Genomic DNA, 111920 nt, shown 5'->3' on the forward strand with positions numbered 1-111920 from the left:
GTTCCGTACGCTGGCGAAGTTCAAGTTCCTGCGCGGCACGCCCTTCGACATCTTTGGCCGCAGCGCCGACCGCAAGCTCGAGCGCGATCTGATCGTCGGCTACGAGAAGGACGTCGCCACCGTGCTCGGCCTGCTGTCACCCGTCACGGTTGACACTGCTGTCGAACTCGTCTCGCTGCCCGACCGCATCCGCGGCTACGGCCCGGTGAAGGAGAAGGCGGTGGCGGATGCCAAGGCCCGCTACGCCCAGCTCGCTGCCGATCTGGCGAGCCCTCCGCCTGCGCCGAGACAAATCGCTGCCGAATAGGACGGTCTCGTAGGGTGGGCAAAGGCGCACTTGCGCCGTGCCCACGATCTTGGTCAGAGTCATATTGAAAGACGTGGGCACGCTTCGCTTTGCCCACCCTACGGATCGGCGTTCCGATATCGCGTGCGACCGATCGCGCCCTAGTCGTTCACCGACAGCACCATCATCGGATCGGCGATCTTCTCCGGCGCGATTTCCTGGTCGAGCGGCAGCACGGCGGTTCCGATCGCAAAGAACTCGATCACATGGGTCTGCCAGCCATGGCTGCCTTCGTGGATATCGACCCCGACGACGCCTTCGGCATGAGCCGCCTCGGCCTCGTACTGCATCCGGTCGATGGCGATCTCCCGCGCCTCGTACATGGCCGAGGTATAGTTCTCGAGCTCGACGTTCTGCCCGATGCTGCCAAGGCCCGCCAGAATGCCGCGATGGGCGACGTGATAGACGCAGCTTCCCATCACCATCTCGACCGGACGATAGCCGGAATGCAGCAGCGACCAGAAATCCTGCCCCGACAGGTCGGAGGTGAAGGGGCCGCCGTCATGGGCGCGGAATCCGGGATGGCCTTCGCCATGCACGACACCAGTGCCGATGGCGATGAACTCGAGCAGATGTTCGTCCCACTCCAGCCGCTTGATCGTCAGCTTCACGCCGACGATGCCGTCTGCCCCCATGGCGGTGGCTTCTGCCCGCATTCGGCTCATTGCCAGCTCGCGCGCGTGATACATCGCCTTGGAGAGGACATCGAGCTCCTGGTTCTTGCTCCAGCTGCGGTACTGAATGCCGACATGGTAGACGCAGCTGCCAACGCACAAGCCGATCGGCTCGAAGCCGGCCTTGCGCACCAGCAAGAACTCATTGACCGAAAAATCGGAGGTGAACACGCCGGTCGAATGCGCCGAGCTGCGCAAACCCTTGAGGCGGTCCCTGGCGTGCGCCGGCATCTCGTCGGTCATGTCAAATGGCTCCCTCGGACTCATTGGACTGGTAGGATTGGTGATGTGGCGTAGTGCCGACCAATGGCGTGCGGCCGTCATGCATGTCCACGACCATGCGCACCTCATGCGGAATCGTGGCACCGCGCCTGGCGTCGACGGTCGTCGCCACGACGATGTGGCGGGCGAGATACTGCTTTCGATCGTTCTGGCCTTCGCGCTCGAACATCTCGCTGAAATTGAGATGCGCCAGCACGCCGTTGCCCTGGGGGCGCGCATTGGTTCGCAGCTCCTGATGAGCCCGCTGGCGAACGTGCTGCCAGAGCTCGCTCAGCCGCGTGGACTCGATGTTGCCCGCCCACGTCAGATTCGTGTTGTTGAGCCAGTCGTTGAGCCATTCATAGTAGGCGCCGATCGCGAGGCCCGTCGGCACCACGTCGGCTTCGAGCAACTTGACGAACTCGAGGGCAGGGACGGTGGCGACGATCGGGTCATCGCTTGGCGGCAATCCCTCGACGCGGACCGCGGTGCCAGTCAGGGTGAAATCCATGCTGTTGTCGATGCCGAGCGGGATCGTCCGCATCTTGACATCGAGAACTGCGTTGGCGCCGGCGGTCCATGCCTCTTCCTTCAACCGGCGCAGGGCCGTGTGCCAGCCCTCGGCGTGACCCTCGGTCCACGACCAGCCGTAATGCAGCCAGCAGGTCGCCGAGATCGCCGCGATCGGGCGCAACCCATGTGATCGCGCGATCAACAGCTCGGCCGGCGTCAGCGTGGCGGTCCAGGGCCGGCGTCCGCTGCGTACGCCCTCCAGCCGCTCCTTGATGACCTTCGGCACCTCGCGCCTTTGCAGGGAGTCCTGGATGTCGGCGATGCGTTCGTCGTGGGCGGCACGCCGGGCGAGGGTCTCGGCATCCGGCTGCTTGAAGATGTCGAAAATGCCCATCTCAGCCCGCCATGAAATCGCCGAGCGATCCGCTCAGAGCCCGCGCGTAGTCGCTGGCCTTCCGGGTTTCCTCGGCCAGCCGCGCGAACCATTCGGTGGGGTCGACGCTCTTGGTGTTGAGCACGACGCCGTGAACCACCATGGCGATGCTAGCCTTGAGCCGGCCGCCCTCGATCTCCAGGTTGTATCGCTTTTCGCCGAGCTCGACCGAGACGCCCCTGGTCTTCACACTGCGCGAAAAAAGCCCACGGCTTTCGTGGACCGTCACAAGTTCTGGCAGAGCTTCCTTGAGCCTGAGTGCGAAGGCGCGGAGATTGCTCTCGGCGTCAGACTTGAACCTGCGCAGCCACGCGGCCTGGATGTCGAAATTGACGTTCTCGGTCACCGCTGCACCGCCGCGGCGTTGACGCCTTGCATGCCCTGCACCAGGCGGTCGCGGATCGCCGTCAGCTTGGCCTCGCGTTCGCGGTCGCCCGAGGCGACCTCGCGCTCGATCGCGATGACCTCGTGCATGGTCTGGATCGCCTCGTCCGCGACCTGCGCCAGCACGTCGATGTTGCGCTGATCGCCACCCAGGCTGCGGGCGGCGCTGGTCGCGGCGTCATGCGCGCCCTTCGAGGCCAGGATGGTGATTTGCCGTGCCGCTTCATCCAGCTTCTCGGATTCGGAAGCGGCCCTCGCAATATCGACTTGCACCACCGCCTGGCTTGCCACCGCCATCAGGCGCGGGATCACCACCAGCATCCCGTTCGATATCTTCATGAGCCGGGTCTCGGCGGCTTTCTTGTTCTGTCCGATGATCGGGATCAACATCGCGGATGCCACGAGATTTTCCCGCATCTCGGCGATCTTGCCGCGGAAGTTCGCGACCGCCGAACGAAACTCCATCACGTCGGCGGCATCAGTCGCATCGCCGGTTCCGACCGCATGCTGCCGCAGCGTTTCCAGCTCGGCCTGACCGCGGTCGAGCGCGAGTTGGCCGGCTGCGATCTCGATCTTCAGGTCGTTGAGACTTTGCCGCACTGCCAGCGCCTGCTGGTCGAGCAGCTGGACTGCAATCGTCAGGTCCGCCTTGGTCTTGCGCGCCTTGGCCTGTTCGGCATCCATCAAGTCGAGGAACTTCTTGCGGTTCTCCAGGAAGCCGCTGAACGCAGTGCGAGCATCGGCTACGGCGCCGATCAATTTGCCGAGCAGCCCTTTGCGTGTGACCGGCTGATCGCCTCTTGCTTCGGCTTGTAGGTCCTGGATCCGCAGGATGTTCACGCCGTCAATCACACTCGCGGCAATTCGTCCGACCTCGCCGGCATCCTCGAGCCGGACGCCCGTCAACAATTGCCGAGATGTCTGGGCGATGGCGGCGAGTGCTCCATCGCCGTGCGCCAATAGGGTGGTGGTGTTCCGGAAATCCACCTTCGCGGCCGAGGTTTGGGCGGCCGTCAAATCCGCGGCGCTGAGATTGGCGATCTCGACAAGCCGTTCAGGCGCCGGTTCCGGCATCAACCGCGGGTCCGTCGTGGTCAAAGGCTGCGGGACTGGGGCGACGGCCGGCACCTGTCCCGGCGATGAGTCGAGATTGTCGAAGACGGAGAGATCGAGAGGCGCGGCTGGCTTGCTATCGGGCATTCTTAGCTCCACCGATCGCTCCGTGTCTCCCGGCCAGGCGAACGGAGCGGCTTCTGACGCTGCAACATAAACGTGTCGTGGGCGGCCGTATAGCGCCCAAGAATAGGGGTTCCGACCGGCCGCTGAACATGCTTGCTCGTCAGTTAGCGTCTTCCGGGCAGATTCGTTTGAACAGAAAGGCCCGTCGTGTTCGTTAGTAGGACGGACGCGGGAATTGGTTCGACCGTACCGATGGGTTCGAGACCTGAAAGAATCCCGTTCCCGCGATTTTCCGGAAACTGGCACAGGGGGCGCCTACCTTCGTGGCGTTTCGATTTTCTGTTCGAAATCAGTCGGCGTTCTACTGTGCATGGGGTTGTTTTCGGCCAGCAGGTTCGTTTTCGATAAAACGAAAAATTGCTTGTGCCGTCGGGCAAAACATCTTTAGGATTTCGCTCAGCCTTTCGTGCTCCGGCCGCACGCGCATCCGGGACACGACAGCCTCACCGCATTTGCGCCAATCCGCCGCCCTCTCGCCCGACGGAATATTTCCGCGCTTGCCAACAGGGCATCAGCGGTCCAGAAAAAAGAGCCAAGAAGAAACGCGAGCGGAGACCTCTGTTTTGACCATCAAGGGCAAGGCCTACATTGCCGGGATCTACGAACACCCGACCCGGCATGCGCCGGACAAATCCACCGCCCAGCTTCACGCCGAGGTCGCCAAGGGCGCGATCGAGGATGCCGGGATCAGCAAGGACGATGTCGACGGCTATTTCTGCGCGGGCGATGCGCCCGGCGGCGCCTGGCCGATGGTCGATTATCTCGGCCTCAACACCAAGAAGCTGCGTCATGTCGATTCCACCGAGACCGGTGGCTGCTCCTACATCATCCATCTCGGCCATGCCGCCGAAGCCATCGCCGCGGGCAAATGCTCGATCGCGCTGATCACGCTGGCCGGCAAGCCGCGCACCGGCGTGATGCCGCCGCGTGCGGCCGGCGCCGAGGTCGATTTTGAATCTGCTTACGGCGCGACCACGCACAATGCCTATGGCATGTGTGCCATGCGCCATATGCACGACTATGGCACCACCAGCGAGCAACTCGCCTGGATCAAGGTCGCGGCCTCGCACCATGCGCAATATAATCCGCATGCGATGCTCAAGGACGTCGTCACCGTCGAGGACGTCTTGAACTCGCCGATGATCTCCGATCCGCTGCATCGCATGGATTGCTGCGTCGTCTCCGACGGCGGCGGCGCGTTGATCGTGACGACGCCGGAGATTGCCAAGAGCTTGAAGAAGCCGCTGGTGCGCTTGATCGGCCATGGCGAGGCGATGAAGGGGCCGCGCGGCGGCAAGGATCTCGACCTCACTTACTCAGCCGGTGTGTGGTCCGGCCCGCGCGCGTTCGAGGAAGCCGGCATCGCGCCGAAGGACATCAAATACGCCTCGATCTATGACAGCTTCACCATCACGGTGCTGATGCAGCTCGAGGACCTCGGCTTCTGCAAGAAGGGCGAGGGCGGCAAGTTCGTCGCCGACGGCAATCTGATCTCGGGCGTCGGCAAGCTGCCGTTCAACACCGACGGCGGCGGCCTCTGCAGCAACCATCCGGTCAACCGCGGCGGCATGACCAAGATCATCGAGGCGGTCAGACAGCTGCGCGGCGAGGCGCATCCGAAGGTGCAGGTGAAAAATTGCGATCTCGCCATCGCCCACGGCACAGGTGGCCTTTTGGGCGTCCGCCACGCGGCCTCGACCGCCATTCTGGAGCGCGTGTGATGAGTGAAGTGAAGAAATATCCGGCCCCAGTGACTAATCCGGAGACTGCAGCGTTCTGGGACGCAGCCAAGCAGGGCAAGTTCATGATCAAGCGCTGCTCCGCGTGCGGCGAGGCGCATTACTTCCCGCGCTCGATCTGCCCGTTCTGCTATTCCGACAAGACGGTGTGGGAGGAGGCCTCGGGCGAGGGCACGATCTATACCTGGAGCCTGATGCGGAAGTCGCCGACCGGTCCTTACGCCATCGGCTACGTCACGCTGAAGGAGGGGCCTTCGGTGCAGACCAACTTCGTCGACTGCGATTTGGAGAAGTTGAAGATCGGCCAGAAGGTGAAGGTGGTGTTCAAGCCGACGGACGGGGCGCCACTGCCGTTCTTTACGGTGGCCTAGGGCGGTCCTCATCCTGAGGAGCTTGCGAAGCAAGTGTCTCGAAGGATGGCCACGACAAGAAAGCGTTTCGGGCATCCTCATGGTTCGAGACGGCGCAAGAGCGCCTCCTCACCATGAGGATGAGAACGAGAGGAAACAAAACATGTCCGCTAGATATGAAGAACTCAAGGGCCTGAAAAACCTCGGCCAGAAATATGCCTACGGTGATCGCGAGGTCATGCTCTACGCCTACGGCATCGGCCTCGGCGCAGACCCGATGGACGAGAACGAGCTCGCCTTCGTCAACGAGGGCACGTTCACGCCGCGGCCACTGAAGGTGGTGCCGACCTTTGCTTCCGTCGCCGCCTGGGGCTCGGGCCCCGGCGAGATGAACCTCAACCGCGTCATGGTTGTCGACGGTGAGCGCGACATCACCTTTCATCAGCCACTGCCGGTGGCCGCTAACATCACCGCCGATTCCTCCGTGCTCGAGGTCTACGACAAGGGCAAGGACAAGGGTGTCGTCATCAGCCATCAGACCGTTCTCAAGAACGAGAAGGGCGAGAAGCTGGCAACGCTCGTCGCCTCGCGCTTCGCTCGCGGCGATGGCGGCTTTGGCGGGCCGAACCTGACCCAGCCCGATCCGCACAAGATCCCCTCGCGCGCGCCCGACAAGACCATCGACATCGTCACGCGCCCGGACCAGGCGCTGGTCTACCGCCTCTGCGGCGATCGCAACCCGCTGCATTCGGATCCCGAGTTCGCCAGGAAGGCCGGCTTCCCGCGTCCGATCCTGCACGGCATGTGCACCTACGGCATCACCTGCCGCGGCGTGCTCCAGACCTATGCCGATTACGACGCGTCAGCGTTTCGCCAGCATGTCGCGCGGTTCTCCTCACCGGTCTTTCCCGGCGAGACCGTGACTATGGACCTTTGGAAGGACGGCAACACGATCTCGTTCGAAGCCAAGGTGAAGTCGCGCGGGGTGACGGTGATCAAGAACGGCAAGACGGTGCTGGGTTAGCCCTCGCTGTCATTCCGGGGCGCGCAAAGCGCGAACCCGGAATCTCGTTCTACAGGCTCTGGATTCCGGGTTCAGCCTGCGCGCTTCCCCGGAATGACAACAAAAAACAGGGAGAAGCCACCATGGGACTACTCGATGGCAAGGTTGCGCTGATTACCGGCGCGGGCGGCGGGCTCGGTGAGGCCTACGCAAAACTGTTCGCGCGGGAAGGGGCCGCGGTCGTAGTCAACGACCTCGGCGGGCCCCGTGACGGCTCCGGTGCCGACAAATCGATGGCGCAGCTTGTGGTGGACGCGATCAAGGCCGAGGGCGGCAAGGCGGTCGCGAACGGCGCCGACATCTCCACCATGGAAGGTGGCCAGTCGGTGTTCGACGACGCCATCAAGCATTTCGGACGCGCCGATATCCTGGTCAACAATGCCGGCATCCTGCGCGACCAGACCTTTCACAAGGCCAGTGAGGCCGATTGGGACAAGGTCATCAAGGTGCACTTGAAAGGCACCTTTTGTTGCACCATGCCGGTGTTTCGCTGGATGCGGGAAAATGGCGGTGGCGTCATCGTCAACACCTCCTCGACCTCGGGTCTGATCGGCAATTTCGGCCAGACCAATTACGGCGCGGCCAAGGGCGGCATCTGGGGCCTGTCCAACGTGCTGGCGATCGAGGGCCGCAAGTACAACATCCGGATCTGGACGCTGGCGCCGGGCGCCCTGACCCGCATGACCGCAGACCTGCCCCGCTATAAGGAGAACCCAGGTGCGGCGCTGGGGCCGGACGGCATCGCACCGGCCGTGCTATACATGGTCAGCGATCTGTCGGGTGACCAGACCGGCAAGGTGCTGGGCGTGTCCGGGCCCCGCGGCGTACGCGAGATGCGGATGATGGAAATGGAAGGCTGGAAACCGCCGCATGCGGGGTGGAATGCCCAGGACATCGTCGATCATGCCAAGGAGATCTTCTTCTCCGAGGAGCAGATCAAGATGGGCGCGCGGCGGTTTTAGCCACACGACAGAGAGACAAGGACGACGATGAAACTCACCGCCGACGCCAAGGGCACCTTCGCAATCGCGCCGACACCTTTCCACGACGACGGCCGGATCGACGAGCGCTCGATCGACCGCCTGACCGATTTCTACGAGGAGGTCGGCTGCGACGGCGTCACGGTGCTGGGCATCCTCGGCGAGGCGCCGAAGCTCGATGCCGCCGAGGCCGAGCAGGTGGCAGTGCGCTACGTCAAGCGCGCCAAGAAGATGCAGGTGATCGTCGGCGTCTCCGCGCCGGGCTTTGCCACGATGCGCTCGCTGGCGAGGGCTTCGATGGATGCAGGCGCAGCCGGCGTCATGATCGCGCCGCCGCCGAGCTTGCGCACCGACGATCAGATCGTTGGCTATTTCAAGCAGGCAGCCGAGGCGATCGGCCCCGATGTGCCTTGGGTGCTCCAGGACTATCCGCTGACGCTCACGGTGGTGTTCACCCCCGCCGTGATCCGCAAGATCGTCATGGACAATCCGAACTGCGTGATGCTCAAGCATGAGGACTGGCCGGGCCTGGAGAAGATCTCGACGCTGCGCGGCTTCCAGAAGGACGGCTCACTCCGTCCGCTCTCGATCCTCTGCGGCAATGGCGGCACCTTCCTCGACTTCGAGATGGAGCGCGGCGCCGACGGTGCCATGACTGGTTACGCTTTCCCCGAGCTTCTGATCGACGTCGTCAACCTCTCCAAGGCTGGCAAGCGCGACGCCGCGCATGACTTGTTCGACGCGCATCTGCCGCTGATCCGTTATGAGCAGCAGCCCGGCGTCGGCCTGACCGTGCGCAAGTACGTGTTGCAGAAGCGCGGCATCATCGCCTCCAGCGCGCAGCGCAAGCCGGGCGCGACGATGACAGCGACCGCGAAGGCCGAGGTCGATTACCTCTTGTCGCGCGTCGCCCGTTTCGACAAGCGCGCCAATCTCGGCCCGCAATCTAGCGCCGCAGGTTAGTTGAATGCCCGAGACATCAGCATCACGCCCGGCCTCGACGATCCTCCTGCTGCGCGACGGCCCGAAGGCCGACGGCAAGGGCCGCGGCGAAGTCGAAATCTTCATGATGGTCCGCCATCATCAGATCGAGTTCAACTCGGGCGCGCTGGTGTTTCCCGGCGGCAGCGTCGATGCCGGCGATCAGGAGATCGTCAAGCGATCCGAGCTGTATTCGGGCGGCGAGGGCCTCAGCGAAGCGGACCGCGGTTTTCGTATCGCCGCGATCCGCGAGACGTTTGAGGAGAGCGGCATCCTGCTTGCGCGTGCGAAGGGCTCGAACGCACCTGTTGACGCCAAGCGCGCCGGCGAGATCGCCGACGCACATCGCGTCGCGCTCAACGAGCACAAGATCAGCTTTCTCAGCATTTTGGCCGACAACGGTCTCCAGCTCGCACTCGATACGCTCGTGCCTTATGCGCACTGGATCACGCCGGAGGGCATGCCGAAGCGCTTCGACACCTGGTTCTTCCTTGCGGCCGCACCGCCCGACCAGCTCGGCGCGCATGACGGGAGGGAGTCGACCGACTCGATCTGGCTCTCAGCGCGCGAGGCGGTGGAGGGCGGCGACAGCGGCCGCTTCAAGCTGCCGTTCCCGACCACGCGCAATCTGATCCGGCTCGCCAAGCAGCCGAGCGTGAGGGCCGCGCTCGATCATGCCAAGGGGATGTCGATCGTCACGGTGATGCCGGTGATGACCAAGACCGACACCGGTCGCCAGCTCCGCATTCCCCGCGAGGCCGGCTATGACGGCGAGGTGTTCGAGGTCGGAGCGGTCGGCTAAGACACTTCGATACCGAACGAAGTATTGGCGGCGGCTGATGCGCTAGGTTCCGTCCATCGCGAATGGACGGGACGGATCAGATGGACGTCAGACAGGACACCAACATCGCCGTCGAGCTGGCGCTGTTGGTCGCGCTCGCAACGCTCTGGGGTGGCTCCTACACCTTCATCAAGCTCGGCGTCGCCACCATCCCGCCGGTGACGCTGATCGCCGCCCGCACGACGGTCGCGGGCCTGTTGCTGCTCGCGGTCATGTGGGCGAGGGGCATCAGCATGCCGACGGATGCCGCGACCTGGCAGCGCTTCGCGTTCCAGGCCGTGCTCAACAGCGTCATCCCATGGACCCTGATCGCCTGGGGCGAGCGCCACGTCGATGCCGCGCTTGCCACTATCCTCAATTCGGCCGGCCCCATCTTCACCTTCCTGCTCACCGCAATGGTCACGCGCCATGAGGCCACGACGCCGCGAAAGCTGTTCGGCGTGGTGGCGGGTATGGCCGGCATCCTACTGATCGTCGGCGTCGATGCGTTCCGCGAGATCGGCAGCGGCCTCCTCGCGGAAGCGGCGATCGTCGCCGCCACCATCTGCTACGCCTGCGCCGCGATCTTCGGCCGGAGCTTCAAGGGCCTCGATCCGATGGCACCCGCCGCCGGCTCGCTGCTGGCGGGCGCGGCCGTGCTGATCCCGGCCTCGCTCGTGCTCGAGCAGCCCTGGACGCTGTCGCCCTCGCTCAGCTCCGTCCTCGCGCTGTTGGCACTTGCGGTGTTCTCGACCGCAGCCGCGTTCGCGATCTATTTCCGGCTGATCCAGACGCTCGGCTCGGTCGGCACCACCGCACAGGCCTACTTGCGCGTCCCCATCGGGGTCGCCATCAGCGTCGCCTTCCTCGGCGAGATCCTGAGCCGGACCGCCTGGATTGGCTTGGCTAGCGTCGTCCTCGGCGTCGCCGCCATGACGATCCCGGCCCGGCGGGCAGCCGTCGCTAAACCATCATGAAAAACAGCCCGTTCCGGCCCGTGGAGGCATGTTCCCCCGGAGGGGCGATACAGCGTATATTAGGAGGGTATGGAGTCCGGTTCCGCCCCAATGTCCGCCGAAACGCCACCGAATCCGCCGCCGAAGCGATCGTTTTCGCTGTCGATCGGCCAGATGACGTATGGCAGCTTCATCCTGGTGCTGGCGGTGATCATCGTCACCTCGACCGCCAGCGTGATCGCAATCCGGCACATCGACGCCACCTTCGCCGAGCTCCAGCGGCTGCAAAGCGTCGGCGATCTCGCCGAAGATATCGACCGCCGCATGAACGATTTGCGGCTCGCCGCGCGTGACTTCGTCACCGATCCCGGCGCCGGCATCCAGTTCAAGCAGGTCGGCGAGGCCGCGTCGACCCTGAGCGACATCCTCAAGAAGACCCGCATCGAGCTTGCCCCCGAACAGCAGGACATGATCGACGGCGTCTCCGAGCGGCTTGCGACCTATCGCAGCGGGCTGGATCGGATATCGACCCTGATCGATCGCCGCGCGCAACTGCTTGCCGGGCTGCCTCCGCTGCGCGACCAGTTCGACGCGGCGGTCTCCGAAAGCGGGGATCGTGATCTCGCCGCGCGCCTTTCGGAGGCCCAGAGCCGGATCGCGCTTGGATTGCTCGCGCGCAATCCCTCCGCGGCCGAACAGGCCGCGCAGGGCATGCGGAGGATGGACATTGCCGATGGCAAGCTGAAGGCGGCGGTGAACAATTACGCCGATGCCATCATCGCGGTCGCGGTGCGCGAACGGCAGATCGCCGATATCGACCGCGAGGTGCTGGGCACCGAGGGCCGGCTGATCGGCCGTGTCACCGAATTGCTGCGCGACGTCAGCGACCGCCGCGGCCATGTGCTGTCGCGCGACTTTGCCCGGACGCTAGCCGAGGCGCGTTGGCAGAGCATCGTGCTCGGCAGCATGGGCGTGTTGATTGGCATCCTCGCCGCCGTCTTCGTGGTGGGGCGGACGGTGCGGCCGTTGGCCCAGATCGCACGCTCCATTCGCGCGCTTGCGGCCGGCGAGAAAAGGACCTCGATTCCCTCGGCTGATCTCAACAATGAGATCGGCGACATCGCACGCGCCGCGGAGGTGTTTCGTCGCGCGCTGGAGGAGGCCGATACCGCGCGCGAGGCGGCGGTGCGCGCGCTTACCGAGCAGCGGCTGGCCGAGGAGAGCTATCGCAAGCTGTTCGAGGGCTCGGTCGACGGCATCTACGTGACGACGCCGGCCGGCGATCTTCTCAATGCCAATCCGGCGCTGGCGCGGATGATGGGCTATGACAGCCCGCAACACCTGATCGACAGCATCAACGACATCGCCCACACCATCTATGTCGATCCCGAGGCGCGCGCGGAATACCAGCGGTTGATGCATCGCGACGGCATGGTGCGCGAGTTCGAGTATCAGGTGCGCCAGCGCAGCGGCAACATCCTCTGGCTCTCCGACAGCGCGACCGGTGTGCGGGACGAGCAGGGCACGATCGTCCGCTACGAGGGCACGCTGCGCGACATTACCGACCAGAAGCGGGCGGAAGATGCCATCGCCGAAGGCCGGCGCCTGTTGCAGCAGGTCATCGACACCGTGCCCGCGGTCATCAACGTCAAGGACCGCGATCTCCGCTACGTGCTGATGAACCGCTACATGGCCGGCATCTTCGGTATCGAACCCGGCGACGCGCTCGGCCGCACAACCGCCGATCTGATGTCGCGCTATGGCGCGGCCAAGACCGACGAGAACGACAAGCGCGTGCTCAGCCAGCGCAAGGGTCTCGGCTTCTACGAGGAGGAATACAAGGACGCCTCCGGCAACATGCGGCAATGGCTGGTCAACAAGCTGCCGCTGCTCGATGCCGAGGGCGAGATCGAGCGGATTGTCACCGTGGCGCTCGACATCGGCGAACGCAAGCGCGGCGAGCAGGAGATGCGCAAGGCCAAGGACGCCGCCGAAACCGCGCTGCGCAATCTGCGCGAGACCCAGGCCTCGCTGATCGAGGCGGAAAAGCTGGCCGCCCTCGGACGCCTCGTCGCCGGTGTCGCACACGAGGTCAACAATCCCGTCGGCATCAGCCTGACGGTCGCCTCGGCGCTCGAGCGCAAGACCGCCATGTTCAGCGCCGAGGTCGAGCGCGGCGAGCTTCGCCGATCCACGCTCAATGACTATCTCAGCACCAGTCGCGATGCGTCCTCGCAGCTCGTCTCCAACCTGAACCGTGCGGCCGAGCTGATCCAGTCATTCAAGCAGGTCGCGGCCGACCGCAACTATTCGGACCAGCGCAGCTTCGACCTTGCCGACCTCACCGAGCAGGTGGTGATGAGCCTGCGTCCGGGCCTGCGCAAGCAGAACCTGACGCTCAACGTCGAGTGCCAGCCCAATCTGACCATGAACAGCTATCCCGGCCCGTACGGCCAGGTGCTGACCAATCTATTCCTGAATTCGGTCGCGCACGCCTTTCCCGACGGGCGGCCCGGGATCATCGACATCCAGGTGCGCGAGTCCGGCAAGGACAATGTCGAGGTCATCGTGTCTGACAATGGCTGTGGCATGAGCCTCGACGTGCGGCGCCGCGCCTTCGATCCGTTTTTCACGACGCGGCGCGACCAGGGCGGTACCGGTCTCGGATTGCACATCGTCTACAGCATCGTCACCAACCGGCTCGGCGGCCGGCTCGATCTCGATTCCGAGCCTGGCAGTGGTACGCGCATCCAGATGATCCTGCCGCGTACCGCACCGCTGGAGCAGGCTGCCGAATAAATCTGTGGCTAATCGACGTCGACGAGCTTGTGCAGGGTGGCGCCGAAAATCAGGCTGGCTTTGCCGACCAGCGCCGTGCCCGTCATCTCCGCACGGGTGTCCGTGTAGGTCCCGCTGACGCCGATGCCAACAGGGGCAGGGCCACCGAATAGCGGATTGTCATCGCCGCGCGGGGAGGTGTGTCGTTGCACCAGCACCTCGCCCTTGAAGGTGTGGTCGTCCTTCACCACGTAGCTGCCGGTGTAATAGAGGTAGGCATCGCCGCCAAGGATCTTGCCGTCGCGAAAAAGAATCACGCCGCTGCCTTTGCCTGTCCGACCATCGAGCAGGCTCACGTGAATCGAATAGAGGCCGTTCTTCATAACGTCCCATCGGCCGGTCACCATCGCCCAATGGCGTCACCGGTGAAGCTTTTATGCCAAAGCGCAACCTCCCGCGCAACGCGGCAATTTTGCTGGCTGTGTCCCGCGCCGGCACGCGAGCCGTAGTTGTCCCGGCTTGCGTGTGACGCTGACATGACGGTCTCATCATGCAGCGAGGCCTGTCCAACGAATCAGAGTTGGCCCGCGAAATGCATAACCATTGTTGCACTGGCCGCGGGGTGCTGGAGCAAGACAAACGTGAGCAACTGGATCGATTCCGGCGGCGATGAGCCGCGTCTGTACAGTGCGCGTCCCACGATTTGCGAAACACAACGACGGCGGATCGGCCGTCCGACACGGTGGCGAAGCGCGGCAAGTCTTGCTTGCGCGCTGGCGTTGATCGCGTTGGTTGCCCCTAGGGGCCACGCACGCGACCGCGGCCAGTTCGTCAATACCAATGCCGAGCTGAAAGCCTGGTTCGACGGCTTGCGCAGCGGCAAAGGGCCATGCTGCTCCGATGCCGACGGCTCGGCGATCTCGGACTCCGATTGGGAAAGCAAGGACGGGCACTACCGTGTCCGCATCCCGCGCCTCGGCTACATGATTGAGGGCAAGCAGCAGGAACTCGTCTGGGTCGACGTGCCGGAGGAGGCCGTGATCTCGGAGCCCAACCGGGTTGGACGAACCATGGTGTGGCCGATCTATGGCTATATGGGCGTCACCATCCGCTGCTTTATGCCCGGCAGCATGACCTAGCTGGCCGGGCAGCGCCTCGCCTGCCGCGTCACGTATATTTCTTGTCGCGCTCGAGCAGCTCGACGGAGATGCCTTCGGGACCGCGGATGAAGCAGATGCGGACGCCGGGCCGGATCGTGGTCGGCTCCCGCGTGAATGTCACGCCCTTGGCCTTGATCTCGGCCGCGACCGCGTCGATGTCCTTCACGGTGAGCCCGAAATGGTCGAGGCCCTGATGGGGATGTGGAGGCGGCGGGCTGACGGCGCTTTCGCCTTCCAGAGGCGCAATGAAGATCTTTGCGCCGCCGAGATTCACGTCGATTCGTCCCGGTGCGCGCACAATCTCGCCGCCGAGGATATCGCGCAGCCAGGCGGCGGTCGTTTCCGGATCCGGGCTGCGCAGATGGACGTGATCCCAGGTGACGACGACAGGCATTTCAATTCCTCCCGATAGGGTCTTCGATGTTGCGGCGCATGTTAGCGATCCCCATGGACGATCGCCACATGGCTCTAGGAGGATCCGCCTAGTTGTGGGAACCTTAATTCGCCTCGCGGATTGAAGGATGAGTGAGCAGCGCACCCATGAAATCAGGGTTTGGCCGGATCGGACTGGGACATTTCGTCGGGGACGGCGAGGAGCGGCAGCGGCTCCAGTCAGCCACAGGCGTTTGGTTGAAGCGGGGCCTGTTGTCGCTGCTGGCCGCGAGTGTGGTCGGTGGTGCAATCTGGCTGTTGATGCCTCCCTCCGAAGGCAATGTTGCTCAAACCGAACCTGTAAAATTGGCGCTGGCAGGAGTCGATTCTGCTTCGCCAACGTCAGCCCCAGATACCTCCGCTACGAAAGCCGCCGGGCTCGACCGGATGAAGATATCGTCGCAGACTTGGCGCCGCGGCGGGCTCGGCTCGAAGGCGCTGGTGACGTTCACCGTGCGAAATGACAACGACTATGCCGTAAAGGATGTCGAGATCGTCTGCGCCTTCACGCGGCGCGACGGCAGTCATTTGACGGACCGCAGCCGCGTGCTGGCTGATACGGTCAGCATGAAGAGCCGCAAGACTTTTGCACGCGTTCCAGTCGGATTCGTCAATGTGAATGCCGATCAGGCGAAGTGCTCGGTTGTCACGGCGCGGCGCGCCTAAAAGGCCACGCATTCGCTAGCGGAAAAGTTACCGTCCGTGCCCCTTGGCCGGAAATCTTGGCGTCGCCAATTGAACCAAAGGCTGGGCGCAGGAACCAATTAATGGATCGCCGGTTGAGGCGAAGGACCCACGCGGGGATGCGGGGGCGGAGTGCGGTCAATGCCCATCTTTCGGTATTTCATGTTTGTCGGCGGAGCGCTGCTCGCATTGCTGTTTGCGGCAGATTTCGTTTGGCCGACAGCGCCGGTTGCGCAGACCATTGGGGTTGCGAGCTACGATCAGCCGGCGATCCGGATCCGGTCCGACCGCCATTTGCCTGACCGGGTCGTGCTCGACACCAATCAGCCGACCTTTGCCGCGCCGATGGTGAAGACGGCTGCCGCCGCGCCACAGTCGACCGCGCAGGCGGACGTGTTGGCTGACATGTCGGCCAAGGCACGGGTGCGCGACACGTTCGCCCAGTTCACGCCGGCCGAAGCAGCTGCAGCGAAGAAGGCCGACGCCACTCAGCAAGCTCAGGTTGCCCAGGCCCAGACGCCTCAGGCTCCGGCGCATCCGAAGCGCAAGGTCGTCCGGGCGCATCCGGCACCTCAGCGTGGCCAGCCGATGATGCTGGTGGCGCAGCAGCCGCATTTCGGTCTGTTCAACACCACCTGGTGAGGGTGCCTTGGCCCGCCTCGAAATGGGGCGGGGAGGGCTTTTTATTGTCCGGCCTCTCTGCTAATTCGAGCCAATCCGAACGTCGTCGGTGCGCTGGCCTGCCAGCATAGGACCGCGGCGCTTCGGCCGGTGGCCCAATACCCGGGGTCAGGCGCTCGTAGCTCAGCTGGATAGAGCATCGGATTTCGATTCCGAGGGTCGGAGGTTCGAATCCTTCCGAGCGCGCCAGTCCACGACGAGCCGATTACCCTGATTCATGCGTCTGGAGCAGGTCGCTGAAGGCGACGTCCTTGTAGAAGTAGCGTTGTTGCTCCGTCCTCGCCGACTTCGTCCGTGTTGCGCGTTAATTGGCCTGGAGCCGGATTTGCCGGGCCCGCGCCAGCGTGTCCGAGGGCGCTTCGTGGAAGGTCGCGCGATAGGCCGCGGCAAACTCTCCGAGGTGATGGAAGCCCTGGGCGCGCGCGCACGAGGCGACTGAGGCACCCCCGCTTCTGAGGAGTTGGGTGCGGGTGGCCCAAAGCCGCTTCAGCCGGATGTATTGATGCAGGCTCATGCCGCGCACCTTGGCCACCGCGCCCCCGAGGGTCCGGACCGAGACGCCGAATTGATCGGCGAGATCGGCCGTATAGATCGGAGCGGTTGGATAGGCTCTGACGTAGTCATCGATCTGCTGCACGAGCCTGGCCGAGCGCACGCCCGCTCTTGGGGCAGTGCGATCTGACAGTGGGTTCATTTGAAACAGGTCATCGAAGGCGAGCAGCAGGCCCTCCTGAAGATGGGCGGCGACCTCCGTGGTCTCGAACATCTGTGGCTGGACCGACGCGGTCCGCAGGATGTCTTGCACCAGCTGCCGCGCATAGAGATGTGCGGAAGGGTCGGCAATGCGAACCCGCAAGGCATCGGCACGATCGAACCAGCCGCGGTCCCGAAGTGTGGGCGAGAACATGATCAACGCGTGATGATTGATCTGGGGCTCGACGAAATGGCAATGGTGGTTGCCGCGCAAGCCGATGAAGAAGCGCGAATCGATATCCATTCCGCTCGAACTGGCGCGCAGATCATCGCTCATTGGTAAGATCACCATGCCGCCCGGCGCGCGGTAGGTGGTCTCGAGGATGCGCGCAAACGACCTTGCGACGATGATCCGGCATGCCGGCAGGTTCACGATTGCTCGCGCTGCGGCGAAATTGGCGACGTCGAGGGGAATGCTCCGGGAATCTTCCAGGGCTTCGGCCGGTCGAAACGCGTCCACATCGGTAAACCGGGTTACCTGGAGCGCGGAGGAGGGAGCGAGGGCGTCGAAGAACATGCTTCTGGCCGGATGCTGCAATATGACAATAAAATGAACGTCGGTACGTGGCCATCAATGGCGAAACACGACGATTCAGTAAACCGGATTTTCGGCCGTAGTATTGCGGACATCATGCCACGATCGATCTCACCGTCAACGGTCGCGGCTCATCGGCTGACCGGTGGTGAGGTCGATGAAATGGAGCCTTGTACAGGCAGGGCAACTAAAGGATTCAAAGCTCCGTCCCTCGTGCTCCTGTCGCCTTTCGAGATGGGTTTGCACATTCATGCCCGTCTGCGGGCATCGGAAAACGATCAAATCGGCCATCGGCACAGGATGACAGCACGGCAAATTTCATCTTTGATCTAGATCAGTTTTGGAATTGCTCCAGCCTGACGGCCAGCGGCGGTCCCCCTATCTCGCAAAAGCGAAGGGGCCCCAGAGAGCCCCTTCAAATCTCACCAGCGGCGATAGCCGTAATAGCCATAGTAGCGCGGGCCATAATAGCGCGGGCCGTAGTAGCGCGGCGGCCCATAATATCCATATCCGGGACCGTAGCCGTAATAGACGTTCGGCCGCCACCAGCAGCGTCCCCAGGCGTTGCAGACCATGCGGACCTGCTCGACGTCAGAGACCTGCGGGGTTGCAGGCGCAGGCGCAACGGGCATGGCCGACGCCGACGATGCCGCAAGGGCACCGAACAGGGACGCGGCAACGAGGCCGATCTTGAGATTCATGATGTGTATTCCTCCGCTTACGCCATGCAGGATATCGAAGTTGTTCTGATCAAATTGTGGCAAAGTCGGAATGTAATGCTGATGAACAAATCTCAGCTCGCCCGCCATAGGCCTGACCATCACTTTGCCAAGTGAGCTCTTCCCGTATCATCGCCACCTTCATTGATCCTGCGCAATTCGTCCGTGCGGCTTCCTGCCTAACTTTGCCATCGTGAGCAGTCCTTCGCCGAATTCGAAGAACAGGCGCACAGATGGTTTGGAGCAGTGCAATGAACAAGATGAGGATCGACAAGGGCGACTGGCTCGTCGTGTGCGACGGACGCAAGGCGCTCATCCTGGAAAATCTCGGCGACGAGATGTTTCCGAACCTTCACACCAGGGAGGTTCGCGAGCAGACCAATCCGTCCACGGCCGCGCAAGGGACCGATGCGCCTGGCAGGCTCCATGCATCGGTCGGCGGAGCCCGCAGCTCGGCAGAGCAGACCGATTGGCACGACGAGGCCGAGCGCACCTTTCTGCGCAGTCTCGCCGAACGGCTCGATACCGCGCTCAGCGCCGGGGAGACCTCGGGCCTGACCATGGTGGCCTCACCGCGCGCACTGGGCATGATCCGCACCGATTATTCGGACGCGGTGCGCAGGGCGCTCCGGGGCGAAGTCGGCAAGGACCTCGTCAAGTTGCCGGTCCATGAGATCGAGAAGCAGTTGCTGCTATCGGGGGCCGTCGGATAGGGCTCTCCGCCCGGAGAGGACGCGCGCGGCGCCCCTCAGTAGCAGGGGTGCCGGCGGCGGTCCTGACCGACATAGCTGGCCGCGCTCTGGTAGCAGTGATTGGTCGACGGGCCGTCGTAGTAGGCGAAGGTGCCGGGGGTGATACCCGGGCCGTAATTGTGCAGATAGCTGATCGGGTAGGGCAGCGGATTGGCGTAATAGCGGTGGTACCGGTGATGTACCCGCGCCTCCGCGTAGCCAGGGGCTAGGATTGCTGCCGACAGGGCAGCAACCGCGGCTACAAGGGTCAGCTTGCTCATCTCGATTCTCCGGAACCCGCGCAAAAAGGTCTGCCATCTATAGCCATTTCGGGCCGCCGGGGCACCCGTCCGAAGCCTGGAAATCGGGGCAAATCCAGCAGATTCCCGGATAGGTGTGACAGAATTGCCGGACCTGGGGTCCAAGCCTGCCCATTTTTGGCCTTTTCGGGATGCTTAACGAATTCCCCACACAAGTATGGCCAAAGAGAATCCGGTCAAAGATTTCTCCTGCCGGGTCCTTTGGGGGTTTGTTGGGGTGCTCTTCGGGGCCGGTACGTTTCCTTGCAAGGTTTTTCGCCGTCAAGCCATGCGCATCACGCTTCTCAGCCTGCTGTTGCTCTTCGTCGCTGCCGCTACTCCCGCGCGGGCTCAGCTGCATATCACCCGCGACCACGGCGGCTATGTCGAGGAGTACAAGGCCAAGTACAAGCGCGTCCGCGCCACCGGCGAGCGCGTGATCATCGATGGCATCTGCAATTCGGCCTGCACGCTGGTGCTCGGCATCGTGCCGCTGAACAAGATCTGCGTGACGCCCAAGGCGAGTCTCGGCTTCCACCAGGCCTATTACGACAAGGCCTTCACCTTCGGTATCAAGGTCACCAGTGCGGAAGGGACCTCCGACCTGATGTCCTACTACCCCGATACGGTGAAGGACTGGATCCGCCGCAATGGCGGGCTCACCACCGACATGAAGAAGATCAAGAACGGGGTCGAGCTCTGGAAGATCATCGATCCCTGTCCGGAAGAATGGTGATCTGCTGATCTGAGCCACCGCGTCCGTCGCAGCGCAGCATCAGAAATTCGCGTTGCCGCACCGCCCTTCGCTCAGGCAATGAGGGGCAATGAATCATAATCAAGATCATCTCGCTGCCCGCGCGGCGCCGGTGTTGTTCGTCCTGCTCTGGAGCACCGGCTTTATCGGCACCAAATACGTCATCAACAATGCCGATCTCTTGACCTACCTCGCCATCCGCATGGCACTGGTGGTCGGTCTGATGGCAATCATCGCGGGCGTCGCTCGACCGAAATGGCCTGATCGCGCCGGGACCGCGCACAGCGCCGTCGCCGGCATCCTCGTCCACGGCTTCTATCTCGGCGGCACCGCTATCGCGATCGCGCATTCGATTCCGGCGGGGCTCTCCGCACTCATTCCGGGGCTGCAGCCGATCCTGACCTCGACGATTGCCAACCGCTGGCTCGGCGAAAAGGTGACGCCGGTGCAATGGGCAGGCCTCGTGCTCGGCCTCGGCGGTGTGGCGCTGATTCTGCACAACCGCCCGATGTCCGGCGAAGCCGGGCTCGGCTGGATCGCCTCGGTAGTCTCGCTGATCAGCATCACGCTCGGCACGCTCTACCAGCGCCGCTACTGCAATCACATCGACTGGCGAGCCGGCAATCTCGTGCAGTACGTGGCGGTGACGATCTTCTTCACGGTCGGTGCGTTCCTGTTCGAGGATCGGGTCGTGCACTGGACACGGGAGTTTGTGCTTGCGCTGGCCTGGCTTGCGGTCGCGCTCTCGATCGGGTCGATCGGGCTGTTGTACTGGCTGATCCGCCATGCCGCAGCGACGTCGGTCGCGAGCCTGTTCTATCTGGTGCCAGCCGTCACGGCGGTGATGGCCTATCTGTTGTTCGGCGAAAAGCTCGATGCGTTGGCGATCGCTGGCATGGCGATGTGTGCGGCCGCTGTGTTCGTGGTCAACCGGCGCTTTGCCGCGTAGTCGGGCTTGCCGGAATACATCCCTGACGTGCAGCGTCCGTCGTGTTAGTCTGACCGTATTTCAGCGGCCCTTTCACACGGTGATTTTCCATGAAAAAGGCGAAGCGTGCACTGCTCGGCAGGTCGATGAAGCCGGTCCGGATCGCCTGCATCAACTATGCCCCGGAGTCGATTAGCGGCGGCGATATGAGGCAGCTCACCGCGGCACTGCAAAAGTGTTACGACAAGCATTTCCTGCCGGTGTGGGGCTATCCGGTCGACCTCTATGTCACGCGCAAGCCGAAGGCCACCGATTGGCAATTGGTCTATTTCGACGACGCCCTGCACAAGAATATGCTCGGACGTCACGAGCTGACCTATCGTGGCCAGCCGATCTCGAAGATCTTTGTCAAGGCGCTGGATGGCGAGGCGGTCAGCGTAGCAGCCTCGCACGAACTGTTTGAGATGGTGCTCGATCCCATGGCCAATCTCTGGGCCGACCAAAATCGGCACACCCAATACGCCTATGAAGTCTGCGACGCCGTGGAGGAGGACACATTTGACGTCGACGGATTGCCGATGTCGAACTTCGTCTATCCGTCCTGGTTCGAGCCGTTTAGGCATCCCCGCGGGACCAAGTTCGACCACAAGGGAACGCTGACAGCTCCGTTCTCGATGACCGAGGGCGGCTACGTTATCAAGAAGGTCAACGGTCGGAAGGTGATCCGGGCGTTCGGCTCGCCGGAGAAGCGGCGGCGCTTCGCCAAGGAGGACCGGCGGGGTCATCGCAGCGAGTTTCGCGATCCGAAAGGCGTCCATCATCCGGGCCGGCGCAAGTCCAAGCGGTCAGGCTAGGCATCTTGGAGGGGCGTCTCCGGGGGCGCCCGCACCCGGAGACGTGCGCTCGAGCCGAAATCAGCGCTTCGCTTTCTTGGCCTTTTTCTTCTTGGCCGCTTTCTTTGCCGTCTTCTTGGCGGCCTTCTTCACGGACTTCTTGGCTGCCTTCTTCGATGACTTCTTGGCTGTCTTCTTCGAAGCCTTCTTTGCCTTCTTGGGCGCGGCTTTCTTCGCGACCTTCTTGGCGGCTTTCTTCACTTTCTTGACTGCGGTGACGGCGGCGTCCTTGGTCGCTTCGACAGCGGTGGTCATCGTCTCCATCACCTGCGCGGTGATCGGCTTCTCGTCGTCCATATCGTGTCCCCCACGGTTTGCATGGAGTGACGACGATAGCGAGTTTCATAATTGTGTCAAAGCAACGTTCAACCTTTGCGGATCTTTGCGTAAGCGGCGAGCGCGCGCTCGCGTCCCTTGACGTGATCGATGAGCGGATGCGGATAGGTCTTTCCGAGCGTGATGCCTGCGCTCGCAAGTTCAATCGGTGTCGCCTGCCACGGCTGATGGATCAGCTTAGCCGGCATGTCCTTCAGCTCCGGCACCCAGCGCCGGACATAGGTTCCCTCAGGATCGAACTTCTCGCCCTGGAGCACTGGGTTAAACACGCGGAAATAAGGTGCGGCGTCCGCGCCGCAGCCAGCGACCCATTGCCAATTGGCCGGATTGCTACCGGCGTCCGCATCGACCAGCGTGTCCCAGAACCAGGCTTCGCCATCGCGCCAATCGATCAGCAGGTGATTGACCAGGAACGATGCGACCACCATCCGGACCCGGTTGTGCATTACACCGGAGTGCCAGAGCTCGCGCAGGCCGGCATCGACGATGGGATAGCCGGTGCGGCCGCGCTGCCAGGCGGCGAGCGCCTTCTTGTCGGCCTTCCAGGGGAAGTCGTTGAAGTTGGTCTGCAGGTTCTCGGTGGCGAGATTTGGATGGTCGTGGAGCAGGTGGCGGCAGAATTCGCGCCAGCCGAGCTCGCTCAGGAACTTTTCGGTGCCGGATGCGATCGCCGGATTCTCTTCGGCGGCAAAGCGCGCGGCATGAAATACCTGGCGCGGGCTGATCTCGCCGAACCGCAAATGCGGTGACAAGCCTGAGGTGCCTTCGCGATCAGGGCGGTCGCGGTCGCCGACGTAAGTCCGCGCGGTGTGCTTGAGGAAGTCGCGCAGGCGCGTCCGGGCTGATGCCTCGCCCGGCGTCCAGGTCTCGCGCAGGCCGCCGGCCCAGTCGGGCTTGGTCGGCTCGAGCTTCCAGTTCTCCAGTCTGTCGCTCGCGATCTTCGGACCCGGGCGCAGCTCCTTCGGGGCGGGCAGCGGCTTGGGTGGGTCGCCGAGCGACAGCACCCGTCGCCAGAACGGCGTGAACACGCGCAAGCCGCGGCCTTCCTTGTTGCGGATCGCCGAGGGCTGGACCAGCAGGTCGCCCGGAAAACTTTGCGAGTCCACGCCGAGCTTTGCCACCGCTGCTTCGAGCTGTTTCTCGACCAATTGATGCGGGGCCTGAGCGATCTCAATCCAATAGACGGCACCTGCGCCCGTCTCCCGCGCCACTTCGGGGATGACGCGGGCTGCCGATCCCTTGCGTAAAACCAGCGATCCGCCGCGCGCTGCGATGTCGGCACCGAGCGCGCGCAGCGACCGGGCCAGCCACCAGCGCGCAGCGCCGCCAGGGGCCCGTCCGGCCGCTTCGTCGAGCACATAAAGGCAAATCACAGGCGCGCCTGATTTGGCGGCGGCGTGTAACGCGGGATGGTCGGACAGGCGAAGGTCGTCGCGGAACCAGACGATGACCGGCGGGGGGCTTGGCGGGGGCAGGGCGCGTCCTCGTTTACATCTTGGAAAGCATGCCGGTGCTGTGAACCAGCGTTAATGGGGTCGTAAGCGAATTGCATGATTATGCAGGAATTCCGGGGGTAGTTCCATTCATGACCAACTCGTTAACGGCGAAGTTCGTGCCGCAGTTCAAGCTGGGTACCAAGGCCGTCTTGTGTGCCGTCCTGCTGATTGCGATGAATACCGCATTGGTGGTCGGCGCCGGCTACTGGTCTCTCACCTCAGCCTTCAACGATCGCGCACTGCGCGACATCGAGGTCAGCCTGCGCACGCTTGCGCTGGCCTTCGCCGAGGTCGTTCCTGACGCGAAGATCACGATGCGCGATGGCGCGGTGGCGCGCGCCGAAATCGCCAAGATGCCTGAGTTCAAAGATCACGCCATCGTCGATCGTGCGGTGTCCTATGTCGGGGGCAATGCGACCCTGTTCGTGTTCGACGATGCGAGCGGGCAGTTCGTCCGCCGCTCGACCAATGTGAAGAAGGAGAACGGCGACCGTGCCGTCGGCACCCAGCTTGCCGCCGACCATCCGGCACAAGCAGGCCTGCGCCGTGGCGAGGCTTATAAGGGGCCGGCCACGCTGTTCGGCAAGTCCTTCATGACCGCTTATTTCCCGATTGCGGATGCGACTGGCAAAATCGTCGGCATTCTCTATGTCGGCATCCCCATGGCCCAGTACGAGACAATGCTGTCTCATGCAATCGCGAGCATGGCGATCGCGGCGGGTATCGCGGCGCTGCTGGTCCTGGTGCTCACCATGCTGGTCGTGCGCCGCGTCACCGGGCCGCTGACCTCGGTCACCCGCTCGCTGACGGCACTCGCCAATGGCAAGAGCGATGTCGCGATCGATTGTGAGGACCGCGCCGACGAGATCGGCGAGATCGCGCGCACCGTTGCTGTGTTCAAGAACAATTCACTGGAGCGGGCGCGGCTGCGCAGCGAACAGGCGGAAGCCACGGCAGCGGCAGCCGAGCAGCGCAAGGCGGACCTTCGCAACTTCGTCGCTGAATTCCGCAGCGGTGTCGGCGGCATCCTCGACAAAGTTCTGCGTTCCTCCGGCGAGTTCGAGCGCGTGGCGCGACAATTGACCGATACCGCGCGCTCCACCGCTGAATTGTCGGCGAAATCGGCCGGCGCATCCGAGCAGGCCTCTGATCACGTCCGTGCAGCGGCATCGGCCTCCGACGAACTGTCGCACTCGATCTCCGAGATCACCAAGAGAGTGCAGGAATCCAACGCGATCTCCGCCGAGGCGGTGCACCAGGCCGAGGCCACCGACCAGCGCATCGCACAGCTCTCGGAAGCGGGCGCGCGCATCGGCGACGTCGTCAAGCTGATCACCTCGATCGCCGAGCAGACCAATTTGTTGGCTCTGAACGCGACCATCGAGGCCGCGCGCGCGGGCGATGCGGGCCGCGGCTTTGCGGTGGTGGCCCAGGAGGTCAAGACGCTCGCCGGCCAGACCGCGAAGGCGACCGACGAGATCTCGACCCAGATCGCGAGCATGCAGCTTGCGACCGAGGAGTCGGTTACTGCCATCAAGGCGATCACCGAGACCATCGAGCGCATCAGCGGTATCGCGGGCTCGATCTCGGCTGCGGTCGAGCAGCAGCGCAGCGCCACCCATAATATCGCGGCCAGCGTTCGCGCCGCGGCTTCGGGCACCGCCGACGTGGCGGTCAATGTCCGTCACGCGGCCGAGGGCGCGAGCGAGACCGGCGAGACCTCGAGCCGGATGTTTGCCTCCGCACAGGCATTGTCGGGCGAGAGCCTGAACCTGAAGGCCGAGGTCGACAGCTTCCTCGACCGCGTGCAAGCGGCTTGATCAGGGAATGGCGGGCTGAAACCATCGGCCCGCCGTGACGTAGCTGACGGCATGATGTGACTGCCTGCGCTTCGCGGGCAGGGAGGCCGCCAGTGAACCGCATCGCCGTGCTTTATGTCGCAACCCTTGTCGTCCTGACCGGGCTGGATTTCCTTTTCCTCGGGCTGATCGCCAAGGGCTTTTTCACCGCGCAGGTTGGCGACATGCTCGGTGATCTGAGGCCGGTGCCCGCCGTGCTATTCTACCTTATCTATGTCGTCGGCGTTCTGATCTTCGTCAGCGGCTCAGCCGGCGTGACATGGCAGTCGACGCTGCTCTATGGCGCGCTGTTCGGGCTGTTTTGCTATGCGACGTTCGATCTCACCGCGCTGGCGCTGCTCAAGCATTGGAGCTGGCCGGTCGCGTTCGTCGACATCGGTTGGGGCGCGGTGGTGACCGCGGTCTCGTCGACCGCGGGTCTGTTGATGGCGGATCGTATGACCGGTTAAGCTCTTATTTGGGCTGCGGCACGATGCGGATGTAGGGCTTCGGTTCCTTCCAGCCCTGCGGATAGATTGTCTTGGCCTCGTCGTTGGAAACCGAGCCCGCGATGATGACGTCCTCGCCCTGCTTCCAGTCGGAAGGTGTTGCCACGCGATGCTTGGCGGTGAGCTGGAGCGAGTCGATCACGCGCAGGATTTCCTGGAAGTTCCGGCCGGTGGTCATTGGATAGACCAGCACCAGCTTGATCTTCTTGTCTGGCCCGATGATGAAGACGTTGCGGACGGTCTGGTTGTCGGCGGCGGTACGGGTGAGGGGATCGCCCGAGATCGCAGCCGGCAGCATGCCATACAGTTTCGAGACGTTGTAATCGGTGTCGCCGATCATCGGGTAGTTCGGAGCCGCGCCTTGCGTCTCCTTGATGTCCTCCGACCACTTCGCGTGGCGGTCGACCGGATCAACCGAGAGGCCCATCAGCTTGACGCCGCGCTTGTCGAACTCCGGCTTCAACCTGGCGAGAGCGCCGAGCTCGGTCGTGCAAACCGGCGTAAAGTCCTTGGGATGCGAGAACAGCAGGGCCCAGCTGTTGCCGATCCAGTCGTGGAACTTGATCTTCCCTTCAGTGGTCTCGGCTTCGAAGTCAGGGGCGGTGGTGCCGATCGGAAGTGTCATGGTTTGACCTCATCGCATTGAATTTGCTTGGGAATTATTGTCTGGCCGTCGTACCCAGTATAGGGGCTTGGCGACGTCAAGTGAACGGCAACTGAACTGCTTGAAGTAAAATGTGAATTCCTCCTCTGAAGGGCTGATTTCTCAGCACAATTTTGTTACGGCGGCGCCTGCGGCGAAATAACCCCACAGGGGCTTCACGGTCTCGATTGCCCCGATAATGCCTTTTATGACCCGCATCACGCCCGCCCGACGCTCTCCGGAACCGAAACGGTCCTCGCAGCGACTAATCGGCAACCATTGAGAAAAGTCGCGATCCCCGCATCGAATCATTAACCACCCCTTTACGCCGGCATGAAAATGCTGGTCGATCAGAAGAAGTCTGGAAGTGAACTATGTCTGCCGCCCTGCCCAAGTCCTTTGAAAAGGCCGCCGAAAAGTCCGTTGAGTCGCCGTCCCTCGAACCGTCCTGCCGCGATACCGCGGCCCATGCCCTCACCATCGTACGCGACGGCGTGATCACGGGCGAAGGCCCGACCACCAAGGGCAGGGTGCACTTTTCCCGCTCCATCGATGCCGATGACACCGCCTGGTGCGCCCGGATCCTGACGGCCGCTGCCGTCAACGACCAGCCGGTCAGCCGCGCCGAAGCCGAGGCGCTGTTCGAAATCAACGAGGCCGCGACCGAACGTGCCGACGGCGGCCGGTTCGACGATTTGCTGGCCAAGGCCGTCGCCCATTATGCCGCGAGCGCCTCGGGCCTGAAGGTGCCGCCGCGCAGCGTCGCGCTGGCGCAGGGCACCGACATCGAGAGCTGGGCGCCGTCCTATGCCTCCAAGGTCAAGAGCGAGATGCTGGAGTGGATCGCCGGCCAGATGCGCGGCAAGCGCCAGAACAACCGTCGCCTGATGGCGATGGTGGCGACCTTCCTGGGCGCCACCGCGCTGCCTCTGGCGGGCCAACTGCCGAACGTGTTCGACATCGGCATGTAGTTTCCGCGCCCCTTGCGAGGCGCGAGAACAAGCGGCGGGGTTATTTCCCCGCCGTTTTTTGTTTGCCGCTCTTCGGCTCGAGGCCCAGCGTGCGGCCGGGGAATCCGGCGGCGTCGAAATAACGCTGGCTGCCGACGCGCTGGACGTCGAGCACGGTCTCCAGACCATTCTCGGACTTCCTCTTTGACCGCTCGACGCCTTTGAATGCCTTCGGCACGACGCCGTTGGGCAGCGCCTCCGACATCACGCGACCGACCAGGCCGCCATTGTGCGAACCGCGCAGGCCGAGGAGCCGGGCGGCGGTCATGCCGACGTCGGCATTGCTGACCGGCAGCTCGTCGACATAGCCGGCTTTGAAGTCCGGACCGATCGCGGCCATGAAGTTATAGGTGTCGCCGCGGCTGAAGCTGCCATGCATGCCCTGGCCCTGGCGCAGCACGGTGTCGGCCACCTGCACCGAGCAATTGGTCGGCGCCTCGCCGCATTCGCTGGCATAGGAGCGGAAGTTGACCACGATCGCCGGCGTCGGCGTCGCCGCGTTGCCGCGCAAATTGATACGCGACAGCGGCAGCGTGCCAGGGAAGCGGCCGAGGGAGTCGTCGACGAACAGGCCGGAGACGTAGTCCTGCTCTAGCAGGGCTTTGATGGTTTTCGCCGCCAGCTTCTTGTCCTTGCCGGGCAGATAGATCAGGTCCGAGCCGCCATTGGTGGCGACGACGAGATCGGGCTTGGTCGGATCCTTGCCGAGCACGCCGTTGCCGGCCTTCGGATGAGCGTTGCCGGTGACGGCGGCGTTCTTGTCGTTGGGGTCGAACAGGGGCAGGTCGAGTGCCTTGGCCAGATCGAGGGCGACGAAGCCCATCGGCAGGAAGTCCTTCGGCGTGTCGTCATAGCTGACCTTGGCCGAGGGACTGGTCTTGCTCTCCTTGGAGATGGTCGAGAAGCCGTGGTCGGCCTGGATCATGATGTTGGTGCTCGCGGCGAGCCCGAGCTCGTCCAGCGCCTTGCGGATCTGGGCGAGGTTGTTGTCGACGTTCTTGATGCTCGCCATCGTGCTCGGGCCGTTGATACCAGGCATGATCTGGTTGAGGCTGTCGCCCTGATTGTGCTGGGTGCCATCAGGATCGCGCGACCAGAACACCAGCACGAACGGCTTGTTGCGCGCCTTGAACATCGGCAGCACCACCTTGGTGGCGACGTCGGCGAAATAGGCCTGCTGCGCGACGTTGGCGACCGTGGTGCCGGGCGTCTTGGCGTCGCCCGCCTTTGCGTTGTCGCCGCGCGACGGCGCGGCGAGGGGAAGGCCGGCCTTGGTCAGGGCGTCCTTGACCTCGTCCGACAGCGCCACGCCGTTCTTGCCGCCGGTGGAATCGTCGAACACGACCGAATGCTGGCCGGCCTTCTCGGGATGGTCAGTGTGGTCGAACTGGTAGGTCGGGCCGACCTTGCCGATCGCCGCGGTGCTGAGGCCCTTGTCGCGGGCCATCTTCAAGACAGTCTCTTCGCTGAGATAGTCGCCTTTGAAATGCTCGTCGATGTCGCCGAGCACGGCGTCGTTCTCGATGAAGGGGACCACGGTGTCGCCGGCGGGTACCGACGTGTAGTTGGTCCAGATCGTGTTGGAGAACACGCCGGTGTCCCCGAGATAATGGCCGGTCGACATCGCCGAGCCGTTGGCCATGGTGAAGGTCGGGAACAGCGAATGCGAGTTCTTGAAGTTGACGCCCTTGTCGCGGACCTCGGCCATGGCCGGCGCGGTCTCGGGGTTGATCTTCAGGGCGCGTAGCCCGTCGGGAATGAACAGGATCAGGTTGCGGGGCGTGTTGTTCTCAGCGGAGGCAAAACCGCTGGACAATAGTGTCAGTCCGGCTGACAGCAGCAGCAGTGAACGTCGCATCAAAATCTCCTGGCGGTGAGGCGGCTTGGCCGCCGACCGCGGCCCCCGGCAATCGTTTAGTTTTGCTGTATGACGGTTATGTTACAAGACCGGATCGGCATGCAGAAGTGACGGGGAGGCGAGGCGGCATCCACGGATTCGTCACGACGGGATGGCGACTCCGGGACACGAGAGCCAAGTTTGGTGCAAATCTCTCTCGACATCGTCATTGCGAGCGCAGCGAAGCAATCCAGTCTTTCCGCGGATACATTTCTGGATTGCTTCGCTGCGCTCGCAATGACGGAGTGTGTGGTGGCGGCGTCGCTCTTTCAATCCGCATCTTCATCGCAGACACTCCTTCGTATCCTCGCGGCCCATATCGCCCGAGCTATGCTTCGTCGCTTCACCCTTAGCTGAAAGAGGGCGCAGGGAAGACCGGGTGCCCGACTGGCACCCGCGGTCCGCTGTGCGAAGGATGCGCTACAAGAGGCTGTACAGCGGCATACGCCCCTCGTCCTTGGGCCGGGTTGCGCGACACATGCACCATTTCCGAATTTCGGTAAGTGGAATATTTTTGACGAGATGGATTGACCCGATGTTTGGGTGCTTTGCCCGACGGGCAACGCCATATCTGGAGCGCAGCGTAATCCGGGATTCCATCCCCATGGACACAGCGGTCCCGGATTTCGCTACACTCCACCCGGGCTACAGCCGCTGAAAACCAGGCAAGATCCCGCACCGGGTTCCCCGTTAATCCCGTGCCTTAACCAATAATTAATTATAGGTTTGCGGGCGGGTGATGGACCGGCCTAGCGTTGCGATGGGGAGCAGTATCGCGAAGCCAAACGAGTGTGGTGCGTATCATGATGTCCAGATCATATGAGGCCTTGTTCGCCTCGCTCAGCGCAGCCGCGCTGCTCCTCAGCTCCAGCGAGAGCTTTGCACGACCGGGCGGCGCCGCGCCCCACGGCATGGTGACCGCTGCCGCGCCGTCGGCAGCAGTGCGTCCGCCGATCGCGCCGGGCGCGCGGTTCCACGGTCGCGGCAACCGCTTCAACAATCCCTGGGTTTACTGGCCGGGTGGCGGCGCTTTCTACACCGACGACGGAGCCGGCTACAGCGACCCGTTCGCCAATGCCGGCCAGGCCGTCACCAACGACGTTCGCTACACCTACACCTACGACGTTCCCTGGGACTGGGCGCATCGCTTCCCGCCGAACGTCGTGCCGTCCGACCGGCCCTATGTGCCGAGCTGTCCGACCGAGCAGGTCACCGTGCCCGGCCGCGGCGGCGGTGAGCACACCGTCAACATCATGCGCTGCTACTGAGCACGCGAGGCATTTCGCGGTTCGCTATAGAATGCCTGCCGCGGCCGCCTGGTCGCGGTCGGACTGTTTTTGCCTGACATTGGCGAGCTCACGGCTGCAAGCCACAAACGCGGTCGTTCCCGGGCGCAGCCCGAACTGACCGCAGACATCGCGATCCTCATCGGCAATAACGCGTGCGAGCTCGGCCTGCGCGGCGTCCCGGATCGCCGGCGCGGAGGCGAGTGCATGAACCCCGAGGGCCGTCACAACGGCAAGCACCAACGCGGCCGCCATGCCCAGGCGCTGCGTGTCGTCGGCCGTGTGCTGGGAAGAGCGGGCCTTGGTTCTGGCTTCGATCATGAAATCCTCGCATGAAATATCGATGGTCAAAAAATATCGTTCGAGCCGTCCGGCAAAATCGGCGGATGCAACACGAATACACGTTGCGCCGGAGCGGCGACGTGAACCAGATTACAAATTCCAGGACGGCACGTGCCTAAATTAAAAAAATCGATTCTAGCCCAATTCAAAGGTGGTTACGCCGAACACGCGGCCAAGCCGCAGTGACGGGATCGGTCCAGTGTACATTCGCGCCGTTTCAAATGTCGGCTTCAGGCGGAGGGATTCCGCAAGCGTGATAGCATCGCGGTTCATCGCGGGGATGTCGAGCACAATCTCGTTGCTACCAGGGCTCGCCAGCAAAGCCTGCAATACGGCCTCCGCCGCGGCGCGGTCATCGGCTACTAGCGGGCCGATTTTGCGACCAGTTCGGCAGGGACGGATCACGCCCCACGCGGCAAGCTTGCTGTCGCGCAGCAGTGCGCGGCCAACGTGTCCCGGCGTGTTGATCCAGGCGCGCAAGAAGGCCGGGCGCAGGGCAGGGAAGACGGTGGCGTCGTCGGCTTGCACAAGCGCAAATGGGATCGTGTCGAGCGCAACAATCTCGGCGGGCGGCCTTGGCGGCGCGGCAACGATGCCGCCATAGCGGATATTGGCGTAAGCCAGCTGGAAGCCGGACTTTCTGTAGTTGTCCTGTTGCGCCACGACACCGTCGAGACCGATCACGCGCGCGCCCGCATGCGCGATCGCAGCGTTCCAGATGCGCAGGCCGTGGCCTCTGCCACGGAAATCCGCGCGCACGATGTAGAAGCCGAGGAAGGCGAAGCGCTCGTCATAGGTGACGCAGGAGACTGACGCGATCGGCTCGCCGTCGATCTCGCCGACGAAGAAGCCTTTTGCATCGGGGATCGCGAAGCAGGCGGCATCTCGCAGGCCGGGATTCCAGCCCTCGGACGCGGCCCGGTCGATCGCAATGGAGATCTCCTCCGGCCGCAGATTGCGGATCTGCATATCGCTCATGTCGTGGCGCCTCGGGCAATGGACCTGCGGGCAAGGATGGCTGTAGAAGGCCTGATGACAGGCTGAGCCATAGCAGAGAACCTTGGGCTCGCCTCTACGCTATCACAGGGATATCAGGTCATGGCAGCAGAGAAGGTCGCACTCGTCACCGCAGGCGGAAGCGGCATGGGGGCGGGGGCCGCGCGGCGGCTTGCCGCCGACGGTTTTCACGTTGCGATCCTGTCGTCCTCCGGCAAGGGCGAGGCGCTCGCGACCGAACTCGGCGGCTTCGGCGTGACCGGTTCCAACAAGTCCAATGATGATCTGAAACGCCTCGTCGACGGGGCGCTGGCGAAATGGGGACGCATCGACGTGCTCGTCAACAGCGCCGGCCACGGCCCGCGCGCGGCGATCACCGAAATCACCGACGAGCAGTGGCACATCGGTCTCGATACGTATCTGCTCAACGTGATCCGTCCGACCCGGCTGGTGACCCCGGTGATGCAGTCGCAGAAGGGCGGTGCGATCATCAACATCTCGACCGCCTGGGCGTTCGAGCCGAGCGCGATGTTTCCGACCTCGGCGGTGTTCCGCGCGGGCCTTGCCGCCTTTACGAAAATCTTCACCGACACCCATGCGGCCGACAACATCCGCATGAACAACGTGCTGCCCGGCTGGATCGACAGCCTGCCGCAGACGGATGCGCGTCGCGACAGCGTGCCGCTGAAGCGTTACGGCAAGGTCGAGGAGATCGCGGCGACCGTCTCGTTCCTGGCGTCCGAGGGCGCCGCCTATATCACCGGCCAGAACATCCGCGTTGACGGCGGCCTGACCCGCTCAGTCTAGGGCTTGTTTGGTCCAAGGCTTATTTGGTCCAAGGCTTATTTGGTCCAAGGCTTGGCCTCGCTTGAGCCGTCCGCCGACTTGTGCGACCGTGGTTTAGCAGCGTTGTTGGATGTCCTCGCGAGGGTCGCATGGCCGATTGGGGATCCGGATACGTCATCGACACGGCCTATGTGCACGATTTCTGCCGCGTGCAGGTGCCGGCTATGCTCAGCTTTGCCGCGCTCGCCAAGGGCGTGGCGGCGCCCGGCGGACGTGGCGAGCCGCTTCATTATTGCGATCTCGGCTGCGGGCAGGGGCTGACCGCCACCATCGTCGCAGCCGCCAACCCCAATACAACAGTGTTCGCGGCTGACTTCAACCCGACCCATATCGCGGGCGCGCGGTCGCTGGCCGATGCCGCGGGGCTCGAGAACATCGTCTTTCGTGAGGCCGATTTCGCCGAGCTTGCCGAGGATGCCTCGGTGCCCGAGTTCGATATTATTGCACTCCACGGCGTCTATAGCTGGATCGGCGCGGAGCATCGCAAGGCGATCGTCGCGCTGATCCGGCGGCGTTTGAAGCCCGGCGGGCTCGTCTACGTCTCATATGATGCAATGCCCGGCTGGGCTGGAATGGCGCCGCTGCGGCGGCTGATGGTGCAGTTGCAGGGCGCCCAGCCGCAGGTCTCGTCGAAACGGGCACTGGACCAGGCGCTGGCGCTTGCCGACGGGCTGAAGGAGGCCGGCGCGCATTTCTATCGCATGTATCCGCAGGCCGCCGTGCAGCTCGAACGGCTGCGCAAATTGCCAGCGTCCTATCTCGCGCACGAGCTTCTGACGCGCGACTGGCAGGCTTTCAGCTTCGCCGATCTCGCCCAGGAGCTCGCCGACGCGAAGCTGACCTTTCTCGGCTCGGCCCATCTCACCGATCATGTCGATCGCGTCAACTTCACGGACGCCCAGCGGGCGCTGCTGGCCGATCTCGCCGATCCCTTGATCGTTGAGACCGCGCGCGACATGATCATCGGCCGCCAGTTTCGTCGAGACATCTTCGCCAAGGGGTTTACGCCAATGGCGCCGATGGCGGCGCGGGAACGCTGGCTGGCGACGCGCTTCGTGCTGACGAGCCCGCGCGACGATATCGAGCTGACCTTCGATACGCCGCTGGGCCGCTTCCAGCTGCGCAGCGAGATCTACCAGCCCGTGATCGACGCATTTGCCGCAGGGCCGCTCAGCTTGCGCGAGGTGGTCGAACGTCTGCCGGAGACGACGATGGGCTGGGCCTCGCTCACCGATGCCATCAAGGTGCTGGTTGGGCAGGGGCACCTCGCGCCGGCGCTGCCGCTGGAGGACGAGGCGGCGCGGCAGACATCGACGCAGGCGTTCAACGCGGCGGTGACGGCGCGCGCCAAGGAGACGTCGGAGCTGCGTTATCTCGCCTCGCCCGTCACCGGCGGCGGGGTCAGGGTCGATCCGCTTACGCAGCTCTATATGCAGGCGCGGCGCAAGGGCATCGCCGACCCCGCCGCGTTGCTGGCAAGCCTCGCCACCGCCAGCGGCGAGCGTTTTGAGAAGGAGGGCCAGAAGCTCTCCGCGGACGAGGTTCGCGCCGAGATATCAGGCAGGATCGCCGTGATCGACGCGCGAATCCTGCCGCTGCTCGGACGCCTCGGAGTAGCCTAGCTACAGCAGCGAAAAATCGTGCGCGTGTTGCAGCAACTGATGCAGCGCGTCGCTGTCGACGGAAGTCGTCGTCGTGCCGCCGCCCTGGTTCCCGCCATGGCCCGTCAGCGCACCGGCCAGCTTGATGTAGTCATCCCCGAGCGCGCCGACATCGGTGTTGAGCTTGTGCAAATCCGCATCGAGCTTGTGGAAATCATCGCCGAACTTCAGCGCGATCTGGTCGATCTTGAGGGGGCCGAAATTGTCCTGGGAGCCGGTGATGTCAGTGGCGATCTTGAGGAAGTCGTCGCTGACCTTGTGCAGGTCGTCGCTGACCTTCAGCGCGCCGCCGCCGAGCTTGATGAAGGCCTCGTCGATCGTCTCGGATCCCTTGAGATCGCCGAGCTTGAGGAAATCCTCGCCGACCTTCTGGAAATCGTCGCCGACCTTGTGCAGGCCGGCACTGAAATCGGAGAGATCGCCGGCCCATTTGATGAAGGAGTCATTGGCGCCTTCGCCCGATACGTGCAGTTTGAGCGTATCGACACCGAGCTTGATCGCCTCGAAGCTTGCGGCCTGAAAATCCGTGTCGAGCTTGATGAAATCGTCGGACAGCTTGAGCCCGCCGCCGTCGCCGCCGGTTTCGGCGAACGTGCTCACCGTGGGCGCCTGGTCGGCGTATTTCAGGATGACGTCGTCGAACTTGTGCAGCACGTCGTCGAGCTTCAGCGTATCGAAGCCGAGCTTGATGAAGTCGAAGGCGACGTGCTCGACATCATGCTTGAAGTCGATCGCGACCTTGTGCTCGTCGAACTTCAGATTCTCGGAGAACAGATCCGTGAGCGCATCGCCGACGCGATCGAAATCATGTCCGAATTTGAGGAAGTCGTGATCGAGCTTGTGCGCGAGGAATTCGTCGAAGCCGTCGAACTTGAGGAAAAAATCGGAGGCCATGGCCTTAAGCTCCATGTCTCGGCAATTGATCGCAGCAATCCGCGGAGTGTAGGCAGCGGGCATCGCGAGTCAACCGTAGGGTTCACACGCAATAGGCAAGCGGCGCTGCCCCATCTCGATGGAACTCGCGAAGGTTGTCGGGTTGCTCGTCAACAGAAGATTCGCCGGCTGTGCTGGCATGTTTGCTCTTGTCGCGACACGGATCCAGCGTTGCGCGCCGTTGTGTCGTGGCGTTTGAGGCACACTCGTCACACTTCGCGTGCAGCGGACCGCACGCTACGTCACAGTCCATGCGAACTTCGTTGCAGCCCAAGACGCTGGGCGGTGTGCCGCCTATGCCTAGCCCATGCCGAAATCACCAAGCCGGTGCATTCGGAAAGCGCGCGTTTTGATCGCGTGGGGCAAGGAGACTGGAATGAGAAAGCTTTTGCTGGCGGCCGTGTCGGTTGTGTTGGGCGCCGCGTCCGTGCAGGCCGCTGATCTCGCAGCGCATTATACCAAGGCGCCGATGATGGCGGCGGCCTATGACTGGACGGGCTTCTACATCGGCGGCAATGTCGGCGGGCAGTGGGGCAGTGCTGATCCGACCACTTCGACCGTGTTTTCTCCGACGGGCTACTTCGCGGCCAGCAGCGTCCCCGCCATCGCCGCGGTTGGCGCCCAGAACGTCAACAGTTCCAGCGTGACCGGTGGTTTCACTGCCGGCTACAACTGGCAGGTCAGCCGCGCCGTGCTCGGCCTGGAAGGCGACATCAACTATTTCGGCTTCAAGGGCGGTGCGACGGGTTCCGCGGTCTATCCGTGCTGCGCGCCGACGGCCTTCACGGTCTCGTCGCAGGTCTCGGCCGACTGGCTCGCCACTATCCGCGGTCGCATCGGCTTCCTCGCCGCTCCGACCTGGTTGCTGTACGCCACGGGCGGTGCCGCAATCGCCGAGGTGAAGGGTAATTTCAACTTCACCGATACGTTCGCGGCGGCGACCGAATCCGCCGCGATCCGCGACACGCGGGTCGGATGGACCGCCGGCGCCGGCACCGAATATGCGTTCGGTGGCGGCTGGTCGTTGAAGGCCGAATACCTTTACGTCGACCTCGGCCGTGCCAGCGCGACGAGCACCAATCTCGCAGCTTTCGTGCCGGCCATTTCCTTCCCGAGCAACGTCTACACCCACTCGGTTGATATCAAGTCGAACATCGTACGGGTCGGCGTGAACTACAAATTCGGTGGACCGGTCGTCGCGCGGTACTAGGCATCCTACTCTGATGATGACCTGGAAAGCCCCGGCCTCGCCGGGGCTTTCTATTTTTGGCTCAGCCGCTGTGTGCCATCAGCCTCGCCAGCGCAGGCAGGATCTTGTAGCGGGCAATCTCGTGCGGATAGTCGCCGCGATTGGCGAGCAGCACGATGCCGATCCGGTGCGCCGGGACGAGGCCGATGTAGCCCGATGCGTTGTTGAGGCCGCCCGGCTTGTCGACGATCGTGACATCGGGAAGGTGGACGGTCTCCCACGCCATGGCCTGCCCGAAGGTCGCCTGCTCGTATCTTTGGTCGACGTGGAAGGACTCGCGCTGCGTCATCCGCAGCGTTTCCCGGAGACGCGGGTCGATCGTGCGGCCGTCGACGCAAGCCGCGACGAAGGTCGCAAGATCGTGCGCGGAGGAGAACATCTGGCCCGTACCGGGGAAGTCGAAATAGCTTTGCTGGCCTCCGATCGGACCGATCGCGCTGCCCTGGTCGGAATAGCCCTGCACGACGCGCCGCATCGTGGCCTCGTCCATGATCGCGCGGTTGTCCGGTCCGCGTTCGGGAACGGACGTTGCGCGCATGCCGAGCGGCTTGAGCACCCGGCTCTCGATCAGTCTTGCGATCGGCGTGCGATAGCAGCGCTCGAGCACGAGCTGAAGCAGGACATAGCCGGCATGGCTGTAGATGCGCTGCTTCCCCGGCGCCACACCCGCGGGCGGCACGAAGGCGTTGAGCATCGCGATGAACTGCGCTTGCGAGTAGGAATCGTTCGGCCAGGGCGGGTGATCGGTCGGCAGCAACAGTCCTGATGTGTGCGTGGCGAGCTCGCCGACGGTGACGTTGCGGATGTAGTCACCGCTCAGCTCCGGCAGATATTTCGGTACGGGATCGTCAGGCTTCAGTTCGCCGCGCAGCGTGCCTAATGCCGTCAGCGTCGCCTCGAATGGCTTTCGCAGCGAGGCGAGGTTGAACAGCGTGTCCGGCGTCACGGGCCGCTTGGCGGCCTCGTCGGCAAGGCCGTAGCTGAAGAATTCGACATGACGGCCGGCATAGAGCGCAGCGGCGAGGCCGCCCGGATGATCCGGCGTCGCGGTGGGCGCGAGCTCGGCCGCGACGATGTCGCGCATCAGCGCGATCATGTCGGAATCCGCCAAGGCGCGGCGTGGCCTCGCCAGCGCGACCGCCAGGGGAACAAGTGCGGCGCGGGCGAGGGATCGCCTTGTGATGTACGGGGAGATGGCAACAGGCGGCACGTGCTCGGTCTGATCTTGCGGTGCGCCCCCATTGCTGTTTAGCCGGGCGAGGGCGGCGTCCCAATTCACGATTGCGCGTTGTGAGTTCCATATCGCCGGACAAAAAACTTAGCTCATAGGCTAACAATCATTGACGCCGCGATCGCGGCGTGTCTATAGTTAGCTTCATGGCTAACCAATTATCCCAGCTCGACCAGGTCTTCGCAGCGCTCGCCGATCCGACGCGGCGCGCGATCGTGATGCGGCTTTGCGCCGGCGAGGCCTCGGTCGGCGAACTCGCCGAGCCGTTCGAGATGGCCCTGCCGAGTTTCATGAAGCACATCCACGTGCTGGAGCTGAGCGGGCTCGTGCAGTCGGAGAAGTCCGGCCGCGTGCGAACCTGCCGCCTCAGCCCCGAGGCGCTCGTCGGTGCGGAAGACTGGTTCCAGCACCAGCGCGCGATCTGGGAGGCACGGCTCGACCGGTTCGAGGCTTACGTCATGAAGCTCAAGAAGGAGAGGGCCGCTGCCAAGCAGTCGTCCAAAGCGACCGAGAAGACCACCAACAAGCCAAGCAAACGGAAAGGTACTGAGTAATGACGAACGCTGCCCTGTCGCAATGGTCGATGGACCGCGAGATCGTGATGTCCCGCGTGATCGACGCGCCGCGTGATCTGGTGTTCGAGGCGTGGTCCGACCCAAAACATCTGCCGCAATGGTTCGGCCCGAAGGGCTTCAAGATCGAGACCTTCGAGATCGACGTGCGTGTCGGCGGCGTCTGGCGTTTCAACATGATCGGTCCCGATGGCACCATCTATGGGAACCGCATGCGCTTCCTCCGCATCGAGCGGCCGTCCTTCATAGAGATGTACCACGGCGACGATCAGGACGATGATCCCGGCATGTTCCGCTTCACCATCACATTCGCCGAGCAGGCCAACGGCAAGACCGTGCTGATGATGCGACAGCTGGCGGCGAGCACCGAGCAGCGCGACGGCATGATCGGCTTCGGCGCTGTCGAATACGGCTACCAGACGCTGGACAAGCTCGCGGCCTATGTCGGTGGGTTGAAGAAATAGCCCCGCGTGATTCGGGGGCGCCTTCGATGTGGCGTCCCCGGATTAAGCCTAGAAGCGCGGACGCCATCGCGATTATGACAGCGCGCTGGCGAATTATGACAGTGGCGTCACGCAGATTTTTGTCGCGTCGCGCTTCAGGTTTATGACAGAATTGCTACCGTTGGATGTCAAGATGACTACGACGGAGCGGTTCATGTTGCAGTGGCAGGCACGGTCAAATCCCTTGGCGTGGTGGTGGGGGTCCCTGACGCTGGTCAGCGCTGCGAACATTCTCGTCTGGTTCATGCTGTACCGCGAGTTCTATCCGACCGTCGCCAGCAGCGTCGGCGGCGGCTCGGATATCGGATTGATGTTCCTGCTGTGTGCCGGCTACGTCTTCGGCTGTGCCTTCCGCTCGGTGCTGCCGCGCGCCGACGTGCAGCGCATCTGCCTGTTCGACACCTGGCTGTCGAGCGTGTTTGTCGGGCGCACGGTGGCAACCGTGGCCGAAGTCTGCTTCGCCGCGCAATGGGCGATCATCCTGCATCAGCTCGGTCGGATGACTGGCGCACAGACCGCGGTGAACATCGCGCTCGTGATCGTGCCGATCATTGTCATCGCAGAGTGCTTCTCCTGGTACGCGGTGGTGACGACCAACTTCCTCTTCAACGCGATCGAGAACTCGCTCTGGGCGGTGACTTTCTTCCTCGCCGGCATCGCGCTATGCCGCTTGACGCCGGAATTCCAGGGTGTGGTGCGCTGGGCGCTGATGTCCGGCATCGTCGGCATCGCCTGCTTCCTCGCCTTCCTCGTCACCGTCGACGTTCCCATGTATCTCAGCCGCTGGCGGGCAGGGCATGAAGAGGGCAACAAGCTCCTCGGCTTCCTCGAAGGCCTGCATGATGTCGCGACGCGATGGGTGGTGACCCACGACATCGCACACTGGAAGGGCGAGCTGACCTGGATGTTCCTGTATTTCAGCGCCGCCGTGTGGTCGAGCCTGGCGCTCTGCGCGCTCTACGCCATGGAAGGCTATCTCACGCGGTACTTGGCCTGAAGGTTATTTCCCCACCAGGCTGCACTTGCTGCGGTCGAGCGGGCGGAAAGCCTCATCGGGCGGAATGGTCGCGACCAGCTTGACGAAATCCCACGGGCCCTTGGATTCCGCTGGCGTCTTGACCTGCACCAGATACAGATCATGCACCATGCGCTGGTCCTCGCGGATGCGGCCATTGGGCGTGTAGGCATCCGACACCGGCGTCGCCTTCATTTTCGCCATCACGGTGGCGCTGTCGTCCGAGTCCGTGTCCTTCACCGCTTGCAGATAGTGGCGCACGGCGGAGTACACGCCGGCCTGGATCTGCGAAGGCATCGCCTTGCGGCGCGCGTAGAACGCGTCGGAGAACTTTCGCGCCGCCGGTGAGACGTCCTCGAAGAACGAGGTGACGATGAGATCGCCGCGCGTCGCCTTCAGGCCGACCGCCTCGATGTCGACATTCTGGAACGACATCGGGACGATCTTGATGCCTTGATCGGCGAGGCCGAACTCCTCCGCCTGCTTGATCGCGGTGGCATTGTCGCCGGCGACATTGATCGCCAGGATCTTGGCGCCCGAGGACTGCGCCTGGAGCAGGAACGACGAGTAATCGGGCGTGCCGAGCTGCGCCTTGACGCTGCCGGCGACCTTACCGCCGAGTGCGGCGATACGGTCGCGCGCGGTCGCCTCGATGGAGTGGCCGAACGCGTAATCGCCGGTGATGAAGAACCACGGCTCCTTGCTGGTCTGCATGACTCCGGAGACGACGGCGGTCGCGGTGGAATAGGCGTCCTGGGTCCACTGCACGCTCGAGGGCGCGCATGCCTCATCGGTGAGTTGGTTGGCGCCCGCGCCGGAGACCAGGAAGATCTTTCCGTTGCCGCGCACCAGCTCCTGGACCGCGAGCGCCGCGCCCGAGCTGCCGCCATCGGCAATCGCCTGCACGCCGTCGCTGAACCATTTTCGCGCGAGCGAGGCGGCGAGATCAGGCTTGTTCTGATGATCGGCCTGCAAAATCTCGATCGGCTTGCCGTTGATCTTGCCCCCGAACTCCTCCGCCGCCATCCGCGCCGCCTCGACCGAGCCCGGGCCCATCGCGGTCGCGAAGATGCCGTTCATGTCGGTGAGGACGCCGATGCGGACAGCGTCGCCCTTGATCTCGGCGCGCGCGGCGCCTGCCAGCGCCAGTGTGATCAGCAGAATGGCAGTGGAGCTGGTGCGGATGGTGGCCATGGGGTTTCCTGATTTTATCGTTGATGGATCGGTCGCAGTGGTCAGGCCGCCTCGGCGATGACCTTGTTGCGCAAGATGCCGATGCCGGAGATTTCGACCTCGACGATGTCGCCGGGCCGCATCCACAAAGGCGGCGTGCGCTTGGCGCCGACGCCGCCTGGCGTGCCTGTCACGATGACGTCGCCGGGAACGAGCGGGCAGATCGTCGAGATGTAGGCGATCAACTCGGGGATGCCTGTGATCAGGAGGTCCGTCGTCGTGTCCTGCACCACGCTGCCGTTGAGGCGCGTCTGAAGTGTGAGTTTTGACGGATCGGGAATCTCGTCCGCCGTCACCAGCCAGGGACCGAAGCTGCCGCTCTCCGCAAAGGTCTTGCCGGAGAGGAACTGGCTGGTGTGACGCTGCCAATCGCGGATGCTGCCCTCATTATAGCACGCATAGCCGGCGACATATTCAAGTGCACGGCTCGCGCGGATGTGCCGGCCGCCCTTGCCGATCACGAGCGCAAGCTCGCCTTCGTAGTCGAAATCGTCGCTGACCCCTGGCTTCACGATCGGTTGGAGATGGCCGACCTGGCTGCACGGGAAACGGACGAACAGCGCCGGCTTCTCGGTGACGGTGCGGCCGGTCTCGGCGACGTGGTCGCGATAGTTGAGGCCGACGCAGATGATCTTGCCGGGATCGGGGATGACAGGCGCGAAGCTGATCGCGTCGAGCGGATGATCTGGCGCGGTGGACGCAACCAGCTTTGCAGCTTCGGCAACGCGGCCGCTTTCGAGCAACTGCCGCAGGGTGGTGCATCCTGCCATGCGCGTGCCGAGATCGACCACGCCATTGTCCTTGACGGCTCCAAAGGAGGCGCGGCCGTTGGCGATGAAAGAGAGCAGCTTCATGGGATATCCTGTGTTCGGTCAGGCCGCGGACGGCACATGGATGGGAGGCGCAATCGTGGCAATGAGCCGGTCGAGCTCGGCATCGTTGCGGGCGGCGCCGCGGATGTAGCGGTCGGGACGAACGAGCGCGGCCGCGATGCCGTGCTCGCGCAGCCAAGGGCCGATGCCTTCGGCATCGTCGCTGGTGAGGATGTTGATTCCTGCCCGTGGATGAGCGAAGCGCGTGGCGCTCTCGACGATCAGCAGGTGGCTGTAACCGATCCGGTCGTCGCTGCGGCTGCCGTCCTTCAGGGTGAACTGCGGGGCGAGATGTCCGGCGAGGGGAAGATCGCCAAGCACAAGCCCGGGACCGAGCAGGGGCTTCTTCACCTCGAGCTTTACGGGCGCATTCTCGCGCGGCTGCCCGGCGGCGAGGCCGGCCTCGATCGCCTTGGTGTTGATGACGCCGCCGAGGCGGATTGCGAGCTCGATGAACTCGCGGACATGCGGCTGGCGTTCGCTTTGATAGGTGTCGAGCAGGCTGGCATCGGCGCCGCCGCGAATCACGCTCGCCAGCTTCCACGCAAGATTGGCGGCATCGCGGATGCCGGCGCACATGCCTTGGCCGAGGAAGGGCGGGGTCTGGTGCGCGGAATCGCCCGCAAGCAGCAGCCGGCCGTTCCGCCATTGTTGCGCGATGATGGAATGAAAGGTGTAGACCGCAGCGCGCTCGAGCTCGGCGTCGTCAGGCGTGATCCAGCGCGACAGCAGTTCCCAGACCTTTGTAGGCTGCGCGACGTCGTTCGAATCCTCGTCGGGGAGAACCGTGATCTCCCAGCGCCTCCGCGAGCCGGTGCCGCGGACATAGGTCGCCGGCCGGCGCGGATCGCAATGCTGAAGGCTGTAGTCGCCGAGATCGTCGCGCTCGCGCTTGAGCAGGACGTCGATCACCAGCCACCGCTCGTGAAAGCCGAGATCGTCCATGCCGGAGCCGATGAAGCGGCGCATCAGAGATCGCGCGCCGTCGCAGCCGATGACATAGCTGGCGCGGACCTCGCTGAGCTGGCCGTTGGAGAGGTCCTCGTAGCGGACCCGCACGCCGTTCTCGTCCTGATCTAGCGCGAAGACGTCGCAGCGGCTGCGCAAGCTGACGTGGGGCCAGCGGGCGAGGCCTGCGATCAGCACGTCCTCGAGATCGGGCTGGTGGAAGCGATAGCTGAGATTCCAGCCCATCGGCGTCAGCGTCTGCGGCCGCGACCAGTCCAGCAGCATCTTCCCGTCGGCATCGAGGAACAGCATCCCTGGGCTGAGGATAACGTGTGGCAGGACCGCATCGGCAAGGCCAATGGTCTGGAACACGCGCATGCATTCGTCGTCGAAATGCACCGCGCGCGGCAGGTGATAGGTCCGCGCCTCGCGCTCCAGTACCAGCGTACGCAGGCCGCAAAGGCCGAGCAGATTGGCCAGCGTGGCGCCGACCGGGCCCCGGCCGACAATCACGACGTCAAACTCGTCAGGTCCGGATTTATCTTGCATGGGGTATCTCTTCCCCATCAGCTGCCACCGCTTCAACGGCGTCGGCCGAAGTGTCCGCCCAGCGGACGGCCCCTAGACCTCGACCGGAATGGCCGCAGCTGTCTCCTGAAGCTGGCTGACGAATTGCGCCGTTGCTTCCTCGATGCTCAGCGCCGAGCGGATCCAGATGATGGAGATGCAGCCGTAGACCGCACCGTTCCGCACGATCGGGACGGCGATCGATGCCGTCTTCGGATTGTATTCGCCCTCGCTGCGAATTGCGTATCCCCGCGCCTGCGTCTCCGCGATCATCTGGTCGAGCCGGCCCTGGTCGAGGAAGGGACGGTCGTCGGCTTCGTCGATGCGGCGGAGATGGCTGACAATGAGGTCGCGCTCGCGCGCGGGGCAGGCGGCGAGATAGGCGCGGCCGGCAGACGTCCGCAGCATCGGCAGGCGCTTGCCGATCATGCCGCGGTCGATCGAGAGCGGGCTGCGGGAATGCGTGGTCTCCTGCACCACCATCGCGGCGTTCTCGTAAGTGGAGAGATCTACCGGCCAGACCAGGGTCTTGCTGAGCTCGGCGAGATAAGGGGCTGCCGCCTGGCAGATCACCACGCCGGGGTCGTAGCCATCGCCAAGGCTCAGGGCGAGCCGGGTGACGCGAAAGCGGTCGTCGCTGGCGCTACGGGCGACATAGCCGAGTTCCTCCAGCGTTTCGAGCAGGCGATAGACGGTCGGGCGAGGCAGGTCGAGTGCGCGGGCGACGTCGCCGGCGCGAATGCCGCCGGAGCGGTTGATCTCCTGCAGCACGTCCAGCCCGCGCTTGAAGGCGCGGACGCCCTCCGACTGCCTGGGCTGGCTGGTCCGCGTCCGCTCCTTGGACACTTGGTGTTTTCTCCCTTGTGGCGCACGACGGCGCGACTATCGTCCTTGCAAACGCGAAGCGATTGCGTGACGCACCGTAGGATCGCGCGCGACCGGTATCAAGTTCGCCGCACTGCGGCGAAGGCGATGCTCTCGGGAGGAATTCGATGGAAATCACCGCGCTCGGCTATATCGGCATCAATTCGTCGCAGCTCGATCAGTGGGGCCAGATGGCGACGGGCCTGCTCGGCATGCAGCAGGTCGACCGTGGTGGCAAGACGCGCGCCTTCCGCATGGACGATTGCAAGCAGCGCCTGATCGTCGATGGCAGCAACGATGCCGGCCTTGCGGTGATGGGTTGGGAGGTTTCTTCGACCGCGGAGCTGGACCACCTGGCGGGCCGGCTGGAAAGCCATGGCGTCAAGGTCTCGCGCGGCTCGCGCGCTCTCGCCGACGAGCGGCATGTCGCCGAGCTGATTACATTCGCTGATCCCGCCGGCAACCGGCTGGAGGCCTTCTGCAAGCCTGAGCTTGCGAGTGAGCCGTTCAAGCCGGGCCGTCCGATCTCCGGTTTCCGCACCGGTGCGCTCGGCATGGGACACGTGGTGCTCAATGTCGAGGATGTCGAACCGCTGCTGCCGTTCTATCGCGATGTGCTCGGCTTCCATGTCTCCGATTTCGGGCTGAAGCCCTACGGCCTCTATTTCTTCCACGTCAATGGCCGCCACCACTCCTTTGCGATGGTCGGCTCGGGTCGCAAGGCGCTGCATCACTTCATGGTCGAGCTCGGCAGCCTCGACGATGTCGGGCAGGGTTACGACCTCGCGCAGCTCGAAGACGGCCGCGTCGTCTATACGCTGGGCCGGCACACCAACGACCACATGACATCGTTCTATGTGAACACGCCATCCGGCTTCTTCATCGAATATGGCTGGGGCGGGCGCATCATCGATCCCCAGACCTGGCAGCCGCACGAGACCTTTGATGGTCCGTCGCTATGGGGACATGAGCGGCTCAACATGCCGGAAGAGCAGCGCAAACGCCTGCGCGAGATGCGGATGGATGCGGCCGCGCGGGGCGTGCGCGTTCCCGATCCGCGCGTACCGCCGCTGAACTGCGCCTGGTTGGATCAGGTGGTCGCGCGCGAATGATCGGCCGTTTCCCGGCCTCGCTCAGGCCTCGCCGAGATCGGGCGCCGTCAGAATCCCCTGGCGCAGCGCTAATCGGACCAGCTCGATGTCGGAGCCGACGCCGAGCTTGTCCTTGATCAGCGAATGCAGATTCGCGACCGTCTTCGGACTGACGTGGAGTGTCTCGGCGATCTCCTCCGTCGTGTTCTCGGCGAGCAGCAGCCGTAACACCTCGAATTCGCGCGGCGTGAGGACATCGGCGGCCGAGCTCTCGCCGCTGATCCGGCTCAGCGCAAGCTCGTGGTCGATGTCGGGGCTGATCGCGATCTTGCCGGCGAGCACATCCATCACGGCGCGCACCAGCGTCTCGGGCGGGCTGGTCTTGGTGACGTAGCCTCTCGCGCCGGCGCGGATCGCCTGTACGGCAAAGCCGGCATTCTCGTGCATGGTGAAGACGAGGATCTTGGCCGCCTTGTCCCATTGCCTGATGCGCCTGACGGCCTCGACGCCGCCGATGCCGGGCATGCTGAGATCCATGATGACGAGATCGGGCGCCTCCGACTTGAACAGGCGATAGGCCTCGGCCCCGTCGCCGGCCTCGGCGATGACGCGCAGGCCCGGCTGCTTCTGGAGCACGGAACGATAGCCTTCGCGGACCACGGAATGGTCGTCGACGAGCAATATGGTCGCGGTCATGCCGCGTGCTCCAGCGCTTGCGGGCCAGCGGCCGTGAGCGGAATGATGGCACGCAGTGCGGTGCCGCCGGCAGGGCCGGCCTCAAAGCTCAAACGGCCGCGCAGCGCCGCGACGCGCTCGCGCATGCCGAGCAAGCCCATGCCGGATTTCGCCGCGGGATCGGTCGAACGTCCGTCGTCATCGATGGCAAGCACGATCTCGTCGGGATGCATCGTCAGTTCGAGATTGACCTTGGTCGCGCTGGCATGCTTGGCGGCATTGGTCAGTGCTTCCTGCACGATGCGGTAGAGATTGGCGCTGATCGTGGCTGGCAGCGTCTCAAAGGTGCCGTCGAAACGAATGGCAAAGCGCGTCTCGCCGCGGCTACGCCCGTTCCACCCCGCAACGAGGCCCTCGAGGCTGGCGACGAGGCCGAGTTCCTCGACGTCAGGCGGACGCAGCCGGAACAGCGCGCCGCGCAGTGTCTCCATCATGCCCGATGCGGTGCGCGCGATGCCGTCGCATTCGCCGAGCAGGGAAGGACACTCCTGCGCCGCGGTCTGGCGGGCGGAGGAGGCGAGGGCGCGGATCGCGGCGAGCGACTGGCCGAACTCGTCGTGCAGCTCGCGGGCGAGGTGTCGGCGCTCCTCGTCCTGGAGCGCGATCAACTTTCGAGTCAACTCGGCGCGCTCGGCGAGCGCCGTGTCGAGGCTTTCGGCGAGATGGTTGAAGACGTCGCGCACCGCCGAGAGCTCGGCGAGGTCGAAGGGTGGCAGCCGTGCGGTGAGGTCATTGGCGGCAATCCGCTCGAGGCCGGCGCGGATCATGTGGGTGGGGCGTAGCGCGCGGGCGAGCGCGGCATAGACCAGCACGCACAACAGCGGCAGCGCGATCGCAAGCGCGAGCATCAGGCGGCCGGCTTCGTGCCAGGCCTCGGCCGTCTGCACGGCCGGGTCGACTGACACGACGGCCTCGCCAAGCTTCGTTCCGCGCAGGATCACAGGTCGTGCCGCCTCGCGGCCGGGGTCGAACAGGCCATGGTAGAACGCCGTGAATATCTGCGGCGGCAGGTCGGCCGTGACAGGCGCGCCGCTGCAGAAGCGCTGGATCATTTCGCCGGCCGGCCCGCGGAACGCCAGACAAAGGCCGGGCGTCATCACATAGGCCGAAACAGGATCGAGGTTGGGAAAGTCCGCGCGCGGGCTCGCCGTCCAAAGCACCTTGCCTTGCTGCAGCTCCAACGTCTTCGCGACGATGGCGGCGATGTCGTCGATGCGCGCATGTGCGGCGCGGTCGGCCGTGATCAGGAAATAGGCCGATATCGCGGCGAAGCAGGCGGCCGATATGGCCGCCACGCGCAAGGTCAGGCGGACCTTGAGATCGAATCTCGGGCGGTTCCACATGGGCGGGCACCTGACGCGAACGGAATTGTCGCCCGCGCATTAAAGGGCAGAACGGCAGCTGCAGAAAGCGGCACCCTTGCCGCAGTGCAACGTCGTGAAATTTTCCCGGAACTGATCGGGAGCACGCTGGCTGCGGGGTTGGAAACGTCCGTCTAGCCTAGAGGTCTTTCGATCATGCGAGGCCCGTGATGCGCCGTACCCTGTCGTTGCTGCCACTTCTCGTTCTTCTCACGGCCGGCCTGAATGGCCGAGCGGCCGCCGAGACCACGATTGCGCTCGACGATTTCAGCTACACCGATACCTCGGCCGAGCCGGTTGACCAGAGCGCGGCCCATGAACGGCGACTGCAGGCGTTCATGGTCGCGCTCCGGCGCGACATCGCTGCCGACCCGCGCTACCGGCTGGCGCCGTCGGTGAAGGAGGGGGCGGCGTTCAAGGTGATCGGCGGCATCCAGAAGACCAGCACTCTGGTGCAATGGGCCAAGGTCGCAGTGATCGACGTCGGCGCCAAAAAGGTCGTCATGGACAAGCTCTACACCTTCCGCGGCGACAACGACGAATCGTGGGACCGCGCCGAGATGTTTGTTTCCCGCGAGGTCATGGCTGCGCTCGCCGCATCCGCACCGGTCGCGCTGGCGGTGTTTGATTTCGAGCTCGAGGATACGACAGCGGCAGCAGTAGGTGCGTCTGCAACATCGGATGCGTCCACCCTCGCGGAAGTCACCGGCAGCGTGCGCGAGGCGCTGGGCCAATCCGGCCGCTACCGCCTCGTCGATGTCGGGCCGGCGAACGAACAGGCGGTGAAGGCGCATACGCTCCGCGACTGTGAGGGCTGCGAGGCGGCGATCGCACAAAAGCTCGGTGCGGATCAGTCGCTGATCGGCGTGGTGCGGCGGGTCAGCCGCACCGAATATACGCTCGGCTTCCAGGTCCGTGACACCAGGACCGGTGCGGTGCTGGCGCGCGGCGACAGCGGCTTGCGCCTCGGCGCCGACTATTCGTGGAAGCGCGGCGCCGTCCGGCTCGTGAGCGAAAGGCTGGTCGCGACTCACTAGCTCAGAAGGTCAGCTGCACCTTCATCGACTGAGAGCGATCGCTGGCGAGCTCAAACGCGGCGACTGCGTTCTCGAACGGCATGGTCGCCGTGATCAGCGGCTTCACGTCGATCAGGCCTTCGCCCATCAGCCGGACCGCGAGTTCGAACTCGGGATCGAAGCGGAAGGTGCCGCGCAGCTGCAATTCCTTGGCGACGATGGAATTGATCGGCAGCGTCATTTCACCGCCAAGGCCGAGCTGCACCAGCATTGCGCCGGGGCGGAGCACGTCGAGCGCGGTGCGTAGCGCGGCCTGATTGCCGGAGGCTTCGAACAGCGTGTCGAACACGCCCTTGCCGGCGCGCCAGGGATCGAGCGCGGTGGCATTGGTGGCGACGTTGATCGCGTGCGTGGCGCCGAGCTTGCTGGCAACGGAGAGCGGTGCATCAGCCACGTCAGTGACAACGATCTCAGAGGCACCGCCGAAGCGCGAGACCAAAATCATCAAGGCACCGATCGGGCCGCAGCCGGTGATCAGCACGCGCTTGCCAAGGAGGGGGCCGGCCTGCTTGCCGGCATGCAGGCAGACTGCGAGCGGCTCGGCGACCGCGGCTTCCGCCAGCGACAGCTTGTCGGAGATTGGCACGGCCTGCGTTGCGTCGACCGTGATGAATTCGCGAAAGCCACCCTGGACATGGGGAAAGCGCATCGCGCTGCCGAGGAAGCGCATGTCGAGGCACTGGTTGCGCATGCCCTCCTGGCAATGCAGGCACTGGCCGCACGGCTTGCTCGGATTGACCGCAACGCGCGTCCCAGATTTCACGCCGCTGACGCCGTCGCCGACCGCCGCGACCACGCCGGCGATCTCGTGACCCAGCGCCATCGGCTGCTGAATGCGAACAACGCCGAAGCCGCCGTGATGGTAATAGTGCAGGTCGGAGCCGCAGATGCCGCCATTGGCGATCTTGACACGGACCTCGCCCGGGCCGGGCGCCGGATCAGGATAATTGTCGATCCGCAGATCCTTGGGGGCGTGAATGACGACGGCGCGCATGGTCTTGTTTCCTGGTGTTCGCGATTACATCGCGGCGATCATGCCGCCATCGACATAGATGATCTGGCCGTTGACATAGGTGGAGGCGTCGGAGGCGAGGAAGATCGCCGCGCCGACCAGCTCGTCCGGCTTGCCCCAGCGCTTGGAGGGGATGCGGCCCATCAGCCAATTGTTGAAATCGGGGTTGTTGACCAGCGCCTCGTTCATGTCGGTGAGCATGTAGCCGGGGCCGATCGCATTGGCCTGGATGCCGTGCTGAGCCCATTCCACCGCCATCGAGCGGGTCAGGTTCTTGATGCCGCCCTTGGCCGCGGTGTAGGGCGCAATCGTCGGGCGCGCCAGCTCGCTGCCGAGCGAGCCGATATTGATGATCTTGCCGTGCTTGCGCGGGATCATCCGCTTGCCGGCCTCGCGGCCGATCACAAAGGCGCTGGTGAGATCGGTCTCGATCACCTTGCGCCATTCGTCAGTGGTGAACTCGACCAGCGGCTTGCGGTGCTGGATGCCGGCATTGTTGACGAGGATGTCGACGGCAATGCCCTTCTTGTCGAAGTCGTTGAAGGCGGCGACGATCGCGGGCTCGTCGGTGACGTTGAACGCCGCACCTTCGGCCTGATGGCCGGCCGCACGAAATTCGGCGACGGCTTGCTCGACGCGCTTGGGATCGACGCCGTTGATGATGATCCTGGCGCCGGCCTTGGCCATGCCTTCGGCGATGGCGCGGCCAAGCCCGCGGGAGGAGCCGGTCACGAGTGCGGTGCGGCCGGAAAGGTCGAACAGGGCGGTGCTCATCTCAAAATCCTCAAACGTTGGAGCGGCGCGCGATCAGATCGGAGCGCTCGAAGACGGCGGGCAGAAGGTCGACGCCAAGGCCGGGGCCTTCCATCGGGAAGACGTAACCGTCCTTGATCACGGGCATCGTGGTGACGAGCTCATTGTACCAGCCCTTGTAGAAGGCGCGCACCGATTCCTGGATCAGCGTGTTGGGCTGGCTGAAGGACATGTGGATGGCGGCGATGAAGCCGATCGGGCCAATACAGTCATGAGGAGCAAAAGGCCGGTGATAGGTCTCGGCCATGGCCGCGATCTTGCGGCCCTCGGTGAGGCCGCCGGTCCAGCAAAGATCGGCCATCACCACATGCATGGCGTCGCGATCGAGCATGTCCTTGTAGGGGAAGCGCGAGCCCAGCGTCTCGCTGGCGCAGACCCAGACATCGGTCGAACGGGCATATTCGGCCAGCGCCTGCGGCGAGTTCATGCGGATCGGGTCTTCGTACCAGGTCGGCTTGTAGGGCTCGAGTGCCCGCGCGATCTGCTTGGCGGTCGGCAGATTCCACAGCGAGTGGAGCTCGACCATGATCTCCATCTTGTCGCCGACCGCTTTGCGGATCTTCTCGAACGGTTCGATCGCCTGTTTCATCTGCGCGGCAGTGATGTGGAGACCCTTGTTCTCCTGGGCCGCCGGATCGAACGGCCAGATCTTCATCGCGGAAATGCCGCTTTCCAGCAGGCTTTCGGCCAGCGCATCGGCGCGGTTCATGAAGCCGTCGAGATCTTCGTAAGGACCCTTGGACGCGCCGAGATTCCAGTTCGAGACCGGGCTGATATTGGTGGAGCGGACATATTGCGTGCCGGCGCAGGTGTTGTAGATGCGCTGCTTGTCGCGGCAGAGGCCGCCGAGCATCTGGTGTACCGGCTGATTGCAGACCTTGCCGAACAAATCCCACAGCGCGATGTCGATCGCTGACGCTGCACGATATTCAACGCCGGTCGACGACTGCGCCATCGGCAGGTTCAGCATGTCGCGATGGATCGCTTCGATGTGCAGGGGATTACGGCCGAGCAGGCGGCCGGCAAAGGTGTCGTGGATCTGCGCCTCGATTGCGCCCGCGCCATAGAAGGTCTCGCCGAGACCAATCACGCCGCTATCGGTGTGAACGCGCACCCAGATGACGTTGGAGAATTCCTCGGTTCGCAGCGTCTCGATCGACGTGATCTTCACGGCAAGTCCTCCCGTCAAAGGCGCCTCGCGCCCGTCGTGTTTTCATTTCGCACCGCAGCATGATGAGGTGTCGGCGGAAGTCTTAGCGCCGCTTGTAATATATCACAACATGTTTTAAGGATGCCACAAACAAGGCGCCGCCCTGCACTGCGAGAGCACAGGCCGACGGGAGGAAATTCGATGGCACGGCGCAAGCGGGCGCTCGAGGTGGTGAGATCGGAGGACGGAGTGGGCAAGCCCTCTCGGCGCAACCGTCTCAACTTCTTCGAGCTGGCCTATCAAAGGATTGAAGAGCTCCTGGTTCATTGCGAGCTGAAGCCTGGCCAGTTCATGACCATGCTGGAATTGCAGCAGATCACCGGCTTCGGCCGCACGCCGGTGCATCACGCCGTCAATCGACTGTCCGCCGATACGCTCATCATCATCCGTCCGCGTCACGGCCTGCACATCGCGCCGATCGATCTGGCGCGCGAGCGCATGCTGCTGGACCTGCGCCGCGATATGGAGCGTTTTGTCATTCGCCTCGCGGCAGATCGCGCCAGCCTGTCGCATCGCAATCAGGCTCTGCACATCGAGCGCCTGCTGCGCGAGCGTCGCGCCACCCTGACCCTCGACGAGTTCAACAGCATCGACCGCCGCATCGATGCGCTGGTGCTGGAAGCTGCGGGCGAGCCGTTCCTGGTGCACACGCTGCGGCCGCTGCACACGTTGTATCGCCGCATCGGCTACATCCATCACCGCTTCATGCCGGGACAGGCCGATCTCTCGGGAACGATCGACCATCACCTCGGTATTCTCAGTGCCGTTGCGAACCGCCGCGTCGAGGACGCCGTCAAGGCGAGCGATGCGCTGATCGACTACATGGGCCAGATGTTCACGGGCATGGAGACGGGGATCGATCCGCGCCTGCTCGACTGCAGCATCGAGCCGCTGCTCGGCGCTTAAGAGGACTCGGCACCAAAAGAGTTTTGAAGAAGGGATCAAACATGTCGACTATGGCCATGCCGCAACCGACCGCGAGTGAAACCGCGGTCCGCTACCTCATCACCAATTACAGCCCCAAGGGCAACAAGGTCGGCTGGCTGATGATGGCCTCGATCCTGGTCGAGGCCTGGGACCTCTATTCGATCGCCTTCGTGCTGATCTTCATCAAGGAGCAGTACAATCCCGATCCGCTGATGCTCGGCCTTGCCGCCGCGGGCACGCAGGGCGGCGCGCTGGTCGGTGCGCTGCTCGGCGGCTGGCTGTCCGACAAGATCGGCCGCCGCGTCATGTTCCTGATCACCATGGTGATGTTCATCATACTGGCCCTGGCGCAGGCCTTCGTGCCCAGCGTCGGCTGGCTGGTCGTGATCCGCTTCCTGCTCGGCGTTCCGCTCGGCTCCGACATCTCGACCGGCTACACTTACATCATGGAATCCATGGCCAAAGGTGAGCGCGAGGTCATGGGCAACCGCTGGCAATTCATGTTCGCCGTCGGCGAGGTGCTGACCATCGGCGTCATCGTGATCTTCCTGCTGCTCGACATCCAGCACGAGATGCTGTGGCGCGTGACGCTCGGCCTCGGCGCGGTGCCGGCGCTGATCATCCTGGTGATGCGCCACGACGTGCCGGAGACGGCGGTGTGGCTGGTGCAGAAGGGACGCTACCGCGAGGCCAAGCAGGTCGCGCGCGAGATGTTCAACGACGATCTCGCCATGCTGCCGGACCAGGACGTCGAGGTGCCGAAGGTATCGACCCGCGCATTTCTCGCCGACCTCAAAAAGGATCCGATCCGCTGGCGCGCCACCATCTACGGCTGGATCGCCTGCTTCGCGCAAGGCAGCGAGTTCTCGACCTTCGCGTTCTATCTGCCGGTGCTGTTCGTGATGGTCGGCGTGTCGAGCGTGCTCGGCAACAATCTGGTGACGATGGGCCTGTTCTGCTTCGCCGCGCTGTCGGGCTGGGTCGGCCCCCTGTTGACGCCCAAGATCGGCCATCGCGGCATTGCGATTGCGGGCTTCTCCATCGTGCTGGCTTCGCTGCTAGTCGCGGCCTTCGCGCTCTACACCGACAACAAGATGCTGCTGCCGTTCGCGGCCGCCGCGATGCTCTGGGGCCATTATTGGGATGCGTCGAACTGTATGACGATCCCGACCATGGTCGCCAAGCCGAAGTACCGCGGCACCGCCAGCGGCTTCGCCTACATGTTCGTGAAGCTGCCGTCGTTCCTGGCGATCTTCCTGTTCCCGTCGCTGTTCGCGGCGATCGGGCAGGCCAGCGCGACACTGTTCGTCGCGATCTTCCCGCTGATCGGATTGCTTGCTGCAATCTTCATTCTGCCGGAAGTCTACGGCTACGAGAACGACTGACGACAAGCTATCCGGTCGCGGCCTCATGGCCGCGATCGGTTTGCCCCAAGCCTACGGGCTCAGGAAGACGGGATCGATCCCGGTCGCGGTGTGGCCGAGCAGGCCGATGGCCTGAAGCTGGGCGCTGTGCAGGTCGATCTGCACGACGGCTAACAGGACCAGCAACACGACGGTGCTGAGGACCAGCATCGGATGGGATGCTTCGCCCGGCGCCGAAAAGCCGTGAAGCGAGCGACGCAGGGAAAAGCTCTGCGGCAATGCCTTTGATTGAATTTGCATGATGAACCTCCTTGCCGCGCCCCAAGAGGCTGCGCGACAAGGTGCAGTATAGGTTCGGCTATCCGCGCCACATTGATGCGCCGCAAACTGCGCGCGATTAATGGATCGCCGCCGCGAGCGCCGCGATGAGGGCTGGCGGCATCACCAGCAGTCCGAGCTTGAGGAACGGCCATGCGCCGACCTCGATCTTCTCCCGCCGCAACGCGACCAACCAGAGGATGGTGGCGAGGGATCCTGTGACCGACAGGTTGGGTCCGAGATCGACGCCGATCAGGATGGAGCTGATAACGGGCGCGGGCAGATGGTCGCTGGCGGTGACCGAGCCTGCGACGAGTCCGACTGGCAGATTGTTAGCGATGTTGCCGGCGATCGCGGTGGCGATGCCGACACTCCAGGCGGCTTTCGTCACGGATTGTTCCACAGCCTGATGCAGCAGTGCGCTGAGCTGGCCGATCACACCCGTCTTGATCAGCGCCTCCACCATCACGAAGAGACCGCCGACCAGCGGCAGGACGCTCCAGGACACGCCCCTGAGCACCGGCAGCGGCGATTGGCGGCTGATCAGCAGCACGATGGCGGCCGTCACCACGCCGCAGATGAAGGTCGGCAGGCCGAGCTGCTTGTCCAGCGCCGAGGCCGTGACCAGCACGATACCGATCGCGACGATGCCCGCGGCCGTCAGCTTGCCGCCGCGGCCGAGCTCGGGATGCAGCACGCTGCGCGCGATGGTCTCGTCCTTCAGTGCGCGGTGCTGGGTCAGGCGCAGTACGATGTAGGTGAGCAGGATCGATGCGGCCGAGGGCATTGCGAACAGACGCAGCCATTCGGTGAGCTGCGGCATGCGCGCACCGAACACGACGAGGTTGGCGGGATTGGAGATCGGCAGCACGAAGCTCGCGGCATTGGCGATGAAGGCGCAGACGAAGAGATAAGGCAGCGGCTTGGCGCCGGCCGCCCGTGTCGCCGCATAGACGGCCGGCGTCAGCACGATGGCGGTGGCGTCGTTGGAGAGCAGCACGGTGACGACGGTGCCGACGATGTAAATCAGCAGGAACAGCCGTTGCGGCGAGCCACCGGCATATTCCACCGCAAGTGCAGCGAGATAGTCGAACAGGCCTTCGAGCCGAGCCAGCTCGGCGATCAGCATCATGCCGATCAGGAAGAGGTAGACGTCAACACCCTTCTCGATGCCGTCAAGTGCATCCTGCCACGGCAGGAAGCCGAACAGCACCAGCGCGCCGGCGCCGAGCACGGCCCAGATCGCCTCGGGCAGGCGGAAAGGGCGGATGATGACGCCGGCGGTCGCGGCGACGATGATGCTCCAGGCCCAGATGGCGTGAGACGGCACGTTCAATCCCTATGGAAAGAGTTCATTCGGCAGCGATAGCGGAAGCCGGCGCTGATGTCTTCCCCTGCCGGCGCGGGGCGCCGTCGGCGACTTGTCGCGTCTCGGGGAGGGCGAGCAGGCAAATGGCCGCGCCGATCGCGGCGATGGCTCCGAGGGTAATGAAGGCCGCGCTGTAGCCGGCGCCGACCACGACGAAACCGGCGAGGGTGGTCGACAGCGCGGCGCCAATGCTCTGGGCGGTGATCACGGCGCCCTGCGCGACGTTGAAGCGGCCGGTGTTGCGCATGAGATCGGCGACGATGACGGGAAAGATCGCGCCAAAAATGCCGGCGCCGACGCCGTCGAGCAGCTGCACGCCGACCAACCAGAGCGCATTGTCCGAGAGTGTGTAGAGCGCCCCACGGATGGGCAGGATCAGCAGCGCGGCGAGGAAGAAGCGCTTATGGCCCCAGCGATCGGCTCTTGCGCCGACCAGCATCGCGAAGGGCACCATCACCAATTGAGCCGCGACGATGCAGGCCGACATCAGGGTGGTGCCCATGTTCTTGTCCTGGAGCGCGAGCTTCTGTCCGACCAGCGGCAGCATCGCCGCGTTGGAGAGGTGGAAGAGCAAAACACAGATGGCGAAGACGAGGAGAGGGCGGCAGGTCAGGAGCACGGCAAGACCTGAGGGCTGTTCGCGCGATGCATTGGCGTCGTCCAGCCCGCGTGCAAGCTCGTGGTCGATGGCCCGTTCGGGGATTGCGAGAATGCTGACGAGGCTCGCAACCGCCATGGCACCAAGAAGATAAAACACGACGGTCGGCCCGAACCAGTAAGCGGAGACACCGGCAAGCCCGGCCGCGACCGCGTTGCCGGCGTGGTTGAAGGTCTCGTTGCGACCAATTCGACGGGTGAAGGCGGCATGGCCGAAAATGCCGAGCGAGACGGCGGCGATCGCGGGCGGAAAGATCACGGCGGCAGCCTGCGCGATGCCTTGCGAGATCGCGACCGGAAGGAAAGCGGGAAACAGGGGCAACGACAGTGCCGCCAGCGTCACGAGAATGGCGGCGGCTGCCATGACTGACCGTTTCGCCCTGATGGCATCGACCAGCGCGCCGGCCGGTGTCTGCGCTACGATGCCCGCGATAGTCGCGATCGACATCACGAGGCCGATCCGCGCCTCGTCCCAATGCTGCTCGGTGAGGAGATAGACCGCGAGATAGGGCCCGAGCCCGTCGCGGACGTCGGCGAGGAAGAAGTTCGCCGCATCCAGCGCGCGGCCTGCCTGCGTTGCCTGATCGGAGTTTTCGTTCGGCATCGGTGTCTCGATCGAGGCAGGAAAGCGCCCCGGCAGAAACCGATCCCTCATGACCTTGGTTCCCGGCTAGAACTTCACGGCTAGGAGAACAGCGCCGGCACCGATCATGGTGATCCCGATCCAGCCCTGCGCTGTCGGCCGCTCGCCGAGAAAGGCGAAAGCGAACAGCGCGACCAGCACGACGCTGAGCTTGTCGATTGGCGCCACCAGCGTCGCTGGGCCGAGCTTCAGGGCGCGGAAATAACACAGCCACGACGCGCCGGTTGCGAGCCCCGACAGCACCAGGAACAACCAGGTCTTGGACGAGACCGCAGAGGGGACGGTGAACTGTCCGGTGAAGAACAGCAGCACCGAGAACGCGAGAAGCACGACGATGGTGCGGATGAAGGTCGCGAGGTCGGGATTGATATTCTCGATGCCGACTTTTGCGAAGATCGCGGTCAATGCGGCAAAGCAGGCGGAGAGCAGCGCCCAGGTTTGCCAGGCGGAGAAGAGGGCCGGTTTCATGGGAGATCTCTCTTACCTCGCCACCGACAGCTTCTCCGAGATCGCCTTGCGCAGGATGCGCGAGAGCGATTCCACCGAATACGGCTTCTGAATCAACTCAAATCCGCGATGGGCGTTTTCAGCGAGGACGTTACTGTAGCCGGAGGTGAGCACGACGGGAAGGCCCGGATAGCGCTCTCGGATGACGCCGGCGAGCTCGACGCCGTTCATGCCGGGCATGATGACGTCGGAGAACACCAGATCGACCGCAAACTCGTTCTCGCCGAGGATAGCGAGCGCGGCCGACGCGCTGGCGACGCGGCGGGTGACGTAGCCGAGGTCTTCCAGCAGCTCGGTCGAGAACTGGCCGACATCGTCATTGTCCTCGACCACAAGCACGCGATAGCCGCGTCCGGTGGTGGCGCCTTCGCTAGTGAGCGCGGCGGCTTCCTTCTCGGCCGCGGGGCTTTGAGCCTGCGGCAGGTAGATGGTGAAGGTCGCGCCTTGGCCTGCCGTGCTCGTCACGGCGATATCGCCTTCGGACTGCTTTGCGAACCCAAAAGCCTGGCTGAGGCCGAGGCCGGTGCCCTTGCCGACCTCCTTGGTGGTGAAGAAGGGCTCGAAGATCGCGTCGATATTTTCCGGCGCGATGCCGCTGCCGGTATCGGCGACCGAGATCGCGACATAGTCGCCGCCGCGCGCCGACTGTGCCCGCAGGTTCGGGATGCCCTGGACCTTGCGCACTGAAATGGTGAGCCGGCCTTCACCGTCCATGGCGTCGCGGGCATTGATGGCGAGGTTGATCAGCGCGGTCTCGAACTGCGCGATGTCGGCGACGGTGAAGCAATCGGCATCGTTGATCTCGACGGCAATCTCGATGCGGCCACCGACCAGCGGCCGGACCAGCTGGGCCACGCCCTCGACCTGGCTGCCGACATTGAAGATCTGCGGCTTCAGCGGCTGTCGGCGCGCGAAGGCCAGCAGCTGCGCGGTCAATTTCGAGGCGCGCTCGACGGTGTCGGAGATGGCATCGACATAGCGGCGGCGGCGCTCCTCCGGCAGCTCGCGCCGCCGCAGGAAGTCTGTGGCCGAGCGGATGATGGTGAGGAGGTTGTTGAAATCGTGCGCGACGCCGCCGGTGAGCTGGCCGATCGCCTCCATCTTCTGTGACTGCCGCAGCGCTTCCTCGCCACGGCGACGCTCGGTGATGTCGACGGCCTCTGGCACCGCGCCGGTGATGTTGCCGTGGCGGTCGAGCACGGGGCGCATGCCGAACTCGAAATCACGCTCGCCGATGGGCAGGCGCAGCCGCATCTCAAGTCGCACTGCTTCGCCTTTCAGCACGGTGTCGAAGGCCTCACGCACGGTTGCGCTCATGCGTTCCGTGCCGGTGAACCAGGGCGTGTCCCAGAACGGCTTGCCGATGACCTCAGCAGAACTCGCCTTGATGCCGTCGAGCGCGGTCTTGTTGGCGTAGAGCAGCTCGCCCTTCAGGTTGACCAGACCCTGATACTGGTTGCTGGTCTCCAGGATGGCGCGCAGCCGGGCCTCGTTGGATTCGAGCTCGGCGGTGCGCTCGGCGATGCGCTCTTCCAGCGTCTCGTTGAGCTTTCGCAGCTCGATCTCGGCCTGCTTGGCGACGGTGATGTCGTGGGCGACGCCGATGAAGCCGATATGCTTGCCGGTCGGGTCCCAGCGCGGCTGCGATTCCGAGCGCAGCCAGCGCCATTCGCCTGACGCGTCCCTATAGCGGGCCTCGAGCACGAACGGTTTGAGCGACGCTTCGCCCTGAACCGATTGCTGCAACACATGCGGCAGGTCGTCAGGGTGCAGCACCTTGCGCCAGTCGAAGGCGATAGCCTGCTCGTAGGGCAGGCCGACGAAGTCGACATAGGCCTGGTTGGCGAAGGAGCGCGTGCGGTCGAGCTTCGTCACCCAGATCGGCACCGGCGCGCTGTCGGCGATCAGCCGAAACCGCTCCTCGCTCTCCCGCAGCGTCTCGCGCGCGAGCGCCTGGTCGGTGATGTCGATATGGGCGCCGACGAGGCGGCTGGCGCGGCCGTCGCGGTCGCGCTCGATCTTGGCGACGACACGGATCCAGCGGGTCTGGCCGTCGCTTGGGCGGATGATGCGATATTCGGCGGTATAGTCCTCGCTGGTGCTGGCCAGCGCATCGAAGAAATGCTTGACGGTGGCATCGCGGTCGTCGGGGTGAATGCGGTTGACCCAATCCTCATGCGTCTCGTCGGCGCCCTCGGGCGGCAGCCCGTGGATCATCAGATATTCTGGCGAGCGGCGGTTCTTGAAGCCTTCGCGGAAATCGACCTCGAGCCCGCCCACCTTGCCGATGCGCTGGATGCGCGCCAGCTCCGCCTCGCGCTCCTGAAGCGCATGATAGGCATTGTCGCGCTCGCGCGCGATCTCTTCGAGGTGCTGGCGCAGCCTTTCGGCGGCAATGGTCTCGGGCAAAGGATCGTTCAAGGCGTCGGCCGTTGTGATGCGGGGGCGCACGTGCCGAAGCGATATTCACACAGACAAAGCGCGATAGCCATTGCTCAAAAGGGAATAGGTCAAGGAAAGGCCCGCCGCACTGCATGGGGCGGGTATGAACGAACGCGGGGGCTGGCTATTTGTTCCCGAAGAAGGAACGATGAGCGGTCTGCGCGCGTATGTGCGTGGCGCCACATTTGATATCAGTAAGACACCCTTTCCCAAGAGGCTCAATCTTGAAGCTCTTTGTTTGCCAGGATTGCGGCAACGTTCTCTATTTCGAGAACCGAGCCTGCGAACGCTGCGGCCACCGGGTCGCCTTCCTGCCGGACAAGGAGACGATGCCAGCGATCGAGCCTGACGGGGAGGGTTGGAAGACGCTTGCGGACAAGGGCGAACGCCGGATGCTCTGCCGCAATGCCGATTACGATGCCTGCAACTGGCTGACCGATGCAGGCGATTCCACCGGCTATTGCCGTGCCTGCCGCCATAACGGCATCGTGCCTGATCTCTCAGACCCCGCGCAGCTCGCCGGCTGGCGCGAGCTGGAGGTGGCAAAACACCGGCTGTTTTATTCGCTGGTCCGCTGGAATCTGCCGCTTCAGACCCGGCAGGACAATCCCGAGCACGGCCTGATCTTCAATTTCCTCGCCGATGATCCCAACACCGGGCAAAGGATCATGACCGGCCATGACAATGGCCTGATTACGATCGCGCTCACCGAGACTGATACCATCGAGCGCGAGCGGCGCAGGCTGGAGATGGGCGAGCCGTACCGCACGCTGCTCGGGCATTTCCGCCACGAAGTCGGGCACTATTTCTGGGACGTGCTGGTGCGCGAGGGCGGCAGACTGGACGAATGCCGTGCCGTATTCGGCGACGATTCCGCCGATTACGGTGAGGCCCTGCAGCGGCACTATGCCGAAGGGCCGCCGCCGGATTGGCAGCAGAACTATGTCTCGGCCTATGCGACGATGCACCCGTGGGAAGATTTCGCTGAGACTTGGGCGCACTACCTTCACATCGTCGATACGCTGGAGATGGCTGGCGAGTTCGGCATGGAGGTGCGCCCCAAGGTCGACCGCGACGGGGAGTTGTCGACGCGGATCCGTTTCAATCCTTATGAGGCTAAAGGCGTCGAGGCGATCGTCGACGCATGGCTGCCCTTCACCTTCGCCATGAACAGCGTCAACCGCGCCATGGGCCTGCGCGACCTCTATCCCTTCATCCTGTCGCCGGCCGTGGTCGCCAAGCTCGGCTTTATTCACAGCCTGGTCCGCAACGTGGCCAAAGCCGGGAAGCCATAGGGCGGCCAGGGGCTCGCCAGGCCCGTGCCGGTCTTGCGCTGGTACGCCAGAGCGGGCTGGATTTTGCCCGTTGCCTCCGGCCAATTTTGCTGTACCACGACAGGATACGGCCCCGTCCCACCGGCCCGCCAAGGCGTGGGGTAGGGTCCCGCCCAGGGGACGAAGCTCAAGAAAATCATGTTCAAACGCATCCTGATCGCTAACCGCGGCGAAATCGCCTGCAGGGTCATCAAGACCGCCCGCAAGATGGGAATTCAGACGGTTGCCGTCTATTCCGAGGCCGACCGCGACGCCGTCCATGTCGAGATGGCCGACGAGGCCGTGTTGATCGGCCCGCCGGCCGCGGCCGAGAGCTATCTGGTGATCGAGAAGATCGTCGAGGCATGCAAAAAGACCGGCGCCGAGGCCGTGCATCCCGGCTACGGCTTCCTGTCCGAGCGAGAGGCGTTTCCGCGGGCGCTGGAAGCGGCCGGCATCGTCTTCATCGGCCCGAACCCCGGCGCGATCGCCGCAATGGGCGACAAGATCGAATCCAAGAAGGCGGCCGCCAAAGCCAAGGTCTCGACCGTGCCTGGCTATCTCGGCGTGATCGAGGACGACAAGCATGCGGTCCGCATCGCCGACGAGATCGGTTACCCCGTGATGATCAAGGCCTCCGCCGGCGGAGGCGGCAAGGGCATGCGCATTGCCCATTCCAAGGCCGAGGTTGCCGAGGGCTTCAATCTCGCCAAGGCCGAAGCCAAAGCCTCGTTCGGCGACGACCGCGTCTTCGTTGAAAAGTTCATCGTCGATCCCCGCCATATCGAGATCCAGGTGTTGGGCGACAAGCACGGCAACGTCATCTATCTCGGCGAGCGCGAATGCTCGATCCAGCGCCGCAACCAGAAGGTTATCGAGGAAGCGCCGTCGCCGCTGCTCGACGAGGCCACCCGCCGCAAGATGGGCGAGCAGGCGGTCGCACTGGCGAAGGCCGTGAACTATGATTCCGCCGGCACCGTCGAGTTCGTCGCAGGGCAAGACAAGAGCTTCTACTTCCTGGAAATGAATACGCGTCTCCAGGTCGAGCATCCCGTTACCGAGCTCGTCACCGGCGTCGACCTCGTCGAGCAGATGATCCGCGTCGCCGCCGGCGAGAAGCTCGCGTTGACGCAGAAGGACGTCACGCTCACGGGTTGGGCGGTGGAATCGCGCCTCTACGCCGAAGACCCGTTCCGCAACTTCCTGCCCTCGATCGGCCGCCTGGTGAAGTATCGCCCGCCGACGGAAGTGAGCAAGGACGGCATCACCGTGCGCAACGACACCGGCGTGCAGGAAGGCGGTGAGATCTCGATCTATTACGATCCGATGATCGCAAAGCTCGTCACCCATGCGCCGTCGCGCGCGGCCGCGATCGAGGCGCAGGCGACCGCCCTCGACTCATTCTATGTCGACGGCATCAGGCACAACATCCCGTTCCTGTCTGCGCTGATGCATCATCCGCGCTGGCGCGAAGGCAATCTGTCGACCGGCTTCATCGCAGAAGAATTCCCCAAGGGCTTTTCCGTGCGCGTGCCCGAGGGCGAGGTTGCGCGTCGCATCGCCGCGGTAGGCGCCGCCATCGATCACGTGCTGGGTGAGCGCAAGCGGCAGATCTCGGGGCAACTGGGCGGGCGTGTCGTGCAGCGCGAGCGCCGCCGCGCGGTCTGGCTCGACCGCCAGGAGATCCCGCTCGAGGTTGCCCGCGAGGGCGATGCGATCGCGATCCGCTTCGTCGATGCTGACGGCAAGGCCGGCAAGGCGCATCTGTTGCAGTCGTCGTGGAAGCCGGGCGACCCGGTCTGGCAGGGCACTATCGACGGTCACTTCGTCGCGGTGCAAACTCGGCCGATTCCGAACGGCATCCGCCTCGCGCATCAGGGCGTCGAGGTGCCGGTCTATGTCTGGACCGAAGCGGAAGCGGCCTCGGCAAGGTTGATGCCGGTGACGACCGCCTCCGACACCGGTAAGAAGCTGCTCTGTCCGATGCCGGGCCTGATCGTCTCGATCGCGGTGACCGAAGGGCAGGAGGTCAAGGCCGGCGAGACGCTGGCCGTGGTCGAAGCCATGAAGATGCAAAACGTGCTGCGTGCCGAGCAGGACGGCACCGTGAAGAAGATCCACGCCAGCGCCGGCGCGACGCTCGCGGTGGACGCGCTGATTTTGGAGTTTGCGTAAGGGTGTGAGTGAGGCCCTTAGCGGGCCCCACCAATGCCGTCAGTGCGAGCGCAGCGAAGCAATCCAGACTGCCTCCGCGGAAAGACTCTGGATTGCTTCGCAGCGCTCGCAATGACGGAGTATGTTGCGGCTGCGTCGCAACAATTGAGAGGGCACTATGGCCTTTCGTTCTCGCCGCGAGAAATTGCGCTCCATCCTGTCGGGCTCGGCTTGCGTCCATCCCGGCTCGGTCTATGACGCGATCTCGATCCGCATTGCCGAGGATCTTGGCTTTCCGCTCGGCATGTTCGGCGGCTCGGTCGCCTCGCTCGCTGTGCTCGGCGATCCCGATGTCACACTGATTACACTCACCGAGCTTGCCGAGCAGATGAGGCGGATGTCGCGCGCCGCAAGCCTGCCGGTGCTGGTCGATGCCGATCACGGCTATGGCAATGCGCTCAACGTGCGCCGCACGGTGCAGGAGCTGGAGACGGCGGGCGCCGCCGGCCTCACCATCGAGGACACGCTGTTGCCGGCGGCCTTTGGCGAAGCCAAGACGCAGCTGATCTCGCTGGAGGAGGGCCTCGGCAAGATGAAGGCGGCGCTCGATGCGCGCGGCGATTCCTCGCTGGTCATCATGGGGCGAACCGGAGCTGCCTCGATGAGCTCGATCGAGGATGCCATCCGCCGCGCGAGGGCCTATGAAGCTGTTGGCGTCGATGCGCTGTTCTTCACCGGTATCAGGTCGCGCGCGGAGCTCGAAGCCGTCGTGGCCGCGACGCGTCTTCCGATCGTGCTCGGTGGCGCGCCCGACGAATTGAGCGCGATCGATTATCTCACCAGCCAGCGCGTGCGCATCGCGCTTCAGGGCCACGCGCCGATCGCAGCCGCCACGCAGGCCGTCTACGACGTCCAGAAGGCGTTGCGCGAGGGCACATCGCCGAAGGCGCTGAAGGGATTGCCATCGGCGGAGCTGACCAATCGCATCATGCGGGAGGCCGAGGTCAAAGCGCGCAGCGCCGATCTTCTTGGGCTGAAAAAATGAGCCGGGCGATCCTCCAGGTGATGATCCGTGGGCGCGTTCAGGGCGTGGGCTATCGGGCCTGGGTCGAATATCAGGCCAGCGCGAGCGGCCTCGAAGGCTGGGTCCGCAATCGCCGCGACGGCAGCGTCGAGGCGCTGTTCGCGGGGGCGCCGAAGCATGTTGCCGACATGGTCGCGCTGTGCCGCCACGGCCCGCCGTCATCGCGCGTGGACAGCGTGACCAGCGAGACGGCCAGCGTCGATGAGCTGAACCTGCGCCGGGCAGGGGAAGCATTCTCGGTTTTGCCGACGGTGTAGGTGAGCCTGCGGTTTTCACTTCCTTCGGGGAGGTGAGCCATCACCGCGGCAGCTTCGAGATCGCCTCGCTCAGTTCGTGGATCTCATACGGCTTGCGCAGGATCGGGAAGTCGCCGCGGACGCCAGCGGCGGCTTCGCTGTAGCCGCTGGCGAGCAGGATTGGCAGATCTGGGCGCGTTTGGCGCAGGAGATGGGCAAGGCCGAGTCCGTCCATCTTGCCGGGCATGACGATGTCGGAGAAGACGAAGTCGACGCCGTTTTTCTCGAGCTCGCGTAGCGCGGACTCGGCATCCGAAACGCGGCGCACGCTGTAGCCGAGCTGCTCCAGCAGTCCGATGCTGACGTTGGCGACATCTGGGTTGTCCTCGACCAGCAGCACCGTGCCGCTGCCGCGCGCTGGCGCCACCTCGGGCGTTTGGCTCGGTGCGGTCCCAGTTTCGCGCGGCAGCAGGATGGTGAAGGTCGTGCCCTTGCCGAGCTCGCTTGCGACCTTGATCGTGCCGCCGGCCTGATGCGCGAAGCCGTGCACCTGTGACAGGCCGAGGCCAGTGCCCTTTCCGACCGGCTTCGTCGTGAAGAACGGCTCGAAGATCTTGTCGACGACGTCGGAAGGGATGCCGAGCCCGGTATCGGCGACGGTGATGGCGACGTATTCGCCGCTATGGAGCGGATCGTCGAGGATGATGTTGTGCGCGCCGATCGTCACTGTGCCGCCGTCGGGCATAGCATCGCGCGCGTTGATGACGAGATTGAGCAGCCCCGTCTCGAACTCCGAGACGTCGGCCTTGACCGGCCAGACGTCGCGCTCGATGTCGAAGGCCAGGCGAACGGCGCTGCCGACGCCGGCGTAAAGCACTTCGCGGATCGCCTCGATGCGGTCAGCCAGACGGATCGCCTGCGGATTGACGCTCTGCCGCCGCGCGAAGGTCAGGAGTTGGCCCGTCAGCGCGGCGCCGCGCTTGGCGGCGGTCTCGATCGCCGAGATTGCCCGCTGGAACCTGGAATCGTCGGGATCGCCCTTCTTGAGGATGTGAAGGCTGCCGGTGATGATCATCAAGAGATTGTTGAAGTCGTGTGCGACGCCGCCGGTGAGCTGGCCGAGCGCATCGAACTTCTGCGACTCCGCGAGCTGCGTCTGCATCGCGTCGAGCTTCAGCTGCGTGTTGCGGCGCTCAGTGATGTCGCGCGTGATCTTGGCGAAGCCGACCAGGGTTCCGTCCTCATAGATCGGGTCGATCACCACGCTGGCCCAGAAGAAGGTGCCATCCTTGCGGACGCGCCAGCCTTCCTCCTCATAGCGGCCCTGGTCGCGCGCGATGCCGAGCGCACGGGCGGGCCTGCCCTTGGCCCGATCGGTCTCGGTATAGAAGCGCGAGAAATGCTGGCCGAGAATCTCGTCGGGCGAGTAGCCCTTGATCCGCTCGCCGCCGATGTTCCAGCTCGTGATGATCCCGTTGGGATCGAGCATGTAGAGCGCGTAGTCCGCGACTCCTTCAACCAACAGCCGGAAACTCCGTTCGCTTTCGAACAAGTCTCTCTGTTGACTGGATTTTTTGACCATTACGGACCCCGCCTCGACGGGGGCAAACGTCCTGAAGGGCGTTTGGTTCCCGCTTTCTGGGACGTTTTTAGGCAAATATTGCGGACGGTATGCAGGAGGCAAGGCTTCCAACGGCACTTGACACGCAATCGCACATGTCAGATATTTCTGTTATGACAGAAATATCCGGAAAGAAGAAACTCCCCGCCGCGGTTGAGCGCTTCATCCTGCATTGGGGCGACATGGGCGATCAGTGGGGTGTCAACCGCTCGGTCAGCCAGATCCACGGGCTGCTCTATCTCGCCGAGGCGCCGATGACGGCGGAGGACATCGCCGACACGCTCGGCATGGCCAGGTCCAACGTCTCCAATTCGCTGAAGGAGCTGCTCGCCTGGAACCTGATCCGGCGCGTGCCGATCCTCGGCGATCGCCGCGATCACTACGAGGCGGAGACCGACATCTGGGAGGTCGCAGCCCGCATTGCGGCGCGACGCAAGGAGCGCGAGCTCGATCCTGCGATCACTGCGCTGCGGGCCTGCGTGACCGATGCGGCCGACGATCCGACCATCAATCCGGTCGCGAGCAAACGGCTGAAGGAGATGCTCGCCTTCACCGAGCTCGCCGACCACTGGTTCATGCAGATGCTGAAAGTGCCCCGGCCACGGGTGGTCGCCTTGATGCGGCTTGGCGAGAAGATCGCCAACCTGCTGCCGCTGGGCAAGGCCAAATAGGTGTGAGGAGGGTGCGATGACGTCGGCAAGATTATCAGGCTCCAACGCACCAACTTCCGCTCACATCAAACTGCTCGATGACCGCCGCTTCCGTTCGCTACTGTCGGACGAGGATTGGGGCCGATTGCCGCTTGCAACCTGGCGGCGTTTTTCAAAACGCGTCGCCGATGGCGACAGCGTGGTCTATGTCGGCGTGGTCGACGAGGTCGTCTTCAGCGACATCGGCTGGTGGTTTGCGCAAGCCGCGCGCCTGATCGGCGGGCCACTTCCCACGGGGCGTGACACCGGCGTGCCGATGATCGTGACTGTCACCGAGGACGGTGTGACAGGCGGTCAGACCTGGACCCGCATCTGCGCGCGCAAGCGCGGCTTTCCACAGGTGATCCATTCGGCCAAGCGTTTCGCCGGCCCGACCAGGCTGGAGGAATATGTTGGCTTCGGCGTCTCCATGGCCCTGCGCATCGCCGTCGAAGGCGAGGCGCTGACCTTCCGCAGTGCAGGCTACGGCCTGCAGCTCGGGCGCCTCTGGATCCCGCTGCCGCAATGGCTCACGCCGGGTGACCTCACCGTGACGCACAGCGATCTCGGCGAGGGCGCCTTCCGCTTCACCCTCGATGTCATTCATCCGCGTTACGGCGCGCTGATCCACCAGTCTGCGTTGTTCAGGGAGGCCGTATCATGACGGCGCTGTTGTGGACGCTCATAGCCATCCAGATCGTGATGGGCGTATTCGACACCTTTTATCACCACGAGTTCACCGAGCGCCTCGCCTGGCGTCCGTCGCAGCGCTTCGAGCTGAAGCTGCACGGCATCCGCAACATGTTTTATGCGCTGCTGTTCCTCATACTCGGCTGGCTCGAGGCCTATGGCGTGCTGGCGCTGCTGATCGTCGCCGTGCTGGTTGCCGAGATCGTCATCACGCTGATGGATTTCGTCGAGGAGGATTTGAGCCGCAAGCTGCCGCCGAGCGAGCGGATCAATCACACGTTGCTCGCGATCAATTACGGCGCCATCCTGGTGCTGCTGTTGCCGGTGCTGATCGGCTGGGCGATGCAGCCCATCGGTGTAGCGGTCGTGAATCAGGGCCTGCTCAGCATCGCCGCGACCGCCTGCGCGGTCGGCGCGGCGCTCTGCGGTCTCAGGGATTTTGCCGCGATGCGCCGGCTTGGCCGCATGCGAAGCGTTCCCGCGGACGATCTCGTCGAAAAGCTGCCTGGCCGCAAGACCGTATTGATAACAGGCGCCACCGGCTTCATCGGCAGCCGCCTTGCGGCAAGCCTCAGCGGAGCAGGGCACCACGTCATCGCGCTGATCCGCAACCCAGCCAAAGCCGAGATACTGCCGCCGCCGGTGACGCTGATCACTGGCCTCGATCAGCTCACAGCCGACACGCATATCGACGCGATCGTCAATCTCGCCGGCGAGCCGATCGGCAACGGCCTGTGGACCGAGGCCAAGCGCGCAAAGATCATCGGCTCGCGCGTCGATATGACCGGCGAGGTCGTCAAGCTGATCGCGCGGCTCGAACGCAAGCCGGAGGTGCTCGTCAGCGGCTCCGCGATCGGCTGGTATGGCCTGTGGGCGGATCAGGTGCTGACCGAGTCCGCAAAGTCTCACGCCTGCTTTAGCCACGAGCTGTGCGCGGCCTGGGAGAAAGCGGCGCGGCCGGCCGCGGAGCTTGGCGTCCGCGTCGTCAATCTGCGCATCGGCCTTGTTCTCGGCACGGAAGGCGGCTTCATCACGCGCATGCTGACACCGTTCGAGTTCGGGCTCGGCGGTCCCCTCGGCACCGGGCGGCAATGGATGTCCTGGATCGAGCGCGACGATCTCATTCGCCTGATCGCCTATGTAATGGCGACGCCGGATCTCGTCGGGCCCGTCAACGCGACGGCGCCAATCCCGGTCACCAACGCAAAATTCACGGAGGAGCTCGGTCGCCGCCTGCATCGACCTGCGGTGTTCCGCATTCCTGGCGGTCTGCTCCGCCGGATCGGCGGCGGGTTTGCCGACGAGCTGCTGCTCGGCGGTCAGCGCGTGCTGCCGAACAAGGCGCTGAGCCGCGGCTTTGTGTTCCGGCATGAGACGCTGCGTAGCGCATTCGAGTCGATATTGTGAGGTGATGTCATGGCTTGCGCCGCATGTCCTCGTGCTCTTAACGGCTGGTTTCGCGGATGCCTGGCGGCAACTGCGACATTGGGAGTGTTGTCGTTTCTCGCCACAATTCTGTCTCTTCCAGATCGAGGCTTTCCCGATGGATTAGCTCCTATTGTCGCCCCGGTCTTGTTTGCCTTACCAATCGCATTGATCCTCACCTGCCTGCTGAGCGGGATGCCATCAGCGCTTGTGATATGGCTCGGTGAGTCATTTCGAGTTCGCTCAGTGCTATTCTACGCGGCCGCCGGCGCTGCGATGGGCGCCTTGATTGCGAACGGCATCTTCGGGACTCTCGTTGAGATGGATGCGCTGTTTGCGTTGGCCGGATGTCTGGCCGGGGTCGCCTATTGGTCTACTGCGGGAAGGGACGCGGGCGCTAGTTAGCTCCTGCCGCGCTCCGGAACGTCGCCGCCACCGCGCGCAGCGCCGCGAGTTTGGCGGGATCGCTGACCTTCGAATGCAGCATCACCTTCGAGCTGCCGAGTTTCGGCAGCTTGTGCGCAGGCCCGATGTCGATCAGTCCGGCCGGAGCAATCCGCCGCGCCAGCGGTGCAATCGCAAGACCGGCCAGCGCGGCCGCGACCACCGCTGTCACGCCGCCGCCGACGAAACGCTCGCGCCAGGCGGTGCCGGTCTTGTCGAGCGCGCGCACTGCGATCGCCCGGACGCCGCAGGGCGGAGCGAGCGTTGCGAGCGGCAACGGCTCGCCCTTCGGCAGCATGAAGCGTCGGGACGCGAACCAGCCATACTCATCCTCGGTCAGCTTCTCGCCGCCGCGGCGGCTGCCTTCCTGGCGCACGATCACCGCATCGAGCTCGCCCGCGTCATAGGCATCCTGCATCTCGCGCGAGAAGCCGATGGTGACGGCGAGGGTGAGGTTTGACGACATCGCATGCAGCCGTTCGAGTAAGGGCACCAGCTCGGGGCCTGCGGCATGATCGGAGATGCCGAGGGAGAGCGATTGCGCGGCCGGTGCCTCGCCCGACAGCGCGCGGTCGTGTGCCGCCATCAGCGCGCGGGCGCGATCAAGGAAGTTCGCGCCTTCGGCCGTGAGCCGGACCGCGCGCGGCGAACGCTCGACGAGACGTTTACCCAGCAAGGTCTCGAGCCGTTGCAGCTTGAGGCTGACAGCAGCCTGGGTCGTGCCGAGCGCTTCGGCGGCACGGGTAAAGCTCTGGAGGTCGGCGACCAGCAGAAAGGCTTGGACGGTGGCGATGTCGATCGTGGCTGTCATTATGAATGATTATCACTGATATCTTATGAGATAAGATACCAAAATGATGCGGGAAGGTCTAGCTTTTCCCCAACGCCGCGCAAACAGCGCTGGCATCTTGAGGAGAACGACAATGCCCCTGATCACCGTGTCCTACACCACCTCCCGTCAGTCACCCTCGCTGAAGGCCGACATCGCAGGCGCCGTGTCCGAGCTCACCGCGAAAATCCTGCACAAGGATCCAAAGGTCACCGCCATCATCGTGAAGTCCGTGGACGCGGACGACTGGTTCGCCGGCGGCAGGTCGCTCGCAGACCAAAAGCTGGCCAGCTACTGGATCGACATCCATATCACCGAGGGCACCAACACCAAGGACGAGAAGGCGGCCTATCTCGCCGCGATGTTCAAGCGCATGGCCGAGATTTTGGGGCCGCTGCATCCTGAGACGTACTTGCATGTCGACGAGGTCAAGGGCGACGCCTACGGCTTCGGCGGCCTGACCCAGGAGCGGCGCTACATTGCCGGCAAGCTCGATGTGTCGCTGAAGGCGGCGTGAGGGCATTGAGCCGCGGGTGAGCCATCTCACCCGCGGCTCGTTGGTCAGCTTGCTGCCCGGAACTCAACCTCGGCGTTGTTGATGAAGCAGGTCTTGTCGAACAGCCTCAAGTCCAGCGGGTTCGGCAGCCTGACATCGTTGATGTCAGGGCAGGGTTTGACCATCGGGTCATAGGACCGATCGATCTGCGAGATGAAGACGACGATCAGCCCCTTGTCGCGTGCAAAGGATTTCAGCGCGCGCACCTGGACGGTGAGATCAGGGTTTTCCCGCCGCTGGTCCAGCAGTTGCAGATAATCGACCACCACGACCGTGCCACGCGGTGCCGCGGCCATCTGCTTCACGACATAATCGGCACTGATGGCATCGGAGCAATCGACCTCAAAGAGCTCACGGAATTGCGTGGGCTCCACGCCGATCGCGCGCATGCGGTCCAGCACGTCTCTCTCGGCATATTCGAGCGAGAAGAACGCGGCGCGATGGCCGCACTTCATGGCCTCCACGGCGAGTTCGAGGCTCATCAGCGTCTTGCCCTGACCGGGGCGGGCGCCGACCAGCACCAGGTCGCCCGGTTGGAGCTGCGGAAACAGCCTGATGGCCGGCGTTATTGCCGCAGCTTTCGCGGCGAGCAAGCTCCAGGCGGAAAACCCTTCCGTTGTGGCGACGCGGTCGAGCGCGTCGTGCAGCGGAATACCTTCCTCGCGGGACAGGCGCTTTGCTTTTCGCTTGAGATGATAGATCGGTGCAGACAGCTTCATCGTCAGAACCTCCTGATGCGAGCAGAAAGCGCAATCCCTCCTTATGCCCGATGCTCGAACAGTCGGTCCGTTGGCTTAGTCGCCCGGCATGATCTGTACTTTCCCGGCGGAGGGGGGAGGCGTGGGCGGCACCTGAGCCAAGCGTAACCGATTCCACTCAGCTGGAGAACGCGCACGGCGTGTCGCCAACAGGAAAGGGTCAGGCGGTGGCTTCCGGCAGCAGCGCGCGGGTCGGCCCGAACAGCTCCTCGAAGGCCTGCCGGAGCGCGATGTCGACGTCTTCCATGGTCACGAGCTGACCGAGATCGACCAGCGAGGTGACGCCGTAGCGGGGATCAGCCACACCGCAGGGGACGATGCCTGCAAAGTGCTCCAGCTCCGGCTCGACATTGATGGCGATGCCGTGGAACGAGACCCAGCGCTTCAGCCGCACGCCGATCGCCGCGATCTTGTCCTCGCGCCCCTCGCCCTTGTCCGGGCGCTTCACCCAGACGCCGACCCGGTCCTCGCGCCGCTCGCCGCGGACGTTGAAGGCGGCGAGCGTCTTCAGGATCAGTTCCTCCAGGCTCGCGACATAGGCGCGAACGTCCGGCCGGCGGCGCTTGAGGTCGAGCATGATATAGGCCACCCGCTGGCCGGGCCCGTGATAGGTGAGCTGGCCGCCGCGTCCGGTCGCGAAGGTCGGGAAGCGGGGATCGAGCAGGTCGGTCTCCTTGCCTGATGTCCCTGAGGTGTAGAGCGGGGGGTGCTCAAGCAGCCAGACCAGCTCCGGTGCCTCGCCTGCTGCGATCGCGGCGACCCGCGCCTCCATGTCGGCCACAGCCTCCGGATAGGGTACCGGCGCGTCCGAGATTCGCCATTCGACGGGGGAGCCGCCTGCGGCGGAAAACGACGTCAAATCGAGCGCTTGGCGCGGGTTTTGAGGCGAATTAACCATTGGCTAACCATAACGTGGTGATGATTGCAGGCGCAAATGCCAAGTCCCTTGGTGTGTTGTCTCCAGTTGCGGCGGTCCTGACAGTGCCCACACTCGATAAAGTCACCGTGGATCTCATGGTCGTCCTCGGGACGACCACCATGCCGATCCATCAAGTATTACGTCTTTCCCGCGGCGCCATCATCGAGCTGGACGCAACCGAGGCCGACGAGGTCAAGGTTCTCGCCAACAATCTGCCTGTCGCCTCCGGCGTCGTGCTGGTCGACCGCAACCGGATCGCGGTCGAGGTCAAGCAGATGCTGCCCCGGACGCCGGGTACGCGGTAGCGCCCCGGGCACGCGGTAGGGGGTACGCGGGAAGCCGGCGACCCGCCAAGGGCTTTCGACACACTTGATAGGGCCGATCCGGGCGGGGATGAGACTTTCCTGCCAAGCCTGTGGAATTCTGGGCCTTTGCAGGCTTGTATCCCCCTGATGGATTTGTTAGATCGGCGGCCGCTGATCCGGCCAGCCAAACGACCTCAGGCCGGTATCTTCTTGCGCTCGTGGCGGAACTGGTAGACGCGCTGCCTTGAGGTGGCAGTGGGTAACACCGTGGGGGTTCGAGTCCCTCCGAGCGCACCATAAATCCATATGAACTTGCGGCGTCGGCACGGCGCCATGCGGGTGATTGGGGATCCTACAGCAAAGGCGACCTCTTTCCGATCATCAGCTGCTTTGCCGATGAAGCAGGGTGAAGCGCGTGTCGATGACGGCTTGTTCCGGTTCGGCACCAGGGTGCGCGAGCCGCGCGATGATCAGCCGCGCGGCTTCCTTCCCGATCAGGTCGCCGGGCGGGCGGATCGTCGTCAACGACGGATTTGCGGCCGCGCTGAAGCTCAAATCGCCGAAGCCCATCACCGACAGGCGCTCGGGGATCGCAACACCAGAGCGCTGACATTCGAAGATCACGCCAAGGGCGATATGGTCGTTGGAGCAGGCGATCCCGTCGACGTTCGGAAAGCGGTGCAGGGCCTCGCCGAGCAGCATGGCGCCGACTTCGGCGCTCGCTGGTGCAGGGTGCTGGATGATCTCTGCGGTGACGTCAGGTGCGTTTCGCGCCGCTTCGACGAAGCCTTGGGCGCGCCGAGCCGCGCGGCGATCCTCATGCAGGCGGGCGCCAAGAAACAACAATCGCTTGCGCCCGCGCTGAAGAAGGTGCGACGCAGCGGCATGACCGACCTGGTCGTGGTGAAAACCAACCGCCATGTCCATGGTCGGGGAACCAAGCTCCCAAATCTCGACAACAGGCACCTTGCTGTCGCGCAGCAGCCTGCGCGTTGCAGCGCTGTGAGAGAGGCCAGTCAAGACGACTGCGGCAGGGGCCCAGGACAGTGCCGTGCGGACCAAATTCTCCTCGTCGTGCTCCTTGTACTCGGTGTGGCTGAGCATCACCTGCAGTCGCTGCTTGCCGAGTTCGTCCTGCAGGGCCGTGACGGTCTCGGCGAAGAACGCATTGCGGACCGATGGCACGATGATGCTCACGACGCGCGATGAGGCGGCTGCCAGTCCACCGGCCATCAGGTTCGGCACGTAGTCGAGTGCTTCGATGGCGCGTGCGATCGCCTCGCTCGCCGCCGCCGAGACCGCATCTGGCTTTCTGAAATAGAGGGACACCGTAGAGGGCGACAGCTCTGCGCGCGCCGCCACATCCATGATCGTGACCCGTTGCATCTTGCGCCGGGTGCGTAGGGGCTTTGATGCGACCATTGCCATCGTGGCTCAAGATAATAGCGCTATTATGTAGCTGAAGCCCTGAAGCGGTACAACCGCATTGTGCCCGTCGAGCGATATCATTATTATAATCAACAAGATAAGACGAAGCTCCGGCCTTAATCCGCGGGATCGAGCTGAGATGGCTCTGTCGTTGATTTCTAAAAATCGCAGCGCTACTATGAACAATCACCGCGGCTGCAAGAACCGTCGGGACGGGAGATAAGGGCTCATGGCTTCGGTCAGCCTGCGCAAGCTTGAGAAGAGCTACGGCGCGCTTCGCGTCGTCAAGGCGATCGACCTCGAGATCATGGATGGCGAGTTTGTCGTCCTGGTCGGTCCGTCCGGCTGCGGCAAGTCGACCACGCTGCGCATGATCGCCGGCCTCGAACGCATCAGCGGCGGCGAGATTCGGATCGGCGATCGCATCGTCAACGATCTGCCGCCGCGCGAGCGCGACATTGCCATGGTTTTCCAGGACTACGCGCTCTACCCGCACAAGACGGTTCGCGAGAACATGGGCTTCAGCCTGAAGGTGCGCGGCGCGAATGCGGCGGACGCGGACTCCAAGATCAGGGACGCGGCGGAGATGCTCGGCATCTCCCATCTGCTCGACCGGCGGCCGGGACAGCTCTCCGGCGGTCAACGTCAACGGGTCGCGATGGGCCGCGCCATCGTTCGGCGGCCGCAGGTCTTCCTGTTCGATGAACCGCTCTCCAATCTTGACGCAAAACTGCGTGGTCAGGTGCGTACGGAGATCAAGCGGCTGCATCAGACGATCGGGACCACCATCGTCTACGTCACCCACGACCAGGTCGAGGCGATGACCTTGGCCGATCGCATCGTCATCCTGCGCGGTGGCGACATCGAACAGATCGGAACGCCCGACCAAGTCTACAATCATCCGGCGAGCGTTTTCGTCGGTGGCTTCGTCGGCGCTCCGTCCATGAATTTTGCGAAGGCCAGGGCCGCCCGAGGCTATCTCGATTTCGCCGACGGCAACCGTCTGCCGCTTGCGGGCGTCGCCGGCACAAAACTCTCGGCGGCCGACGGGCGTGATTTCATCGTCGGCATCAGGCCCGAGCATTTCACGTCCCTGACGTCCGATGTCGGCCTGAACAGCCAGGTTCAGGTCGTCGAGCCGCTGGGTTCCGATACGCTGGTGCATTTTGCGGTGGGCGGCGCGACATTGACGGCACGGCTGCCGCCAGAGTTGCGCCCGCAGGCCGGCGAGGCGATCAAGCTGGGGCTGGACCCCGCGAAGATTCACCTGTTCGATCCGGAGACGGAGCGCGCCTTGCATTAAAGAGTGCGAAGCGAGACCACCAACAGCAAGCCAGTCAAGCCGCAACAAGCGGCGATTTTTTCCGGGAGGACGGCATGAGTTCAGGACGCATTTCAAAGCTGGCGGGATTGCTGCTCGCGTGTGCAGCGGCCGGGTGCGCAACCGGTGCATCCGCCGAGACCAATTTGAAGGTCTTCGTCACGAGCCAAGGGCAGCCCGCCATCTGGCGCACGCTGCTCGATCAGTACGAAGCGCGCAATCCGGGCATCAAGGTCAGCGTCGAGCTGGGCGGTACGACCTCGGATATGCAGGCCCAATATCTCAACACGGTGCTCACAGCGAAAGACTCTTCACTCGACGTGTTGATGCTCGACGTGATCCGCCCGGCGCAGTTTGCTGCGGCGGGCTGGACCAGCCCGATCGCAACCGACATGTCGGCTTATCTCCGTGCCTATGCCGAGGCGAACACGATCGACGGCAAGGTGGTGGCGCTGCCCGCCTTTGCCGATTCCATGTTCCTCTATTATCGCAAGGACCTGCTGGACAAATACGGGCTTCAGCCGCCAAAAACCTGGGACGAGCTCGCGGACGCCGCGAAGAAGGTCGCGGATGGCGAGAAGAATCCGAATTTGCAGGGTCTGTCGTTCCAGGGCAAGGCGATCGAAGGCGCGGTCTGCACCTTCCTCGTGCCGTACTGGAGCCAGGGCAAGGTGGTGACCAAGGACGGCAAGCTCGATTTTGATCGCGAGGCGGCGACCAAATCGCTCGCGCTCTGGAAGGGCTTTGCCGACAGCGGCGTTGCCAAGAAGAACATTGCCGAGGTCGCGACCGACGATACGCGCAAGGAATTCCAGGCCGGCAATGTCCTGTTCGCGGTGAACTGGGCCTATGCATGGGCGATGTCGCAGGGGGCCGAGTCCGCGGTATCAGGCAAGGTCGGCGTCGCACGGCTTCCGGCAATCAAGGGCGGCGAACAGGCGACCTGCCTTGGCGGCTGGGAGTGGGGCGTTTCCGCTTTTTCCAAACATCAGGACGAGGCGAAGAAGCTGGTCGAATATCTGTCGAGTCCCGAAGTTTCCAAATACATGGCCATCAACGGCTCGCTGCTTCCGACCTACGGCAAGCTCTACAAGGACGCCGACGTGACCAAGGCGGTGCCGTGGTTTGCCGACGCCCAGCCGATCGTCGAGACCGCAAAGCCGCGGCCGGTGACGCCACGCTACAACGAGGTGAGTGAAGTGATCCGGACCACGGTCAATGCGGTGCTTGCGGGTGCGACCACTCCGGCTGATGGCGCCGCCCAGATCGAGGCACGGCTGAAGCGGATCATCCGCTGAAGCATGATCCGGAAAAGTGCGAAGCGGTTTTCCGATGAGATCATGCGCAAACAACCGCTAAGGCGCGTATTGCAATCCGGATCAGACCTGATGACGACGACATCGACGTTCAAAAGCGAGGCCGATCGCCCGCTCGCGCGGCGTCCATGGCTGTCGCGTTGGTCCGATCCTGATGACACCACGCTTGCCGTGATACTTTTGGCGCCCGCGGCGATCCTGCTCAGCGTGATGATCGTCTATCCGGTGAGCCGGCTGATCTACACGAGCTTTCTCGACCTGTCGCTGACCTCAGGCCTGCCGGCGCGGTTCGCGGGGCTCGCGAACTTCAGGCAGATGCCTGATGATCCGGTGTTCTGGCAGGCGACCTGGAACACGGTGCTGATCACGCTCATCACCGTGCCCGGCTCGCTCGTCGTGGGGTTCGCACTCGCGCTGCTCGCCAATCTGCCGTTCCAGATGAAATGGCCGGTGAGGCTCTCTCTGCTGATCCCGTGGGCGCTGCCGCTCTCCTTCGCCGGTCTGATCTTCGGCTGGTTCTTCCATTCCGAGTACGGCGTCGTCAACGATGTGCTCAACCGGATCGGCCTGCCGAGCGTGATCTGGTTCAATTCGCCGCGGCTCGCCTTCGCCGCGATCTGCCTTGCCATCATCTGGAAGGCCTCGTCCTTCATGGCGATGATCATTCTCGCAGGCCTGCAAACCATTCCGCGTTCGCTTTACGAGGCTGCCGACGTCGACGGCGCCGGGCGCGTGCGCCGGTTCTTCGAGATCACGCTGCCGCTACTGAAGCCCACGATCGTCGTCGCGCTGATCTTCCGCACCATCACCGCGCTGCAGACTTTCGACATTCCCTACATGATGACGGGCGGGGGGCCGGGCACCGAAACCGCGACGCTCGCCATGTACATTCATCAGAACACGGTGTCGTTCCTCGATCTCGGCTACGGATCGGCGCTCGCAGTGGTGATGTTCGGCCTGTCGATGCTGGTCACAGCGCTTTACCTGCGTATGATCCGCGGCAGCGGGGCTGCATCATGAGCACGGCTGTCGCCTCCACACTCGACTCGGCTCTATCAGGCAAGCCGCTGCGGGCTATCGCTGCGTTCATTCTCGTCGTCAACGGCCTGTTTCCGGCTCTGTGGATCCTGCTGACCTCGTTCAAGACCGAGGCCGAGCTCACGCAAAAACCGATCACCTGGCTGCCGCACGCAGCGACGCTGCGAAACTATATCCAGGCGTTCTCCGATCAGCCGCTGCTCACCTTCCTGTTCAACAGCTTCATGGTCGCGCTGCTCTCGACCGCGCTCACACTGCTGGTCTCTGTGCTCGCGGCCTATGCGCTCGCGCGGCTGAACTTGCGGTTCAGGGGGCTGATCATGTCCGTCATCATCGCGGTCTCGACCTTTCCGCTGGTGACGCTGCTGGTGCCCCTGTTCGAGACCATGCGCGCGCTCAATTTGCTGAACTCGTGGACGGCGCTGATCCTGCCTTACACCGTGCTGAGCCTGCCCGTATGCACCCTGGTGCTGACATCCTTCTTCGAAGGCATTCCGCGCGATCTAGAGAACGCCGCCATGATCGATGGCTGCACACGGTTTGGTGCACTGTTCAGGGTGGTGGTGCCGCTGTCGGCGCCGGGCGTCTTCACCGCCGGCATCCTCGCCTTCGTCAACGCCTGGGACGAATTCTTGCTGGCCCTGTCGTTTAACTCCAATCCGGGACTGCGGACGCTGCCGGTCGGCATACAGCTCTATCAGGGTGAGTTTGCGTTTCCCTGGCCGGTGATCTCGGCCGCGCTCGTTGTCGGCATCGTGCCCGTCGCGATCCTGATCGTGATCTTCCAGGAGCGCGTCGTCTCGGGGCTGACCACAGGCGGCGTCAAGGGCTGACGGAAAGGCCAAGGAAAGGCCAAGTGGAATGGACTTGAAACTCGACACGACCCCGTCTGGCTTTGCGCTATCGATTTCAGGCCGCCAGATTCTCGCCCACAGTGCTGCGGCGCCGTGTTTCTTCGTCGGGCAGGGCAACGACAGCATCGAAATGCACCGTGGCCGCTTTGCAATCGAGGATCGCCTGACCGAACGTTGTCCGCTCGCGCATGCCAAGATCGACGGTGACACGATCATGCTGTCCGCGACCAAGGGGCAGCCTCCGCGCCTCGCGGTGACGCTTGAGGGCAAAGCGCTGAAGCTGCGGTCGCTCGATTCCTCCGTGAACCGGTTTTGGCTGCGCGTCATGGCGGACCGTGACGAGCATGTCTGGGGCGGCGGCGAGCAATTCTCCTATTTCGATCTGCGTGGACGACGGTTTCCGTTGTGGAGTTCGGAGCCGGGCGTCGGGCGCGACAAGACCACCGAGATCACCTTCAAGGCGGACGCCGCCGGCCAGGCCGGCGGCGACTACTATCACACCAACTATCCGCAACCGACCTACATCTCCTCGGCGCGCTATGCTCTTCACGTCGAGACGTCAGCCTACAGCGTGTTGGATTTTCGCGAGGGTGAGTTTCACGAGATCGAGGTCTGGTCCGTCCCTGAGAGCATCCAGCTGTTTGCCGCGCCGTCGTTCGTGGCTCTGGTGGAGACGTTGTCTGCGCGCTTCGGCCGTCAGCCGCCGCTTCCGGAGTGGATTTACAACGGCGCGATCATCGGCCTGAAGGACGGCGCGAACTCGTTCGCCCGCCTCGCGACAATGCGCGCGGCCGGCGTCAAGGTTTCCGGTCTCTGGTGCGAGGATTGGGTCGGGATTCGGCCGACCGCCTTTGGCGCGCGACTGTTCTGGGACTGGAAGGCCAACGAGACGCGCTATCCGGGCCTGCGGCAGCGCATCGCCGAATTGAACGACCAGGGCATCCGCTTTCTTGGTTACGTGAACCCGTATCTCTGCAACGACGGCGTCCTCTTCGAGGAGGCCGAGAATGCCGGATACTTCGTCAAGGATGCCTCGGGACAAACGGCCCTGATCGATTTCGGTGAGTTCCACTGCGGCACCGTCGATTTCACCAATCCGGACGCCGCAGCGTGGTTCTCCGAGGAAATCATCGGCAAGAGGATGCTCGATTACGGCCTGTCCGGCTGGATGGCAGATTTCGGCGAGTATCTGCCGGTCGACGTGCGTCTCGCCAGCGGCATCGATGCAAGGCTTGCGCACAACCTCTGGCCAACGCTGTGGGCCGAAGTGAACGCGAAGGCGGTGGCGAGCCGCGGCCGCACCGGCGAGGCCGTGTTCTTCATGCGGTCCGGCTTCACGGGCGTGCAGAAGTGGTGCCCGTGGCTCTGGGCCGGCGATCAATCGGTCGACTTTTCCCGGCATGACGGGCTTGTCACGGTCATCTGCGCCGCCCTGTCGTCGGGATTGCTCGGCAACGCGTATCACCACTCCGACATCGGCGGCTACACAAGCCTGTTTGGCAATTTGCGCACGCCCGAGCTGATGATGCGTTGGAGCGAGATGGCGGCCTTCACGCCTGTCATGCGCAGCCACGAAGGCAACAGGCCTCGTGACAATCTTCAGCTCGACGGCGATCCGGCGGTGCTCGAGCATTTTGCCAGGATGACGGCGATCTACGTTCACCTCTCGCCTTATCTCCGGACGTTGTCGCTGGAAGCTGCGCGCCGGGGTCTTCCAATCCAACGTCCGCTGTTTCTTCATCACGAAGATGACAGGCGAACCTACGGCATTCAGGATTGCTATCTTTATGGCCGCGATCTGCTCGTCGCGCCCGTCTGGCAGGCTGCCCAGGATCAGCGGAGCCTCTATCTTCCGTCAGGGACCGACTGGATTCATGTCTGGACCGGCAAGTCATTTGCCGGCGGACAGGAGATATCGGTCGCCGCACCGTTGGGGCGACCACCGGCGTTCTACCGGGCGGACAGCGAATTCGAGGCGCTGTTTGCGGGATTGCGCCAGGTGTAGGGCCGCTTGGGCTCGACCCGATCTCAGCCGCTTGCAAAACGGGGCGTCGAAAGGTCTCCTTTCGGAGGGAATCTTTCGATCCGGCCATCGCGGTAAGCCGTTGAAAACACAGTAGATGCGAACGCTCTCCCGAGCGCATCGCCTTCATATCTCATTTTGGAGGCCAGCGGCCCGCACGGGGCCTCTCAGCCATATTCCTCGCCGATCCCGTATTCCCGGTAGATCTCGAGCGGGTCGAGGTCGGGGAAGAGACGGCATTTCGCCTGGGCCAAGTGCAGGCTCACCGCCGCCGGCTCCTTACCGCTCGACAGCATCTTGCGGATGTCGTCCATATGCGCGCTTGGCTGGTGCTTCGCCTCGAGTTGCTCCAGCGCGACCAGGGCGGTTGCGAGCGCCTCGGTCAGAACCCACTCGTCGTGGCCCGTGATTCCCTTCTTCGGCATCGGCAGACCTCACGCGTCAGCGGCGGCAGCAGTCTACCGTAGCTTTCCTCGAATCTCCATCGAGCAGCAATGGGCGTGCCGCGTGGAACAGGACCGGCCACTCTGTGCTCTCGCTTGCATTATGGCGGCACGTGGCTAAAAGGCGGCGGCGCGCGGGCGACAGTATCCTTGTTGAAACAATATTGGCGTAGACGGGCCTCGCGCGACCTCTCTCGGCTGGAGCCAGCATGGTCTTTCTAAGCTTCGTCTACCGCTTCCTGACCAACTTTGCGTTTATGGCGCTGGTCTATTTCAGCCTGAACTTCATGGAAAAGTACCAGAACCGAGCGATCCTCGCGATCCTGGTGCTGGTCTATAGCGGCATGCGCGCAGCCTCGACGCTGCGGGCGTTCTATTTCTTTCAGAAGATCGAGAAGCTGGAGACCGAGACCAAGCGCCTTCAGGCGCCGATCAATGACGGCTCGGGGGGGACCAACACGCGTAAGCAGGTCGTGGCTGACGTTGCGCGGCTGCGCCGTGACGGCGAGCTCAAGTCCTATATGGACCTGTTCTTCCTGGCGCTGATCGTGCTGCTCTGCGTCGCCAACATCATGCGGCAGTAACTGCGCTTCACTCAGGCGCGCTTCTTCACGCTGGTGGCGACGCGGGTCGGGCGGGGCGCCGTGGCGTGCCTCGCCGCGGGGTGTGCACCACGCGCCGTTCGCTGCCCCCGGATCTTGCCAGCCTTGTCCCTTCCTGCGCGCGGCGCCTCGGCCGCCATCGCGAGCCGCGTGGCGGCGCGCCGCGACAAGGTCGTCGACAGCAGCACCTCGATTGAGCCCTCGGGGATCGCGAAGAGATCGCGGCCGGGTGCGGGCAGGGTGGAGGCGATATCGGCCTGCGCCATGGTTTTGCGCGGTAGCACCTGTGGCTGGCGCGCGGTCTCGGCGCCGAGATCGGCTAAGCCCGGCGCCGGCAGCGTCGCGGTCTGCGCGAATACGAAATTCGGCACTTGAGGCCAGCGCACGATCGGCGTGGTCTCCGTCGGTGGATGCAGCAGCCATTCCACTGCCGTGGTCGGTGTCGCCGGCTGGTCGGCGGTTGCGGGCACCACATGCACGATGCGATAGCCGCGCGCCTTGAGGTCGCGGATGATCTTGGGCAGCGCCGCCACGGTGCGCGCCTGGATGTCGTGCAGCAGCAGGATGCCCTTGCCCTTGGCCTCCAGCCGCTGGATCGCGAGCTGGTAGACGCGATCGGGCGAGACGTGGCGCCAGTCGTCGGCCGGGAAGTCGGCGCTCCATACCTGGATGCCGCGTGAGATCAGATAATTCTCAACGCCATCGGCGCGCATCAGGCCGGGAATGCGGAAGAACGGCGCCAGCTTGGATGGGTCCGTCATTGCCGCCGAGGTCCACTCGATGCCACCGTTGATCTCGGCCTCGGCCTTCTCGATTGGCATCCTGTTCATCGTCAGCGGATGGGTCATGCTGTGCGTGCCGACGGTATGACCCGCCGCGACCAGTTTGCGCACGCCTTCCGGGTTCGCCTTGGCCTGCTCGCCGATGATGAAAAAGGTCGCCTTGATGCATTCGTTGGCGAGGATCTGGAGCACCTGGTTGGAATATTTCGGCAGCGGACCGTCGTCGAAGGTCAGCACCACTTCGTGGTCCTTCAACGGCAGCGTCTCGCGGTACTGCATGGTGCCAATGCGCGGATGTTCGCGCGGGTCGACGACGAGCGTGCGCGAGGTACCGAGCGCATCGGGATGTCCGGGGCACTCGGCCGCCAAGGCAGCCGGAGATGCGGTGGTCAGCAAGCCCAGCAGCAGGACGGTCCACGATCGCGCCCGAAAAACAACGCTACTTCCGATCATGAAACCCCGTCTGCCCTCATCTGCGTTGGCTACGATATCGGTAGGTCGGAGACATCAGAAAACGGTTCAGGCGCAAAGACCTTTTCCGCCCGAGGTGCCCCTCAATCATTGCATGGCGTAGCATGAACAGAGTGTTAATAGGGCTCAAATCACCCCATTTTGGTCAGCCGTGACATTCCGGCATCAATGTGCGTCGGCGTTCTTCTGTGACGTGCCCGCCGGCACGATGTGGACCACGCGATAGCCGTTCTCCCGCAACCACCGCAGGAAGTCCGGCATCATGGCCGCCGTGCGCGCCTGGGCATCGTGGAACAGGATGATACCCTTGCGGGCGGCGGTTACGCGGTCGGTGATCAGCTTGAGTTCCTGCTCCGGCGTCATGTCGTTCCAGTCGCTGGCCCAGAAATCGGCGCCGAACACGACGATGCCCCGCTGCTCGAGCATGTCGAGCTGGGCCGGCGTGGACTCGAAATAGGGGAAGCGGAAGAACGGCGTCGACGGTGTCGTGGTCGAGACCCCGTGCAACGCCTTCTCGTCGGAGGCGATGCCGTGGTCGATCTCGTACTTCGCCGTATCGGCCGGGATCCGCGCCATGTACGGATGCGACCAGGTGTGGTGACCGATGGTGTGCCCCTCGCGCGCGATACGCTTGACGAGATCAGGGAATTCGGTGGCGCTCCGACCGACCAGGAAGAAGGTCGCGCGCACGCATTCCTGCGCCAGCGCCGCCAGCACCTTGTTGGTCGAGGGCGGACGCGGACCGTCGTCAAAGGTCAGCACCACCTCGTGATCTTCAAGCGGCAGCGTCTGCGGAAAGCTCTTCAAGCCGACGCGTGGCGTCGACTTGGCATCGACGCTCAGGACCCGCGAGGTGCCGAGCGCATCGCTTCGGGGGCAATCAGCCGCCCGGGCCGAGCCGATCACGGGGAGGCCGGCGAGAGCCAGGCTCGTCGCGATCGAGATCCATTTCGGCCGGTACATATTTGCCATTGCGCTTGCGATTGTCTTGTGGGTATTGCGGGACCGTCAGCCCCAACCATCAACCTGTCAAACGGCGAGGCGTTCCCATGGATGAACAGATCGATGGCGCTGCTTCCGCCGAGACATTGGTACTCGACCACGTCCCCATGCGCAATGAAGACGGCGAAATCAGGCATGAATTCGTCGAGGAAATTGCCCACGCGATCGAGGCCGGCGATAGCGCTACGCTACGTGCCTGCATCGCCGATCTGCACGAGGCCGACCTCGGTGATCTCATCGCGGCGCTCGCGCCCGACAACCGGGTCCGCCTGGTCGAGCTGACCGGCGCCGACTTCGACTTTTCCGCGCTGAACGAGGTCGACGAGGCCGTTCGCGAGGAAATCCTCGACGAATTGCCGGCGGAAACGGTAGCCGAGGGTGTCCGCGAGCTCGAGTCCGACGATGCAGTCGAGCTGCTCGAAACTCTCGACGAGCAGGAGCAGGAGGAGATCCTCGAGAAGCTGCCGCTCAAGGAGCGTGTCGCGCTCGAGCGCAGCCTGCTGTATCCGGAAAACTCCGCCGGCCGGCGCATGCAGACCGAGTTCATCGCCGTGCCGCAGGATTTCACCGTCGGGCAGGCGATCGACTACATGCGCGACACACCCGATCTGCCGGACCGCTTCTACGAGATCTATGTCGTCGACAAGGACCAGCACTGGCAGGGCGCGGTTCCGCTCGACGTGCTCCTGCGCGCACGCCGCCCGGTGCCGCTGACCGAGTTGACCGACGAGGATCGCCGCCGCGTCTCCGTCCTGGAGGACCAGGAGGAGGTGGCTCGCATGTTCGGCAAGTACAATCTGGTCGCGGCTCCCGTGCTCGACACCCAGGACCGCCTCGTCGGCGTCATCACCGTCGACGATGTCGTCGACGTCATCGAGGAGGAGGCGGACGAGGACCTCAAGGCGCTCGGCGGCGTCACCAGCGACGAAGAGCTGTCGGACACGTTTCTCACCATTGCGCGCGGCCGCTTCAACTGGCTGCTGATCAACCTCGCCACCGCCTTCCTGGCGTCGTCTGTGCTCGGCCTGTTCGAGGGCCAGCTCGAGAAGATGGTGGCGCTCGCCGTGCTGGCGCCGATTGTCGCGAGCCAGGGCGGCAATGCCGCGACCCAGACCATGACGGTCGCAGTGCGCGCGCTCGCCACCCGCGAGCTCGGCTCCTCCAACGCCTGGCGCGTGGTGATCCGCGAGACGCTGGTCGGTCTCGTCAACGGCATTGGCTTCGCCGTGATCACGGGCATCGCCGCGGTAGCCTGGTTCAAGATCCCGGGCCTCGGAATCGTCATCGGGCTTGCGATCATCGTGAACCTCGTCGCCGGTGCGCTCGGCGGCATCCTGATCCCGATGGCGCTTGAACGCGTCAGGGCCGATCCGGCCGTGGCCTCGGGCACGTTCGTGACGACGGTGACTGACGTGGTCGGCTTCTTCTCCTTCCTCGGCATCGCAACGCTGTGGTTCGGGTTGAAGTAGGTCTTGTCTGCCGGGCTGCTGGCTACCGACTCGCGTCTTTAATTCGACCTTAAGCGACCTCCCGCATGATTCCCTCGCGCTTGGGGGAATGAGCATGCGGTTGCGGCTGAAGGCGGACGGACGGGTCGTTGAGTTGCGGGATGGGCAGGAGCTTCCAGTTCAGCCGTTTTCCGTCCAGCCGGTCCAGTCTGCGGTCGAGACTCCGCCGGCGGAAGCCGGCGCACTCGGGGTGCGCGATTTGCGCCGGCGCGCCTGTCTGACCCAGATGGAGTTTGCCGCCAAGCTTGGCGTGCCGGTCGAGACCATCCGCAATTGGGAGCAGGGCAAGCGCGCTCCGCGCGGACCCGCCCGCGCGCTGCTGGCCGTGATCGCGCATGCGCCTGACACGGTCTTCCAGGCGCTCGCCAAAGCCTGACGTTAGCATTGCGGCTGAAGATACGCATCCACAGCCAGTCTCGTCCGTTGCACTCTGGCGGACCAGGTCCATAATGACGGCGTTGACGACTCCCGGGGCTGCCGCAACAGAGAGGATTCCTCATGCTGTTCGTCGAGGCCAATGGCGCGAAAATCCCGGCGATCGGGCTCGGGACCTGGGAGCTGAGCGGCCGGACCTGCGCCCGCGTGGTCGAGCAGGCGCTGCGGCTCGGCTACCGTCATATCGATACCGCCCAGGTCTATGACAATGAGCGCGAGGTCGGCGACGGATTGCGCGCCTCCGGCGTGCGCCGCGACGACGTCTTTGTCACCACCAAGGTCTGGACCAACCATTTCGCGCCCCACGATCTCGAACGGTCGATCAAGGAGAGCCTGGTGCACTTGAGGCTTCCCCAGGTCGACCTCGTACTGTTGCACTGGCCGAATCCGCACGTACCGCTTGAGGAGACGATGGGCGCACTGGCGCATGCCAAGCGCATGGGCCTCACGCGCCACATCGGCGTCTCCAATTTCACGGTGGCGTTGATCGAGCAGGCGGTCGCCCTGTCAAGCGAGCCGCTGGTCTGCAACCAGGTCGAATATCATCCCTATCTCGACCAGGCGAAGGTGAGGGCGGCCTGCGACCGGCACGGGATGGCGCTCGTTGCCTACAGCCCGATCGCCAAGGGCCGCATCAAGTCCGACCAGACGCTCGTGGACATCGGCCACGCCCATCGCAAGACGCCGGCGCAGATCTGCCTGCGCTGGCTCGTGCAACAGAATGTCGCTGCCATTCCCAGAACCTCGCGTGTCGAACGTCTGTCGGAAAACATCGAGATCTTCGATTTCGAGCTCTCGGATGACGAGATGGCGGCGATCGCCGCACTGGCCAGTCCCAAGGGGCGCCTGACCGATTTCGGCTTCGCGCCGAAATGGGATTGAGGGGGAAGTTGGGTATGCTAGGAGCAGGGCGGCAACCCAAGATCGGGCGATGGAACTGCGGAAGATCATCCGGACGGACATTGCGGCGTCGGCGATCGCGCATCTGACGCTGGTCGCGCTGATCATCGTGATCAGCGAGGTCCATCCATTTCATTCCGCGCCGCCCGAGACCGTTGCGGTCGACATCGTCACGCCGGAGCAGGTGAAGCAGGAAGAGGCCAAGGCGGAGGAAAAGGCCAAGGAGAAGCCGCCCGAGCCGCTCCCTGACCTGAAGCTGCCGAAGCTCGACTTCACCGATAAGGACAAGCCGGACACATCGCTTAAGCCTGCGGCCAAGGAGAAGGCGCCGCCTCAGCAGAAGCAGGCCTCGCGCGAGACGCAACAGAAGCAACCACAGCCTCCGCCGTCGCAGGCGGCAAAGCAGGAAGAGGCCTATGCGCAGCCGCAACCTCAGCAATCTCAGATGCAGCAGCCGCCGCCCGCAATGTCGCAGCCGCAGGCCGCCCCTCCGGCCTATCAGCCACCCGAGCCCGATGTCACCATCAAGTATGGCGTGATGCTGGGCTTGCCGCCCGAACTGCCGCCCGCGCCGAAAGACGCCCCAAAGGATGATGGCGGCGATGCCAAGGATTCGATCGCCGCCAAGCTGCCGCCGGAGGTCGTTGCCGAGCTTCGGCGTCACCTCAGAAGCTGTTCGAAACTGCCCGCGGGCGTCGCGCCGACCGATGCCGTTCGCATCAGGCTGCGCGTGGTGATGGCCACCGACGGCACGCTGGCGCGCGAGCCGATCCTGATTGAGGCGCCGCCGTCGGCGAAGGGCGTGGCCATCGTGAAATCAGCGATAAGCGCGACGCAAGCCTGCCAGCCCTACAAGATGTTGCCCGTCGACAAGTACGAGGAATGGAAGGTGATGGACCTTTCGTTCACGCCGCGGGATTTCGGCTCGTAGTCGTCGCGTGCGGCACCTCCGGCGCCATTGCGGCCCATGCACTGGACGCGAACTGCCGCCGCCATGTCACGACCACTACCGCGGCCGTGGTCACGAACAGCACCCAGGGGCTGACGAACCAGCCGAGATAGCCGAGTGCGAAGAAGAAGGCGCGCTGGCCGCGGTTGAAATGGCGGCCGGCGGATTCGAACACGCGTGTGGTGCGCACGACATGGGCCTCGGCCTCCGGCGTGTCGCGCTGCGAGGCCGGCGGCATGCCGCCGTAGAGGATGGCGACATAGTTGAACAGCCGATAGGCCCAGGCGAATTTGAAGAAGGCGTAGACGCAGATCAGCACGAGGCCGACGCATTTCAGCTCCCACATGGCCGGCGAGGTGCTGAGATCGATCGGCAGCTTGCCCAGGATCGTGATGGCATCGTTGGTGGCGTGCAGCAGCGCGAGCGTGCCGCCGAGCGCGAACAGGCTGGTGGAGGCGAAGAAGGCGGTGCCGTTCTGGAGCGAGGCCATGATCTGCATGTCGACCATGCGGGCCTCGCGGTCGAGCAGGCGGCGCACCCAGACCTCGCGGTAGCGATTCATCCGGGCCGACAGGCTGTCGCTGCCATAGGCGGAATGCTCGAGAGTTACGGCATAGACCAGCCACTCGATAATGAAGAAGCCGACGGCGGTGATGTCGACCCAATGCCTGCTCATGTCACTCTCCTCGCGAGCCATCACGATTGCCATGCATGGTGGGGGGCGGCAACGATTGATTGGCGGCGGACGATGGCGTTAAAAGCAGCCGCACAGACGGACTTATGGAAGGACCACGGACATGGCAGCGCTCAAGCTCGCAATCGGTAACAAGAACTACTCGTCATGGTCGATGCGGCCCTGGCTTGCGCTGCGCGCCAACGACATCCCGTTCGTGGAGACCGTGATCCCGCTCTACACCGACGATCCCGCGGACAAGGAGCAGATTCTGTCCTTTAGCCGCGCCGGCAAGGTACCGGTGCTGGTCGACGGCGACATCACGGTGTGGGATTCGCTGGCGATCATCGAGTACATCGCCGAGCGCTATCCGGAGAAGAAGCTGTGGCCCGACGACGTTGCCGCGCGCGCGTTTGCCCGTTCGGTGTGCGCCGAGATGCATTCCGGCTTCATGGCCCTGCGCAGCGAATGCGGCATGAACCTGCACCGTCCGGTGCGGCCCGTGACGCTGTCGGCGGACGCCAAGGCCAATGTCGCGCGCGTGCAGGAGATCTGGCGCACATGTCTGACCCGCTACGGCGCCGGCGGGCCGTTCCTGTTCGGCCGCTTCGGCGCGGCCGACGCGATGTACGCCCCGGTGGTGCATCGCTTCCGCACCTACGCCATCGAAGTCACGCCGGAGACCAAGGCCTATATGGATACGATGATGGCGATGCCGGCGTTCCAGGAATGGACCCGCGACGGTCTCGCCGAAACACTTGTCATCGAAAAGTTCGAGAACGTGTAGCCGAGAATGTGAATGGGCGCCGCTTGACGGCGTGCCGATCGGCGGCGCTCAATCATAGGGAACAACGAAAGAGGGGACGGCCATGGGAATTCTGGACTCGCTGGAAAACAATCCCGCACTGCGCAGCGCGCTTGGCCAGCTCGGCGCCGCCGTCCTGCCGGCCGTGCTGAGCGAGGTGATGGGCAGCAACAACCAGGGCGGCTTGGGCGCGATCGTCGCCAAGCTCCAGCAGGCGGGCCTTGGTGACCAGGTGAAGTCCTGGCTCGGCAATGGCCAGAACATGTCGATCTCGGCCGACCAGCTGCGCGCCGTGCTCGGCAACGACACCGTCCGCCAGCTCGCGGCGCGCTACAACATCCCGGTCGACCAGCTCGGCGAGATCCTGGCCCAGGAGCTGCCCAAGGCCGTGGACCAGGCAAGCCCGAACGGCCATCTGCCCCACGGCGCCTGAGACGACCGGTTCCGGCGGTATCATCGGCCGCCGTTCGTCGGCTATCATCTTGAAAACACTGCAGGTTTGGCGTATTTGCCGTGCCGGCATACTGCTGGCCAAAACGCCGCAGCGCGTGCTATAGGTCACACCGGGTTTTCAGCCGGTCCGTCGCAGTGGGACCCTGGGCACGGCCGGCGCTGTTTGAGTGATGGAGATGGGCGTTGAAGCATAAATTCCCCGTGGGAACGCGCGTATTGTTCACTGCTAGCAACGTCGCGCGCCCGGCTGCGAGTGGTTCCTACGAGATCATTCGCCTGCTGCCGACGGAAGGCGACGACTGCCAGTATCGGATCAAGAGCTCCACTGAGGCTTTCGAACGGGTCGCCAAGGAAAGCCAGCTCGCGCTCTCGTAATGCGCTGGCGCTCGCCACGCATTGACATCGCGGACGAATTTGCGCCGCTCGCCGTCAAAAGGCCCGCTTCGCCTCGGCAAGGTGGGCCGGGGGCAGTTGCCGACTCGCGGTGCTCGCTTGACCATCAGCTCTTTGCTCGCGTGAGGGGACATCGCGCATGAACTGGGCATGGGCCTCGTCGCTCGACCAAATCTGGCGCTCGCCATCCTTCCCGATGTGGATGACCCTGGCAGCCGCCGGCTTCTTCGGGTTGATCATGCTGATCACGCTGTTGCGCGCCGAGAAATCGGTCGCCAACGGCGCGCTGACTGTCATCACGCTGCTCTCGATCGGCATCGCGGTGGCCGCCACTATGCGCATCTATGGGCCAGTGGGGCAGGCGGCGCCGACCGAAGCCCGCACGCAAGCCACGGTGACCGCGACCCTCCCGGCGCTGGCCTGCCTCGACGACCTCGCCGGCGATGCCGTGGCCACCGGCTGTGAGAAGGCGCTGTTCGGCGCGCCTGACACGGCGGCCGCCGCCGTCGCCTATACGGCGGCCCGGATCGATCGGCTGACCGCGCTCGGCGATGCCCCGACCGCCGACAAAAGCCTGACGCTCGACACGAAGGTGCTGCGCAAGGCGCTGGAGCGTGATCGCTTCGGCCTCGTGGCGCAGGTGCTGGTCGCGCGCGACGGCTGCACCCAGTTCGATTGCGCCGCGTTCCGCTCGCTGACGGACCAGCAGCAGGTCGCTGCCAACATGGATTCCCATCTTTACGATCAGATGGTCGCGCGCTACGCGCCGACCTGGAATTCGCCCGCAGCAGCGCCCGGAGCGCTGCCGCCCAACCCGATCGCGGCGCTGCCGCCATCGATGCCTACGGGCAAGCCGACCAATGCCGAGTTCCCGAGCGCCTCGTCGACCCCGCCGGTGAGCATCATGAGTCCGGAGCCGCCGACGGCGGCCACGCGCCAGCCGCCGCCCGCCAATGCGGCGGCAACACCGGCTGCGGCCCAACGTGCTCCGGCTGCGGCATCGGCCCAGGCGGCCGCGCCCGCGGCACCGGCCGCGAGGAGGCCGCCCGCGCCGAAGGCCGCGCGAGCACCGGCCGCCGCACCGGTTCCGCTCGCACCGCCGCCGGGCGCGGCTCCCGCGGCTGCGGATAACGACTAGTTCGGCTTTGAAAACCCGGGCATGGCCCGCTAATGCTGGGTCATGCCACTCCATCTGATCAAGCTTGCCGTCGGCTGCGACTCCGTCAAGGAATTGAAGGGGTGGGTCGCCGAACGGATGCAGACGGCCAAGAAAAAGGGCCTGCCGCAACACCACATCCATATCACCCGCATGGTGCCGAAGCGCGACGCCGAAATTCTCGCCGGCGGATCGCTCTATTGGGTCATCAAGGGCGAGATCGCCGCGCGTGAAAAGATCATCGGCATCGAGCCATTCCGCGACAAGGACGGCATCGGACGCTGCCGGATCGTGATGCAGCCGAAGGTGGTCTCGGTGTCGCCGCGACCGATGCGCCCGTTCCAGGGCTGGCGTTATCTCACCGACGATTCCGTGCCGCCCGATCTCGGCAAGTCGGCCGCAGGCACCATCGCGGCGATGCCTGAGCCGATGCGGCGCGAACTGCGCGATCTCGGATTGCTCTGAGCATGATCCGGAAAAGTGCGCGGCGGTTTTCCGGAAAGATCATGCTCCAACAATAACCTGAAGCGCGATGCCGTCATCGCGCTTCAAACCGCGATATTGTCGATCAACCGCGTCGTGCCGAGCCTGGCGGCGACCAGAATCCGCAGCGGCCCGTCCTTGCGCGAGGTGACGGGCGCCAGCGTCTCGGCATGGCGGAGCTCGAAATAGTCGAGCGCAAAGCCGGCCGTCGCGACCATCTCGGCGCCGCGCGCCATCGCGCTCGCGATGGCTTCGCCGGCCCGGATCCGTCCGGCGCTGTCGGTCATGGCCCGATAGAGCACGGTGGCGGTCTGGCGTTCCGTAGGCGAGAGACAGACGTTGCGGGAGGACATCGCGAGCCCGTCGCGCTCTCGGACGGTACGGGAGCCGATTACCTTCACGCCGAGGTCGAGGTCGCGCGTCATCTGCGTCACCACGCGCAATTGTTGAAAGTCCTTCTCGCCGAAGATCGCGACGTCAGGCCGGCATTGTGTGAACAGCTTGCCGACGACGGTGGCGACGCCGCCGAAGAAGTGCGGGCGGAAGCGGTCTTCGAGCCCGGCCAGTGCCGGCCCCTCCGGGACGATACGCGTCGCAAAGCCCTCCGGATACATCGCCTCGACGCCGGGGTGCCAGACGATGTCGACATCCTCGGCCGCAAGCTTGGCGATGTCGGATTTCCAGGTCCGCGGATAGGCGCCGAGATCCTCTGATGGCGAAAACTGGGTCGGGTTCACGAAGATCGACACGACGACGCGGCTCGCGCGCCGCTTGGCGAGGCGCACCAGCGACACATGCCCGTCATGGAGCGCCCCCATGGTCGGCACCAGCGCGACCGTGGCCTTTCGCTTGCGAAGATTGTCGACGGCGCGTCGCAGGGCGGGCACCGTGCGGGTGATCAGGGGGCTTGGTGACATCAGAACTCGGGATGGTTGGGGGTGGGCGCCGCCAGCCGCGCAGCCGGCTAACCTTAACAAGCGCCGGTCGTGGACGCCATGCATCGACATCGGGCACAGCATTCCCTGCAGCGAGGATGTCGCGTCGTTGTGGGCTGGATCACAGACGACGGGCCGCGACGCGATTCATGATGACCATCATCGCACTGTGATTTCGTTATCCTGTCACGCATTTCACTTGACCGCAGACGCGGCCAACTCGAAGATATTGTTTAAGGGGTGTTGAGGATCGCCATGCTTGTGCAGGCTAGCCAAAGCCAATCCGGCTCGGCGCACGTCGTTGTGCTCGGCAATGAGAAGGGCGGCTCCGGCAAATCGACCACCGCCCTGCACATCGCGGTTGCGCTCCTGAAGGCTGGTCAGCGCGTCGCCACCATCGACCTCGACTGCCGCCAGCAAAGCTTCACCCGCTACATCAACAACCGTTCTGCCTGGGCGCGCCGCACCAAGCTCGACCTCGAGTTGCCGGTGCATCGCTGCATCAAGCTCGGCGAAACCATGCTGATCGCCGAGAACGAGAATTCCGAGTTCCAGCAGTTCATGGAGGCGGTCTCGGCGGTCGAGAGCAGTTTCGACTTCATCGTCATCGATACGCCCGGCACCGACAGCTATTTGATGCGGCTGGCCCATTCGATGGCGGACACGCTGGTCACGCCGATCAACGACAGCTTCCTCGATTTCGACGTGCTCGGTACCGTCGATCCCACCAATTACGCGGTAACGGGAGAAAGCCATTACGCCGAAATGGTGCGCGATGTCAGGCGCAAGCGTCGTCAACTCGACGGCTCGACCACCGACTGGATCGTGGTGCGCAATCGCCTGTCGATGCTCGGCTCTCGCAACAAGCAGCTCGTCGCCGATGGGCTGAAGGACTTATCGCTGCGGCTCGGCTTCCGCTACGTCGATGGCTTCGCCGAACGTGTCGTCTATCGCGAGTTCTTCCCGCGTGGCCTCACGGCACTCGACGAGATCGACGAGGCCACGCTCGGGATGCGGCCCAATCTTGGCCATCTCACCGCGCGGGAGGAGGTGACGAGCCTGCTGCGCCAGCTCAAGCTGCCGCTCGACGAGCGCGGCCGCCGCCGTGCGGCAAATCGCGCCGAGTGGTTCAGCCAGGTGGACAAGCCGCTCGAGGTCCACGACATCCTCGGCGCCTAGGCACGGTACGCTGTTACTTCCCGGTCGATCATGACAGCCGGTTCCCGCCGGAACGGATGTCGCCTGCAGTTGTTTTCACCGGGCATTCACCGTGAAATTGAACCCGATCGTGACGGGTTGCGTCGGATGGTCATCTGTACCCGGAGGTAGCGGTATCAGAACGCGGTGCCCACCAAACGTGTGCATCGCACAATGAAAGGGCTGTCAGTTCACAATATTTGGCCTTCCTGTCACGCGCCTGTGACATATATTGGGGAATAGGCGACCAGGGGCCGAAGAGCTCCGGAAGAAACACGATTTTCAACAGGGATCAGGTCGCACGGCCTGAGGCTGAGGACGAAAATGAAGCGTGGAATTGCCGTTCTGGTTTGTGTGGGAGCCCTCTTCAGTGTCGCCTATTTCACGGCGAGCAAGTGGGCCATCAAGCACGAGACCATCACCTTCTACGACCCTTCGCGCGATAATCGTCCCGTGCCTGTCGACATCGCGATCCGTCGCGACAAGGAAATGCAGGCGAATGCCGGCATGATCACGCTTCCGGTTGCGGTGATCAATCACGGCAACACCGTCAAGAACACCGAGTACGGCTTTCTCGCCAACATCTTCGCTGCGCGTGGCTACCTGGTCGTAAGCCCGCAGCATGATTTGCCGACCGATCCGCCGATGGTGACCAAGCCTGGCGAGCTCTATGTCGGCCGCCTGCCGCAGATTCTGCGCGGCGTCGCCAATATCCATCTGGCGATGCAGGAGATGAAGAAGGTTCAGCCCAACGCTGACTACACCAGGGTGACGATGGTTGGCCATTCCATGGGCGGCGACATCACTATGTATTTCGCCAAGCAATATCCGGACGAGGTCAAGAAGGTCGTGACGCTGGACAATCTCCGCGTGCCCTTCGTCACCGCTGGTAAATTCAAGATTCTTTCGTTCCGCTCTCACGATCCGCAGTTCAAGACTGATCCGGGCGTGCTCCCGACCGACGAGGAGTGCGAGAAGGCCGGTATCCAGGTCGTGAAGACCGACTTCCAGCACAACGACATGCGCGACACAGGTCCGGACGACGCCAAGAACTCGATCCAGGGCATGCTTGATAAATTCTTGAGCGACACCGACAGCGCAATTGCGCCGGTCGACACCCGTTCGGCTCCGCCCAAGATCCTGGAGCCGGGTCCGGTGGCTCTGATGGCGCCCGCCAAGAGCTAATCCGAGAAGAGCTGATCGAAACAAGTCTCAAAGCCTCCGCCGGCTCCCGCCTGCGGAGGCTTTGCACATTGACCGGGCAGGGCACGCCATCCACATTGGTGGCCTGAGACCCGATGTGACGATGGATGCCCGACGACCCCACCAAACCCCGCCAGAGCGATGCCGTGTCGGCGCGAGCCGAGAGCGACGGCGTGCTGCCGCAGGCAAAGAGCTCGACCTCCGAGGATGTCGCCGCCTTCGTTGCCAAGGCGCGGGCATTGTCTCCGCATGCACCGGGTGCAAAGGGCCGCTTGATCTTCGCACTGGATGCGACGATGAGCCGGCAGCCGACCTGGGACATGGCCTGCGCGCTTCAGGCCGACATGTTTCGCGAGGCTGCTGCGCTTGGCAGCCTCGACATCCGACTGGTCTACTATCGCGGCTACAATGAATGCCGCTCGACGGGCTGGATTTCCGACAGCAGCAAGCTGGCGACGCTGATGAGCAAGATCGATTGTCGCGGCGGCGACACCCAGATCGGCAGAGTGCTGACCGACGCGCGGCGCGAGGCGGTTACATCAGGTGTGCGTGCTGTCGTCTTCGTCGGCGACGCAATGGAGGAGAAGGTCGACGCGCTCTGCGCCAAGGCCGGCGAGCTCGGCATGCTGAAGGTGCCGGTGTTCCTGTTTCAGGAAGGCCATGATGCAGTCGCCGAACAGGCGTTTCGCGAGATTGCGCGTCTGACCGGCGGTGCCTGGTGCCGGTTCGATCCGGGCGCGGCGGCACAGCTGCGCGAGCTGTTGAGGGCCGCTGCGGCCTACGCAGCTGGAGGCCGCGAGGCATTGCTGAGACTGGCCAAGACGGCGAGTGGCGCCGCGCAACTGATCGGACAAATGAAGTAACGCCTCACGCCGGCGCGGCCTGCGTCGGAGACGAAGCCGCAACGGGCGGCAGCAGGCGTCCCTGCACGATCAGGCGCAGCGTGCCGAGCATGATTAGTCCGACCACGATGTTGGCGGCCGCGAACAGATAAGGCGCGAGCAGAGCGATCGCGCCGGTGTCGCCGTGCCCGACCACGCGGATTGGCGCGATCGCAAGCGCGGTGGCGCCGAAGGTGAAGCTCCAATAGGACACCGAGAACGGTTGCTCCATGATCCAGGGCAACAATCGAAGCAGCAGGAGCGCCATCATCAGCCCATAGCCGATAAGGATATGCGCGAACATGTCCGGGACACCGCCATTGATTGCGAGATAGGCGACCGCGCCGACCACGGGCGGCGCAAGTTGAATGCCGAGCGTCGGACGCAGCGCGACGGGAAGCGTCTCGACGGTATAGAGACGGTGCAGCAGCACGGATTCGATTGCGAACCAGGAGAACAGCGCCACGCCGAAGGCGAGCTGCCCCCAGTCGGGGTAGCCGAGCGCCGCTGAGACGCCGGCGGTGACGAAGCCGCCCGCAACGGTTGGCAAATAGAGGACCGGCGTTGTCGCGGTGTGATCGCGGTTGCCGCGCCACAGCAGTCCCGTCCGCCACAGTGCGAAACCGAGCGTAAACGCTCCGCCGAGCCCGAACAGGATCATGGCGGCATGGTGCGAATAGGGCGCAGCAGCGAGCGCGATCAGCATGGTGGAGACGCCGGCGAGGCCGATGAAGCAGCACTGGACCGGGTGATGCGCTTCACTGACCGACTCGGCGCGTGCAAAAATCCAGCGCAGCACGAACAGCCCAATCAGAACCGCCCAGACGATCGAGGCGACGGCGAGAATGATTTCGCCGATGATCGCCGGCAACTGCCAAACCTGGTGTGCGGCACGCCATGCATTGCCGAGACCCGCAAGGCCCAGGACGATACCGAAGAAGGCGGCCGGCACGATCGGTGGCTTGAATCCCTTGCTCATCGTCTTCCCCAAAGCCCCCTCATCATTTCCTGGGTGGTGATGCGACCTTCGCTGCTTCCGAGTGCGCCGGAATGATGGGGGCAACTGCTTATGGCAAGAGAACAGCTTGTGTCACCGTCCGAACGTGGACGGAGGGAAGGACATCATGCTTTTTGACAAGAGGGCGACTATATTCCCACCATGACTCTGATCGCCGGCCTCGTCGCCGTTATCACGCTCTATCTGCTGCTCCAGATGTTCCGCGCCGCCAATCCGGCCGTGCTTGCGCGCGCCATCAAGGTCGGGGGCGGCGTGGTCGCGCTCGCAGTGGCCGCCTTCACCGGCCTGCGGGGCGAACTGGCGGTGGCGATCCCGCTCGGACTATTCGGGGCTGGTTTGCTCGGCTGGACGCCGCTCGCGAATGCAGGCTTTGGCAATGTCCGGGGCCTGTTCGGGGGTGGCGCATCGCGCTCATCCGGTCAGACCTCGCGCGTGCGATCACAATTCCTGGATATGCGGCTCGATCATGATTCCGGCGAGCTCTCGGGCCAGATCGTCGCCGGGCCTCACGCCGGGCGCGGTCTTGAAGAGTTCGATCTTGCAAGTTTGCTGGCGATGGTCCCGGCGTTCGATGCCGAGAGCGTGGCCTTACTTGAAAGCTATCTGGACCGCCGGTTTCCCGCCTGGCGTCAGAACGCGCAGGGCGACGCGGCAGGGGGGCAGCGCCGCGCGGCGGCGAGCGGCAAAATGACGGCGGAGGAAGCCTATCAGATCCTTGGCTTGCAGCCGGGAGCGGGGCGCGACGACATCAGCCGGGCGCACAAATCCCTCATGAAGAAACTGCATCCCGACCAGGGGGGCTCGACGTACCTCGCTGCCCGGGTAAACGAGGCCAAGGATACTCTGCTTCGTACGCATAACGGCTAACTCCGGCACCACGCCACAAACGCCCGTACCGCGTGAGTTCCGCTTGCTCTGTTTGCCGTCGCCCCGATGCCCGCCATTGTCGGCGTGGTCGATCCCTTGAGCAAAGTTTTAACCGTAAATTCTTGACGAGAGGTTGTCGCGGAACAGCCTGCAGCGCCACCGCGTCCTCAAAAACAAAAAAGCCCGCGCAAGGCGCGGGCATTTTGGCTTGGAAGGATCTGAGAGATTAGTTGCGGACGGTCATGCAGGAGATGTCGGCGCGCTTCAGCGTCTTGCACACCGCCTCGGCCTGGTCCCGCTCGAGCCCGGCAAAGCGGGCGCGGTAGAGCTTGCGATTGTCCCTCGCGACGACCGGCTCGGTGAACGGATCGGCCCTGCTGAGTAGACCGCGGGCCGAGCTGCGAGCGGCTTCGATGCGCTGCTGGGCCTCGCTCTCGCTCTCGAGCGCGCCGACCTGCACGATCCAGCCGCTATGGGTGATGGCCGGCTTGGTGGCGCTCATCTGGATCGGCTGCGGGGACGGATCGGCGGAGGCAAGCTTGGCAACCGGTGCGGGCGCCGCAGCGGTGGCGGCCGGCAGCACGCCGAGAACGCCGTTGCCGGTGCCGAAGCCAGCAGGTTGCTGCGGCAGTTCGGCTCGGGCGGGCTCCGGCTTGTTGACCATGTCGGCCCTGGCGACGACGGCGCCGGACGTCTCGGCGATCTCACCGCGGGCCGGAATCGTGTTTGTGACCTGCGGGGCGACCTGTGTCGGGGCGGCGGAGGCGACCTTGACTGCGCCGGCCTTGACTTGAACCGTCTTCACCCGGACCGGCTTCATCGGCTCGGACGAACCCGGAATGAGGGCAAGCGGCTGGCTTGAGATCACGCCATTGGTGAGAGGTGCGGGCTCGATCTTTGACTCGGTGGGCCTGGCTTCAGGCTTGGGTTGAGCCGGCGGCATCGCTGCGGTCGCGGCTGCAAGCGTGGCGAGGCGGGAGGCCGGACGCGGCGCGGGGGCCTCGGGAGCAGGAGCGGCTGCGACCTGGACCGGCGGAACGGGCCGAGCCGGGGTCTCCGATGCATCGGCGACGTCGCTGCTGGCATCGGCACCGTTGCGCTCGGTCACTGCGGCAACCGTGTGGGTGGTTGCGCCCTTCTCGAGGTTCTCGGCGAGCAGATTGCGCATGATGGCGTCGCGCGAGCCGCCGCTGCGGCCGCCGAGCACCACGCCGATGAGGTGGCGGTTGCCACGGCGCATCGACGTCACGAGATTGAAGCCGGAGGCGCGGGTGTAACCGGTCTTGATGCCGTCGACGCCCTCGACGCTGCCGAGCAGGTGATTGTGGTTGCGGATCTGCTCGCCACGCCAGGTGAACGAGGTGGTCGAGAAGTAGCGATAGTAGCGCGGGAAGCGCTCCTGGATGGCGCGGCCGAGCGTCGCCTGGTCGCGCGCAGTGGTCACCTGCTCGTCGTTGGGTAGGCCATTGGCGTTGCGGTAAACTGTCCTGGACATGCCGAGTGCGTGCGCCTTGCGCGTCATCATCGCGGCGAAATCGTCCTCGTCGCCGCCGATCGCTTCAGCGATCACGACAGCGGCGTCATTGGCCGAGCGGGTGACGAGGCCCTTGATCGCGTCCTCGACGCGGATGGTCTGGCCGGCACGCAGGTTCAGCTTGGTCGGATCCTGGTCGGCGGCGTGCTGCGACACCGGCATCTCGGTGTCGAGCTTCATCTTGCCGGACTCCAGACGCTCGAACAGCAGATAGAGCGTCATGATCTTGGTGAGCGAAGCCGGATGGCGAATGCCATCGGGGCTGGTCGATTGCAGCACCGCACCGGAATTCCCGTCGACGATGATCGACGCGAATTGCGGACTGTAGCTCTCGGAGGCCTCGTGATGCACCCGGTGGTGCGCATAGTGCCGCCGGTAGCGCCGTGCGTCGGCTGCATCGGTCGTGAAGATGACGGCTGTGGTGACCGTGAGAAGCCCGAAAACGCCAACCCGCGCCAAGCGCGAGGAAGACCAGTTGCTACGAAGCATGGAACCCCGTCCCCGTTTGTGACTTGATCACCGGCTCGTGAGGCGAAATTGTGCCCTGCGGACCCGGGATCATTACCTGCTCAGGCTGTCCCTCCGCTGGTGTTCACTGCGGGGGACGTTGGGCCTGAGCCGCTGTTCTGGCTAAGGTGATGTTCTCAAACGGCTTTTGGCCGCCTGCGGAAGTGAACACGTCCAGGGAATCAGGGTAGGGTGCCGCGGTTTCCAAAAGCTTAAGAAAACCTTGCGGGAAAGCCCGGGAATTTCCGCAACTTGCGCCGAATTTTGTGCGTCGCACAAGATTCTTGACTTTTTTGTGCGTTGCACTATTTGTGGGCAGAGTCAGGGAGCCGGGGCTTCCGGACGCGAGCCAGGGAAAAGGATTCCAAGATGTTCAAGGTTGAAGACTTTCAGAACTACGGGAAAGAGCATTTCGAGACCTGCGTTGCCTCCGCGAGCTCGGTGCAGCACGGCCTCCAGGCGATCGCCAGCGCGTATGGCGACTACACCAAGAAGTCGTTCGAAGACACCAAGTCGTTCGTCGAGAAGCTTTCCGGCGTGAAGTCGCTGGACAAGGCGCTCGAAGCCCAGACCGATTTCGCCCGTTCCGCCTACGAGACCTTCGTCGCGGAATCGCAGAAGATCGCCGGCCTCTACAGCGACCTCGCCAAGCAGGCGTTCAAGCCGGTTGAGACGGTCGTGTCGAAGTTCACCCCGGCGGCCCAGTAAGTTTCTGAACTGATGAAATCACAAAGCCCGGCTGCATCAGCCGGGCTTTTTTCGTTTGCGCAAGGCTCTGGTCGGCGTGCCACGCGCAGCTTCGACAGCGACGTGCCGATGCTCTGGAACACCGAGACGGTCTGGCTTGCCGAGCGGACCAGGTAGAACTTGTCGCTGCTGCTGGCGCAATATTGCAGCACGCCTGAGGTCGGATCGCCGCCGGTATTGACCTGCACCGTGTAGATCGTGATGTTCGCGGCCTTGGCGTTGTCGCACAGCTTCTTCTGCCGCGCGTCGATCTGCGAGGCGTTGCTGTACCAGCGGTTCTGCGTGTTGAGCCCGTCGGACAGCAGGACGATGGCGTCCTTGTAGGTATAGTTCAAATCCTTGGCGGGCGCATTCGTGGGATCGCCCGTCGACAATGTCATCCAGCCCCAGGCGAGACCAATGCCCTGGTTGGTGTTGCCGGTCGGCTTCATGTTGTCGATCACCGTCTTGAGCGAGGACCAGTTGTAGCTCAGCGGCACGATCGGCTGAGCTGCCCGTGGTGCAATAGGAATATTGGTCGGCCGGAAAGAGCGTCGCGGAATTGCCGTTCGTCGGCGTCGTGTTCTTGATGTCATAGTCCTGGTCGCGGTCCACCACGCACCCGGTCCACGTATTGTGATTGGCCGGTGTCCAGGTCTTGCTGTTGTTCACGCATGAAGATTGGTTCGTATAGCGCGAGCTGCTGCAGCTCCCGTTCGCGGCATCCCAGTCGGTGAAATCTATCCAGTACTTGCTGTAATTGTCGGCGCCGACATTGACGTCCTTGGCGAACGGGACGATCGAGATGTAGATGTCGCCGTCGGCCTTGGCGAGCGCGCTGAGCTGATCGATCAGGTTCTTCGCGGCGGTCTGCATTGCCGGCATCTTGCCGGCGTCGGCCATGGATCCCGTATTGTCGAGCACCATCGCCACGCGCATCCGCACCGTTCCCCAGGCGCTTGAGGCATTGATGCCAAGCTTCGGGAAGCCGGCGATCTTCATGAAGGTGGTCGTGAAATTGCCGTCACCAGTGAGCTGGATGGTCGAACCCGCGGATGTGCTCGCGGTATAGGTCGCGGTGACCGTGACGCTCGGCAGCGCGGACTTGTCGGTGAACAGCGCGTTGAAATAGGTCGTGGCCTTCGTGCTGATCTGCGATGTGGCGATGGCGCCGGACGACAGGTCCTTGGAGAGCATGAGGGCGGCAGAGTCGAGCGCTGCCTGCATCGAGGTGCGGGCTTTGACCGCGCGGCTGTAGTCGACCGCCGCACCGACGAAGCTCAGGACCGGAACGAGCGCTATGGCAAAGATCACGGCATAATTGCCTTGCTCAGCCCGGGCGAAACGGGCGAGCTGCCGTCCAAGGCGGCTGACAACGGGCAGGCGCAACATGACAACCCCGACATGTGTGGTTTGCCGGATTTCGCGCCACAGCGTTGAACGAGGGGTAAAGCAGACCGTAGAAACCCGGAGGAATGGCCGAGCCAAAGCGTCGCGGTCAGGTTCCTGATCAGCATGTTCTGAGCAGGCCGGCTGGAAGTTTTTGTCAAACCGGTCCGGATTGACTAACCTTGCGCAGGATCGCCCGGACCGGGAATCGGGGCGCCGCGGTCGCATCGGCTGAGCCTTTGCATGCTTGCGGCGAGCCGGGGGCGGGCCCATATTGCCTGCAATCGATCCGGCTCGACCGGACCGGTTGGAAGCGGCGATCCGACAAGGCGGCGCGCCGGCGCGAGACCCACGCGTGTGGGCGGCGCGGCGGACCGTCAGACGCTTCCGTGGGGAATTTGAACGCCTGAGCCATGCTGCAATTGACTTCCAGACTCGACCTGTCCGCGGCTGCCGCCGCCCATGCTCCCCGGATGAGCAACGACGAGAACCGTTCCGGTGGCCCGGCGGGTCCGAACACGTCTGTCATTACCAAGGTCAAGCCCAAGACCAAGCGGCCGAACCTCTATCGTGTGCTGATCCTGAACGACGATTACACGCCGATGGAATTCGTGGTCCATGTGCTGGAAAAGTTCTTCCAGAAGGACGTCGAGGCCGCGACCAAGATCATGCTGCATGTCCATCATCACGGGATCGGCGAGTGCGGTGTGTTTACCTACGAGATTGCCGAGACCAAGGTCACGCAGGTGATGGATTTCGCCCGCAAGCACCAGCATCCCCTGCAATGCGTGATGGAAAAGAAGTAACCGCGCGTTCGAATCCAGTGTTCTTTAGATCGGTTCTGTTCGTGCGGTGTGTGACGTCAGCGCATGCTGCGGCGTGATCCGGCCGACTCAGCGCCGGCGCCTGTCCTGCCCAAATGGGTAGTTTTGCCCAAATCGGAACGGGTTTTGCATCGAGAATGCGGTGGGTGCGTAATGCCCGTAGAGTCGCGGAACCGGTCTTTTGCCGCGATCTTGTATAACTATATGTGACAAAGGTTGTTGTTGCCTGACCGGGCGATGGCGATCATGATGGTGGGGGCCATAGAGGACGCGAATGCCGACTTTTTCCCAAAGCCTTGAACAATCCCTGCATCGTGCACTGGCGATCGCCAACGAGCGTCATCACCAATACGCGACGCTCGAACATCTCCTGCTTTCCCTGATCGATGATTCCGACGCGGCCGCAGTCATGCGGGCCTGCAGCGTTGATCTCGACAAGTTGCGCACGAGCCTTGTCAATTATCTTGAGACCGAATTCGAGAATCTGGTGACGGATGGCGCCGACGATGCCAAGCCGACCGCCGGCTTCCAGCGCGTGATCCAGCGTGCGGTGATCCATGTGCAGTCCTCCGGTCGCGAAGAGGTGACCGGTGCGAATGTGCTGATCGCGATCTTCGCCGAGCGCGAGAGCCATGCCGCGTACTTCCTGCAGGAGCAGGACATGACGCGCTACGACGCCGTCAACTACATCAGTCACGGCATTGCCAAGCGGCCGGGCGTCTCCGAGGCGCGGCCCGTGCGCGGCGTCGACGAGGAGACCGAGACCAAGGGCAGCGAGGACGCCAAGAAGAAGGGCGAGGCGCTCGAGACCTATTGCGTCAACCTCAACAAGAAGGCGCGCGACGGCAAGATCGACCCGGTGATTGGACGCAATTCCGAGATCAACCGCGCGATCCAGGTGCTGTGCCGCCGGCAGAAGAACAATCCGCTGTTCGTGGGCGAGGCCGGCGTCGGCAAGACCGCGATCGCGGAGGGCCTCGCCAAGCGCATCGTCGACAGCGAGGTGCCGGAGGTTCTGGCCGCTGCGACCGTGTTCTCGCTCGACATGGGCACGCTGCTCGCGGGCACGCGGTATCGTGGTGACTTCGAGGAGCGCCTGAAGCAGGTCCTGAAGGAGCTCGAGGCGCATCCCAACGCCATCCTGTTCATCGACGAGATCCACACCGTGATCGGTGCGGGCGCGACGTCGGGCGGGGCCATGGACGCTTCAAACCTGCTCAAGCCGGCGCTTGCCTCGGGCACGATCCGCTGCATGGGCTCGACCACCTACAAGGAATACCGCCAGCACTTTGAGAAGGACCGCGCGCTGGTGCGGCGCTTTCAGAAGATCGACATCAACGAGCCGACCGTCGAGGACGCCATCGCAATCCTCAAGGGCCTCAAGCCGTATTTCGAGGACTACCATCGGCTGAAGTACACCAATGAGGCGATCGAGGCTGCGGTGCAGCTGTCCTCGCGCTACATCCACGACCGCAAGCTGCCCGACAAGGCGATCGACGTGATCGACGAGTCCGGTGCGGCGCAGATGCTGGTCGCCGAGAACAAGCGCAAGAAGACCATCGGCATCAAGGAGATCGAAACCACGATCGCCTCGATGGCGCGGATCCCGCCGAAGAGCGTGTCGAAGGACGATGCCGAGGTGCTCAAGCATCTCGAGCAGACGCTGAAGCGCACCGTGTTCGGCCAGGACAAGGCGATCGAGTCGCTCGCCGCCTCGATCAAGCTCGCACGCGCGGGCCTGCGCGAGCCGGAGAAGCCGATCGGCTGCTACCTGTTCTCGGGTCCGACCGGCGTCGGCAAGACCGAAGTTGCCAAGCAACTCGCGGCGTCACTTGGCGTCGAGCTGTTGCGCTTCGACATGTCCGAATACATGGAGCGGCATACTGTGTCGCGTCTGATCGGCGCGCCTCCCGGCTATGTCGGTTTCGACCAGGGCGGTCTGCTGACCGACGGCGTCGACCAGCATCCGCATTGCGTGGTGCTGCTCGACGAAATCGAGAAGGCGCATCCCGACCTCTACAACGTGCTGCTCCAGATCATGGATCACGGCCGGCTCACCGACCACAACGGCAAGCAGGTCAACTTCCGTAACGTGATCCTGATCATGACAACGAACGCGGGCGCTTCGGATCTCGCCAAGCAGGCCTTCGGCTTCACGCGCTCGAAGCGGGAAGGCGACGATCACGAGGCGATCAACCGGCAGTTCGCGCCGGAATTCCGCAACCGTCTCGATGCCATCGTCTCGTTCGGCCATCTCAGCGTCGAGGTGATCGGCACCGTGGTCGAGAAGTTCGTGCTTCAGCTCGAGGCGCAGCTCGGCGACCGCGACGTCACCATCGAGCTGTCCGAGCCCGCCAAGGCCTGGCTGGTCCAGCACGGCTATGACGAGCAGATGGGTGCGCGGCCGATGGCTCGCGTCATCCAGGAGCACATCAAGAAGCCGCTGGCCGACGAGGTGCTGTTCGGCAAGCTCAAGGGCGGTGGCCACGTTCGCGTCGTCCTGGTCAAGGACGAGGCCGACGAGACCAAGGAAAAGATCGGCTTCGAGTTCGTCGAGGGTCCGGTCACCCCGAAGCAGGAAAAACTGCCCGCCCGCAAGCGTCCGCCGGGCAAGCCCAACAAGCCGGGCGGCCCCGGCGGCTCCAAGGGGCCGACCTCGAAGGGCCCGCTGGTCAAGGCTTGATCGGCGTATCATGAATCGAAAAGGCCGGCTGCAGAGCCGGCCTTTTTGTTTGGAGCGCAATGCCGGGGTCTAGGTGCCGGCTTCAGGCGCGGCGGCCGCTGGCGGCCGCGGTTTCTTTGGCGCGGGCGGCCGTGTGCGGGGAGGAGGGGCCACAGGCTGCATCGTTACGATGACCGGGTTCGGCTTGTGATCAGTTGCTGCGCCCGTTGCGGCATCGACGCCCATGCCGATGGCACCGCCGAGCAGGAGATTGCCGGCAAAGCCCGCGGCCCCTCCGGTCTGGATGTCCCGGCTGAGCGGTACGATCTGCGGCTCATAGCCTTCCTTCTGGAAGGTGATCGAGACGTCGGCGTTCCGCTTCACGACCACGGAGCAAGGTGTCATGCAGGTAGTCGGAACCTCCAACCCGCTGACCACAGCTTCAACGCCTGACGGTGTGGATGAAATGCTGATGTTCTCGGTGGTGCCGCGCGTGACAGACGCGCAGCCGCCCAGCATGACGCTGAGCGCCACAATTCCAAATAAACGCATCAAATAAGTCCCCAACCCCATGTGCAATCAAGCGCAACCTGAGAGTGATGGCAATAGGCTATTGGTCCAGATGATTTAGTGACGCACAGGTTGCGCGAGGGGGCCGCGGAGACCTGTGCTTGGGAGCCGATTATTCGCCGCGCATGCGCTGATCGTCCTGCACGCGGACGTGTTCGGCGCCGCGTGCGCCGGCCGGCGATAGCCGCAACATGCTCAGCATGGCGCCGCAGAGGGCAAATCCGACGCCGGCGAGAAGCGCGATCCGGGTCCCGTCGTCCGGATAGCGTCCGAGGAACAGCGCAACCAGCGCAGCGCCGGTGGTCTGGCCGAGCAGGCGCGCGGTGCCCAGCATGCCGCTGGCGCCGCCGGCGCGCTCGCGTGGCGCGGCTGCGATCATGGTGCGGTTATTGGGCGTCTGGAACAGACCAAAGCCGGCGCCCGCCAGCGCCATCCGCCAGACCACGTCGAGCGGGGTCGGACTTGCCGGCAGGAAAGCGAGCCCGCCAAGGCCGCAGGCAAACAGCGTCAGGCCGATGCCGCCGAGCAGGCCGGCCGGATAACGTTCGACCAGGCGACCGGCGAGGGGAGCCGCGCACGCCACTGCGATCGGCCATGGCGTGATCAACAGACCCATATGAACGGCCGAATAGCCAAAGCGGCTTTGGAGGTAGAAGGGGATCGCGACGAAGGCCAGCATCTGCCCGCAGAACGAGGCGATCGAGGTCGCGATCGACAGTCCGAACACCGGAATGCGCAACAGGTCGACCGGCAGCAGCGGCGACTTCATGTGCGTCTCGCGATAGATGAGCGCCGCGCCGGCGACGATCGCAATCGCGAACTGGATGAGGCATGTGATTGTCGCCTCGCCATGGCCGACGCTGTCGATCGCGGCGATGCCGACGCCGAAGGTGATGGCCGAGAGCCCCGCGCTCTGCCAGTCGAAGGAATGGCTCGCCTGGATCGTGTGCGGCAGGCTACGCAGGCCGAGCACCAGCGTGACCACGCCGAGTGGCACATTGATGGCGAACAGCCAGGGCCAGCTGCCGACCGCGAGGATGCCGGCGGCGAGCGTCGGCCCGACCGCCGCGGAGAAGGCGACCACCAGCGCGTTGAGCCCGATGCCGCGCCCGAGCAGGCTGCGCGGATAGGTGAAGCGGACCAGCGCCGAGTTGACGCTCATGATGCCGGCCGCGCCGAACCCTTGGATGATGCGCGCGATCGTGAGCAGCGCCAGCGTATGCGCCAGCGCGCAGAAGGCTGACGCAAGCGTGAACAGCACAAGGCCGACCAGATAGACGCGGCGATAACCGACGATCTCGCCGAGCGATGCCAGCGGCAGCAGGGAGATCGTGATCGCAAGCTGATAGCCGTTGACGATCCAGATCGAGAAGGCCGGGCTTGCGTTCAGGTCGGTTGCGATCGTCGGCAGCGCGACATTGGCGATGGCGCTGTCGACCACGGCCATGGTGATGCCAAGCGCAATCGTCAGCACCGCCTGGTTGCGCTGGGGTTGCGGCAGGCCGTCGGCATGCTCGATCGGGACAAACGACATGGTGGAAGCGTGCTTGATTCGAGCCGTGAGTGTCCCCTCGATTAGGAAATTGCGCCGTCCATCGCAACCCGGCACGACACGGACGGTTCCTGCGCCGGAAGCAGGCCTGGTGGCGCTGGGGACATGGATCGGCGCGCGGTTCGCACACTCACCAGCGCGAGGTCGCCTTGCCGTAGATGTAGAGTGCTATCAGCCCAATCGTGACGGCCGTAGAGAAAACTACGACGCGACGATCCCAGTCGATCCGCGTCCGCTCTGCACGGCCGAGATTGAGGGCTGTGAACAGGGCCTTCATGGCAAATCGGCGCATCGGGCTGCCTCGTAGGGACAGTAGGATGCCATGATCCGCATGGGCCGGCTTGACGCAGCTCAAATCAAGCCGGCTCTTGGCGGGTAGCCAACTACACTGGCGGCGGATTGCGGTCGGAGAAGGTCCCGCGCTGGTGCCAATACGGGTAGGGCAGCGTCACCTTGCTCGCGGCATCGAGCTTTGCGATCTGGTCCTTGGTCAGGGACCAGCCGACCGAGCCGAGATTCTCGCGCAATTGCGCCTCGTTGCGGGCGCCGATGATCAGCGTCGACACGGTCGGGCGCTGCAGCAACCAGTTCAGCGCGATCTGCGAAACGCTCTTGCCGGTCTCCTTGGCGACCTCGTCGATCGCCTCGACGACGCGATAGACGTGTTCGTCCGGTACGGGCGGCCCGAAATCGGCAGTCTGGGGCAGGCGGCTCACTTCGGGCTTCGGCTGACCGCGGCGGATTTTTCCGGTGAGGCGCCCCCATCCGAGCGGTGACCAGACCACGGCACCTAACCCCTGGTCCAGTCCGAGCGGCATGAGCTCCCATTCATAGTCGCGCCCGACCAACGAATAGTAGGTCTGGTTGGCGACGTAGCGCGGGAAGCCGTGCTTGTCGGCAACGGAGAGCGACTTCATCAGGTGCCAGCCTGAGAAATTCGAGACGCCGACATAGCGGATCTTGCCGGCGCGCACGAGCACATCGAGGGTCGCAAGCACCTCCTCAGGCGGCGTCATGGCATCAAAGCCATGGAGTTGGAACAGATCGATATAGTCGGTGCCGAGACGGTTCAGTGAGCTATCGATGGCCGCGAGCAGATGCTGCCGTGACGAGCCGATGTCGTTGGGGCCGTCACCGAAGCGGAACGTCGCCTTGGTCGAGACCAGAACCTTGTCGCGCCGGCCCTTGATGGCTTCGCCGAGCACGCGTTCGGATTCACCGAGCGAATAGACGTCGGCGGTGTCGAACATCGACACGCCGGCCTCGAGGCAGATGTCCAGAAGGCGCCGCGCTTCCGTCGCGTCGGTCGTCCCCCATGCCGCGAGGCGGCCGACGCCACCGAACGTGCCCGTGCCAAGGCTCAAAGCGGGCACCATGAGGCCGGACCGGCCCAAGCGTCGGTATTCCATCGAACTGCTCCTCGTGGCCGCCAGTTGATCGGCGCGGCCTTGGAAGCGAATGGTAGTGCAGGTCTATGTGTCGGGCCATCACATGAACACATGGCGGCTCTGCTTGAGGGAGCTCCAAGCTCGTGACGCTGTTGTGATCAGCGGTCCGCGTCGCGTACAAGCAGGGGCTTAGCGCGCCAGATCGTCGAGGAGCCTGAGCACTTCGACAGAGGCTTCTTCAACCATGGAAATCTCCTTGAGAGCGCCGGAGAGATCACCGTCTGCGAACAGCTTGGCGGCGCGCTTGCCATGTTCGTGAACCTCCGCATGCGGTCTTTCGAGCAGCCCAAAGGACCGGTGATTGCGCATCGCGAGGGAGCCTTCGCCGTAGTACCATTTGCCGAGCCGGCAGGAATGATGATCGGCGAGCTCGTCGACCTTCAACGTCGTTCGTCCGACTGCCATATCGGCGAGGCGCTTCTTCCAGATGACGTGATCCGCCTTGGCTAATCGCGGAATCTTGTTGTCGAACGACAGGCTGGCAAGATCCTGGAGTTGTCGGCCGGCGATATCCTGGCCGACGTCGAGCTGCGAGGATATGCTCTTGATCTGCTCGACATTGGCTTGGGTCATTCGCGCGATCGCGGAGATACCTTCGGCTACCTCGCGAGATGCATCGGTCTGCTGATTGAGGATATTGGCGATCTCATGCATTCCGTGAGTGAGTATGGTCGTCTGGCTTTCCACGCCCGACATCTCCTCGCCCAGCTGTGTGACGACGTTCTTGCTCTCGACGGCCGCAGACCTGCAGTCCGACATCGCGGCCACGATTAGCTCGACCTCGTTTCTCAATCGTTGGATTCGGTCACGAATGTCTTCGGTTGCCTTGCCAGTCTGCTGCGAAAGCGCCTTGACCTCTGAAGCGACAACGGCAAAGCCACGCCCGGCTTCGCCGGCGCGCGCTGCTTCAATCGTCGCATTCAGCGCCAGGAGATTCGTCTGCCTTGCGATCGCGTCGATCGACGAGACGATGGCGCCAATTTCTTCGGAGGCGGCGCTGAGTGCCACGATCTTGTCGGAGGCTTCGTTGGCCGTCGCTTCGACACGCTCCATCGCCTTGGACGCCTGCCGGACGGTCGTCATGCCTTGGTCGGCGCTCGATTTCATTCTGGCCGCGCTGCCGGCCGCATCTTCTGCGTTGGCCCTGATCTGGCCGACCGAGGCGACCATCTCCTCGCTTGCTGCTGCGAGCGCCTGGGTCCTCTGGTCGACGTCTCGACAAGCCGTGAGCATCCGGGCCGCGGAAATCGCGGTTTCATTGCTTTGAACATTGAGATCCACGATGCCATCGAGCCTCTTCGAGGCATCGTCAGCCAGCTTGGCTGCGAGCTTAGAGACGGCATTGGAGAGACGGTCGCTGCCCAGGTGGCCGGGCGCAAGGAAGTTGCCCTCAATCAAGGCCTCGATCCACACGGCCAGTGTCTCATCGCGATTCGCCGTGGTCGACGGTCGTTCCGGCGCCGCAAGATCATCGTCAGGGAATTGTGTCGGACTCTTGCGGCTGATCACAGCGAGAATGGACATGTGGCGATCCGAGACGGCTCTAGTGGACGGGTGGCATTTCTACGCCGCCTCTGCTGAAGATCCCGTGAATTCGCCTATCGGAATTTGGCAGCGGGCCTCTCAGTGCCGCAGCTGGCTTTGCCTGTAGTCGCGCGGTGACATCCCGAAATGCTCGCGGAAGACGCGGCCGAAATGCGAGACGTCGTTGAAGCCCCAGGCAAACGCGATCTCACTGATGTGGCGATGGGCGAGCAGGGGCGAGGCGAGGTCGCGCCGGCATTGTGCCAGACGCTCTGCAAGCACATGGCGCTGGAACGAGGTGTCCTCGTCGGCGAGGAGATCGTTGACATAGCGCGCGGAGATGCCGAGCGCGGCGGACGTGTCGGCTAGCGAGAGGTCGGGATCGGCGAGGCGCGCGCGGATATGCGCCTTGAGCCTGTAGAGCAATGCGGAGCGATGCGTCGAAGATGGCAGCGATGTGGCGCCGAGCCGTTCGCTCAGCGCCATCGCCAGCAAGTCGACCGCCTGCTCGGACAGCGCAGTTGCGCTGCTCGGCGCAAGCCGATCCGCGCTCTGGCAAAGGCGGAA

The 111920-nt window shown here is 63.9% G+C and carries 110 protein-coding genes, 2 tRNA genes and 2 pseudogenes (2 of these 114 only partly in view); 64 read left to right on the forward strand and 50 right to left on the reverse strand.

Annotated features, from left to right (window positions below):
• On the forward strand, positions 1 to 307 hold the 3' portion of the coding sequence (locus L6639_RS11295; RefSeq protein ID WP_237861492.1) for an indolepyruvate ferredoxin oxidoreductase family protein. Its footprint begins 3185 nt before the window's first position; the window shows 307 of its 3492 coding nt (coding positions 3186-3492); its start codon lies off the left edge, out of view; its stop codon occupies positions 305 to 307.
• A gap of 140 nt (positions 308 to 447) precedes the next feature.
• On the opposite strand, the gene L6639_RS11300 is transcribed toward L6639_RS11295, so the two are convergent.
• From L6639_RS11300 to L6639_RS11315, 4 genes are read right to left on the reverse strand one after another with little or no spacing between them, the layout of a single operon-like run.
• Entirely contained in the window at positions 448 to 1263 is an 816-nt protein-coding gene (locus L6639_RS11300; RefSeq protein ID WP_237861493.1) for a heavy metal-binding domain-containing protein, read from the reverse strand.
• Position 1264: 1 nt separating this feature from the next.
• On the reverse strand, positions 1265 to 2188 hold the full coding sequence (locus tag L6639_RS11305) for a heavy metal-binding domain-containing protein (protein WP_237861494.1): 924 nt from the start codon (positions 2186 to 2188) through the stop codon (positions 1265 to 1267).
• A gap of 1 nt (position 2189) precedes the next feature.
• Positions 2190 to 2573 carry a hypothetical protein gene (locus L6639_RS11310; protein WP_237861495.1) on the reverse strand — a complete coding sequence of 128 codons (384 nt, stop codon included), beginning with the start codon at positions 2571 to 2573 and terminating at the stop codon, positions 2190 to 2192.
• Positions 2570 to 3811: a toxic anion resistance protein gene (locus L6639_RS11315; protein WP_237861496.1), complete on the reverse strand. Its 1242-nt coding sequence runs from the start codon at positions 3809 to 3811 to the stop codon at positions 2570 to 2572. The genes L6639_RS11310 and L6639_RS11315 overlap by 4 nt, the downstream gene beginning before the upstream one ends.
• 602 nt (positions 3812 to 4413) lie before the next feature.
• Here L6639_RS11315 and L6639_RS11320 point away from each other — a divergent pair.
• The 8 genes from L6639_RS11320 (at position 4414) to L6639_RS11355 (ending at position 13538) form a co-directional block, all read left to right on the forward strand.
• Positions 4414 to 5571, forward strand: a complete 1158-nt coding sequence (locus tag L6639_RS11320; protein WP_237861497.1) for a thiolase domain-containing protein — start codon at positions 4414 to 4416, stop codon at positions 5569 to 5571.
• A complete protein-coding gene (locus L6639_RS11325) occupies positions 5571 to 5960 on the forward strand; it encodes a Zn-ribbon domain-containing OB-fold protein (RefSeq protein WP_237861498.1) in 390 nt (129 codons plus the stop codon). Before L6639_RS11320 ends, L6639_RS11325 begins: the two co-directional genes overlap by 1 nt.
• Before the next feature lie 142 nt (positions 5961 to 6102).
• Entirely contained in the window at positions 6103 to 6963 is an 861-nt protein-coding gene (locus L6639_RS11330; RefSeq protein WP_237861499.1) for a MaoC family dehydratase, read from the forward strand.
• Between the two features lie 122 nt (positions 6964 to 7085).
• Complete coding sequence (locus L6639_RS11335; protein WP_237861500.1) at positions 7086 to 7964, forward strand: SDR family oxidoreductase; 879 nt, start codon at positions 7086 to 7088, stop codon at positions 7962 to 7964.
• A gap of 27 nt (positions 7965 to 7991) precedes the next feature.
• The gene (locus L6639_RS11340; protein ID WP_014494558.1) at positions 7992 to 8945 is read left to right on the forward strand and encodes a dihydrodipicolinate synthase family protein; all 954 of its coding nucleotides are present in this window, start codon (positions 7992 to 7994) and stop codon (positions 8943 to 8945) included.
• Positions 8946 to 8949: 4 nt separating this feature from the next.
• Positions 8950 to 9765: an NUDIX hydrolase gene (locus tag L6639_RS11345; RefSeq protein ID WP_237861501.1), complete on the forward strand. Its 816-nt coding sequence runs from the start codon at positions 8950 to 8952 to the stop codon at positions 9763 to 9765.
• Positions 9766 to 9845: 80 nt separating this feature from the next.
• Positions 9846 to 10760, forward strand: coding sequence for a DMT family transporter (locus L6639_RS11350; RefSeq protein ID WP_237861502.1), 915 nt, complete (start codon positions 9846 to 9848; stop codon positions 10758 to 10760).
• Positions 10761 to 10850: 90 nt separating this feature from the next.
• Positions 10851 to 13538, forward strand: a complete 2688-nt coding sequence (locus tag L6639_RS11355; RefSeq protein WP_237861503.1) for a PAS domain S-box protein — start codon at positions 10851 to 10853, stop codon at positions 13536 to 13538.
• Between the two features lie 8 nt (positions 13539 to 13546).
• On the opposite strand, the gene L6639_RS11360 is transcribed toward L6639_RS11355, so the two are convergent.
• Positions 13547 to 13900: a GrlR family regulatory protein gene (locus L6639_RS11360; protein ID WP_237861504.1), complete on the reverse strand. Its 354-nt coding sequence runs from the start codon at positions 13898 to 13900 to the stop codon at positions 13547 to 13549.
• A gap of 258 nt (positions 13901 to 14158) precedes the next feature.
• Here L6639_RS11360 and L6639_RS11365 point away from each other — a divergent pair, with 258 nt between their 5' ends.
• Positions 14159 to 14656: a hypothetical protein gene (locus L6639_RS11365; protein WP_237861505.1), complete on the forward strand. Its 498-nt coding sequence runs from the start codon at positions 14159 to 14161 to the stop codon at positions 14654 to 14656.
• 28 nt (positions 14657 to 14684) lie between these two features.
• Here L6639_RS11365 and L6639_RS11370 read toward each other — a convergent pair whose 3' ends face one another.
• A complete protein-coding gene (locus L6639_RS11370; RefSeq protein WP_237861506.1) occupies positions 14685 to 15071 on the reverse strand; it encodes a VOC family protein in 387 nt (128 codons plus the stop codon).
• A gap of 146 nt (positions 15072 to 15217) precedes the next feature.
• Between L6639_RS11370 and L6639_RS11375 the strand changes: the two genes are divergently transcribed.
• The 3 genes from L6639_RS11375 to L6639_RS11385 all read left to right on the forward strand — a co-directional run bounded on the left by L6639_RS11375 (position 15218) and on the right by L6639_RS11385 (position 16663).
• Positions 15218 to 15775 (forward strand): hypothetical protein, encoded by a 558-nt coding sequence (locus L6639_RS11375; RefSeq protein ID WP_237861507.1) that lies wholly within the window; start codon positions 15218 to 15220, stop codon positions 15773 to 15775.
• Positions 15776 to 15934: 159 nt separating this feature from the next.
• A complete protein-coding gene (locus L6639_RS11380; RefSeq protein ID WP_237861509.1) occupies positions 15935 to 16435 on the forward strand; it encodes a hypothetical protein in 501 nt (166 codons plus the stop codon).
• 151 nt (positions 16436 to 16586) lie between these two features.
• A tRNA-Arg gene (locus L6639_RS11385) sits at positions 16587 to 16663 on the forward strand.
• A 115-nt stretch (positions 16664 to 16778) separates the two neighbouring features.
• Here L6639_RS11385 and L6639_RS11390 read toward each other — a convergent pair.
• Complete coding sequence (locus L6639_RS11390) at positions 16779 to 17744, reverse strand: AraC family transcriptional regulator (protein WP_237861510.1); 966 nt, start codon at positions 17742 to 17744, stop codon at positions 16779 to 16781.
• 33 nt (positions 17745 to 17777) lie between these two features.
• Here L6639_RS11390 and L6639_RS11395 point away from each other — a divergent pair, with 33 nt between their 5' ends.
• Positions 17778 to 18095 carry a hypothetical protein gene (locus L6639_RS11395; RefSeq protein ID WP_237862586.1) on the forward strand — a complete coding sequence of 106 codons (318 nt, stop codon included), beginning with the start codon at positions 17778 to 17780 and terminating at the stop codon, positions 18093 to 18095.
• A gap of 89 nt (positions 18096 to 18184) precedes the next feature.
• Here L6639_RS11395 and L6639_RS11400 read toward each other — a convergent pair whose 3' ends face one another.
• Positions 18185 to 18463 (reverse strand): hypothetical protein, encoded by a 279-nt coding sequence (locus L6639_RS11400; RefSeq protein WP_237861511.1) that lies wholly within the window; start codon positions 18461 to 18463, stop codon positions 18185 to 18187.
• Positions 18464 to 18732: 269 nt separating this feature from the next.
• On the opposite strand from L6639_RS11400, the gene L6639_RS11405 reads away from it, so the two are divergent.
• Positions 18733 to 19194 (forward strand): baeRF12 domain-containing protein, encoded by a 462-nt coding sequence (locus L6639_RS11405; RefSeq protein ID WP_237861512.1) that lies wholly within the window; start codon positions 18733 to 18735, stop codon positions 19192 to 19194.
• Positions 19195 to 19229: 35 nt separating this feature from the next.
• Here the strand turns inward: L6639_RS11405 and L6639_RS11410 are convergent, their stop codons facing one another.
• Positions 19230 to 19493: a hypothetical protein gene (locus L6639_RS11410; RefSeq protein WP_237861513.1), complete on the reverse strand. Its 264-nt coding sequence runs from the start codon at positions 19491 to 19493 to the stop codon at positions 19230 to 19232.
• A gap of 307 nt (positions 19494 to 19800) precedes the next feature.
• On the opposite strand from L6639_RS11410, the gene L6639_RS11415 reads away from it, so the two are divergent.
• The 3 genes from L6639_RS11415 to L6639_RS11425 all read left to right on the forward strand — a co-directional run bounded on the left by L6639_RS11415 (position 19801) and on the right by L6639_RS11425 (position 22047).
• Positions 19801 to 20247, forward strand: coding sequence for a hypothetical protein (locus L6639_RS11415; protein ID WP_237861514.1), 447 nt, complete (start codon positions 19801 to 19803; stop codon positions 20245 to 20247).
• 88 nt (positions 20248 to 20335) lie between these two features.
• Complete coding sequence (locus L6639_RS11420) at positions 20336 to 21214, forward strand: DMT family transporter (RefSeq protein WP_237861515.1); 879 nt, start codon at positions 20336 to 20338, stop codon at positions 21212 to 21214.
• Between the two features lie 89 nt (positions 21215 to 21303).
• Positions 21304 to 22047, forward strand: a complete 744-nt coding sequence (locus L6639_RS11425; RefSeq protein WP_237861517.1) for a hypothetical protein — start codon at positions 21304 to 21306, stop codon at positions 22045 to 22047.
• Positions 22048 to 22107: 60 nt separating this feature from the next.
• Here the strand turns inward: L6639_RS11425 and L6639_RS11430 are convergent, their stop codons facing one another.
• Both L6639_RS11430 and L6639_RS11435 read right to left on the reverse strand, forming a co-directional pair.
• Entirely contained in the window at positions 22108 to 22383 is a 276-nt protein-coding gene (locus L6639_RS11430) for a hypothetical protein (RefSeq protein WP_237861519.1), read from the reverse strand.
• A gap of 68 nt (positions 22384 to 22451) precedes the next feature.
• Positions 22452 to 23843, reverse strand: a complete 1392-nt coding sequence (locus L6639_RS11435; protein ID WP_237862550.1) for a cryptochrome/photolyase family protein — start codon at positions 23841 to 23843, stop codon at positions 22452 to 22454.
• A gap of 164 nt (positions 23844 to 24007) precedes the next feature.
• Between L6639_RS11435 and L6639_RS11440 the strand changes: the two genes are divergently transcribed.
• Positions 24008 to 25738: a methyl-accepting chemotaxis protein gene (locus L6639_RS11440; RefSeq protein ID WP_237861520.1), complete on the forward strand. Its 1731-nt coding sequence runs from the start codon at positions 24008 to 24010 to the stop codon at positions 25736 to 25738.
• A 92-nt stretch (positions 25739 to 25830) separates the two neighbouring features.
• Complete coding sequence (locus L6639_RS11445; protein ID WP_237861521.1) at positions 25831 to 26226, forward strand: DUF2177 family protein; 396 nt, start codon at positions 25831 to 25833, stop codon at positions 26224 to 26226.
• Positions 26227 to 26230: 4 nt separating this feature from the next.
• Here the strand turns inward: L6639_RS11445 and L6639_RS11450 are convergent, their stop codons facing one another.
• Positions 26231 to 26890: a peroxiredoxin gene (locus tag L6639_RS11450; RefSeq protein ID WP_237861522.1), complete on the reverse strand. Its 660-nt coding sequence runs from the start codon at positions 26888 to 26890 to the stop codon at positions 26231 to 26233.
• 392 nt (positions 26891 to 27282) lie between these two features.
• Between L6639_RS11450 and L6639_RS11455 the strand changes: the two genes are divergently transcribed.
• Positions 27283 to 27879: a hypothetical protein gene (locus L6639_RS11455; RefSeq protein ID WP_237861523.1), complete on the forward strand. Its 597-nt coding sequence runs from the start codon at positions 27283 to 27285 to the stop codon at positions 27877 to 27879.
• A 40-nt stretch (positions 27880 to 27919) separates the two neighbouring features.
• Here L6639_RS11455 and L6639_RS11460 read toward each other — a convergent pair whose 3' ends face one another.
• Positions 27920 to 29776, reverse strand: a complete 1857-nt coding sequence (locus L6639_RS11460; protein WP_237861524.1) for an alkaline phosphatase family protein — start codon at positions 29774 to 29776, stop codon at positions 27920 to 27922.
• An 842-nt stretch (positions 29777 to 30618) separates the two neighbouring features.
• Between L6639_RS11460 and L6639_RS11465 the strand changes: the two genes are divergently transcribed.
• Complete coding sequence (locus tag L6639_RS11465) at positions 30619 to 31083, forward strand: hypothetical protein (protein ID WP_237861525.1); 465 nt, start codon at positions 30619 to 30621, stop codon at positions 31081 to 31083.
• Positions 31084 to 31107: 24 nt separating this feature from the next.
• Here L6639_RS11465 and L6639_RS11470 read toward each other — a convergent pair whose 3' ends face one another.
• Complete coding sequence (locus L6639_RS11470) at positions 31108 to 31452, reverse strand: hypothetical protein (protein WP_237861526.1); 345 nt, start codon at positions 31450 to 31452, stop codon at positions 31108 to 31110.
• A 126-nt stretch (positions 31453 to 31578) separates the two neighbouring features.
• Positions 31579 to 32421 carry a GNAT family N-acetyltransferase gene (locus tag L6639_RS11475; RefSeq protein WP_237861527.1) on the reverse strand — a complete coding sequence of 281 codons (843 nt, stop codon included), beginning with the start codon at positions 32419 to 32421 and terminating at the stop codon, positions 31579 to 31581.
• Positions 32422 to 32541: 120 nt separating this feature from the next.
• Here L6639_RS11475 and L6639_RS11480 point away from each other — a divergent pair, with 120 nt between their 5' ends.
• Together L6639_RS11480 and L6639_RS11485 are read left to right on the forward strand one after the other, a co-directional pair.
• Positions 32542 to 33246: an SDR family oxidoreductase gene (locus L6639_RS11480; RefSeq protein WP_237861528.1), complete on the forward strand. Its 705-nt coding sequence runs from the start codon at positions 32542 to 32544 to the stop codon at positions 33244 to 33246.
• 128 nt (positions 33247 to 33374) lie between these two features.
• A complete protein-coding gene (locus L6639_RS11485) occupies positions 33375 to 34907 on the forward strand; it encodes a class I SAM-dependent methyltransferase (protein ID WP_237861529.1) in 1533 nt (510 codons plus the stop codon).
• Here the strand turns inward: L6639_RS11485 and L6639_RS11490 are convergent, their stop codons facing one another.
• Entirely contained in the window at positions 34908 to 35840 is a 933-nt protein-coding gene (locus L6639_RS11490) for a hypothetical protein (protein ID WP_237861530.1), read from the reverse strand.
• A 415-nt stretch (positions 35841 to 36255) separates the two neighbouring features.
• Here L6639_RS11490 and L6639_RS11495 point away from each other — a divergent pair, with 415 nt between their 5' ends.
• A complete protein-coding gene (locus L6639_RS11495; protein WP_237861531.1) occupies positions 36256 to 37089 on the forward strand; it encodes an outer membrane protein in 834 nt (277 codons plus the stop codon).
• Positions 37090 to 37150: 61 nt separating this feature from the next.
• On the opposite strand, the gene L6639_RS11500 is transcribed toward L6639_RS11495, so the two are convergent.
• Positions 37151 to 38224: a serine hydrolase gene (locus tag L6639_RS11500; RefSeq protein ID WP_237861533.1), complete on the reverse strand. Its 1074-nt coding sequence runs from the start codon at positions 38222 to 38224 to the stop codon at positions 37151 to 37153.
• A 281-nt stretch (positions 38225 to 38505) separates the two neighbouring features.
• Here L6639_RS11500 and L6639_RS11505 point away from each other — a divergent pair, with 281 nt between their 5' ends.
• The 3 genes from L6639_RS11505 (at position 38506) to L6639_RS11515 (ending at position 40431) form a co-directional block, all read left to right on the forward strand.
• Positions 38506 to 38913, forward strand: coding sequence for an ArsR/SmtB family transcription factor (locus L6639_RS11505; protein WP_237861535.1), 408 nt, complete (start codon positions 38506 to 38508; stop codon positions 38911 to 38913).
• Positions 38913 to 39395: an SRPBCC family protein gene (locus L6639_RS11510; RefSeq protein ID WP_237861536.1), complete on the forward strand. Its 483-nt coding sequence runs from the start codon at positions 38913 to 38915 to the stop codon at positions 39393 to 39395. Before L6639_RS11505 ends, L6639_RS11510 begins: the two co-directional genes overlap by 1 nt.
• A 193-nt stretch (positions 39396 to 39588) precedes the next feature.
• Positions 39589 to 40431, forward strand: coding sequence for a hypothetical protein (locus L6639_RS11515; protein WP_237862551.1), 843 nt, complete (start codon positions 39589 to 39591; stop codon positions 40429 to 40431).
• A gap of 3 nt (positions 40432 to 40434) precedes the next feature.
• On the opposite strand, the gene L6639_RS11520 is transcribed toward L6639_RS11515, so the two are convergent.
• The 4 genes from L6639_RS11520 to L6639_RS11535 form a co-directional block, all read right to left on the reverse strand.
• Positions 40435 to 41643, reverse strand: coding sequence for an ABC transporter substrate-binding protein (locus L6639_RS11520; protein WP_237861538.1), 1209 nt, complete (start codon positions 41641 to 41643; stop codon positions 40435 to 40437).
• A gap of 41 nt (positions 41644 to 41684) precedes the next feature.
• Positions 41685 to 42536 carry a fumarylacetoacetate hydrolase family protein gene (locus L6639_RS11525; RefSeq protein ID WP_237861540.1) on the reverse strand — a complete coding sequence of 284 codons (852 nt, stop codon included), beginning with the start codon at positions 42534 to 42536 and terminating at the stop codon, positions 41685 to 41687.
• An 18-nt stretch (positions 42537 to 42554) separates the two neighbouring features.
• The gene (gene mhpA, locus L6639_RS11530) at positions 42555 to 44051 is read right to left on the reverse strand and encodes a bifunctional 3-(3-hydroxy-phenyl)propionate/3-hydroxycinnamic acid hydroxylase MhpA (protein ID WP_237861541.1); all 1497 of its coding nucleotides are present in this window, start codon (positions 44049 to 44051) and stop codon (positions 42555 to 42557) included.
• A 72-nt stretch (positions 44052 to 44123) separates the two neighbouring features.
• The gene (locus L6639_RS11535) at positions 44124 to 44915 is read right to left on the reverse strand and encodes a DNA-binding transcriptional regulator (protein WP_237861542.1); all 792 of its coding nucleotides are present in this window, start codon (positions 44913 to 44915) and stop codon (positions 44124 to 44126) included.
• A 146-nt stretch (positions 44916 to 45061) separates the two neighbouring features.
• Between L6639_RS11535 and L6639_RS11540 the strand changes: the two genes are divergently transcribed.
• Positions 45062 to 46045 (forward strand): VOC family protein, encoded by a 984-nt coding sequence (locus L6639_RS11540; RefSeq protein WP_237861543.1) that lies wholly within the window; start codon positions 45062 to 45064, stop codon positions 46043 to 46045.
• A 21-nt stretch (positions 46046 to 46066) separates the two neighbouring features.
• Here the strand turns inward: L6639_RS11540 and L6639_RS11545 are convergent, their stop codons facing one another.
• Entirely contained in the window at positions 46067 to 46720 is a 654-nt protein-coding gene (locus tag L6639_RS11545; protein ID WP_237861544.1) for a response regulator, read from the reverse strand.
• A complete protein-coding gene (locus tag L6639_RS11550) occupies positions 46717 to 48102 on the reverse strand; it encodes a sensor histidine kinase (protein WP_237861545.1) in 1386 nt (461 codons plus the stop codon). Before L6639_RS11550 ends, L6639_RS11545 begins: the two co-directional genes overlap by 4 nt.
• A gap of 188 nt (positions 48103 to 48290) precedes the next feature.
• On the opposite strand from L6639_RS11550, the gene L6639_RS11555 reads away from it, so the two are divergent.
• On the forward strand, positions 48291 to 49157 hold the full coding sequence (locus L6639_RS11555) for a DUF3280 domain-containing protein (protein WP_237861546.1): 867 nt from the start codon (positions 48291 to 48293) through the stop codon (positions 49155 to 49157).
• A gap of 1 nt (position 49158) precedes the next feature.
• Here the strand turns inward: L6639_RS11555 and L6639_RS11560 are convergent, their stop codons facing one another.
• Genes L6639_RS11560 through L6639_RS11570 form a run of 3 tightly spaced genes read right to left on the reverse strand, consistent with a single transcriptional unit; the run spans position 49159 to position 52192 of the window.
• Positions 49159 to 50190: an L-idonate 5-dehydrogenase gene (locus L6639_RS11560; RefSeq protein ID WP_237861548.1), complete on the reverse strand. Its 1032-nt coding sequence runs from the start codon at positions 50188 to 50190 to the stop codon at positions 49159 to 49161.
• 24 nt (positions 50191 to 50214) lie between these two features.
• Positions 50215 to 50982, reverse strand: a complete 768-nt coding sequence (locus L6639_RS11565; RefSeq protein WP_237861549.1) for an SDR family oxidoreductase — start codon at positions 50980 to 50982, stop codon at positions 50215 to 50217.
• Between the two features lie 10 nt (positions 50983 to 50992).
• Positions 50993 to 52192 (reverse strand): mandelate racemase/muconate lactonizing enzyme family protein, encoded by a 1200-nt coding sequence (locus L6639_RS11570; RefSeq protein ID WP_237861550.1) that lies wholly within the window; start codon positions 52190 to 52192, stop codon positions 50993 to 50995.
• Between the two features lie 180 nt (positions 52193 to 52372).
• On the opposite strand from L6639_RS11570, the gene L6639_RS11575 reads away from it, so the two are divergent.
• Together L6639_RS11575 and L6639_RS11580 are read left to right on the forward strand one after the other, a co-directional pair.
• Positions 52373 to 53137 carry a GntR family transcriptional regulator gene (locus L6639_RS11575; protein WP_237861551.1) on the forward strand — a complete coding sequence of 255 codons (765 nt, stop codon included), beginning with the start codon at positions 52373 to 52375 and terminating at the stop codon, positions 53135 to 53137.
• A 41-nt stretch (positions 53138 to 53178) separates the two neighbouring features.
• A complete protein-coding gene (locus L6639_RS11580; protein WP_237861552.1) occupies positions 53179 to 54543 on the forward strand; it encodes an MFS transporter in 1365 nt (454 codons plus the stop codon).
• Positions 54544 to 54594: 51 nt separating this feature from the next.
• Here the strand turns inward: L6639_RS11580 and L6639_RS11585 are convergent, their stop codons facing one another.
• The 5 genes from L6639_RS11585 to L6639_RS11605 all read right to left on the reverse strand — a co-directional run bounded on the left by L6639_RS11585 (position 54595) and on the right by L6639_RS11605 (position 60467).
• Positions 54595 to 54822, reverse strand: a complete 228-nt coding sequence (locus tag L6639_RS11585; RefSeq protein WP_237861553.1) for a hypothetical protein — start codon at positions 54820 to 54822, stop codon at positions 54595 to 54597.
• Between the two features lie 97 nt (positions 54823 to 54919).
• Positions 54920 to 56170: an arsenic transporter gene (locus L6639_RS11590; protein ID WP_237861554.1), complete on the reverse strand. Its 1251-nt coding sequence runs from the start codon at positions 56168 to 56170 to the stop codon at positions 54920 to 54922.
• Between the two features lie 22 nt (positions 56171 to 56192).
• Positions 56193 to 57470, reverse strand: a complete 1278-nt coding sequence (locus tag L6639_RS11595) for an MFS transporter (RefSeq protein WP_237862552.1) — start codon at positions 57468 to 57470, stop codon at positions 56193 to 56195.
• 66 nt (positions 57471 to 57536) lie between these two features.
• Positions 57537 to 57977, reverse strand: coding sequence for an EamA family transporter (locus L6639_RS11600; protein ID WP_237861555.1), 441 nt, complete (start codon positions 57975 to 57977; stop codon positions 57537 to 57539).
• Positions 57978 to 57989: 12 nt separating this feature from the next.
• Positions 57990 to 60467, reverse strand: a complete 2478-nt coding sequence (locus L6639_RS11605; protein ID WP_237861557.1) for a PAS domain S-box protein — start codon at positions 60465 to 60467, stop codon at positions 57990 to 57992.
• Positions 60468 to 60682: 215 nt separating this feature from the next.
• On the opposite strand from L6639_RS11605, the gene L6639_RS11610 reads away from it, so the two are divergent.
• The 4 genes from L6639_RS11610 (at position 60683) to L6639_RS11625 (ending at position 65266) form a co-directional block, all read left to right on the forward strand.
• Entirely contained in the window at positions 60683 to 61753 is a 1071-nt protein-coding gene (locus L6639_RS11610; protein ID WP_237861559.1) for a zinc-binding metallopeptidase family protein, read from the forward strand.
• 177 nt (positions 61754 to 61930) lie between these two features.
• Positions 61931 to 63946: an acetyl-CoA carboxylase biotin carboxylase subunit gene (locus tag L6639_RS11615; RefSeq protein WP_237861561.1), complete on the forward strand. Its 2016-nt coding sequence runs from the start codon at positions 61931 to 61933 to the stop codon at positions 63944 to 63946.
• Positions 63947 to 64103: 157 nt separating this feature from the next.
• Complete coding sequence (locus L6639_RS11620) at positions 64104 to 64970, forward strand: isocitrate lyase/PEP mutase family protein (RefSeq protein ID WP_237861562.1); 867 nt, start codon at positions 64104 to 64106, stop codon at positions 64968 to 64970.
• Positions 64967 to 65266, forward strand: a complete 300-nt coding sequence (locus L6639_RS11625) for an acylphosphatase (protein ID WP_237861563.1) — start codon at positions 64967 to 64969, stop codon at positions 65264 to 65266. Before L6639_RS11620 ends, L6639_RS11625 begins: the two co-directional genes overlap by 4 nt.
• 40 nt (positions 65267 to 65306) lie before the next feature.
• Here L6639_RS11625 and L6639_RS11630 read toward each other — a convergent pair whose 3' ends face one another.
• On the reverse strand, positions 65307 to 66827 hold the full coding sequence (locus tag L6639_RS11630) for a PAS domain-containing sensor histidine kinase (protein ID WP_237861564.1): 1521 nt from the start codon (positions 66825 to 66827) through the stop codon (positions 65307 to 65309).
• Positions 66828 to 66979: 152 nt separating this feature from the next.
• On the opposite strand from L6639_RS11630, the gene L6639_RS11635 reads away from it, so the two are divergent.
• The 3 genes from L6639_RS11635 to L6639_RS11645 are packed head-to-tail and all read left to right on the forward strand — an operon-like array spanning position 66980 to position 69652.
• Positions 66980 to 67537, forward strand: coding sequence for a GbsR/MarR family transcriptional regulator (locus L6639_RS11635; protein WP_237861565.1), 558 nt, complete (start codon positions 66980 to 66982; stop codon positions 67535 to 67537).
• Positions 67538 to 67553: 16 nt separating this feature from the next.
• On the forward strand, positions 67554 to 68219 hold the full coding sequence (locus L6639_RS11640; protein ID WP_237861566.1) for a DUF4166 domain-containing protein: 666 nt from the start codon (positions 67554 to 67556) through the stop codon (positions 68217 to 68219).
• A complete protein-coding gene (locus L6639_RS11645; RefSeq protein ID WP_237861567.1) occupies positions 68216 to 69652 on the forward strand; it encodes a TIGR01777 family oxidoreductase in 1437 nt (478 codons plus the stop codon). Before L6639_RS11640 ends, L6639_RS11645 begins: the two co-directional genes overlap by 4 nt.
• Before the next feature lie 415 nt (positions 69653 to 70067).
• Here the strand turns inward: L6639_RS11645 and L6639_RS11650 are convergent, their stop codons facing one another.
• A complete protein-coding gene (locus L6639_RS11650) occupies positions 70068 to 70925 on the reverse strand; it encodes a LysR family transcriptional regulator (protein ID WP_237861569.1) in 858 nt (285 codons plus the stop codon).
• Positions 70926 to 71037: 112 nt separating this feature from the next.
• Here L6639_RS11650 and L6639_RS11655 point away from each other — a divergent pair, with 112 nt between their 5' ends.
• Complete coding sequence (locus L6639_RS11655; RefSeq protein ID WP_237861571.1) at positions 71038 to 71460, forward strand: tautomerase family protein; 423 nt, start codon at positions 71038 to 71040, stop codon at positions 71458 to 71460.
• Between the two features lie 44 nt (positions 71461 to 71504).
• On the opposite strand, the gene L6639_RS11660 is transcribed toward L6639_RS11655, so the two are convergent.
• Positions 71505 to 72218, reverse strand: a complete 714-nt coding sequence (locus L6639_RS11660; protein WP_237861572.1) for a DNA helicase — start codon at positions 72216 to 72218, stop codon at positions 71505 to 71507.
• Positions 72219 to 72417: 199 nt separating this feature from the next.
• Positions 72418 to 73155, reverse strand: coding sequence for a lipoyl(octanoyl) transferase LipB (lipB, locus tag L6639_RS11665; protein ID WP_237861574.1), 738 nt, complete (start codon positions 73153 to 73155; stop codon positions 72418 to 72420).
• 83 nt (positions 73156 to 73238) lie between these two features.
• Between lipB and L6639_RS11670 the strand changes: the two genes are divergently transcribed.
• Positions 73239 to 73481 carry a FliM/FliN family flagellar motor switch protein gene (locus tag L6639_RS11670; RefSeq protein ID WP_011088012.1) on the forward strand — a complete coding sequence of 81 codons (243 nt, stop codon included), beginning with the start codon at positions 73239 to 73241 and terminating at the stop codon, positions 73479 to 73481.
• Positions 73482 to 73693: 212 nt separating this feature from the next.
• Positions 73694 to 73778, forward strand: a tRNA-Leu gene (locus tag L6639_RS11675).
• Positions 73779 to 73862: 84 nt separating this feature from the next.
• Here the strand turns inward: L6639_RS11675 and L6639_RS11680 are convergent.
• Positions 73863 to 74867, reverse strand: coding sequence for a LacI family DNA-binding transcriptional regulator (locus tag L6639_RS11680; RefSeq protein ID WP_237861576.1), 1005 nt, complete (start codon positions 74865 to 74867; stop codon positions 73863 to 73865).
• A gap of 271 nt (positions 74868 to 75138) precedes the next feature.
• Here L6639_RS11680 and L6639_RS11685 point away from each other — a divergent pair, with 271 nt between their 5' ends.
• From L6639_RS11685 to L6639_RS11705, 5 genes and pseudogenes are all read left to right on the forward strand, one after another.
• On the forward strand, positions 75139 to 76212 hold the full coding sequence (locus L6639_RS11685) for an ABC transporter ATP-binding protein (RefSeq protein ID WP_237861577.1): 1074 nt from the start codon (positions 75139 to 75141) through the stop codon (positions 76210 to 76212).
• A 74-nt stretch (positions 76213 to 76286) separates the two neighbouring features.
• Complete coding sequence (locus L6639_RS11690) at positions 76287 to 77528, forward strand: ABC transporter substrate-binding protein (RefSeq protein WP_237861578.1); 1242 nt, start codon at positions 76287 to 76289, stop codon at positions 77526 to 77528.
• 90 nt (positions 77529 to 77618) lie between these two features.
• Complete coding sequence (locus L6639_RS11695; protein WP_237861579.1) at positions 77619 to 78566, forward strand: carbohydrate ABC transporter permease; 948 nt, start codon at positions 77619 to 77621, stop codon at positions 78564 to 78566.
• Positions 78563 to 79417 carry a carbohydrate ABC transporter permease gene (locus L6639_RS11700; protein WP_237861580.1) on the forward strand — a complete coding sequence of 285 codons (855 nt, stop codon included), beginning with the start codon at positions 78563 to 78565 and terminating at the stop codon, positions 79415 to 79417. Before L6639_RS11695 ends, L6639_RS11700 begins: the two co-directional genes overlap by 4 nt.
• Positions 79418 to 79436: 19 nt before the next feature.
• A pseudogene (locus L6639_RS11705) lies at positions 79437 to 81443 on the forward strand (alpha-glucosidase); the annotation flags it as partial.
• Between the two features lie 185 nt (positions 81444 to 81628).
• On the opposite strand, the gene L6639_RS11710 reads toward L6639_RS11705, so the two are convergent.
• On the reverse strand, positions 81629 to 81886 hold the full coding sequence (locus L6639_RS11710; protein WP_237861581.1) for a hypothetical protein: 258 nt from the start codon (positions 81884 to 81886) through the stop codon (positions 81629 to 81631).
• A gap of 227 nt (positions 81887 to 82113) precedes the next feature.
• Here L6639_RS11710 and L6639_RS11715 point away from each other — a divergent pair, with 227 nt between their 5' ends.
• On the forward strand, positions 82114 to 82488 hold the full coding sequence (locus L6639_RS11715) for a hypothetical protein (protein WP_237861582.1): 375 nt from the start codon (positions 82114 to 82116) through the stop codon (positions 82486 to 82488).
• 11 nt (positions 82489 to 82499) lie between these two features.
• Here L6639_RS11715 and L6639_RS11720 read toward each other — a convergent pair whose 3' ends face one another.
• Together L6639_RS11720 and L6639_RS11725 are read right to left on the reverse strand one after the other, a co-directional pair.
• Entirely contained in the window at positions 82500 to 83741 is a 1242-nt protein-coding gene (locus tag L6639_RS11720; protein ID WP_237861583.1) for a polysaccharide deacetylase family protein, read from the reverse strand.
• A 183-nt stretch (positions 83742 to 83924) separates the two neighbouring features.
• Entirely contained in the window at positions 83925 to 84731 is an 807-nt protein-coding gene (locus L6639_RS11725; RefSeq protein ID WP_237861584.1) for a polysaccharide deacetylase family protein, read from the reverse strand.
• Between the two features lie 77 nt (positions 84732 to 84808).
• On the opposite strand from L6639_RS11725, the gene mgtE reads away from it, so the two are divergent.
• The 4 genes from mgtE to L6639_RS11745 all read left to right on the forward strand — a co-directional run bounded on the left by mgtE (position 84809) and on the right by L6639_RS11745 (position 88535).
• Positions 84809 to 86230 (forward strand): magnesium transporter, encoded by a 1422-nt coding sequence (gene mgtE / locus L6639_RS11730; RefSeq protein WP_237861586.1) that lies wholly within the window; start codon positions 84809 to 84811, stop codon positions 86228 to 86230.
• Between the two features lie 88 nt (positions 86231 to 86318).
• Complete coding sequence (locus L6639_RS11735; RefSeq protein ID WP_237861588.1) at positions 86319 to 86645, forward strand: helix-turn-helix domain-containing protein; 327 nt, start codon at positions 86319 to 86321, stop codon at positions 86643 to 86645.
• Between the two features lie 122 nt (positions 86646 to 86767).
• On the forward strand, positions 86768 to 87586 hold the full coding sequence (locus tag L6639_RS11740; RefSeq protein ID WP_237861589.1) for an aldo/keto reductase: 819 nt from the start codon (positions 86768 to 86770) through the stop codon (positions 87584 to 87586).
• 49 nt (positions 87587 to 87635) lie between these two features.
• Positions 87636 to 88535 (forward strand): hypothetical protein, encoded by a 900-nt coding sequence (locus tag L6639_RS11745; RefSeq protein ID WP_237861590.1) that lies wholly within the window; start codon positions 87636 to 87638, stop codon positions 88533 to 88535.
• Here L6639_RS11745 and L6639_RS11750 read toward each other — a convergent pair.
• Complete coding sequence (locus tag L6639_RS11750) at positions 88510 to 89229, reverse strand: DUF599 domain-containing protein (RefSeq protein ID WP_237861591.1); 720 nt, start codon at positions 89227 to 89229, stop codon at positions 88510 to 88512. The genes L6639_RS11745 and L6639_RS11750 overlap by 26 nt on opposite strands.
• A 121-nt stretch (positions 89230 to 89350) precedes the next feature.
• Between L6639_RS11750 and L6639_RS11755 the strand changes: the two genes are divergently transcribed.
• The 5 genes from L6639_RS11755 (at position 89351) to L6639_RS11775 (ending at position 92498) form a co-directional block, all read left to right on the forward strand.
• A complete protein-coding gene (locus L6639_RS11755) occupies positions 89351 to 90013 on the forward strand; it encodes a glutathione S-transferase family protein (RefSeq protein ID WP_237861592.1) in 663 nt (220 codons plus the stop codon).
• Between the two features lie 82 nt (positions 90014 to 90095).
• Positions 90096 to 90464, forward strand: a complete 369-nt coding sequence (locus L6639_RS11760; RefSeq protein ID WP_237861593.1) for a YidB family protein — start codon at positions 90096 to 90098, stop codon at positions 90462 to 90464.
• Between the two features lie 203 nt (positions 90465 to 90667).
• The gene (locus tag L6639_RS11765; RefSeq protein WP_027548146.1) at positions 90668 to 90859 is read left to right on the forward strand and encodes a hypothetical protein; all 192 of its coding nucleotides are present in this window, start codon (positions 90668 to 90670) and stop codon (positions 90857 to 90859) included.
• Between the two features lie 157 nt (positions 90860 to 91016).
• Positions 91017 to 92015: a hypothetical protein gene (locus tag L6639_RS11770; protein ID WP_237861594.1), complete on the forward strand. Its 999-nt coding sequence runs from the start codon at positions 91017 to 91019 to the stop codon at positions 92013 to 92015.
• Positions 92016 to 92057: 42 nt separating this feature from the next.
• Positions 92058 to 92498 (forward strand): DUF1489 family protein, encoded by a 441-nt coding sequence (locus L6639_RS11775; RefSeq protein WP_237861595.1) that lies wholly within the window; start codon positions 92058 to 92060, stop codon positions 92496 to 92498.
• An 83-nt stretch (positions 92499 to 92581) separates the two neighbouring features.
• Here L6639_RS11775 and panC read toward each other — a convergent pair whose 3' ends face one another.
• The gene (gene panC, locus L6639_RS11780) at positions 92582 to 93433 is read right to left on the reverse strand and encodes a pantoate--beta-alanine ligase (RefSeq protein WP_237861596.1); all 852 of its coding nucleotides are present in this window, start codon (positions 93431 to 93433) and stop codon (positions 92582 to 92584) included.
• A gap of 273 nt (positions 93434 to 93706) precedes the next feature.
• Between panC and L6639_RS11785 the strand changes: the two genes are divergently transcribed.
• The 3 genes from L6639_RS11785 to L6639_RS11795 all read left to right on the forward strand — a co-directional run bounded on the left by L6639_RS11785 (position 93707) and on the right by L6639_RS11795 (position 96714).
• The gene (locus L6639_RS11785; protein WP_237861598.1) at positions 93707 to 94630 is read left to right on the forward strand and encodes a division plane positioning ATPase MipZ; all 924 of its coding nucleotides are present in this window, start codon (positions 93707 to 93709) and stop codon (positions 94628 to 94630) included.
• Between the two features lie 342 nt (positions 94631 to 94972).
• Complete coding sequence (locus L6639_RS11790; protein ID WP_237861599.1) at positions 94973 to 95833, forward strand: alpha/beta fold hydrolase; 861 nt, start codon at positions 94973 to 94975, stop codon at positions 95831 to 95833.
• 125 nt (positions 95834 to 95958) lie between these two features.
• Positions 95959 to 96714 (forward strand): VWA domain-containing protein, encoded by a 756-nt coding sequence (locus L6639_RS11795; RefSeq protein ID WP_237861600.1) that lies wholly within the window; start codon positions 95959 to 95961, stop codon positions 96712 to 96714.
• A gap of 4 nt (positions 96715 to 96718) precedes the next feature.
• Here the strand turns inward: L6639_RS11795 and tehA are convergent, their stop codons facing one another.
• Positions 96719 to 97711 (reverse strand): dicarboxylate transporter/tellurite-resistance protein TehA, encoded by a 993-nt coding sequence (tehA, locus tag L6639_RS11800; protein WP_237861601.1) that lies wholly within the window; start codon positions 97709 to 97711, stop codon positions 96719 to 96721.
• 180 nt (positions 97712 to 97891) lie between these two features.
• Here tehA and L6639_RS11805 point away from each other — a divergent pair, with 180 nt between their 5' ends.
• Entirely contained in the window at positions 97892 to 98617 is a 726-nt protein-coding gene (locus L6639_RS11805) for a DnaJ domain-containing protein (RefSeq protein ID WP_237861602.1), read from the forward strand.
• Between the two features lie 226 nt (positions 98618 to 98843).
• Here L6639_RS11805 and L6639_RS11810 read toward each other — a convergent pair whose 3' ends face one another.
• On the reverse strand, positions 98844 to 100640 hold the full coding sequence (locus tag L6639_RS11810) for a serine hydrolase (protein ID WP_237861603.1): 1797 nt from the start codon (positions 100638 to 100640) through the stop codon (positions 98844 to 98846).
• Between the two features lie 387 nt (positions 100641 to 101027).
• Between L6639_RS11810 and L6639_RS11815 the strand changes: the two genes are divergently transcribed.
• Entirely contained in the window at positions 101028 to 101366 is a 339-nt protein-coding gene (locus L6639_RS11815; protein WP_237861604.1) for a phasin family protein, read from the forward strand.
• A 74-nt stretch (positions 101367 to 101440) separates the two neighbouring features.
• Here L6639_RS11815 and L6639_RS11820 read toward each other — a convergent pair.
• Positions 101441 to 102776: pseudogene (locus tag L6639_RS11820) on the reverse strand (vWA domain-containing protein); the annotation flags it as partial.
• Between the two features lie 470 nt (positions 102777 to 103246).
• Between L6639_RS11820 and clpS the strand changes: the two are divergent.
• Both clpS and clpA read left to right on the forward strand, forming a co-directional pair.
• Entirely contained in the window at positions 103247 to 103579 is a 333-nt protein-coding gene (clpS, locus tag L6639_RS11825; protein ID WP_027530069.1) for an ATP-dependent Clp protease adapter ClpS, read from the forward strand.
• A gap of 292 nt (positions 103580 to 103871) precedes the next feature.
• A complete protein-coding gene (gene clpA / locus L6639_RS11830) occupies positions 103872 to 106280 on the forward strand; it encodes an ATP-dependent Clp protease ATP-binding subunit ClpA (protein ID WP_237861605.1) in 2409 nt (802 codons plus the stop codon).
• 69 nt (positions 106281 to 106349) lie between these two features.
• Here the strand turns inward: clpA and L6639_RS11835 are convergent, their stop codons facing one another.
• From L6639_RS11835 to L6639_RS11860, 6 genes are all read right to left on the reverse strand, one after another.
• Positions 106350 to 106811 (reverse strand): peptidase associated/transthyretin-like domain-containing protein, encoded by a 462-nt coding sequence (locus L6639_RS11835; protein ID WP_237861606.1) that lies wholly within the window; start codon positions 106809 to 106811, stop codon positions 106350 to 106352.
• Between the two features lie 130 nt (positions 106812 to 106941).
• Positions 106942 to 108363: an MFS transporter gene (locus L6639_RS11840; RefSeq protein WP_237861607.1), complete on the reverse strand. Its 1422-nt coding sequence runs from the start codon at positions 108361 to 108363 to the stop codon at positions 106942 to 106944.
• A gap of 148 nt (positions 108364 to 108511) precedes the next feature.
• Complete coding sequence (locus L6639_RS11845; RefSeq protein ID WP_237861608.1) at positions 108512 to 108673, reverse strand: hypothetical protein; 162 nt, start codon at positions 108671 to 108673, stop codon at positions 108512 to 108514.
• A 91-nt stretch (positions 108674 to 108764) separates the two neighbouring features.
• Positions 108765 to 109790: an aldo/keto reductase gene (locus tag L6639_RS11850; RefSeq protein ID WP_237861609.1), complete on the reverse strand. Its 1026-nt coding sequence runs from the start codon at positions 109788 to 109790 to the stop codon at positions 108765 to 108767.
• Between the two features lie 168 nt (positions 109791 to 109958).
• Positions 109959 to 111353, reverse strand: a complete 1395-nt coding sequence (locus L6639_RS11855; protein ID WP_237861611.1) for a methyl-accepting chemotaxis protein — start codon at positions 111351 to 111353, stop codon at positions 109959 to 109961.
• 99 nt (positions 111354 to 111452) lie between these two features.
• Positions 111453 to 111920 carry the final stretch of an AraC-like ligand-binding domain-containing protein gene (locus tag L6639_RS11860; protein WP_237861612.1) on the reverse strand. It continues 489 nt past the right edge of the window, so only the last 468 of its 957 coding nucleotides appear in the window; the start codon falls outside the window, past its right edge; its stop codon occupies positions 111453 to 111455.

Source organism: Bradyrhizobium zhengyangense (assembly GCF_022012555.1).
Taxonomy (GTDB): domain Bacteria; phylum Pseudomonadota; class Alphaproteobacteria; order Rhizobiales; family Xanthobacteraceae; genus Bradyrhizobium; species Bradyrhizobium zhengyangense.

Excerpts from the sequence above, each read along its gene's own strand:
- L6639_RS11300 (WP_237861493.1), bottom strand. The coding sequence starts at position 1,263 with ATGACCGACGAGATGCCGGCGCACGCCAGGGACCGCCTCAAGGGTTTG.
- L6639_RS11305 (WP_237861494.1), bottom strand. The coding sequence starts at position 2,188 with ATGGGCATTTTCGACATCTTCAAGCAGCCGGATGCCGAGACCCTCGCC.
- L6639_RS11315 (WP_237861496.1), bottom strand. The coding sequence starts at position 3,811 with ATGCCCGATAGCAAGCCAGCCGCGCCTCTCGATCTCTCCGTCTTCGAC.
- L6639_RS11325 (WP_237861498.1), top strand. The coding sequence starts at position 5,571 with ATGAGTGAAGTGAAGAAATATCCGGCCCCAGTGACTAATCCGGAGACT.
- L6639_RS11330 (WP_237861499.1), top strand. The coding sequence starts at position 6,103 with ATGTCCGCTAGATATGAAGAACTCAAGGGCCTGAAAAACCTCGGCCAG.
- L6639_RS11335 (WP_237861500.1), top strand. The coding sequence starts at position 7,086 with ATGGGACTACTCGATGGCAAGGTTGCGCTGATTACCGGCGCGGGCGGC.
- L6639_RS11340 (WP_014494558.1), top strand. The coding sequence starts at position 7,992 with ATGAAACTCACCGCCGACGCCAAGGGCACCTTCGCAATCGCGCCGACA.
- L6639_RS11345 (WP_237861501.1), top strand. The coding sequence starts at position 8,950 with ATGCCCGAGACATCAGCATCACGCCCGGCCTCGACGATCCTCCTGCTG.
- L6639_RS11350 (WP_237861502.1), top strand. The coding sequence starts at position 9,846 with ATGGACGTCAGACAGGACACCAACATCGCCGTCGAGCTGGCGCTGTTG.
- L6639_RS11355 (WP_237861503.1), top strand. The coding sequence starts at position 10,851 with ATGTCCGCCGAAACGCCACCGAATCCGCCGCCGAAGCGATCGTTTTCG.
- L6639_RS11360 (WP_237861504.1), bottom strand. The coding sequence starts at position 13,900 with ATGAAGAACGGCCTCTATTCGATTCACGTGAGCCTGCTCGATGGTCGG.
- L6639_RS11370 (WP_237861506.1), bottom strand. The coding sequence starts at position 15,071 with ATGCCTGTCGTCGTCACCTGGGATCACGTCCATCTGCGCAGCCCGGAT.
- L6639_RS11375 (WP_237861507.1), top strand. The coding sequence starts at position 15,218 with ATGAAATCAGGGTTTGGCCGGATCGGACTGGGACATTTCGTCGGGGAC.
- L6639_RS11380 (WP_237861509.1), top strand. The coding sequence starts at position 15,935 with ATGCCCATCTTTCGGTATTTCATGTTTGTCGGCGGAGCGCTGCTCGCA.
- L6639_RS11390 (WP_237861510.1), bottom strand. The coding sequence starts at position 17,744 with ATGTTCTTCGACGCCCTCGCTCCCTCCTCCGCGCTCCAGGTAACCCGG.
- L6639_RS11395 (WP_237862586.1), top strand. The coding sequence starts at position 17,778 with ATGAACGTCGGTACGTGGCCATCAATGGCGAAACACGACGATTCAGTA.
- L6639_RS11400 (WP_237861511.1), bottom strand. The coding sequence starts at position 18,463 with ATGAATCTCAAGATCGGCCTCGTTGCCGCGTCCCTGTTCGGTGCCCTT.
- L6639_RS11405 (WP_237861512.1), top strand. The coding sequence starts at position 18,733 with ATGAACAAGATGAGGATCGACAAGGGCGACTGGCTCGTCGTGTGCGAC.
- L6639_RS11410 (WP_237861513.1), bottom strand. The coding sequence starts at position 19,493 with ATGAGCAAGCTGACCCTTGTAGCCGCGGTTGCTGCCCTGTCGGCAGCA.
- L6639_RS11415 (WP_237861514.1), top strand. The coding sequence starts at position 19,801 with ATGCGCATCACGCTTCTCAGCCTGCTGTTGCTCTTCGTCGCTGCCGCT.
- L6639_RS11420 (WP_237861515.1), top strand. The coding sequence starts at position 20,336 with ATGAATCATAATCAAGATCATCTCGCTGCCCGCGCGGCGCCGGTGTTG.
- L6639_RS11425 (WP_237861517.1), top strand. The coding sequence starts at position 21,304 with ATGAAAAAGGCGAAGCGTGCACTGCTCGGCAGGTCGATGAAGCCGGTC.
- L6639_RS11430 (WP_237861519.1), bottom strand. The coding sequence starts at position 22,383 with ATGGACGACGAGAAGCCGATCACCGCGCAGGTGATGGAGACGATGACC.
- L6639_RS11440 (WP_237861520.1), top strand. The coding sequence starts at position 24,008 with ATGACCAACTCGTTAACGGCGAAGTTCGTGCCGCAGTTCAAGCTGGGT.
- L6639_RS11450 (WP_237861522.1), bottom strand. The coding sequence starts at position 26,890 with ATGACACTTCCGATCGGCACCACCGCCCCTGACTTCGAAGCCGAGACC.
- L6639_RS11455 (WP_237861523.1), top strand. The coding sequence starts at position 27,283 with ATGTCTGCCGCCCTGCCCAAGTCCTTTGAAAAGGCCGCCGAAAAGTCC.
- L6639_RS11460 (WP_237861524.1), bottom strand. The coding sequence starts at position 29,776 with ATGCGACGTTCACTGCTGCTGCTGTCAGCCGGACTGACACTATTGTCC.
- L6639_RS11465 (WP_237861525.1), top strand. The coding sequence starts at position 30,619 with ATGATGTCCAGATCATATGAGGCCTTGTTCGCCTCGCTCAGCGCAGCC.
- L6639_RS11475 (WP_237861527.1), bottom strand. The coding sequence starts at position 32,421 with ATGAGCGATATGCAGATCCGCAATCTGCGGCCGGAGGAGATCTCCATT.
- L6639_RS11480 (WP_237861528.1), top strand. The coding sequence starts at position 32,542 with ATGGCAGCAGAGAAGGTCGCACTCGTCACCGCAGGCGGAAGCGGCATG.
- L6639_RS11485 (WP_237861529.1), top strand. The coding sequence starts at position 33,375 with ATGGCCGATTGGGGATCCGGATACGTCATCGACACGGCCTATGTGCAC.
- L6639_RS11490 (WP_237861530.1), bottom strand. The coding sequence starts at position 35,840 with ATGGCCTCCGATTTTTTCCTCAAGTTCGACGGCTTCGACGAATTCCTC.
- L6639_RS11495 (WP_237861531.1), top strand. The coding sequence starts at position 36,256 with ATGAGAAAGCTTTTGCTGGCGGCCGTGTCGGTTGTGTTGGGCGCCGCG.
- L6639_RS11500 (WP_237861533.1), bottom strand. The coding sequence starts at position 38,224 with ATGATCGCGCTGATGCGCGACATCGTCGCGGCCGAGCTCGCGCCCACC.
- L6639_RS11505 (WP_237861535.1), top strand. The coding sequence starts at position 38,506 with ATGGCTAACCAATTATCCCAGCTCGACCAGGTCTTCGCAGCGCTCGCC.
- L6639_RS11510 (WP_237861536.1), top strand. The coding sequence starts at position 38,913 with ATGACGAACGCTGCCCTGTCGCAATGGTCGATGGACCGCGAGATCGTG.
- L6639_RS11515 (WP_237862551.1), top strand. The coding sequence starts at position 39,589 with ATGTTGCAGTGGCAGGCACGGTCAAATCCCTTGGCGTGGTGGTGGGGG.
- L6639_RS11520 (WP_237861538.1), bottom strand. The coding sequence starts at position 41,643 with ATGGCCACCATCCGCACCAGCTCCACTGCCATTCTGCTGATCACACTG.
- L6639_RS11525 (WP_237861540.1), bottom strand. The coding sequence starts at position 42,536 with ATGAAGCTGCTCTCTTTCATCGCCAACGGCCGCGCCTCCTTTGGAGCC.
- mhpA (WP_237861541.1), bottom strand. The coding sequence starts at position 44,051 with ATGCAAGATAAATCCGGACCTGACGAGTTTGACGTCGTGATTGTCGGC.
- L6639_RS11540 (WP_237861543.1), top strand. The coding sequence starts at position 45,062 with ATGGAAATCACCGCGCTCGGCTATATCGGCATCAATTCGTCGCAGCTC.
- L6639_RS11545 (WP_237861544.1), bottom strand. The coding sequence starts at position 46,720 with ATGACCGCGACCATATTGCTCGTCGACGACCATTCCGTGGTCCGCGAA.
- L6639_RS11550 (WP_237861545.1), bottom strand. The coding sequence starts at position 48,102 with ATGTGGAACCGCCCGAGATTCGATCTCAAGGTCCGCCTGACCTTGCGC.
- L6639_RS11555 (WP_237861546.1), top strand. The coding sequence starts at position 48,291 with ATGCGCCGTACCCTGTCGTTGCTGCCACTTCTCGTTCTTCTCACGGCC.
- L6639_RS11560 (WP_237861548.1), bottom strand. The coding sequence starts at position 50,190 with ATGCGCGCCGTCGTCATTCACGCCCCCAAGGATCTGCGGATCGACAAT.
- L6639_RS11565 (WP_237861549.1), bottom strand. The coding sequence starts at position 50,982 with ATGAGCACCGCCCTGTTCGACCTTTCCGGCCGCACCGCACTCGTGACC.
- L6639_RS11575 (WP_237861551.1), top strand. The coding sequence starts at position 52,373 with ATGGCACGGCGCAAGCGGGCGCTCGAGGTGGTGAGATCGGAGGACGGA.
- L6639_RS11580 (WP_237861552.1), top strand. The coding sequence starts at position 53,179 with ATGTCGACTATGGCCATGCCGCAACCGACCGCGAGTGAAACCGCGGTC.
- L6639_RS11585 (WP_237861553.1), bottom strand. The coding sequence starts at position 54,822 with ATGCAAATTCAATCAAAGGCATTGCCGCAGAGCTTTTCCCTGCGTCGC.
- L6639_RS11595 (WP_237862552.1), bottom strand. The coding sequence starts at position 57,470 with ATGCCGAACGAAAACTCCGATCAGGCAACGCAGGCAGGCCGCGCGCTG.
- L6639_RS11600 (WP_237861555.1), bottom strand. The coding sequence starts at position 57,977 with ATGAAACCGGCCCTCTTCTCCGCCTGGCAAACCTGGGCGCTGCTCTCC.
- L6639_RS11615 (WP_237861561.1), top strand. The coding sequence starts at position 61,931 with ATGTTCAAACGCATCCTGATCGCTAACCGCGGCGAAATCGCCTGCAGG.
- L6639_RS11620 (WP_237861562.1), top strand. The coding sequence starts at position 64,104 with ATGGCCTTTCGTTCTCGCCGCGAGAAATTGCGCTCCATCCTGTCGGGC.
- L6639_RS11625 (WP_237861563.1), top strand. The coding sequence starts at position 64,967 with ATGAGCCGGGCGATCCTCCAGGTGATGATCCGTGGGCGCGTTCAGGGC.
- L6639_RS11630 (WP_237861564.1), bottom strand. The coding sequence starts at position 66,827 with ATGGTCAAAAAATCCAGTCAACAGAGAGACTTGTTCGAAAGCGAACGG.
- L6639_RS11635 (WP_237861565.1), top strand. The coding sequence starts at position 66,980 with ATGACAGAAATATCCGGAAAGAAGAAACTCCCCGCCGCGGTTGAGCGC.
- L6639_RS11640 (WP_237861566.1), top strand. The coding sequence starts at position 67,554 with ATGACGTCGGCAAGATTATCAGGCTCCAACGCACCAACTTCCGCTCAC.
- L6639_RS11645 (WP_237861567.1), top strand. The coding sequence starts at position 68,216 with ATGACGGCGCTGTTGTGGACGCTCATAGCCATCCAGATCGTGATGGGC.
- L6639_RS11650 (WP_237861569.1), bottom strand. The coding sequence starts at position 70,925 with ATGACAGCCACGATCGACATCGCCACCGTCCAAGCCTTTCTGCTGGTC.
- L6639_RS11655 (WP_237861571.1), top strand. The coding sequence starts at position 71,038 with ATGCCCCTGATCACCGTGTCCTACACCACCTCCCGTCAGTCACCCTCG.
- L6639_RS11660 (WP_237861572.1), bottom strand. The coding sequence starts at position 72,218 with ATGAAGCTGTCTGCACCGATCTATCATCTCAAGCGAAAAGCAAAGCGC.
- lipB (WP_237861574.1), bottom strand. The coding sequence starts at position 73,155 with ATGGTTAATTCGCCTCAAAACCCGCGCCAAGCGCTCGATTTGACGTCG.
- L6639_RS11680 (WP_237861576.1), bottom strand. The coding sequence starts at position 74,867 with ATGCAACGGGTCACGATCATGGATGTGGCGGCGCGCGCAGAGCTGTCG.
- L6639_RS11685 (WP_237861577.1), top strand. The coding sequence starts at position 75,139 with ATGGCTTCGGTCAGCCTGCGCAAGCTTGAGAAGAGCTACGGCGCGCTT.
- L6639_RS11690 (WP_237861578.1), top strand. The coding sequence starts at position 76,287 with ATGAGTTCAGGACGCATTTCAAAGCTGGCGGGATTGCTGCTCGCGTGT.
- L6639_RS11695 (WP_237861579.1), top strand. The coding sequence starts at position 77,619 with ATGACGACGACATCGACGTTCAAAAGCGAGGCCGATCGCCCGCTCGCG.
- L6639_RS11700 (WP_237861580.1), top strand. The coding sequence starts at position 78,563 with ATGAGCACGGCTGTCGCCTCCACACTCGACTCGGCTCTATCAGGCAAG.
- L6639_RS11710 (WP_237861581.1), bottom strand. The coding sequence starts at position 81,886 with ATGCCGAAGAAGGGAATCACGGGCCACGACGAGTGGGTTCTGACCGAG.
- L6639_RS11715 (WP_237861582.1), top strand. The coding sequence starts at position 82,114 with ATGGTCTTTCTAAGCTTCGTCTACCGCTTCCTGACCAACTTTGCGTTT.
- L6639_RS11720 (WP_237861583.1), bottom strand. The coding sequence starts at position 83,741 with ATGATCGGAAGTAGCGTTGTTTTTCGGGCGCGATCGTGGACCGTCCTG.
- L6639_RS11725 (WP_237861584.1), bottom strand. The coding sequence starts at position 84,731 with ATGGCAAATATGTACCGGCCGAAATGGATCTCGATCGCGACGAGCCTG.
- mgtE (WP_237861586.1), top strand. The coding sequence starts at position 84,809 with ATGGATGAACAGATCGATGGCGCTGCTTCCGCCGAGACATTGGTACTC.
- L6639_RS11735 (WP_237861588.1), top strand. The coding sequence starts at position 86,319 with ATGAGCATGCGGTTGCGGCTGAAGGCGGACGGACGGGTCGTTGAGTTG.
- L6639_RS11740 (WP_237861589.1), top strand. The coding sequence starts at position 86,768 with ATGCTGTTCGTCGAGGCCAATGGCGCGAAAATCCCGGCGATCGGGCTC.
- L6639_RS11745 (WP_237861590.1), top strand. The coding sequence starts at position 87,636 with ATGGAACTGCGGAAGATCATCCGGACGGACATTGCGGCGTCGGCGATC.
- L6639_RS11750 (WP_237861591.1), bottom strand. The coding sequence starts at position 89,229 with ATGAGCAGGCATTGGGTCGACATCACCGCCGTCGGCTTCTTCATTATC.
- L6639_RS11755 (WP_237861592.1), top strand. The coding sequence starts at position 89,351 with ATGGCAGCGCTCAAGCTCGCAATCGGTAACAAGAACTACTCGTCATGG.
- L6639_RS11760 (WP_237861593.1), top strand. The coding sequence starts at position 90,096 with ATGGGAATTCTGGACTCGCTGGAAAACAATCCCGCACTGCGCAGCGCG.
- L6639_RS11770 (WP_237861594.1), top strand. The coding sequence starts at position 91,017 with ATGAACTGGGCATGGGCCTCGTCGCTCGACCAAATCTGGCGCTCGCCA.
- L6639_RS11775 (WP_237861595.1), top strand. The coding sequence starts at position 92,058 with ATGCCACTCCATCTGATCAAGCTTGCCGTCGGCTGCGACTCCGTCAAG.
- panC (WP_237861596.1), bottom strand. The coding sequence starts at position 93,433 with ATGTCACCAAGCCCCCTGATCACCCGCACGGTGCCCGCCCTGCGACGC.
- L6639_RS11785 (WP_237861598.1), top strand. The coding sequence starts at position 93,707 with ATGCTTGTGCAGGCTAGCCAAAGCCAATCCGGCTCGGCGCACGTCGTT.
- L6639_RS11790 (WP_237861599.1), top strand. The coding sequence starts at position 94,973 with ATGAAGCGTGGAATTGCCGTTCTGGTTTGTGTGGGAGCCCTCTTCAGT.
- L6639_RS11795 (WP_237861600.1), top strand. The coding sequence starts at position 95,959 with ATGCCCGACGACCCCACCAAACCCCGCCAGAGCGATGCCGTGTCGGCG.
- tehA (WP_237861601.1), bottom strand. The coding sequence starts at position 97,711 with ATGAGCAAGGGATTCAAGCCACCGATCGTGCCGGCCGCCTTCTTCGGT.
- L6639_RS11805 (WP_237861602.1), top strand. The coding sequence starts at position 97,892 with ATGACTCTGATCGCCGGCCTCGTCGCCGTTATCACGCTCTATCTGCTG.
- L6639_RS11810 (WP_237861603.1), bottom strand. The coding sequence starts at position 100,640 with ATGCTTCGTAGCAACTGGTCTTCCTCGCGCTTGGCGCGGGTTGGCGTT.
- L6639_RS11815 (WP_237861604.1), top strand. The coding sequence starts at position 101,028 with ATGTTCAAGGTTGAAGACTTTCAGAACTACGGGAAAGAGCATTTCGAG.
- clpS (WP_027530069.1), top strand. The coding sequence starts at position 103,247 with ATGAGCAACGACGAGAACCGTTCCGGTGGCCCGGCGGGTCCGAACACG.
- clpA (WP_237861605.1), top strand. The coding sequence starts at position 103,872 with ATGCCGACTTTTTCCCAAAGCCTTGAACAATCCCTGCATCGTGCACTG.
- L6639_RS11835 (WP_237861606.1), bottom strand. The coding sequence starts at position 106,811 with ATGCGTTTATTTGGAATTGTGGCGCTCAGCGTCATGCTGGGCGGCTGC.
- L6639_RS11840 (WP_237861607.1), bottom strand. The coding sequence starts at position 108,363 with ATGTCGTTTGTCCCGATCGAGCATGCCGACGGCCTGCCGCAACCCCAG.
- L6639_RS11845 (WP_237861608.1), bottom strand. The coding sequence starts at position 108,673 with ATGCGCCGATTTGCCATGAAGGCCCTGTTCACAGCCCTCAATCTCGGC.
- L6639_RS11850 (WP_237861609.1), bottom strand. The coding sequence starts at position 109,790 with ATGGAATACCGACGCTTGGGCCGGTCCGGCCTCATGGTGCCCGCTTTG.
- L6639_RS11855 (WP_237861611.1), bottom strand. The coding sequence starts at position 111,353 with ATGTCCATTCTCGCTGTGATCAGCCGCAAGAGTCCGACACAATTCCCT.